This window comes from Achromobacter sp. FW305-C-13, from assembly GCF_058783475.1.
On record NZ_JBYSYN010000001.1, the window covers coordinates 981,330 to 1,090,612 of the forward strand.

Genomic DNA, 109,283 nt, shown 5'->3' on the forward strand with positions numbered 1-109,283 from the left:
CGAGGCCTTGGTTCAGGCCGGCGGACAAGCAGAAGCCAGCCAACGGGTAGAGGCGAACAAGCAGGCAGAAGCCAACCAACAGGCAGAGGCCGACAAGCAGGTCGCAGCCGCCAAGCAGGCGGAAGTCGACAAGGAAACCGCCAAGAAGCTTGCCGAGGAAGCCGCCACGCTGGAGGCCATGCGCGCGGATGCGCTGGCCCGCGCCCAGGCGCCCAAGCCTGTCCAACCCTCGCGGCTGCCGCCCATGCCCACGCCATTGCCGCAAGCTCGCCAGCCGCTGCCTGCCGTGGATATCGCCGAATGGACGTTTGTCGAACCTGCTGCAGAATCGCGTCGCGAACCCGCCAAGGCGCCCGCCAAGGTTTCGGACCCGTTCGCCGGCGGCCAGGCCAGACCGGTTGAAGAGGCGCCGGCCACGCCGGCGGTCAAACGCGCCGCTACCCGCGGCCGCAGCGCCACCAAGACGGCCACGGCCACGGCCAAGGCCGTGACGGCCTCTGCGCCGCAGGCTGAAACCACCGATGAGGTGGCCGCCAAGCCCGCCCGCAAGACGGCCAGCAAGACGGCCAGCAAGACCACCAGCCGTACGCGCCAGCCGCGTAAGACGGCGGCCTCGGAATCCTGAGGCGCCGCCGGTTCAGATTGCCGGGCTGCGGTAGCGGCCCGGCGTCACACCCAATTCGCGTTTGAACATGGCGATGAACGCGCTGACGTTGTCGTAGCCCAGGTCCAAGGCCACGGTGGTGACCGGCGCGCCGGCGGCCAGCATTTCCTGCGCCCGCATCAAGCGGGCGTGCTGGCGCCATGCACCGACCGTCATGCCGGTTTCCGCCTGGAAGCGGCGCGCCAGCGTCCGCGGCGCCATGCCGATGGTCTTGGCCCATGCGTCCAGTTGCCGGGTGTCGGACGGCGCATCCGATAGCGCCAATGCCAAGCGTCGCAGCCGCGGGTCGCGCGGCAGCACCAGCGCCGCGCCCGCTCGCGGCAGCGTGCGGATTTCTTCCCGGATCAAGGCTTCGATGTGGCGGCGCGCCGTATCGGGTGCGCCGTCTTCCCACGCCGCGGCTCGGTCCACGGCGGCCACCAGCAATGCGGAAGCTCGCAGCAGGCAGGGTGAGGCCGGTAGGCCGGCGCAGGCGGCCGGGCTCAGGTAGGCGCTGTAGCCGGCATAGGGGCCGTGAGAGCGCAGGCCGTGGGGATGATCGGGCGGAATCCAGACGGCGCGCATGGACGGCACCACCCATTGCTGCTCGCCTGCATAGACGGTCAACAATCCTTGATAGGCACCCAGCAATTGCCCCCGCGCATGCCGATGCATGGCGGTGTCGCGCAATGCGCCGTCTGCGCGGCGCACGGCGATCAGCCGGGGGCCTTGCCGCGAGCGGGCGCGTTCGGGCGCCAGCAAGGGCGGAGGGAGAGCCAAGGGTTCCATATGGCCGAATTACCGTATTGAATGTCAGAAACACCGCAGAATTGCCAGCCGGCAACGCCTATCGTAGCGCTTGTGTCCAACCCTCAGGAGCAACAAATGCAAGCACAGGACGTTTTGCCGGACGGCGTAGACCAAGGAAACTTCAACGGCGTTGCCGTACGCAAAGGGACGGTGGGCGCCTTCCTGGCGAACGCGCGCATATGCCTGGACCCCTTGGCGGCGCCGCAGGCGGTGGACGCGGCCCGGCGCGATATCCAGGACGCGCTGCCCGCCCTGCGCGCGCTGGGCCTGTTTGAGATCCTGCAGGTCAAGGATGCGGGGTTGCGCGCCTGGGTGCAGGCGGAGGAAGGCGGCGCGGACCAGGGCGCCTAGGCGGGCAGAAGTGCACGGCCCTGGTGGACTATGATTCCACGTTTTGGGCCAGCGCCGCAGTTTGCGGGCCGCCCGTTGGCCTACTGCCTGCCGGATTTTCCATGCAATACGTATTGATCAGTTCCTGCCTGCTGGGCAACCCCGTCCGCTACGACGGGCGCGGCGTGCCCAATGGCGACGCCGTGCTGGCGCAATGGCTGGCCGAAGGCCGCGTTGTGCCGGTCTGTCCGGAGGTGGCAGGCGGGATGCCCATTCCCCGGCCGCCCGCCGAGATCGAACCCGGCAAGGTGGCCGCTGCGGTGTTGGACGCCGGCGCCCGGGTCGTGGCGGTGACGGGTGAAGATGTCACCCTGCCGTTCGTGCAGGGCGCGCACGCGGCATTGGCGGCGGCGCGGGAGCGCGGCATCCGTGTGGCGGTACTGAAAGAAGGCAGCCCGTCCTGTGGCAGCGGTTATGTGTATGACGGCCATTTCGCGGGCCGCCGCCAACCGGGCGTGGGCGTGACGGCGGAATTGCTGACGCGGGCGGGCGTGCAGGTCTTCAGTGAAAAGCAATGGGGCGAGGCCCAGGCCTGTCTGGCGCAATGGGAGGCGCAGCATGTGGATTAGCGCAGGCGCCGTGGTCCTGGCGCTGCTGGCAGTCCTGGTGCTGACCGGGCGGCTTGGGTCGTCCGCCGGGTGCTCCGGCGTGGTGGCCAGCGGCCGGCGGTGGCCGGCGCGTGTCGCCGCCGCGCTGTGCCTGCCGCTATCCGCGTTCTTCTACTACGCCTGGTACGCGTTCTACCTGAAGTGGGATTTCAACGAACTGGGCCGCTACTACGATCCCGACGACCAGGTGGTCTACACGTCTTCGGGGTTTGTCTGGGTGATGCCGGCGACCCTGCTGTTGGCCGCCGGGCTGCTTTGCGCCTGGCGCGGCTGGCGCCGCTGAACCCTGAGCGCCGGGGGCAAATCACTCGCTGCGGATATTCGCGGCCTTTACGATCTTGCCGTTGTCCGCGTATTCCCGCTGCACCTGTTGCGCGAATTGCTCGACGCTGCCGGGCGACATGATGTTCAAGGCATCGGTCAGCGGCTTGCTGATGTCAGGCATGGCGGCGACCTGGTTGATGACGGCGTTCATGCGTCGTCGGAAATCGGCGCTGGATGTACCCGGGGCGAAAAAGCCGAACGTCGACGTCATGTTCGCCATGGGATAGCCCAGTTCGGCAAAGGTCGGCGCGTCCGGCCGGCCGGGCAGGCGGGACGGTGAGCCCACCGCCAGCAGCTTGAGCTTGCCTTCGTCGATCAGCGTGTTGACGGGGGCGGACGCGTTGACCAGCATCAGCGTGAACTGACCTCCCAGGGCGTCCGGCACCATCTGCGCCATGCCCTTGTACGGCACGTGCGTGATGCGCACCTTGGCCTGGCCGTTGATTTGTTCCAGCATCAGGTGCCCCAGCGACCCGACGCCCGCCGTCGCCAGCGACAAGCCGTCGGGGTCCGCCTTGGCCTGGTCCAGCATGTCCTTGAAGTCCTTGCCCGTGAATTTCGGGCCGCCCACCAGGTACACCGGCGAGTACATCACGGCAGCCACCGGCGCCAGGTCCTTCAGCGGGTCGTACAGGGTTTTCATGACGTGTGGCGACAACGTGACCGGGCTGACGGCGGTAAATCCCAAGGTGTTTTCATCGTGGGCGCGGGCCACGGTGTTCATGCCGATCATGCCACCCGCGCCGCCGCGGTTTTCAACGACGACGGGCCGGCCGAGTTCCACGGCCAGCTTCTGCGCAAAGGCGCGCGCGGTGTTGTCAACGATGCCCCCGGCGCCGTAAGGCACCACGATGGTCAGGGCCTGGGACTTGGCGTCGGTCTGGGCGTGGACGGAGAACGAGGCGGCGCAAACTGCGCTGAATGCGCAAAGGCCGGCGAACCGCTTGAAGTTGAGCATGGCTTTCCCTTGTTGCCCGGCGTGACGGCCGCGCGTATTAGCGGGCCGTCCAATGCGGCGCGCCGGCATGCAGTGTGTGCAGGCCGGCGCGTCAGGACAATGGGGAATATCCGGGGTTGCGGCGTCAGTTGGCGCGGTAGCCGCGGCTGTTCATGCAGGAATCCAGCGCGTGGTTGTAGGAATCCACCATGACTTGCGTGGTCCATTGCGAAATGGTTGCCGGGTCGTAGCCGCTTTGGTTCATGGCCCAGCGCTGGCAATCGCTCGTGGCATTGGCTTGGGCCGAATTGACCTTGGGCGCAGATTCATATTGCACGGGTGCGTATTGCGGCTGCGGTTGCGCGTAGGCAATGGGCGGGGCGCTGTAGACGGGAGGCGCGTCGTAGACGGGCGCGGCATACACCGGCGGGCTCGTATAGGCCACGCCCGGCGAGGCATACACCCCAGTCTGCACATAATTGGGGCCGGAGTCAGCCGCCAGCAACAGGCCGACCGCCGCCAACGCGAAGGCGCCGCCCACCCACCAGCCCGCCGAACTGCTGCCGCCACCGCCGTGGTGGTGATAGTTATTACCGCCGTGATAGCCGCCGTGGTAGCCGCCGCCACCCCAACCACCGCCGCGTCCGCCGGCCATCACGGGCGCGCTCGCAACGGCAAGCGCCAACGCCACGACAACCCTCCGGCCTGTAAACCGTTTCATGATCTTGCTCCTGAGTCGCCGCGCAACAGCCTCTATATAAGAGACTCGCGGCGATAACGCTACTTTACTGCTGCGGGAGCACCAAAATATGTTGCAAACGCTACGGTCATTTCAAGTGACTTCAGGGCGACGATGGTGGAATACCGCTAGCTGGGCCGAGGTATTTCCGGCCCTTTGTCGCCAATTTGCGACGATGCAATGTTTCAGCATTCCATCAATCGCGTCGCCGGATTGGCAACCTTGGCTGGCGCCGCACACGGCGATGCGGCTTGCAGGATGATTCAATAGCCGTACGGGGCGCTTTTCGACATGTCGCAACATGCGTAACGATCGTGACATCCGGCAGCCTGACCATTCTGGGAAGTAGTGGCGGAAAGCCAGGAAGGGTAGTACTTTCTCGCGATGATTACGGCACGACCCTCTTCTTTATTGCAAGACAAGCGGCTCACGAAGGGTGAACGCACTCGGTTACAGCTTCTGCAGGTCGCCGCGGCGGAGTTCGCCGAGCGCGGATTCCAGCAAACGCGGATCAGCGACATTGTCGCCCGCGCCGGTGTGACCCAGCCTGTCTTTTATCAATACTTCTCAAGCAAGCAAGCGGCCTACGACGAACTGGTCGGCATGTTCGCGCAGCGCTTGCGGCAGGCCATCAGCCTGGCGCGTTTGCCCGCTGACCTGGACGGTACGCAAATGTCGGACCGAATCCGCCGTGGCGTCCGCGGCCTGCTTGCCATCTTGCAGGAAGATCCTAACCTGACCCGCATCGGCTTCTTCCAGGTGGCCGCGGCTGAAGCGCTGAAGGACGAACTGGTGGCGATGATCGCCGACAACGTCCGCGCCGAGCAGCAGGCGGGGCTGTTCCGGGCGGCGATTCCGGCCGATTGGTTCGCGCAGTCGCTGATGGGCATCATCGAACGCTTCACGCGCCAACTGCCGGACGCCGCGCAGCAGCAGGCGTTGGCGGAATTCATCACCGACCTGCTGCTGGACGGCATACGGGACCCCGACCCGGATCGTCAACGCGACCGGCAACCGCCACGCCAAGCCTCCTAGCCGGAGGCTTTTTTTTTTGTCGCCGGGCCGCCCCAAGACAAAAAACGCCCCCTCGGGGGGCAGCAAGCACGCGCCGCGTGCGTAGCGTGGGGGCATTTTCCGTCGCCGGGCCGCCCCAAGACAAAAAACGCCCCCTCGGGGGGGCAGCAAGCACGCGCCGCCTGGCTACTCGACCCGCGCGCCCGAAGCGGCCACCAGCTTGCCGGCGGCTTCCCAGTCCGCCTTCAGCAGATCCTGGAACTGTTCGGGGGACTTGGCTTCGGCTTCGACGCCTAGCGATGCCAGGCGAGCCTGCACCTTGGGGTCGGCCAGCACCTTGTTGACCGCGGCATTGATCTTGGCGCGTTCGGCCGAGGGCAAGCCGGCGGGCGCCAGCAGGCCCAGCCAGGAATCGAAGGCGTAGCCCGGCAAGCCGCTTTCGGCGACGGTGGGCAGGTCGGGCGCGAAGCGCGAGCGCGTCTTGCCGGTGTAGGCCAGGAACGTCACGCGCGGGTCGTTGCGGTACGCCGTGACGCCGATGGTGGCGGCGGTGACGGCTTGCACGCGTCCGGCCAGCAGTTCCGTGACGGCGTCGCCCGTGGACTTCATCGGGATGTGCTGCATCTGGACGCCAGCGGCGGTCAGGAACGAGGCCATGCCCAGGTGGGAGGCGCTGCCGTTGCCGGCCGACGCGTAATCGTAGGCGCCCGGTTTCGCTTTGACGGCCTGGATGAATTCAGCCGTGTTCTTCACCTGCAGGCCGGCGGACGCCAGGATGATGTAGCCGGTGTTGCCCAGGTAGGCGACCCCCGTGAAGTCCTTGTAGGGGTCGTAGCTGAGGTTTTTGTACAGATAGCCGGCGATGTTGTGGCTGGCCGCGGCCAGCACCAGGGTGTTGCCGTCCGGCGTGGCGCGGGCCACTTGCGACGTGCCTACGGTGCCGCCCGCGCCAGCGCGGTTTTCCACCACGATGGAGGCGTTCAAGGCCTGGCCCAGCTCGTCACTGATGGCGCGGGCGATGGTGTCCTGGACGGCGCCCGTGCCGTAAGGGACGACGATGCGGATGACGCGTTGTTCGGCGTGGGCGGTGCCGACGCCGGCAAGGGCCAGCGTCAGGGCAAGCAGGGTGGTGCGGCGTACAGCTTGGAATCGGAAGGGCATGAAAGCGGCTCGTATCGGGGGCGCGCGCTGGCGGATTGCCGGCACGACGGGACGGCGTTGGACTCTAATGATTCATGCCGCCCACGCCAACGATTTATTCCCCGCTTGCATATAGCTGCAGGGGATATGGCCGCCCGCCGCCGTCGGGTCACGCCCAGGTTTCGTGCAGATGCGCCCATTGCGGCAGCTCACCCGCCCCGGCTGTGAACAGGACGGTCGCGCGTCGCTGCGTAGCGCCCGTGTTCCAGACGTGCCGTTCGCGGTAGGTGAGCAGCACCGACGCCGTGTCCACGTGGTGCACCGTCATGTCGTCGATGTCGATCTTCAGGCCCGGGCGCGCGCCGCGCAGGCCGGCGAACAAAGCGGGTAGCGCGTTCCCGTCCAGACGCTGGCCGTCGGTGGCGATCATGGTGAAGCCGGGCGCAAAGCGCGACAGCAGGTGGGCCAGGACGTGGTCCGGCGCGTCGGGCTGGCCGATCCATTGTTCGATCAGGGCGTGGGCGTCCAGCGTCAGGCGCAGGCAAGGGGTAGAAAGGTCCGTCATGGCGGGCTTCAAAGACAATAAGGAGCGCCATTCTAGGTAGGCCGGTGTTCTGAAAGAAGCTCAAATGGCTAGATATACTGTTCGTATTTTTTTGACAATGGGATGCGCCCATGATCAACCTGAATCGTTTGGGGATGTTCGTCGCGGTCGTTGAAGCCGGCTCGTTCACGGCGGCTGCCGACACGCTGGGTACGACCAAAGCGGTCGTCAGCTTCAACCTCAAGCAGCTGGAACAAGAGCTGGGAGTGGCGCTATTGACCCGCAGCACCCGGCGCTTGGCGCTGACCGAGGCCGGCGAAGGCTTTTATGCGGAATGCGCGCGACTGCTGCGCGAGGCCGACGCGGCCGTGGATCAGGCGCGGTCGGGGCAGGCCACCTTGGCGGGCAGCTTGCGCGTGACCGCCACGGTGGATTACGGCAACCGTATCGTGGCGCCCGCCCTGGCGGCTTTCGCGCGGCGCCATCCTGCGCTGCGGGTCAGCTACCAGGCCAGTTCCGCGCACGCCGACCTGATCGGCGACCGGCTGGATCTGGCGATCCGCGTGGGGACGCTGGCGGATTCCAGCTATCGCGCCACGCCGATCGGCCAATTCAAGCTTCTGCTTGTGGCCAGCCCGGCGTTGCTGGCGGAGCATGGCGCGCCGCGCACGCTGGAGGCCCTGGCTGCGATGCCCTGGCTGGCCAACCGGCCGGGACGCAGCGACCACTGGCGCGTGACCGATGGCAAAGGGCGAGAACACGCGCTGCGGGTCGCGCCTGTGGCCCATGCCGACACGGCGTCGGCGTTGCTGGCGTTTGCCGAAGCCGGCTGCGGGGTGGCCGCGTTGCCGGACTGGCTGCTGGAAGAACCGCTGGCGCGGGGCGCGTTGCGGCGGGTGCTGCCGACGATTTCGCTGCCGCCGCAACCGGTGTATGCCGTCTACCCTGACACCCGCCACGTCAGCGCGAAGGTCCGGCGCTTCATCGATTTCCTGCGCGCGCCGGATAAGCCTTAACGCGCGACCGCGGGCGTACCGCCTGCGCCCAGGTCCCAGTACAGCCCGGTCATCAGCCCCAGCGCCTGGCGCAGCAATTCCGGCGGCAGGTGTTCGTTGGGCGCATGTTGCGAGCAGCCCGGATACGAGTGCGGCACCCAGATCGTCCGCAGGCCCAAGACGTCGGTGAAGATGTCGTTGGGCAGCGATCCGCCCAGGTTGGGCAAGAGCGCGGTCTTTTCGCCGGAGGTGCGTTCCAGCGAATCCACCGCCCATTGCACCCAGGCGTCGTCGGGATCGATGCGGGTGGCGCAGAACATGGATTCGCGCGTGAGTGCGATCTTGACCATCGGAAAGCCCTGGCGATCCAGGTGCCGGCGCAGCGCGGGGATCAGGTCTTCCGGGTCCACGCCCACCACGAAGCGCAGTTGGCAGCGGGCCCAGGCGCGCGGCGGGATGGCGTTGACGGGTGTTTCGGGGTTGCCCGTCTTGTAGGCCAGGACTTCGAAGGAACACCAGCCGAACACCCGTTCAGCGGGCGACAGGCCGGGCTCGCCCCATTCCGGTTCGATCTCCGGGCCGTCCGCGCCGCCGTCCACCTGGCAATCGGCCAGTGCGCGGCGCACGGCGGCCGGCAGTTCGGCCGGCACCCATTCCGGGATGCGGATCTGTCCGGTGGGCGAGACAATGGTGGCGATGGCGTGGGCCAGTTGGATGCCGGGGTTGGAAATCAGCCCGCCCCAGTTGCCGGAGTGATGGCCGCCGGCGCGCGCCTCGATGCTCAGGTCGAAGTTCAGGCTGCCGCGCGCGCCCAGGAAAATGGTGGGGCGCTCGGCGGCCAGGCGCGGGCCGTCTGAGGCGATCAGCAGGTCGGCGGCCAGCAGGTCGCGGTGCTCGGCGCATAGCTCGCGCAGGCCCATCGACCCCGTCTCTTCGCCCATTTCAATCAGATACTTGGCGTTGAAGCCCAGCTTGCCGCGCGTTTCCAACACCAGCCGCAGCGCCTCCATGTTGATCGTGTGCTGGCCCTTGTTGTCGGCGATGCCGCGGCCGTACCAGCGGCCCTCGGCCTCGGTCAGCGCCCACGGCGACAGGCCGTCCTTCCATTCCTTTTCCAGGCCGCGGATGACGTCGCCGTGTCCGTAGCCCAGCACGGTGGGCAGGGCGGGGTCTTCGATGCGCTCGGCATACAGGAAAGGCGCCAGCGCCTTGGGGTGGGTCAGCGTGCGGCAGGTGAATCCCAAGGCTTCGAATGCCGGGCGGATCTCGGATTCCAGGTAGTCGGCCAGCACGGCGGCGCGCTCCGGATTCTGGCTTTCCGTCGGCAGCGCCAGCCGGCGCGCCAATAGCGCGCGGAAGGCGCCCGAATCAAAACAGTGTTCCGCTTGGGCGATGGCTTGCTCACGGGTCATGATGGTCGGGCTCCGTCGGGATGAGAGGAAGAGGTCGGGTACAGGTGGCAGGCCACCACGGATTCGTCGCGCAGCGCCAGCGCCGGGCGTTCGGTCCTGCATTGCGCCATGGCGTACTGGCAGCGCGGATGGAAGGGGCAGCCCGGCGGCGGATGCAGCGGGTCGGGAAACGACAGCCCCAGCCCCATATCGGGGATGCCAAGGCCGGGCTCCGGCGTCAGCACCGATGCCAGCAGCGCCTGCGTGTACGGATGGCGCGGGTCATGGAACAGTTGCGCCGTGGGAGAGGACTCCACGACGCGGCCCAGGTACATCACTGCAACGTGGGTGGCGATGTGCTCCACCACCGCCAGGTTGTGGCTGATGAAGACATAGGTCAGGTTGAACTCGCGCCGCAGGTCCATCAGCAGGTTCATGATCTGCGCCTGCACCGACACGTCCAGCGCCGAGGTGGGCTCATCGCAGATGACAATCTCGGGGTGCATGACCAGCGCCCGGGCAATGGCCACGCGCTGGCGCTGTCCGCCGGACAATTGCCCCGGCGTGTTGTGCGCCAGGCGCGGCGGCAGGCCGACCCGCTCCAGCATCTCGATCGCTTTATGCAGCTTGGGGTTGGCGATGCCGTGCACCTCCAGCGGCAGCGACACGATGGACGCGATGGAGCGGCGCGGGTTCAAGGACGAATACGGGTCCTGGAAAATCGGCTGCACCCGGCGGGCGAGCGCGCGGCGGTCCATCTGCCGGATGTCCTGGCCGTCCAGCTTGATGGCCCCTTCGGTGGGGGGCGTAAGGCCCAGCAGCATGCGGGCCAGGGTGGACTTGCCGCAACCGGATTCGCCCACGATGCCCAGCACCGCGCCGCGTTCCACGGCGAGGTCCACGCCGTTGACGGCATGCAGCGTGCTGCGCGGACGGAATAGCCCCGCGCGGATCGAGAATTGCCGGCTGACGGCTTCGGCTTGCAAGAGCGCGGTCATGCCGGAACTCCTTCCTCTTGGCGGATGCAGCGCCATTGCTGTTCGGGCGGGTGGCCGTAGACGGGGATCGTGTCGCGGCATTGGGGCTGCGCGTAGCGGCAGCGGTCGGCAAAGGCGCAGCCGCGCAGGTCGCCCACCAGCGAGGGCACGACGCCGGGGATGGTGCCCAGCGATTCGCCGGGCGGCGTGCGGCCGGGAACCGGGATACAGCCCAGCAGCCCCTGCGTGTAGGGATGGCGCGGGGTGGCGAAGATGCTCTCGACGGGGCCTTCCTCGACGATCTGGCCCGCATACATCACGGCGACTTGCCGCGCGATGCGCGCGACCACGCCCAGGTCATGCGTGATCAGCACCATGGCGATGCCCAGCTCGGCCTGCAAGTCGGCCAGCAGGCGCAGGATCTGGGCCTGGATGGTGACGTCCAGCGCGGTGCTGGGCTCGTCGGCGATAAGCAGTTCAGGGCCGCACATCAGCGCCATCGCGATCATCACGCGCTGGCGCAGTCCACCGGACAACTGGTGCGGGTACTGCGTCAGCCGCTGTCCGGCGGACGCGATGCCGACTTTCTCCAGCAGCTCGATGGCGCGGTCGCGCGCCTGCTGCTTCGTGGCATGGCGGTGATGGATGTAGTGCTCGGTGAGCTGTTCGCCGATGGGGTAGGCCGGGTTCAGCGCCGTCATCGGTTCCTGGAAGATCATCGCCATCTTGCTGCCGCGCAGGGCGTTGATGCGGCGGCCGCGCGCAGCCGACAGGTCTTCGCCCAACACCGACAGTCGGCGGGTGCTGCGCTGCGCGGCCTTGGGCAGCAGCCCCATGATGGCTAGCGAGGTCATCGACTTGCCGCAGCCCGATTCGCCCACCAGGCACAGCGTTTCACCCCGCCGGACCTGGAAGGACACGTCGCGCACCGCGTGCAGCGGGCCGCGGGGCGTGGCGATGTCGACGGTCAGCCCTTGTACGTCCAGGACGATTTCTTTGTCGATCATGGTCAGGCCCTCTCTTCAGGCGTCAGCAGTTGATGCAGCCCATCGCCAGCCAGGTTGATTGCGAAGATCAGCAGCGCCAGCGCCGAGCCCGGGATGGCGATCAGCCAGAACGAGAAGAACATGTAGGCCTTGGCCTCGGAAATCATCAGGCCCCAGGACGGCAGCGGCGGCTGCACGCCCAGGCCCAGGAACGATAGCGAGGCTTCCAGCAGGATGGCGCTGGCGGCTTCCAGCGTGGCGATGACGATCAGCTGCGGCACGACGTTGGGCAGGACTTCGCCCCAGACGATGCGCCAGGTGGACGCGCCCGCGGCTTGCGCCGCAGCCACGTATTCCAGCGACCGCACCTGCTGCGTGGCGCTGCGCATGACGACGGCGTAGCGGTCCCATTTCAACAGGCCCAGCACCAGGATCACCACCCAGAGCGACCCGCCGACGATGGCCACGGTAGCCAGCGCCACCAGGATGACCGGCATCGACAAGCGGGTCGTGATCAGGAACGACACCGCCATGTCGACCTTGCCGCCGAAGTAGCCGGCGGCCATGCCCATGGCCGTGCCGATCAGCCCGGAGATCAGCGCCACGCTGATGCCGATCAAGAGCGAAATGCGCGCGCCGTAGAACAGGCGGGACATATAGTCGCGGCCCAATTGGTCGGTGCCCAGCGGATGCAGCCAGGTGCCTTTTTCGTACCAGACCGGTGGCGCGGTACGGTAGGCCAGGTCCTGGAAGTAGGGGTCGTGCGGAGAGATCCACGGCGCCAGCAGCGCGATCAGCACGATGGCAAGCAGAATGCCGCCGCCGGCCAAGAGGGCCTTGTTGCGGCGCAGGCGGCGCCAGCGCAGCGTGGAGGCGGACAGTTCCAGCGGAGCCGGTGCGGGGGCGCCGGGCGCGGCAGGGGTGAGGGTAGGCGTATTCATGTCAGGACACCCGGATGCGCGGATCCAGCCACGCGTTGGCGATATCGGCGGCCAGCGTCAGCAGCACATACAGCACGGACAGCAGCAGCACGATCAGCTGCATGACGGGGTAATCCTTGTACGTGATGCTTTGGTAGGCCAGGTAGCCCAGGCCGTCGAGCGCGTAGATGGTTTCGATGACGACGGAGCCGCCCAGCAGGTAGCCCAGCTGCACGGCGGCCAGGGCCACCACCGGCACGATGGCGTTGCGCAGCGCATGCTTGAAGATGATCTTGCGCGCGGGCAGGCCCTTGGCCCGCGCGGTGCGGATGTAGTCCGCGCCCAGCACTTCAATCATGCCGGCGCGGATCAGCCGCATGAAGGCGGGCGCCACGTAATAGCCCAGGGCGATGGCCGGCATCACGAAATGCTGCCACGTCCCGCTGCCCGACACGGGCAGGATGCGTAGCGAGATCGAGAACAGCATGATCAGGATCAGCGCAAAGAAGAAGTTGGGCAGCGCCTGGCCCAGCACCGCGATTGCCAGGCAGATGCGGTCGATCAGGCTGCCTTTATATAGCGCGGCCAGCACGCCCAGCGGAATGGAGATCAGCAGCGCGAACCCAAGTGCGCCCATGCCCAGCAGCAGCGTGGTCTTGAGCTTGGACAGGATCAACGGGCCGGCTTCGGTCTTGAAATACACCGACGTGCCGAAATCGCCTTGCAGGATGTGCCAGAGCCAGTCGGCGTACTGCACCGCCAGCGGCCGGTCCAGCCCGTAGGTCTTGCGGATCATGTCGATGTCCGCCTGGCGCGCGCCTTCGCCCGCCAGGGCCAGGGCCGGGTCGCCGGACAGGTGCAGCAGCAGGAACGCCAGGATCGAAACGGTCAGCGCCACCAGCGCCGCCAGGCCCAGGCGCCTGATCGTGAAATAAAGCATAGGACTTCCTCTATCGTTTCGCGGCGCCGGGCGGCGCGATGCCTGCCCGGCGCAACGCTGCGCCTTACTTCCAGCTCATGTCCCAGAAGCGCACCAGCTCATCCGAGTAGGGCTTGAAGTTCACGTCCTTGGTGGCGACGTAGTAGGCGGGCAGCGTCCACAGCGGCACCGCATAGGCCTTTTGCGCGATCAGGTCCAGCGCTTCCTTGTAGGCCGCATTGCGGGGGGCGGGGTCGATCGTGTGGTCGCCCTTGTTGAGCAGGTCCCGCACCTGGGCGTCGCGCGTGACGTCGTCGTTGCCGAAGGCGAAGTACACCGGCGTGGACGCCGAGACGTCGTTGACCAGGTTCGACCCCCAGGTCTGGTGGGTCAGCGACGCCTTGTTGGCGCGGATCATGTCGCGCATGGCGGCGTACTGCAGGTAGTTCAGCTTGGCGCGGATGCCCACGGCCTGCAGGTAGTTGATGATGGCTTCCGTCTGGTTGCGTTCGCGGTACGCCACGATGTCAATGTCGAAGCCGTTGGCGTAGCCGGCGTCCGCCAGCAGTTTCTTGGCCAGCGCCGGGTCGTACTTGTAGGTGGGCGCGCCATCCTGCGTGCAGCCCACTTGCGACGGGGTGCAGATGGTGTTGATGAGGCCGCCGCCTTCGCCCACGATGTTCTTCAGCATGGCGTTGCGGTCGATCGCGTGGATGATGGCGCGGCGCACGCGCTCGTCTTTCAGCTGGGGCGCCGGGGTGCCGTCCTGGATGTTCATCTGCATGAAGACGATGCGCATCGTGTTGCCCGTGACCATTTGCAGGTTGGGCATCTGGCCCAGCTGTTCGGCCTGGTCCTTGGGCACGCTCATGATCAGGTCTTCGCCGCCCGAGATCACTTCGGCCATCTGGGTCTGGCGGTCGGGGATGAAGCGGATGACGACTTTGCCGATCTTGGGCTGCGCCTTGGGCGAATCCTTGAAGTAGTCGGCGTTGCGCTCCAGCGTGATGGACTTGCCGGGCTGGTAGTCGGTGACCTTGTAGGGGCCCGACCCCACGGGTTTGGCGTTCATGCCCTTGGGACCGACTTCCTGGTAGTACTTGGCGGGATGGATGGCAGCGGTGGTGGACAGGTATTCCTTGGCGCCGGGGAAGGGCTCCTTGGTGGTGAGACGCACCTTGTACTTGTCGATCTTCTCGACCTTGTCGATCCAGGCCACGTTCTGCTGGGTGACGGCCTTGTTCTTGGGGTCGGCCACGTAGTTCAGCGTGTACACGACCGAGTCCGCGTCGAACTCCTCGCCGTTATGGAATTTCACGCCTTCGCGCAACTCGAATTCCATCGTCTTGTCGTCGACCTGCTTCCAGCTCTTGGCCAGCTGGCCCTTGTACTCGTTGGTGACGGGGTCGCGGTACAGCAGCGTGTCCCAGACGTTGGCGGCGATGATGACGCCGATCCGCACGTTGTTGAAATACGGGTCCACGCTTTCCGGCGCCTGGTCGTAGGCCATGCGCAAGGTGTCGTCCTTCTTGCCGGCCAGCGCGGGCTGGGAGGCAAGCGTGGCGCAGGCCAGCAAGGCGGCGGCAAGCGCGTTCAGGGCAGGGGTGCGGCGGGAGGGCAAGGCGGGTGAGACGGGTGTGAAGCGACAATCAGCCATGGTGAAGGCTCCTCTGGAAGGCACTACATGTACTGCGTATCCATCATCTCGCTCCGGGCCGCGCCACCCTGGTTCTTATCGTTGTCGTCCGTGGGCTGGGAAGGGCTTCAACCCGATCCGGACGACTGCGCGGTCGCGGGGGCCTGCCCTGCGTTCAACGTCTTTAAGGCGGCCTCGCACTTGCGCTGCAAGTGCTGCCGCATGATGCCCGCCAGCCGGTCCGCGTCGCGCGCGTCCAGGGCGTCGGCCATTTCGATGTGTTCCCGCATTGCCAGATCCCATTTCTGGCGGTCTTCGTTCGACACGAAGCGCAGGTTCTGGATGCGTGCGTTCTGGGCGTCGTACAGCTGCTTGAGCTGGCTGTTGTGCGAGGCCAGGCTGATGCGTTCGTGGATTTCGCGGTTGGTGCGGAAGTAGGTAGGCAGGTCGTGGCGGGCGTGGCTGGCCATCATTTCGTAGGTCAGCGCACGGATTTCCGCGATCTCGACATCCGTCGCCCGTTCGCACGCCAGCCGGCACGACATGGCTTCCAGTCCGCCGATCACTTCGAAGGCTTCGCGGATGTTCGCCTCAGACAGCGCCACCACCTGCGCGCCGCGGTTTGGTTCGATCTGCACCAGCCCTTCGGCCGCCAGCACGCGGAACGCTTCGCGCATCGGGGTGCGCGAGACGCCCAGCAGGTCGCACAGCGCACGTTCGTTCAGGCGGGAGCCGGGCGGGAATTCGCCCTGGATGATGCGTTCGCGCAATTGGCTGGCGACCGCGCCGGGCAGCGTGCGGCCGTTGCCGGCGGCGCGCGGCGCCGAGGGCGGAACCCTGGCGGTTGGCGTCGCATCGGAATCGGCGCGGCCGGCATCTGCCGACCTTGCCAGATTCGGCATCAGGCTAGGATTGCTGCTCATTGGTATACCAACATTTCCCCGTATTTTTCTAGACTATAAACCTGTGGCCTGCGGTTCAATCATGGGTGTATACCCTAGGTTATCGATGTAAAAACAATGGGATAGAGTGGCGCATGCCGCAAGTCCGCATGCGAGACAAACGTCGTTTACGCGTCGCGCATCTTTCGTTGGTATACAAAAAATTCCACTCTGGGGCTACGCATGCTTACCCTGAACTCCCATCCGTCCGGCCGGCATTTCCTGCAGATTCCGGGGCCGACGAATGTGCCTGACCGCGTGCTGCGGGCCATCGATCAGCCCACCATCGACCATCGAGGGCCGGAGTTCGGCGCGCTGGGGCTGGCCGTGCTGGCGGGAGTCAAGCAGGTCTTCCAGACGCAATCCCCCGTGGTCATTTTTCCGTCGTCGGGCACCGGCGCGTGGGAAGCGGCGCTGGTCAACACGCTGTCGCCGGGCGACCGGGTGCTGATGGTGGAAACCGGCCACTTCGCCAGCCTGTGGAAGAAGCTGGCGGGCCGCCTGGGGCTTGAGGTCGACTACATCGAAGGCGACTGGCGTCACCCCGTGGACGCCGCCGTGATCGGCGCGCGCCTTGCCGAAGACACGCAGCACCGCATCAAGGCCGTGTGCGTGGTGCATAACGAAACCTCGACGGGCGTCACCAGCGACATCGCCGCCGTGCGCGCCGCGATCGACCGCGCCGCGCATCCCGCGCTGCTGATGGTGGACACGATTTCGTCGCTGGGCTCGATCGACTACCGCCATGACGAATGGGGCGTGGACGTGACGGTGGCCGGCTCACAAAAGGGCCTGATGCTGCCGCCCGGCCTGGCGTTCAATGCCGTCAGCGCGCGGGCGCTTGCCGCCGCCGACACCGCGCGCCTGCCGCGCGCCTACTGGGACTGGCGCGACATGCTGACCGCCAACGCCAAAGGCTATTTCCCGTATACGCCGTCGACCAACCTGCTGTACGGCCTGCACGAGGCCTTGGCCATGCTGCAAGCCGAAGGCCTGCCGCGTGTGTTCGCGCGGCACGAACGCCATGCGCGTGCCACGCGCCTGGCCGTGGCCGGATGGGGGCTGGAATTGCTAAGCCTGGATCCGGCCGCACACAGCCCTGCGTTGACCGCTGTGCTGATGCCTGAGGGTCACGGCGCGGACGCGCTGCGCAAGATCATCCTGGACCGCTTCGACATGTCGTTGGGGCAGGGCCTGGGCAAGCTGACCGACCGGGTCTTCCGCATCGGTCACCTTGGCCACTTCAATGACCTGACCCTGTGCGGCACCCTGGCCGGCGTCGAGATGGGTCTGGCCGCCGCCGGCGTGCCGCACCGCGCGGGCGGCATGCAGGCCGCAATGGAATTCCTGGCCCGCACGCCCGAAGGCGCCACGGCCTGACACACCACAATAACGAGGGAAGCAATGAACACGCTTATGCAGCAGGCGATCCAGTTCGCCAATGAACACGAATCCACCTGGGACCGCAGCGTCAAGGGCAATTTCGGCGTGCACCTGAACGATCCGCCGCCCTGGAACCGCCTGCTGGGGCCGATCCATGACCGCGGCCCGGTATCGGGCGTGGTCGTGGTCGACGGCAAGACCGTCGCGTCCTGGGGCGAGCCCGAGCGCGCCGACCTGACCTTCAGCGTGGCCAAGCTGTATCTGGCCATCCTGGCGGGCGTGGCGCATGATCGCGGCCTGCTGCCCGATGTGGACGAGCCCGTCGGCAAGCGGGTGCCCGGCATCGGTTTCGACGAAGGGCAGAACGCAGACATCACGTGGCGTCACCTGTTGCAGCAGACCAGCGAATGGGAAGGCGAGCGCTTCGGCGTGTCGGACCAGGCGGACCGCTATCGCGCCGTCACGTTCGGCGTGCCGCCCGATGGCAAGAAGGGCGACGCGCGCCCCTTGCAGCGCCCCGGTACCTACTGGGAATACAACGACGTGCGCATCAACCAGCTGTCCTACGCGCTGCTGCACTTGTTCCGCAAGCCGCTGCCGGACGTGTTCCGCGAAGCCGTCACGCGCCCCATCGGCGCGAGCGAAGACTGGCAATGGGTGGGCTACGACACCGCCTGGGTCGAGATCGACGGCCAGCGCATGCCGTCGGTGCCGGGCGGATCCCACTGGGGCGGCGGCATGTCCATCAGCGCGCGCGACCAGGCGCTGATTGGCCAGATGCTGCTGAACGACGGCCAGGCCAATGGCAAGCAGATCCTGTCGCGGGAATGGATTCAAGCGATGCGCACGCCCTGCGCCATCGCGCCGTATTACGGCTACCTGATCTGGCTGAACCACGAAGGCCGCGTATTTCCCAGCGTGCCGGCCAGCAGCTTCTTCGGCGTGGGGGCGGGCAGTTCGTTCACCTGGGTGGAGCCCGAGCGCAAGATGGTGGTGATCGTGCGCTGGCTGAATTCCGCCCATGCGGATGCACTGTTCGGCAAGATCCTTGCAGCGGTGGACGCGCCACAGGCGTAACATTCTGACCTCTTACCGACCAAGGAATGAAGCCATGAACTACCGCCGACTGGGAACCAGCAATCTGCGCGTTTCGCCGCTATGCCTGGGCACCATGATGTTCGGAGAACAGACGCCTGATGACGAGGCGGCGCGCATTGTCGCGTCGGCGCGCGACCATGGCTTGAATTTCATCGATACGGCCGACGTCTACAACCAAGGCCGTTCGGAAGAAGTGGTGGGCAGGCTGTTGCAGGGGCAGCGCCACGACTGGGTGCTGGCCAGCAAGATCGGCAACCCGGTGGGCAAGGGCCCGAACCAGGCGCATTATTCGCGCCAGTGGCTGATGCGCGGCGTGGAGCAAAGCCTCTCGCGCCTGGGCACGGATTTCATGGACATCCTGTACCTGCACCGCGACTACCACGAGGAAAACCTGGAAGAAGCGCTGTGGGCGCTGGGCGACCTGATCCGCGCGGGCAAGCTGCGCAGCTTCGGCTTGTCGAACTTCCGCGGGTGGCGCATTGCCGAGGTCATGCGCCTTGCCGAAAAGCTGGGCGTGCCGCAACCGGTGGTGTGCCAGCCGTACTACAACATGCTCAATCGCGGTCCGGAAGTGGAAATCCTGCCCGCCTGCAAGCATTACGGACTGGGCGTGGTGCCGTACAGCCCCATCGCGCGCGGCGTGCTCACGGGCAAGTACCTGCCTGGCCAGGCGCCGGCGGCCGATACCCGTGCCGGGCGTGGCGACCGCCGCATCCTGGCTACCGAATTCCGTGAAGAGTCCCTGCAGATTGCGCAGCAGCTGGTTCAGCACAGCGCGGCGCGCGGCGTGCAGCCGGGCCACTTCGCCACCGCCTGGGTGCTGGCCAATCCGGTCATCACGAGCGTGATCGCCGGCCCGCGCACGCTGGCACAGATGGACGACTACTATGCGGCGCTGGACGTGAAGATCACGGCGGAAGACGAAGCCGTCGTGGACGGCTGGGTGACGCCCGGCCATGCGTCGACGCACGGCTACAACGACCCGAACTACCCGTTCTACGGGCGGCCGGTAGCCGCTGCATAAAGGTATCCCGGGAGCGCGCCTCAGGCCGGGGCGCGGACCGGTTCGGCAGCAATGCCGTGCAGCATCATCTGCTCGACCACGGACGCAATGCCCAGGCGGGCGACGCGTCCTCGGCGTTCGGCGTCCACCATGCTGGTCAGCACGCCGAACAACATCTCCGTCAGCGCCGCCGCCGTCATGTCCACGCGGAAGGCGCCTTCGCGCTGCCCCCGCAGGAAGAACGCGTCCAGCGATTCCTGATACCCCGACCAGCTGTTCATGATGTCGGGCTGCTGCTCGTTGTCGGGCTTCCAGTTGTACATCAGGAAAGCCGTCAATTCCTTGTGCGCCAGATTCTGATGGATCAGGTTGCGCAGCGCCTCTTGCGGCGGCGCCGTATCCAGATGCGAGTCCGCCAGCGCCTTCTTCATGACGTGGGCGCAATGCGTCGTGAGTCGCAGGACCAACTGGTCCCGCGTCTGACAGAAGCGGTATAGCGTCGCTTTGCTCACGCCCACGGCTTTCGCCAGTTCCTGCAGGGTGCCCCGGGGCTGGTCGACCATTGCCATCGCCAACGCCACCAGAAGTTTTTCGTGCCCCGCCTCGTCAGACATGTTCTGCCCCTGTTCTGTCATGGAACTTCATCAGGCGTTATTGAATCATGCGTGATTCACTTTGTACAAACTTTGGCGAAGTTGGCAAGTAAAAACTTGTTAAGCTTCATGTAATCAACTTCACAGAATCAAATGAATCGTTATTGATTCAAATTAAGCAATCGGGTAGCATCAGCGACTTGTTGAATTCAGGACGCCGCGGGCGGGGGTTGCTATGTTGAAGAATCAGACCAGGTGGCAGTGGCCGCTGACGGCGTTGGTGATGTCGATCGTTTTGGCAGGTTGCGGGGCTGGAGAGGACGCGCATTCGCAGGCGTCCGATCCCCGCGCCGTGCAGGTGCTGGCGGTGCAACCCGAACGCTACGCGCTGACCAGCGCGTTGCCGGGGCGGGTGGAACCCATGCGGGTGGCGGAAGTGCGCGCCCGCGTGGCGGGCATCGTGCTTAGCCGCAATTTCGAGGAAGGCGCCGACGTGAAGGCGGGTGACGTGCTGTTCCGCATTGATCCGGCGCCGTTCAAGGCGGCGTTGTCGCGCGCCCAGGGCGAACTGGCCAAGGCGGATGCCGCCGTGTCGGACGCCCAGGCCATCGTCAAGCGCTATACGCCGCTGGTCAAGATCGAAGCCGTGAGCCAGCAGGACTTCGACACCGCCACCACCACGCTCAAGAGCGCCCAGGCCGCGCGCCGCTCGGCGCAGGCCGACGTGGAAACCGCGCAATTGAACCTGGACTACGCCACGGTCAAGGCGCCGATTTCGGGGCGCATCGGCCGCGCCCAGGTCACCGAAGGCGCGCTGGTGGGCCAGAACGAGGCCACCGTTATGGCGAAGATCCAGCAACTGGACCCGATCTACGTGGACTTCACCCAGCCGGTGGCGGACATGCTGCGCATGCGCGCCGCGCTGCAGGACGGCAGCCTGGGGCAGGGCGAGGGTGCCGCCATTTCCCTCACCATCGACGGCACCGACCAGAAGCGCAACGGGCGCCTGCTGTTCTCGGACATCGCGGTGGACCGGACCACGGGGCAGGTGTCCGTGCGCGGCGAATTCGCCAACCCCGACGTGCTGCTGCTGCCGGGCATGTACGTGCGCGTGCAGACGCGGCAAGGGGTGGACCCCGAAGCCATCCTGGTGCCGCAGCGCGCCGTGCTGCGCAGCACCGACGGCAAGCCGCAGGTGATGGTGGTGGGCAAGGACGAGGTCGTGGAGTCCCGGCTGGTGCAGACCGGCACGATGCGCGGCGGCGACTGGCACATCGTCGAGGGCCTGAACGCGGGCGACCGCGTCATCGTGGGCGGCGTCAACGCCGCCGTGCCCGGCCAGAAAGTCAGCGTGACGCCGGCGGCCGAGCCCAAGGTCGCGGCCGCTGGCAAGGCTTCCGCCTCTGCCGCGAACTGACCGTCCGCCCGCGCACCCCATGCCTTCGCAAGGATAGATCATGTCCAAGTTTTTCATTGGCCGCCCCAATTTCGCGTGGGTGGTGGCCATCTTCATTTCGCTGGCGGGCCTGTTGGCGATTCCGTCGCTGCCGGTCTCGCAGTTTCCGGTGGTGGCGCCGCCCCAGGTGACCATCGCCGCCGTATACCCGGGCGCCTCCGCTTCGGTGCTGGTCGATTCGGTGACAAGCGTCATCGAAGAAGAGCTGAACGGCGCCAAGCACATGCTGTACTACGAGTCGTCCAGCAGCTCCAGCGGCAGCGCCGAAATCACCGTCACGTTCGAGCCGGGCACGGACCCCGACCTGGCCCAGGTCGACGTGCAGAATCGCATCAAGAAGGCGGAAGCCCGCCTGCCGTCCGCCGTGACGCAGCAGGGCCTGCAGGTCGAACAGGCCAGCTCGAACTTCCTGATGATCTACGCCCTGACCTACAAGGGCGACGATGCGCACAAGGACGTGGTGGGCCTGTCGGACTACGCGGCGCGCCATATCAACAACGAGATCCGTCGCGTCGACGGCGTGGGCAAGGTGCAGTTCTTCGGCGCCGAAGCGGCCATGCGGGTGTGGATCGACCCGCAGAAGTTGCTGGGCCTGGGCCTGTCGGTGGCCGACGTGAATGCCGCCATCGCCGCCCAGAACGTGCAGGTGCCGGCAGGCAGCTTCGGCAGCCGTCCCGGTTCGGCCGAGCAGGAACTGACGGCCACCCTGGCCGTGAAGGGCATGCTGGATTCGCCGGAAGAATTCGGCAGGATCGTGCTGCGCGCCAACGACGACGGCTCGTCCGTGCACCTGGCGGACGTGGCGCGCCTGGAAGTGGGCCGCCAGAGCTACGACTTTGAAACGCGACTGAATGGCAAGAAGTCGGTCGGCGCGGCCGTGCAGCTGGCGCCCGGCGCCAATGCGATCGATACGGTCAAGGCCGTGAAGGCGCGCCTGCAGGAGTTGTCCGCCTCGTTCCCCGAAGACGTGGAATTCTCGGTGCCGTTCGACACGTCGCGCTTTGTCAGCGTGGCAATTGAAAAGGTCGTGCACACGCTGCTGGAAGCGATGGTGCTGGTCTTCCTGGTGATGTTCCTGTTCCTGCAGAACATCCGCTACACCCTGATCCCCACGATCGTGGTGCCCGTGTGCCTGCTGGGCACATTCGCGGTGATGTCCGTGCTGGGCTTCTCGGTGAACATGATGACGATGTTCGGCATGGTGCTGGCCATCGGCATCCTGGTGGACGACGCCATCGTGGTGGTCGAGAACGTGGAACGCATCATGGCCGAAGAAGGCTTGCCGCCGCGCGAGGCCACGGTCAAGGCGATGGAGCAGGTGTCGGGCGCCATCGTCGGCATCACGCTGGTGCTGTCCGCCGTATTCCTGCCGCTGGCGTTCATGAGCGGTTCGGTCGGCGTGATCTACCAGCAGTTCTCGCTATCGCTGGCAGTGTCGATCCTGTTCTCGGGTTTCCTGGCGCTGACGTTCACGCCCGCCTTGTGCGCCACGTTCCTCAAGCCCATTCCCAAGGGCCATCACGATGAAAAGAAAGGATTTTTCGGCTGGTTCAACCGCAGCTTCAACCGCCTGACCGGCCGCTTCGAGGCGCTGAACACGCGGCTGGTCAAGCGCACCGGCCGCTACATGGTGATCTACGTGGCGATCGTGGCGGTGCTGGGCGTGCTGTACGTGCGCGTGCCGGAATCGTTCGTGCCGCCGGAAGACCAGGGTTATGTGATCGTCGACGTCCAGTTGCCGCCCGGGGCCACCCACACCCGCACCGACAAGGTTGTGGCGGACGTCGAGCAGCACCTGATGTCGCTGGACGCGATGGGTGACGCTTTCACGGTGATGGGCTTCAGCTTCTCGGGCACGGGCCAGAACGCCGGCATCGCGTTCCCGACGCTGAAGGACTGGTCCGAGCGCGGCAAGGGCCAGGCCGCCAGCGACGTGGCCAACAGCGTGAACGCGCGCTTTGCGGCCATCGACGATGGGTCGATCATGGCGGTGAACCCGCCGCCCATCGACGGCCTGGGCAACTCCGGCGGCTTCGCGCTGCGCCTGCAAGACCGCGGCGGCCTGGGCCGCGCGGCCCTGACGGACGCGCGCAACCAGCTGCTGGCCAAGGCCAACAGTTCGCCGGTGATCGCCTACGCCATGATGGAAGGCCTGGCCGACGCGCCGCAGTTGCGCCTGGACATCGACCGCCAGAAGGCGGAAGCGCTGGGCATCGGGTTCGACACGATCAGCACGGCGATCTCGTCGGCCTACGGGTCCGCCACCATCAACGACTTCGCCAACGCCGGGCGCTTGCAGCGCGTGGTGGTGCAGGCGGACGTGCGCGACCGCATGACGCCCGAGAGCATCCTGATGCTGAACGTGCGCAACAAGTCGGGCGGCATGGTCCCGCTGAGCGCGTTCGTGCAGACCAGTTGGGAGAACGGCCCGGTGCAGATCTCGCGCTACAACGGCTATCCGGCGTTCAAGATCGCGGGCGACGCGATGCCCGGGCGCAGCACCGGCGAAGCGATGGCCGAGATCGAGCGCATCGTGTCGGAACTGCCCAGCGGCATCGGCTATGAATGGACGGGCCTGTCCTACCAGGAGAAGTTTGCCGGGGCGCAGGCGCCGATGCTGTTCGCGCTGGCGTTTCTGGTGGTGTTCCTGCTGATGGTCGCCCTGTATGAAAGCTGGGCCATCCCCGCGTCCGTCATGTTGATCGTGCCGATCGGCGCGCTCGGGTCGGTGCTGGCGGTAACGGTGCTGGGCATGTCGAACGACGTGTACTTCAAGGTCGGCCTGATCACCATCATCGGGCTGGCGGCCAAGAACGCGATCCTGATCGTGGAGTTCGCCAAGAGCCTGCGCGAGCAGGGCCATTCGCTGATGGACGCCGCCATCCAGGCCGCCAAGCTGCGCTTCCGCCCCATTGTGATGACGTCGCTGGCGTTCATCCTGGGCGTGGTGCCGCTGGCGTTGGCCAGCGGCGCGGGCGCCGCCAGCCAGCGTGCCCTGGGCGTGGGCGTGATCGGCGGCATGCTGACCGCCACGCTGCTGGGCGTGATCTTCGTGCCCATCTTCTTTGTGTGGGTGCTGTCGCTGGTGTCGAAGCAACGCGGCCGGCCGGCATCCGAACCCTTGCCGGCCCCGCGCACGGCCGAGGAGTAAGACTCATGATGCAAACCTTTTTCCCCTTGCGCCTGGGCGCCCTGGCGCTGAGCGCGGTGCTGGCGGGATGCTCGCTGGCGCCGGTGCACCAGCGGCCCGACGCGCCGATTCCCGCGCAGTATCCGGCGCAGTTCAATCAGCCGGCCGCGCCGGCCGCGCCGTCGGCGGCGGCTACGCTGGACTGGCAGTCGTTCGTGACCGATGCGCCGCTGCGGCAACTGGTGGCGCTGGCGCTTGAGAACAACCGCGACCTGCGCCAGGCCGTGCTGAACATCGAAGCGGCGCGGGCGCAGTACCGGATCGAACGCGCGGACCGCCTGCCGGGCATCAACGCCCAAGGCACGGGCACGCGCCAACGGGTGCCGGGCGACTTGAGCAGCACCGGCAGCGCCGGCGTGCAAAGCACCTACCAGGCTGGAATCGGGCTGACCTCGTTCGAGATCGATCTGTTCGGTCGCGTGCGCAGCCTGTCGGACGCCGCGTTGCAGGAATACCTGGCAACCGAGGAAACCGCGCATAGCACGCGGATCAGCCTGGTGGCCGAAGTGATCCAGGCCTATCTGACGCGCGACAGCGCCCAGCGCCGCCTGCTGGTCACGCGCCAGACGCTGGCCAGCCGCGAGTCATCGCTGGAACTGATCGTCAAGCGGCGCCAGGCCGGCGCGGCCACGGCGCTGGATTACCAGGAGGCGCTGGGCTTGACCGAGCAGGCGCGGGCGGAACTCGAGCGCATGGACCGCGAAGTGCGGCAGGCCGGCAACGCGCTGGCGTTGCTGGTGGGCGTGAACGACCTGGGACCCTACCTGCCGCAGCAACTGGCGGCTTCCCCCGTGCTGCTGCAAGAAATCGCGGCGGGCGCGCCCTCTGAACTGCTGGAGCGCCGGCCCGACATCCTGGCGGCCGAGCATCAGTTGCAGTCGCGCAACGCCAGCATCGGTGCCGCGCGGGCGGCGTTCTTTCCCAGTATTTCGCTGACCGGCCTGTTCGGATCGTCCAGCGCCGACTTGTCCAACCTGTTCGACGGCGGCCAGCGTGCCTGGTCGTTCACGCCGCAGATCACGCTGCCGATCTTCGCGGGCGGCCGCAACACCGCCAACCTGGATCTGTCGCACGTGCGCAAGGACATTGCGGTCGCGGCCTACGAAAAGACCATCCAGACGGCGTTCAAGGAAGTGGCCGACGCGTTGGCGGCCACCGACACCCTGCGGCGCGAGGAAGCGTCGCGCCGGGCCTTGGCCGAGTCCAGTCTGGAAGCCATGCGGCTGTCGGAAGCCCGCTACCGCGGCGGCGTGGATAGCCATCTGCGTTACCTGGACGCCCAGCGCAGCGCGTTTACCGACCAGCTGAGCTATATCGAGGTCAGCACCCAGCGCCAGATGGCCCTGGCAAGCCTGTTCAAGGCCTTGGGCGGCGGCTGGCCGGGCGAACGGCCGCCGGTCGCGGCTGCGGGAGCCGGGGAGGGATGATTTAGCCCTATTTTTCAAAATCTCGATAAAAGATATTGACGTCGAGATTTATGCTGCTTATCGTAGAAAAAAAGCGCCGCCAGAGAGCCGGCTGCCATTCCCTGGCTTTTCGCCGGCGGCAGGCGCACGAGGAGACAAGCAGTGATACGTCCAAGCGACAGCCGGCCGTGCCGGAAGCTATCCCGCGCGGCGTCCCCGCGTGCCGGGCGTGCGCAGTCGGCACGCGGCGCCGGGTTCTGGCGTTCGTGGTTACGGCGTGCCTGCGGCGGTCTGGCCGCTTGCGCGGCGTTGGCGGCCGCGGTGCCCGCCAGTGCGGCCGAGTGGCCCGCCCGGCCGATGACCATTGTGGTCAACGGCGGGCCGGGCAGCCTGCCTGACCTGTTCGCGCGGCCGCTGGCCGAGCGGTTGCATAACGCATTCGGCCAGCCTGTCGTCGTTGAAAACAAGCCCGGCGCGGGCGGTCTGCTGGCCATGCAGCAACTGAAGTCGGCGCCCGCCGACGGATACACGCTGGCGCTCGTCACCAACGCCCATCTGGTGTGGAACCCTTACATCTTTCCCGCGCTGACGTATGACCCGGTGCGCGATGTAGTGCCCGTCAGTCCGTTGGCCGTCATCCCCATGGCGCTGACGGTCAACGACAAGGTGCCGGCGCAGTCGCTGGCGCAGTTGTTCGCGCTGGCCCGCCAGCAGCCGGGCCGGCTGAACTATGCGTCTTCGGGCAACGGCAGCCCGCCACATGTGCTATTCGAAATGCTGCGCGAACAGGCCGGCGTGGACATCATGCACGTGCCGTTCAAGACGGGTACGGGCGCGCTCAATTCGGTGCTTGCCGGCGATACGCAGATGTATTTCGCCGGCACCGCGCTGGTCGAACCGATGGTCAAGGAAGGGCGCCTGCGCGTGCTAGCCATCAGCGACGCGGTGCCCGATGCCGCCTTTGGCCGCGCGCCGACGCTGGCGCAGCAGGACTTCCGCGGCTTCGAAGGCGCGGTGTGGCTTGGGCTGGCCGCGCGTGCGGGCACGCCGGAAGCCATCGTCAAGCGTCTGAACGCCGAGATCGGCCGCGCGCAGCAGGACGGCGCCATGCGCCAAATGTACGCCAGCCACGGCTCGCTGCCGTACCATCTGGAAGCCAGCGCCTTCGCGCAGCGCGTCGCCGACGAGCGCGAGGCCACCGGCCCCGTGCTGCGCAAGCTGGGCATCAAGCCCGATTGATCCTCATCCTTTCCCTCCAACCCTGGAATCAACGGCTCCCTGCGGGGAGCCGGCACCGGTAGCCATGAACCTGATTGAAGAGATTGTTGAAAACGCCCCCGCCATTCGAGACGTCCGGCGCGACATCCACGCCCATCCCGAACTGGCGTTCGAGGAGAACCGCACTGCGCAACGGGTGGCCGAGCTGCTGGAGAGCTGGGGCATCGAGCTGCACCGGGGCTTTGGCAAGACCGGCCTGGTGGGCGTGATCCGCAACGGCACCTCATCGCGCACACTGGGGCTGCGCGCCGACATGGACGCGCTGCCCATGCAGGAAGCGAACCAGTTCGCGCACGCCAGCAAGCACGCGGGCGTGATGCACGCCTGCGGCCATGATGGCCACACCGCCATGCTGCTGGGCGCAGCCCAGTACCTGGCGCGCCACCGCAATTTCGACGGCACCGTCTACCTGATCTTCCAGCCCGCCGAAGAACGCGGCGGCGGCGCGCGCGAGATGATGCGTGACGGCCTGTTCGAGAAATTTCCGATGGAAGCCGTGTTCGGCATGCACAACATGCCGGGCATCCCGGAGGGCAGTTTCGCGTCGTCGCCGGGCCCGGTGCTGGCATCCAACAGCGAGTTCCACGTGACCATCCGCGGCAAGGGGGGCCATGCCGCCATGCCGCACCTGGCCATCGATCCAATCCCGGCGGCCGGCCAGATGATCGAAGCCTTCCAGACCATCATCAGCCGCAACAAGAAGCCGCTTGAGACGGCCGTCATTTCCGTGACCACGCTGCGGGCGGGCGAGGCCGTCAACGTCATCCCCGACACCTGCGAACTGGGCGGCACGGTGCGCGCCTACACCGCCGAGACGCTGGACCTGATCGAGCGACGCATGGGCGAGGTGGCGCAGCACGTGGCCGCCATGTTCGGCGCCGAATGCGATTTCGTCTTCACGCGCCACTATCCGTCCACGATCAACCACGAGGCCGAGACGGCCTTCATGCGCGAAGCGCTGGCCCAGGTGGTCGGCCAGGAGCGCTTGCTGGCGCAGACGCCCATCATGGCCGCGGAAGACTTCTCCTTCATGCTGGAAGCGGTGCCCGGCAGCTATTGCTTCATCGGCAATGGCGATGGCGGGCACCGCGAACTGGGCCACGGCGAGGGGCCGTGCCTGGTCCACAACACCAGCTACGACTTCAACGACGCGCTGCTGCCGATTGGCGCCAGCGCGTTCGTGAAGCTGGCAGAAGCCTGGTTTGCGCGGCCGCCGCGCGCCTGAGTACGGCGCCGCACCCCCCGCTCAGGCCTTGCGCAACCCCGCCCGGGGCAGGGGCGCCGCCGGGTGGCTGGCGGGCTCGTCCGCCGGCCGGCCGCGCCCGATCAGCCATGCGCACAGCGCCGACACCACCCCGGCAAACAGCACATACAGGCAGATCAGCCACGGCTGGCCGCCGCCGGTCTTGAGCAGGGCGGTGGCAATGATGGGCGTGATGCCGGAGGCGAAGATGCCCGAGAACTGGTAGACGAACGAGATGCCGGTGTAGCGCACCTTGGCGTCAAAGAGCTCGCAGAACAGGGCGGCCTCGGGACCATACACGGCGGCATAGAAGATGCCGAACGGGATGATGATCGCCAGCCAGATCAGCATCACGCTGCCTTCGCTGTGCAGCATCAGCCAGAACCCCGGGAAGGATGCCGCGGCGGTGATCAGCGATCCCCAGAAGTAGACGCGGGTGCGGCCGATGCGGTCGGACAATCTGCCGAAGAAGGGGATGAAGAAGCACATCACCAGGGCCGCGGCCATCACGCCCGTCAGCGCTTCGGTTCGCGTGATCTGCACGGTTTGCGTCAGGTACGAGATCGAGAACACGCCGAACACGTTAAAGAACACGCCGTCGATGTAGCGGGCGCCCATGCCTTTGAAGACGTTGCCCGGGTAGCGCTTGAGCATGTCGAAGAAGGGAATGCGGCTTTCGGCGTTGCTTTCCTTGACCGCGGTGAACTCGGGCGTTTCCTTGATGTTCAGGCGGATGTACATGCCCACCAGCACCATGGCGGCCGACGCCAGGAAGGCGATGCGCCAGCCCCAGGCCATGAACTGCTCGTCGGTCAGCAAGGTGGACAGCAGCGCCACGGTGCCGGAGGCCAGACACAGGCCGATCGCCAGCCCGATCTGCGGCAGCGACGCGTAGAAGCCTTTCTTGCCTGGCGGCGCGTATTCATACGCCATCAGCACCGCGCCGCCCCATTCGCCTCCCAGGCCGATGCCCTGGAACACGCGCAGCAGCAGCAACAGGATGGGCGCCCAGACGCCGATGCTGTCGTAGGTGGGCACCAGACCGATCAGGAATGTGGACACGCCCATGATCATCAGCGTCATCACCAGCATGCTTTTCCTGCCGATGCGGTCGCCGAAATGGCCGAAGATCAGGCCGCCTAGCGGCCGCGTCACGAAGCCCACGGCGAACGTGGTGTAGGCCAGCATGGTCGAGACCAGCGGGTCGCCGGTGGGAAAGTACAGCTTGTTGAATACGATGCCCGCCACGACACCGTAGAGGAAAAAGTCGTACCACTCGATCGTGGCGCCGATCAGCGACGCGGTGACGACACGGCGTACTGCGGCTTCGTTCTGCTTGGCCATTCCAGTCTCCTTTGATGGGGGGGCGGGGCACTCTGCGTTGCCGCTCGCCATGCTTTGCTGCGGGGGTTGCTCGTGCCTTACGCGGCGACCAGCTCGGCCTGCCGCCGCGTTGCCTTCAGATCCTCCAGCATGAATCCGGCTGCGCGTTCGGCCAGCATCACGACAGGCACATTGGTGTTGCCGGAAACCAGCGTGGGCATGATGGAACAATCCACCACGCGCAGGCCGGCCACGCCGTGCACGCGCAGGCGCTCGTCCACCACGGCCATCGGATCGCTGCGCGGTCCCATCTTGGCGGTACCGGAGGGATGGAAGATGGTGGCGCCGTATTCCCGGCAGAAGTGCAGGATCTCGTCGTCCGTGCGCACGTCCGGCCCGGGGCGGAATTCCCGCTTCATCAATCCGGCCAGCGGTTCCGTCGCGGCCAGCGCGCGCGCATACTTGACCGCGGCGATCGTCATGCGCCGGTCCAATTCGGTGGACAGGTAATTGGGCTGCATGGAAGGCGCCTCGAACGGGTCCGCGCTGCGCAGCCGGACCTGGCCGCGCGAAGACGGGCGCAACTGGCAGACCGAATACGTGCAACCCGAAAACGGATGCACCTTGCCGCCGGCCAGGTCAGCCGACAGGGTCGCGAAATGGAACTGGGTGTCGGGCGTGCGGCTGGCGGGGTTCACCCGGCAGAACAGGCCGCCCTGGTTGATCCCGACGGCCAGGGGCCCACCGCGAAACAGCAGCCACTGCAGTCCCATGCGGGCGCGGCCACTCAGCGTGCGCAACTGGTCGTTGGTGGTGATGGGCCGCGTGGTTTCGTAGATGAGCCTGATCTGCAGGTGGTCCTGCAGGTTCTCGCCGACGCCCGGCAGATCCCGCACCACGCCGATGCCGAACTGCCGCAGCAGCGCGGCCGGCCCGACGCCGGACAGTTGCAGCAGTTGCGGCGATTGCAGCGCGCCCGCGCACAGCACCACTTCGCGCCGTGCGCGCAGCGTGCGCACCTGGCCGTCCTGCCGGTAGCGCACGCCGCAGGCGCGGCTGCCTTCGAACAGCACGGCCATCGTGTGGGCGCCGGTTTCCACGCGCAGATTGGGGCGCCCTTCGGCCGGGCGCAGATAGGCCACTGCCGTCGAACAGCGCCAGCCATTGCGCGTGGTCAGCTGGTAATAGCCCACGCCTTCCTGGTCGCCCGTGTTGAAGTCCTGCACGTGCGGCACGCCCTGTGTGCCGGCCGCCGCGATCATGGCTTCCACCAGCGGATGCGGCGTTTTGATGGAGGTGGCGTTCAAGGGGCCGTCCACTCCTCGGGTGGGCCCCGCGCCCAGGTCGTTGTTTTCCAGCTTGCGGAAGGCCGGCAGGCAATCGTCCCAGCCCCATCCCGGGTTGCCGGCGTCGCGCCAAGCGTCGTAATCCTGCCGCTGGCCGCGAATGTAGATCAGCCCGTTGATGGCGCTGGATCCGCCCAGCGTGCGGCCGCGCGGCCAGTAGATGCGCCGGCCCAGCATGTTGGGATCGGGGTCGGTGTAATAGCCCCAGTTCACCACCTTGTGGAACATCGTCTTGCCATAGCCGATGGGGATATGTATCCACGGGGAGCGGTCCCTGGGGCCGGCTTCCAGCAGGCACACGGACAGTGCGCCGTCGGCGCTCAGCCGGTTGGCCATCACGCATCCGGCTGAGCCGGCGCCAACCACGATGACATCCACGGTGTCGGACATATTGCCTTGTCTCCCTGTTGTCGTCCGCCTGCGCCACGTCGGCGGGACGGCGCGTTTACCCTGCTTGCCGCGGCGGGGCGCACTTATATACTGGGTCGATCCCGGCAGCGCCCAGAGACGCTGCATTCGGCTGGGGATCTGTGGCGATTCTAGGAAGCGGGCGCGTCGCGCAAAGCACAACACGCGTGGGGGCGGCAAAATGGAACGGAACATGCAACTTCGGTTTCAAAATCGCAGTGCAGCATCGGTAGAGGCGCCTGCCGGCGCTTCGGTCGACACGCCCGCCGTGCAGGAGGCCGCGCGTTCGCTGCGCGCCCTGGTGGTGCTGGAGCACCTGGCGCGGGCCCAACATCCGCCCACGCTGGCGCAATTGGCGCAGCGCCTGGACATGCCGAAGACCACGTTGATGCGCCTGTTGGCCGCCATGCAGCGTGCCGGCTTCGTGGCCGCCACGCCGACCGAACACGGCTTCGTGCCGGGGCCGCAGGCCACGTCACTGGCCTTGTCCACCTTGCGCGCCTCGGCGTTCACGCGGGCATGCCGCGCTGTGCTGGCGCAACTGGCCGGCACGCTGGGAGAAACCTGCAACCTGACGGCGCCGGACGGCGACCGTGTGATCTATATGGAACGGGTGGAAACCACCGAGCCGCTGCGCCTGTTCTTCGCGGTGGGCAGCCACGTGCCGATGCACTGCACGGCAAGCGGCAAACTGTTCCTGGCATCTATGAACCGGCTGGAGCGAGGCCGAGTGCTGGCCCGTTTGCCGCTCACGCGCAACACGCCGCGAACCTTGACCGATCCCGTGAAGCTGGAAGAAGAATTGGAACGGTTGGCGGCGCGTGGCATTGGCATCGACAACGAGGAATTCGTGCGCGGCATGAGTGCCGTGGCGGTGCCGGTCAAGGATGCGGAAGACCGGGTAGTGGCGGCCGTGGCCTGCCACGCGCCCACCGCGCGCATCATGCTGGATGACCTGCTGCGGGCGGTGCCAGTGTTGCAGCGCGCGGCGCAGTCGCTGCACGAGGTGCTGGCTCAGCATCGGCCCGGAGGCTGAGCCAGCGGTAGAAATCTATTCGAAGCGAAAATACTAATCTATAGAAATCAATCGCTTACCGAAAACGGTGCGTTGAATTTGCGCGCTTCAACAATAGGTATGGAGCTTGACGCTAAAATTTGACCCGAAATTAAAGCTGCTGAAGCAGCGTTTTGAGGAAATGATGAATTTTTGGGTCCCTGTCGTCTTCGGTACGTTCAAGATCCTCGTGTTGGGCACGGGCATGTTTTTCGCCATCAAGTCTCATTACGATGGAGAAAAAAAGGAGAAGAAGGAAAAAGAGGTGAAAGCACCTCAGGAAGACCTCGCCGCGTAGCGCGGACGAGGCGACGCGCATCTCGGGCTTATCGCAAGGGGCCTATCCCGATTGCGGTTTGTTGGATTGAGCAGCAGCGTCAGGCGCTCAGGAAGCGAATGACTTCGGCCCAATCGTTGGTCGACAGGGCGACGTCCTCGTAGTCGCCCTCTTCCTCGTCGTAGCGCGACACGCAGAAGCGCTGGCTTCTGCCGGATTCGCGGTCGGCATAGTTGGCATAGTCGACAAACACTTTCAAACCGCGCTCCTTGTTCTCGAATGAAGGAGCGGCATCGATGTAGCTCGACGTGTCCAAATACCCTTCGGGTAGGGTCGGCAGGGTGGTTATGTCGAAGTCGGGAAATTCGCGGCGCAGTCGTTCAAGGTTCATAAGGAAAGCATGTAGAGGCTGGAGGCCTGACATTTTACGTTGCTCAGTGTCAGTCGCCACAATGTCCCCGAAATAGAGTTTGGGTCAGCATTGCGCGAATTTGCGCAACGCCAACACCCACACCCCCGCCGCCGCAACCCCCAGCGCAGTCAGCATCCATGCCTGGCCCGCCGCATCCATCAGCACGCCGGCCGCCAGCGGCGCCAGGACACGGGTCAGCGAGAACACGCTGGACTGGATGCCGTAATCCAGCGCCTCCAATCCGGGACGGGTATGCGACATCATCAGGCTGAACGTCAGCGCCGCGGTGGCGCCCATCGCGGCAGCGATGCCCATGGCGCAGGCAATCAGCACCGGCGGCGGGGCCTGCAGCCAGACCGCGATGGCGAGCGCCAGCAGGGCGGCGCAGCCGGCTGCCGCATGCCACGGCACCGTCACGGCGGGGCGCAAGCGCTTGCTGCCTCGCGCGGACAAGGCGCTGGCTACCGCGCCGACGGCGCCGCCTGCCACGCCCACCAGCCAGGCCACGCTTTCGGGTGCCAGCCCCTGATCCAGCAGCAGGGGCTTCAGATAGAACCAGCCTGACCCGATGAAGGGAAACAGCAACGCCAGCATGGGCAGCCAGCATCGGGTGCTATCCAGCCGGAAGTAGGCAGTGATGGACGCGAGGGCAAGGCGGTCATTGCCGGCAGCGGTAGCCACCTCCGGCTCGCCGTCTTCTTTCACGAACGCCGTCAGCGCCGCACCCAGCGCCAGCGCACCGGCCATGATGGCAAAGGGCGCCTGCCAGCCCCAGCGGGCTTGGGCAACCAGCATGAGGCCGCCGCCGACGATGGCGCCCAGGCACAGGGCCATCGATCGGATGCCGCCTGCCCAGGCGCGGCTGGTCGCGGGCAGGACGCGGATCGCCAGCGCGTTGACCGGCACGTCGGCCCACGTGCCGGCCAGGGCCGCGGCCGCGGCCAAGGCGAACAACACGCGCCCATCATCCAGCAAGTCGCGCCACCCCAACGCGCACAGCACGGCCGCATAGGCGGACAACAGGCCGACCGCCCAGATGCGATAGTTGCCACGCCGCCGTGCGGGCCGGTCCAGGGGCAGGGCGAAGAGGAACTTGAAGACGGTGGGCAGGCTGGCCAGCTGGAACAAGCCGATGGCCGTGCCGGACCAGCCGTGCTGCCGCAGCACCAGCGGCAAGCCCAGCCACAGGTACACACCCGGCGCCGTCAGCGCCAGGTTCAGCCAGCCGAACAGCGCTTGCCGCAGGCCGTTGCGCACGGCGGGGCTCATGCGGCAGCCTTGCGGGCCGACAACACGTGCAAGGGCGCCATCGGAAAGCGGTCCGAGTCAAAGCCGCGCACGTCCTGGTAGCCGCTGTCTTGCAGCATCCGGCCCAGTTCGCCTGCGCGGGTCACGCGGCGGCCCAGCAGCAGCATCGGCAGGTAGTAGGGCAGCATGCGTGCGGCGGCGCGGGCGTCGGCGGGGATCTCCGCGTGCGCCATGATCAGCTGCCCGCCCGGCGCCAGCGCATCATGCATCTTGCGCAGCGTGGCGGCCGGGTCCGGCAGGAAATGCAGGACCGACGAGCACCAGATCAGGTCGTATGCCTGCCCGATCGGGTCCGCCGCCAGGTCGCCGCCGATCACCGTCATGCGGCTGGCCAAGCCGGCCTGCGCGATGTTCTCCTTTGCCACCGCGGCGGTCTCGGGCCAGTCGAACACCACGCCCGTGCTGTCGGGGCGGGCTTGAACCAGCGCGATGCCGATCAGCCCCGGGCCGCCTCCCAGGTCCAGGATGCGCCGGGCGTCGGCGGCGCCGGGCACGCAGGCGACGGCCTCGCGCGCCGCCGCCACGGCAATGGCGCGTTGCTCCTGCCCGATCTGCACGCGCGCCGCCTGGGCCCAGCCGGTGGCGTTGGTTTGCACGTAGGGCTCGGGCGGCGGGCTGTCCAGGTCCAGGAGTGCGTCCAGTTGTTCGCTGAAGTGCCAAAGCGAGCGGCGGCGATAGCGCCACGCGTCGGCGCAATAGCCGGGCTGGCCTTGGCAGAAATACTGTCGCGCCTGGGGTTGGCACCGGTAGCGCACCGGGTCGCCGTCAATGCGGTGCAGCAAGTCCAGGCTCCACAACATGTCCAGCAGATGCGTGGTCTGGTCGGGGCGCAGGGTCAGGGCCTGCGCCACTTCCGCCGCGCTGGCCGGTTCGGTCAGGTGATCCAGCACGCCGCGTTCCAGCGCGGCGTCCAGCGCCGCCGCCTGGACTGACGCGGCGGCCAGGTTCCAATAGCGCTGCATGGGGTGGGTAAGGTCGGTATGCATGAGGGGTGGTCCTTGTTAGATGCGCCAGGTGAAGCGCAAGCCGGCTTCGCGCGGCGGGCTGTAGACGGTGACGATGCCGTTCTGATAGCCAACGGCGTCATAGCGCCGGTTGGCCAGGTTGTTGACGTAGGCGGTGATCTCGACCTGGCGCACGGTGACGCCGGCGGCCAGGTTGACCAGGCCGTATCCGTTGCGGGAATAACGGTTGGCGGCGTCCAGATAGACGCGGCCGGTGCCGGTCAGCGACGCCTGCGCATACCAGCCGGCGGGCGCGTCATAGCGCGCGCTGACGTAGCCGTTGATGCGCGGCGCAAAGGGATTCTGGTTACCGCTGTAGTCCGCGGCGCCGTCCATGAAGCGCGAGAACCGTGTGCGGTTCAGGCCCAGCCCGGCCTGCGCCGACCAGCCGTCGCCCAACAGGTATTCCAATTCGAATTCCGCGCCGACGGAGCGAGCCGATGCGGCGTTGGTCACGTAGACCAGCCCGGGCAAGGGCATCTGCTGCACCTGCATGTTCTTGACCGTCATCACGTAGACGGCGCTGGAATAGCGCAGGCGGTTGCCGGGCAGCCAGCCCTTGGCGCCGATCTCGTAGGCGCGCAGCGTCTCGGGTTGATAGGGGGCGTAATTGGCGGCGGGCGAAAAGACGTTGAAGCCGCCTGCACGGAATCCGTCCGACACGGATACGTAGGCCTGCTGGCGTGGCGCGAACGCGTACTGCAGCGCGACGCGCGGGGTCACGCGGGTCCAGTCGGCACGGCGCTGCGTATCTCCTTCGGGACGGAAGCGGATCTCGTCGCGTTCGAGGCGCGCGCCGGCCTCGATCGTCCAGCGCTCTGCCAGCGGGACGGTCCAATGCGTGAACGCGGCGGTGGAATTGCCGCGCAACTTGACCACGCTTTCCGTCAGGCCGCGCGGCATCTTCTGCGTATTGCGCAGGTCGTGGTCGTCGCCGTCCGCGTACAGGCCGACGAGCCAATGCGCGCGATTCCAGTCGCCTTCCAGCCGGAGCTCTTGCGACAGGTTGCTGAACTGGTGGTCACGCTGGATATGCAACAGGTCGGCGGGCTGGAAATCGGTGTCTTGCTGGACCCGGTCGCGGAAATCATTCCAGGCGGTCACGGAAGACAGGCGCAAGCCGGCATCGAAGTCATGCCGCACGGATAGCGATGCGCTGCGTCCGATGGACCGGTTCCAGCTGGGCGTACCCGAGGCCACCGTGTCGCGCGGCGCGGTCGGCGCTCCCCACAGGGCCGCGCCGTCGCGGTAGTCCACTTGCGCGTACCGCAGCGTGGCGTCGGTGCGCGCGGACGGCGTCCAGCGCAACGCGATCTTGCCGTTGCGCACTTCACGGTCGTCTTCGCGCTGGCCGGTATAGGTGTTGTCGATGAAGCCGTTCTGGCTGCGCCAGGCGCCGGCGACGCTCGCGTACAGGCGGTCTTCGACCAAGGGTCCGCTCAGGTCGAAGCGCATCACGCGCAGGTCGCGGCTGCCGATTTCGGCCGAGATTTGGCCGCGCAAGGTGTTGTCGGGCTGGCGGGTGTGAATGTTGATCACACCGGCCTCGGCGTTGCGCCCGTACAGGGTGGACTGCGGGCCGCGCAGCACTTCCACGCGGTCGATCGCCAGCAATGGGTCGTCATACCCTTGCGCCGTCAGCGTGGGCACGCCGTCCACGACCAGCAAGGTCGACGTGGAGAACGAGAAGAAGTTGGCGGACAGCCCGCGCATGACGGGCGAGTTCACGCCGGCCTGGCCGAAAGGCTGGAAGCTGAGTCCCGGTGTGATCGCTTGCAGGGACTCCACATTCTGGATGCCTTGCGCCTCGAGCATGTCGCCGTCGAACACGGACAGGCTGGACGGCACGTCTTCCAGCGCGCGTTCCTGCTTGTCGGCGGTGACGGTGATGGCGGGCAGTTCGGCGGGGGGCTGGGCGCGTGTGGCAGGCGCGGCGGCCATGCAAAGCAGGGCCCAGGCGATGGGCGTAAGAGGGCGGGGCTGGATCATCGGGCTTCCTGTGCGGACTCAAGCGGCCGCTATCCTTGTGCGGCCGTCCCGAAGATGGTATTTTTTTATGAGAACAACTATCATTCACATTCATATGCGTTCCGGATCCATCCGTATGCAAAACGGCGCCGGCACAGGAAAGCCTTCATGGTCATGCGTGTTTCGTCCTTGCTTGCCCAACCGGGCAAGAGTCCCCGCCCAGGCTGGCGGCGCGTTGCCTTGCCCCAGGAACTGGGCGATTGCCGCGCGGACCGGCTGGAGCTGGACGACGGCTTGACCCTGGTGCATTCGCAGTACACACCGCAACGCGACCTGATCGAAGAGAACGCCGCCGGTTATGGCGCGCGCACGCTGGTGATCACGCTGGCGATGCAGGGCGTGTCAGCCTACCGGGGCGCGGATGGCGCCGGCCTGGATTTCCGCGGCGGCCACACGACCGTCACGGCGTTTCAACGCAGCCAGGGCGAGCGCCGCTATTCCGGCGGCGCCACCGTGTCGCAATTGCGCTTGCTGGTGGGCGAGCCGGTGCTGCGTCGCTATGCCGGCGACGATCGCGCGGAAAGCCTGCTGGGCGCCGGGGGCTTGCGGTGCCTGTCGCAGGGCAGGACTACGCCCGAGCTGGCTTCCGTGGCTATGGAACTGGCGTCAGGCGTGGACCCTTTGGATGCGCACATCCGCGCGCTGACGTTGCTGTCTCGTCAATTGCGCGGCCTGGCGCCCGCGCCAGAAGCGGGGCGGCTTAGCCAGGCCGATATCGGCCGCTTGGAAGCCGCGCGGGCGTTGATGCAGGAACAGATGGACCGGGACCTGACCGTGCAGTACCTGTGCCTGGCTACGGGCTTGAACGAATTCAAGTTGAAGGAGGGGTTCCGCAAGCTCTACGGGACCAGTCCGCACCGGCTGCTGACGGAATTGCGGATGCGCCGGGCGTGGGAACTGTTGGAAACCGGTTGCCAGGTGGCGCAGGCCGCGTATCGCGTGGGCTACCGGCATCCCGCCAATTTCAGCGCTGCGTTCACGCGCTTCCATGGCCGCGCGCCAAAATCCGTGTTCGGCAAGCACCGCCGCTGACGGCGGGGCAGGCTTACTGCATGGCGCGCGCCGCGCGGCGCCGCGACACGCTTTCCCAGACGGCCACCAGCACCAGGATCAGCGTGGTCAGGCCGCCCACCATCAGGTTGTCGGTCACATACGACACGGGTGCCAGCGCCGCCAGCAACACCAGCCCGACCCCATGCGATAGCGGAAAACGCGCGTACACCACCGTCTTATAGATGCCGTTGCCCAGCAGGTAGAGCGCGGGGCCGCCGATCAGTGCAGCCGCGGCCGGGGTGGCGATGCGGCCGTCGGGATGCAGGATGACGAGTTCATTGGCCACGGCCGACACGATGACGCCTGCGATCAGAATCACGTGCACGTAGTGGAAGTAGGCGCCGATGCGGCCCGGGTCCGAGGAATGCACGATGGCTTTGCTGCCGTCCTTGCTGCTGGTGTCGAAATACACCCACCACATCGCCGCCGTGCCCAGGAAGGCCACCAGCAGCGCGATCAGCGTGGGGGCGTCCCAATGCGGGTGTTCGCCCAGCGTGGCGCCCGTGATCAGCAGGGTTTCGCCCAGCGCCACGATCACGAACAACTGGCACCGCTCCGCCAGATGCCCGCCTTCGATCGTCCAGTCGCTGGTGTAAGACCGCCCCATGCCGGGCAGGCGGAAGCCGAACATCGGCGAAATGTACTCGCACGCCACGGCCAGGATCCACAGCGCCAGCCGCGCTTCGCCCGAGGCCAGGCCGCCCGCGATCCAGAACACGGCGGAGATGCCGAGCCATCCCAGCATGCGCCGGAAATTGTCGGCCAGCGGGTGGTTCGGCCCCAGGTGCAGCACGATGAACGCCGTACGTCCGACCTGTAGCAGCGCGTAGCAGACGGCGAAAATCAGGCCGTTGTCGCCAAATGCGCCGGGCAGGACCGCGGCGGCGATCAGGCCCACGAGCATCACCGCGAACAGCATGATCCGCATGGGGATGGCGTCGGGATCGAACCAGTTGGTGACCCAGCACGTGTACTGCCACCCCAGCCAGACCGCGAACCACAACACCAGCGTATGCACGGCGCCCATCAGCGTCAGGTCGTGCAGCAGGCTGTGCGACAGCTGCGTCACGGCAAAGACGTACACCAGGTCGAAGAACAATTCCACATAAGTGACGCGGGCTTCGTGGCCGTCCCGGCGGCGAAGCAGCGTGGCGCTGGCAAGAAAGTTCATGGCGGGCGCGTCCGGTAGGTAGGGGCGCTGCCAGATTACTGCAGAGCGCGGGCGGGGAAATGTCAATGATTCAAAAGCGGCGCCGGACGTCGCGCGGGCGCGACGGCGGGGGCGTGCGCCGATCAGGCGATACCGGCCTTAGTGGGTCTGCCGGCCGCCGCTGACCATCCAGCGCGTGCCGAACCGGTCCACCAGCGCGCCATACGCCTCGGCCCAGAACGTCTTCTGCAACGGCATGGTCACCGTGCCGCCGTCGGACAATTGCTCGAACACGCGTTGCGCATCCGACACCGTGGGGTAGGCCAAAGAGAGCGCCATGCCCTTCTTACCGGGATAAGGGTGCCCGGCGGTCGCGTCGCTGCCCATCAGGGTCTGCTCGTCCAGCGCCAGCCGCGCATACATGATGCGTTCGGCATCGTCGGCGGACAGGGCGGGCATGGCGGCGTCGGGCGGGGCGTCGGCGTAGCGGATCATGGCTTCGATCCGGCCGCCCAGCACGCGCTCGTAGAAGTGCAGGGCGTCGGCGCAGTTGCCGTCGAAGCTGAGGTAGGCGGAGAGTTGGGGCATGGTGTCTTCCTGGTTGGGCGGGCAGGTGCCGGGGCAGCCGTGGCCGATCTATGATGGAAGGCCCGACCCGTGAGACTTGAAGGAGCCCGGCCATGCAACAAGGTAGCTGCCACTGCGGACAGATCAGATTTGAAGTCGATGGCGACGTGTCGCAGGTTCTGGAGTGCAACTGTTCCCACTGTAGCCGCAAAGGCTATTTGCTGTGGTTCGTGCCGCGTGCGCAGCTGCGCATCACGTCGCCCACGCAAAGCCTGTCCACCTACAAATTCAACAAGCATGTGATTGCGCACCATTTTTGCGCCAATTGCGGTTGCGCGCCGTTTGGTTTCGGGGCCAGCCCCAAGGGCGAAGAGACCGCGGCGGTCAATGCGCGATGCCTGGAAAACGTAGACCTCAATGCCCTGACGCGTATCCCGTACGATGGCCGCAATGTGTGAAATCGGGCGTCTGAACCCTCAACAACATAAAGGAACCCGCGCATGAGCACGGTCAAATTGCTGTCGGACGAGGATGTCCGCAAAAGCCCCGAGGCGTGGGCAGTGTTTGAGGATATCCGTGCCACGCGCAAATCGGATTTCGTCAACAACTTCTGGCGCGCGCTGGCCAATGACCCGCCGCAGTTGCAGCGCGTCTGGGCGCAACTCAAGCAGGTGATGATGGCGGAAGGTGAGCTGTCCCCGCTGGTGCGCGAAATGATCTACATCGCCGTGTCCACGGCCAACGGGTGTTCGTATTGCGTGCATTCCCACACGGCGGCGGCCAAGGCCAAGGGCATGACCGACGGCCAGCACGCCGAACTGCTGTCGGTCATCGGCATGGCGGCGCAGACCAACGCGATGGTGACGGCCATGCAGGTGCCGGTGGACGCCGCGTTCGACGTCAAGTAGGAGGAGGCCACCATGGCGCTGATCCCGCTGTTCCCCTTATCCAATGCGCTGTTTCCCGCCGGCGTGCTGCATCTGCGCATTTTCGAGGTGCGCTACCTGGATATGATCCGCCGCTGTATCGCGGACGGCAGCGAGTTCGGCGTGGTGGGCCTCTTGGCGGGCAGCGAAGTCCGGTCGCCCGAAGGCGTCGAGACCCTGGCCCCCGTGGGCACAATGGCTCGCATCGCGTCCTGGGACGCGCCGATGCCCGCGTTGCTGCAGGTGCGCTGCATCGGCACCAGCCGATTCCGGCTGCTTTCCAGCGAGGTGGCAAAATACGGTCTTTGGATGGGCCAGACCGAGCCCATCGCCGACGATCCGCCCACGCCGGTGCCGGCGTCCATGCAGGCCAGCGCCGATGCCCTGGGCCGGCTGGTGGCGCAATGGCAGCAGGACGGCGTGCCGGCTGACCGGATGCCGCTGGCGCCGCCGTACCGGCTGGACGACTGCGGCTGGGTGGCGGACCGCTGGTGCGAACTGCTGCCGCTGCCGCCGGACGACAAGGCCCGGCTGTTGGGCCTGACGGACCCCGAGGCCCGGTTGGCGGCTATTCAGGACTTGTTGCGCGGCCAAGGGCTGGCGTAGCGGGTCGCCGGTGCAAACGCCGGGCGAGTAACCTTTTTGGACATCATGGATATCAGGATTGACGAGGGCCTGCGCGCCTATATTGACCCCTTGACCGAAGACGAGCACGAAGCGCTGGAGCGCAGCCTGCTGGCCGAGGGCTGCCGCGATGCGCTGGTGCTGTGGGGCGATCTGCTGGTGGACGGGCACAACCGCTACGCCATCTGCCAGAAGCACGGCATCGAATTCCAGACCCGCCAGAACACCACGTTCAAGTCGATGGAAGACGTGCACCTGTGGATGATCGAAAACCACCTGGGCCGGCGCAGCGTGTCGGACTTCCAGCGGGGCGTGTTGGCGCTGCGCAAGAAAGAGATCCTGCTGGCGCGCACGCCTCCAGAAGGCAGCGCGCCGCCCGACGCCGGGTCGGCTGACACCGCATCGTCTGAGGGTTCACCGCCTTGGGACGAGCATGCTCCTGGCGCCGACGGCGCGCCACGCCTGCCGCCGAACATCTCCTGGACGCCACCCGTGCCTAGCCGCCAGGCGCTGGCGCGCGCGGCGCGCATCAGCAGCAATACGCTGGGCCAGATCGAAAAGATCCAGAAAGACGCCGCGCCGGAATTGGTGCGTGCGGTGAAAGAGGGCGCGATTTCGATCAATGCCGCCGCAGCAGTGGCGTCTTTGCCCGCCGAACGCCAGGCGGCAGCCGTGGCCGGTGGCAGGAAAGAGCTGCAGCAGGCGGCGCGCGAAGTGCGCCTGGCCAAGGCGCCGCCGCCCCGCGAAGCCCCGCCCGAGGTGCCGATCGAAAGCATCGCAGACCTGCCCGCCGAGGTGGCGCGTCTGCGCGGCGTCCTGGCGCGCCTGACGGACGAACGCGACCAGCTGAAAAAGAAGGTGATGCACCTGACGATCGCGCTATCGGAAGCGCGCAATGGGGGCAGCGCGGGCGACGATTAAGGCGGAATACCGGATGGGAGCATGAGTAAGGGATAACGCTTATTCATGCCACGGCTGCGACTGCGAGCAAGTGATTCGAAAAGCTGATTTCGGTTTCGCATCGCCAAGTTGCCCATAATTTGCACCCCTCGGCCGAGCCCATGTCCAACTCCAGGGCCAGCCAGTTGCGCGCTGCCATGACATGTTTGTCGTGCCCAGGGAAAGGCATCACTTCCGCAACGTACTGCACGTCGATGTTTTGAGGTTGCTTGGCATTGCTGTTCAACCAGGAGAGAAACAGCCGCTCCATCACGCCCATGAGCGAAGGATGAACCACGGCGGACGAGGTGAACTGGTGGATCTGGGACCAAGTCTCTGTGGCAGGCAGGTCCTTGCGGTAGGCCGTGCCCCAGGCTGCGACGTGCACGTCGCCCGACACCAGGGACACGCGGATCTTCTTGTCGCGCGCCAATTGGGAAAACACTTCCAGGAGGCGTTTTCGCTCACCTTCGTGGTCGTCGTGGGACCAGTGATCCTTCAGGTCGTCGGCATTGCTGTCCGTGACGTGGTCTTGTCCGAACTTGTCCATCAGCAGCTCGGCCAGGGGCAGTTTGGGGTGCACGACGGGCACCGAGGACATGAACAGAAGATGCTGGCAAGCACTCTTGGGTTGTGCGCCCGCGTTGCCGGATTTCAGGCTGTCGGTCCAATTCTTGATTTGGCCCCAGGTGTCCGAGCCCATCACCTGTGTCCGCGAGCGTTCGGTGCGCAGATCAGCCGCCATGATGGCCACCGGCCCGATGGCGTACGCGGAAGTGAATCCCGGCTGGCCGTCCAGCAGGGGCAGCGCCAACGCATCCTTGGCGAGTACCTGACTCCACACGATGGGCTTGAGCAGTGGGTCTTGTCGGGAAAAACCCGCTGGCGTCGTGTCTTCCTGTTGGGGCAGGTCGTCCAGCGCATGTTGCATCTGAAACACCCAGAAGGCGCGTCGGGCGTGGCGGAACAGCGTCTGAAAGAGTGGGCTGTTCTGCATCGCGCAGCTGTACGAACCCCAGCCGTCGAAGATGTCGTGGTCGTCCCACATCATGACAGTCGGCATCGACGCCATCGCCGCGCTCGCGTCTAGCGTGGCCATTGGCGACGACCAGGGCTTGCGCTCGCTGGGCAGCCAGCGTTGCTTGTACAGTCCGAAGTAGTAGGCCTCGATCTCGCGGTCCAGCGCCTTGGTGACCTTGAACTCCAATTGCGCCTGCCGAGGCAAGGCCACCCACTGGCGCAGCGCCTTAACGTCTTCCCAGATCGAGTCGAAGTAGATCTGGTCGCCTCCCATGAGCATGAGATGAAAGCGCTGCAGGCCCTTGTCATGGATGCGCTTCTCATGCCACAACTGCTCCTTGTCCAGCAGCTTGGTTTCGCCTGCACCCTGTTCTTTTCGCAGTTCGCGGTCGTGGCTGTAGAGCAGGTCTTCCCACACCGCGTCCGACGTCCGGATGAGCTTTCGCATCACCGCCGGGTCCGAAAACCCATTGCACGACACATAGGCCATGCGCGGCGAGAAATCCTTGCCGGGTACCGTCATCCGCCACGTCAATCCACCTGAAATACCGTAACTTACGGTGCGCTCGTTCTTCAAGATCTTGCAGGACAGGTCGTAGCGCAGATAGCGTTCGCCGTTGATGGCCAACAGCTCCTTTGGCGCGGCGCAAGCCTTGCCGTCGACCTCCAGTGCAGGCGTGACGGCGCCCGCCTTGAGGCCCACCAGCGCGCTCACTTTCCAGACGTCACCTTTTCCGATACCACGGAACGACAACACAGGCCCCAGTAGCAGATCTTTTTCATTCATGATCAGCCTCCTCAGCTAGTCATTTCTTTCGCTACTACCTTGACGATCCGGGTACGAGCAATTCACGCCGCCTCCCACAACGCCGCTGTCAGGCCCAGCAACAGCAGCATCGCCGACGCGATGAACCATCGCACGGTTTTCCGGTATTCATCCTCGGCTTCATCCTCCAAACGCAAGGCGCGGTAAAGCGCAATTATCTGCAGCAGGCTGGCGAGCAACAAGGACACGCCTGGCAGCACGGACAGCGCGCTCCAATCGCCCGGCGCGTCCAAGCCCCAGTAGCGCAGGAAACCCAGCGAAAAGCCCAGCAATACCGTGATGGCCGTAATCAATCCGGCCCGATAGCCCTGGGGCAGTGCGCGTGGCCCGTGGCTGCGGGTCCGTACCAAGTCGTCGTCTGGCGTTTCCGGTGTCATCATTGAGATACTCCGCACTGAGTACGCTACGGCCTACCCGCTACCGGTTGATGTGGGAGCGAAAACTGAACTCCTGCTGTCACGCGGGGTCAGGTTGAATTGATTATGGCTGATATCACCGCGCACGGTGGCTGTTGAATCCCCCGTGTCGCAGCCCTGTGCCTTGTCGCCTTGCTTGCCGGCTGATCGTCGACCGGTTCCACGAACGATGCTGGGCCGGGGTGCGAATAAAAGGTGTCGAACGGTGGCGACCAACCGCCGAAACACGAATAAGGGATAACCCTTAAGTGCAAAATTCACGAATAAAATTCCTGAATGACTGGGAATTTATATCGTTTTGAGGAACACCCCCTGGGGCCTTGTAATGCGTGTTCGCTTAACGCTGTCCACGCATCTACCCCAGACTCCCTCATGAATCCCATCGGTTACCGCATTCTTTCCCGGCCCGCCCCGGCCGTCTCGGCCGACGTGCTGGCCGGCTTCGCCGCCATCGGCTCAGCCCAGATCAGCGACTGCATGAACCGCCTGTACGGCGTGTCGGGCCTGCGCCCGATGCATGCCTGCACGCGTCGCACCGTCGGCCTGGCGCTGACCGTCAAGACCCGCCCGGGCGATAACCTGATGATCCACAAGGCGATTTCGCTGGGTGGCGCGGGCGACGTGATCGTCGTCGACGGCGCCGGCGACACCAGCAACGCGCTGGTCGGCGAACTGATGATGATGGATGCGCAATCGCGCGGCATCGAGGGCTTTGTGATCGACGGCGCCGTACGCGACCTGGACGTCTTCGCCCAGGGCGAATTCGGCTGCTTCGCGCGCGCCGCGTCGCACAAGGGCCCGTACAAGGATGGCCCGGGCGAAATCAATGTGCCGGTGTCCGTGGGCGGCCAGGTGGTCAACCCGGGCGACGTGGTCGTGGGCGACGCCGACGGCGTGGTGGTGATCCCCGCCGAATTCGCCGCGGCCGTGCTGGCCCTGGCGCAGAAGAAGGAAGCGGACGAAGCCGTGGCCAAGGAAAAGCTGCGCGCCGGCACCTACACCAAGCCCTGGCTGGAAAAGACCCTGGCCGAGAAGATGGGAGCCGCCAAATGAGCATCGTCGCTGATCGCATCAAGCGCATCAAGCTGTCGCCCAGCGTCGCCGCACGCGCCATCATCGCCGAACTGCGCGAGCAGGGCCGCCGCATCATCGACCTGACGATCGGCGAGCCCGACTTTTCGACGCCGGAACACATCCGCCAGGCTGCCACCGCCGCCATGAACCGCGGCGAAACCAAATACCCGCCCGCGCAGGGCACGGTTGCCTTGCGCCGCGCGGCGCAAGGCCATCTGCTGGAAGCGACCGGGGTGGATTACCCCGTGGCGCAGATCATCGTCTCTACCGGCGCCAAGCAGGTGATATTCAACGGCCTGGCCGCCACGCTGAACGAGGGCGACGAGGTGCTGATTCCCGCGCCGTTCTGGGTGTCGTACCCGGACATGGTGCTGGTCAACGGCGGCACGCCGGTCGCGGTGCAGACCTCGCCCGCCACGGACTACAAGGTCACCCCGGAAGCGCTGGAGCGCGCCATCACGCCGCGCACCAAGTGGCTGATGATGAACGCGCCCAGCAACCCGACGGGCTCGGTCTACACGGCCGACGAACTGCGCGGCCTGACCGACGTGCTCAAGCGCCATCCGCACGTATGGCTGATGACCGACGACATCTACGCCCGCCTGAACTTCACCGGCGAACCGACCGTGCATCCGTTGCAGGTCGCGCCGGAACTGGCCGCCCGCACGCTGGTGGTCAACGGGGTGTCCAAGGCGTACGCCATGACGGGTTGGCGCATCGGCTACGGCGCCGGCCCCGATGAACTCATCAAGGCGATGGCGATCCTGCAGTCCCAGAGCACGTCGGGCGCATCGTCCGTCAGCCAGGCTGCGGCGCTGGAAGCGTTGTCGGGTCCGCAGGAATGCGTGACCCATTTCGCCCAAGTCTTCCGCGAACGCCGCGACCTGGCGATCGCCGAATTGTCCGGCGCGCCGGGCCTGGCGATCGTCGTGCCGCAAGGCGCGTTCTACGTCTTTCCGGACTGCTCGGGTCTGTTGGGCAAGAAGACGCCTGCCGGCGACGTGATCGCCACCGACACCGACCTGACGCACTATCTGCTGCGCGAGGCCGGCGTGGCTGTCATCGACGGCCACGCCTACGGCGCGCCGGGCACGTTCCGGCTGTCGTTCGCCGCGTCCCTGGACGATATCAAGCAGGGATGCGCCGCCATCCGCGAGGCCTGCGCCAAGCTGGCCTGAGCCGGCGCCACGGATTTCATTCCAGTACGACCACCACACAAACAGACAAGGGGAATCAACCATGAAACGCCACACTCTCTTCGCCGCCTGCCTGGGCCTGGCCACCCTGGCGCTGGGCGCCGCCGCCCAGGCCGATCAGGTCGACGACATCAAGGCGCGCGGCGAACTCGTCTGCGGCACGCTGGGCACCTCGCAGCCGTTCAGCTTCCAGGACGGCGCCACGCGCCAACTGGTGGGCTACGACGTCGATGTGTGCAAGCTCGTCGCCGACAAGCTGGGCGTGAAGGTCAACTACAAGCTGCTGTCGGTGGCGGCGCGCGTGCCGGAACTGAACGAAGGCCGCGTGGACATCCTGGCGGCCAACCTGGGTTATTCGCCCGACCGCGCCGAACAGATCGCCTTCAGCCACGCCTACTACGTCAGCCCGCAGAAGCTGCTGGTGCGCAAGGACTCTGGGCTGGACACCGTGGAAGCCCTGAACGGCCGCCGCGTCGGCGCCACCAAGGGCTCCAGCTCGGAGCGCGAGATCAAGCGCATCCTGAACAAGTCCCAGGTCATCGGCTACGGCGACAGCTCGGCCACCTATCTGGCCTTGCAGCAGAAGAAGGTGGATGCGCAGTTCGCCTCTGAGCTGGTGCTTGTGCGCCTGGTGCTGCAGAGCCCGCCGACCGCGCCCGTGAGCGTGATCGCCAAGTCGGTGTTCGACGAACCCTGGGGCCTGGGCGTGCGCAAGTCGGAACCGCGTTTCCTGCAGACCGTGAACCAGGCGCTGGATGAAGCGGAAAGCTCGGGCGCGGCCGCCAAGCTGTTTGACAAGTGGTTCGGCCCCGAAACGCCGTACAAGCTGGAACGCGGCTTCAAGATCGGCCCCATCGCCGGCTGAAAGACCGCTGACCCCAGCGCGGCCCGCATGTCCCCGTCACGGTTTCCGGCGTCCGCCCAGGTGGGCGGCCGGAGCCCGTGACGTTTGGCGTGGGCCGCGCGATTGCAGGAGATTGATTGCTTTATGAGCCTACTTGACGCTTCCCAATACCAGCTGCTGGCCAGCGGCATGCTGGTCACCGTGCAGTTGTTCCTGGTTGCCTGGGTGATGGCCTTTACGATCGCGGTGACGCTGGTCGTGGTGCGCGCCACCAACCTGGCGCCGTGCCGCTGGGTGGTCGATGCCTACGTGGAATACCACCGCAACGTGCCGCTGCTGGTGCAGGTGCTGTTCTGGTACTTCGGCATGCCTGAACTGCTGCCCGAGGGCTTTCGCATGTGGCTGTACGAGCACAACGCCGAGATGTCGCTGGCGGCGATCGCGCTGGCGCTGGGCTCGGCCGCCTACATCGCCGAAGACATCCGCAGCGGGCTGCGCGCCATCCCGGGCACGCAGTTCGAAGCGGCCCGGGCGCTGGGCGCCAGCTATCTGCAGTGCATGCGCTTCGTGATCGTGCCGCAGGCCGTGCGCATTTCCATCCCACCGCTGGTGGGCCGCGCGCTGCTGCTGTTCAAGAACACCAGCGTGGCCATGGCGATCGGCGTGATGGAACTGACCTACCAGGCCCGCGAGATCGAAAACGAGACCTACCGCACCTTCGCCACCTTCGGCGCGGCGACGATCATGTACCTGCTGGGATCGTTCCTGATCATGGCGGTGGGATCGCGCATCTACGCCCGTTACCGTCTGAACCGCGGAGGCCACGGTGCTTGATCTGCTATTGCAATACTGGCCCACGCTGCTGGTCGGCCAATACCCCAACGGCCCGCTGGGCGGACTGGTCCTCACGCTGATCCTGGCGGCACTGGGCCTGGCGATGTCGATGCCGCTGGCGCTGCTGATTGCGCTGGCCCGGGTCAGCCCGTTCGGCTGGCTGCGCGTGGCCAGCAAGGCGCTGGTCAACGTGGTGCGCGGCATGCCGCTACTGATGCTGATCTTCTGGGCCTACTTTGTCGTGCCGAAACTGACCGGTCAGGTCGTCAGCGGCTTCTGGACGCTGATCTTCGCGCTGGTGGTCTATGAAAGCGCGTACCTGTCGGAAGTGATCCGTTCGGGCATCGAGGCGGTGCCGCGCGGCCAGATTGAGGCGTCGCGTTCGCTGGGCGTGGGCTACTGGACGACGATGCGCAAGGTGGTGCTGCCGCAGGCGCTCTTTAACGTGTTGCCCAGCATGACCAGCCAGTTCGTGTCGACCATCAAGGAGACGTCGCTGGGCTATGTCATCAGCGTCAACGAACTGACCTTCGCGGCCAACCAGGTCAACAACCTGGTGCTGACCCAGCCGCTGCAGGTGTTCGGCATCCTGGCCATCATCTATTTCCTGGTGTGCTTCAGCCTGAGCCGCGGCTTGAGCTGGCTGGACCTGCGTATCCGCCGCTCGCGCGCCATGGCTTAAAGCAAGGACAAAACATGATCAATCTTGAAAAAGTGAACAAGTGGTACGGCGCGCATCACGTGCTGAAGGACGTGGACCTGTCGGTGGCGCGCGGCGAAGTGCTGGTGGTGTGCGGCCCGTCGGGGTCGGGCAAGTCCACCATGATCCGCACGATCAACCGCCTGGAGCCCATCGAAAAGGGCCGCATCCTGATCGACGGCGCGGACATCTACGCCAAGGGCGCGAATCTGAATGCGCTGCGTCAGAAGATCGGCTTCGTGTTCCAGCAGTTCAACCTGTTCCCGCACATGAGCGTGCTGGAAAACGTGATCTTCGCGCCCGTGAACATCCGCAAGCAGTCCCGCAAGGAATCCGTGGCGCTGGCGAAAAGCCTGCTGGAACGCGTGGGCCTGGAACACAAGATCGACGCCTATCCGGGGGCTTTGTCGGGCGGACAGCAGCAGCGCGTGGCGATCGCCCGGGCGCTGGCCCTGCAACCGCCGGTGATGCTGTTTGACGAGCCGACCAGCGCGCTGGACCCCGAGATGGTGGGCGAGGTGCTGCAGGTAATGAAGGGGCTGGCCAAGGACGGCATGACGATGGTGTGCGTGACCCACGAAATGGGTTTCGCGCGCGACGTCTGCGACCGGGTCGTCTTCATGGACGGCGGCGAGATCCTGGAAATGGATACGCCCGAGCGCTTCTTCAGCGCGCCGTCCCATCCGCGCGCGCAGCGCTTCCTGGCCGACATTCTGCATCCGCGCGGCTAAGGTCGCGGCAGGCAGCGCGGCGGCGATGTTAAGGTGAGGGTTTCCATGCGTTTCGCATCGACCGCCGCGATGTACACCCTTAAACAGCTAGAGGCTTTTTACTGGAGCTCCGAATTGGGCAGCTTCAGCGCGTCGTCCCGCAAACTGCACACCACGCAGTCGGCAGTGGCCAAGCGGGTGGGCGAGCTTGAAGCGTTTGCCGGGTCGCCCCTGTTCGAACGCCGGGCCAAGAAGCTGGTGATGACGCCGCAAGGGCGCAAGCTCTTCGAACTGGCGCGCGAAATGCTGGATCTGAACAGCCGCATCGTGCAGAACATGGCCGATCCGGCCAGTTTCGAAGGCGTGCTGCGGCTGGGCGTGACCGAACTGGTGGGCATTACGTGGCTGGCGCGGCTGATCAATCAGATCAGCCAGCGCTACCCCCGCGTGCAGCTGATGCCCGAGATCGATGGCGGCATCACGCTGTACGAAAGGCTGGAGCAGGACCAGATCGACCTGGCCATCATGCCCGGGCCGTTCTGGAGCTACCAGTACGACTGCACGCATTTGGGCGCCGTCACCAATGTCTGGATGGCCAGCCCCGCGCTGGACATCGATTTCGCAGCCCGCCTGACGCCGCAGGACCTGGCGCCGTACCCCGTGATTTCGCAGCCTACGAATTCCGCCTTGTCGCACCTGTATGACGCGTGGTTCGCCGAGCAGGGCCTGCCGGTCAAGCGCGTGCTGACCTGCAACAGCCTGGGGATGATGGCGCAGCTGACGATGCTGGGCCTGGGCATCAGCTATCTGCCGGGCGCGTATTTCGCGCCGCTGGTCGAGCGCGGCGCGCTCTGCCAGTTGAACGTGCAGCCGGACCTGCCCACCATCAATTACTACGCCGTGCACAAGAAGAACATCGTCAACCCGATCGTGTCGCGGGTGATCGATATTGCGCGCGAGGAATGCGCGTTCGAAGTGGCGGGGGCATTCCTGCCCCACGTGCCGCCGGCCGCCTTGCGGCGCCAAGCCTAGGCGGCAGGCCGGCGGGCGCCGGCCCCCAAGGCGGTCTTAGCCGCAGCGGATCGCCGTCATGACGTCCTTGTCGTCCACGATCAGATTCAGGCGGGTCGCGTTGTATTCCATGGTGACGAGCTGGCCGGGGCGCAGGATGCGCGCGGTCGTGCTGCCGCTGCGCGAACGCAGGTCTTCCATGACAGATTGGGTGGCCTTCTGGCCAATCTGCGATTGCAGGGCGCCGGCATCGCACGTCTTGCCGCTGGTGGCGCCGGGGATGTTTGACGATGATCCATAGGAGGATCCGCCATAGCTCGCGCCGCCGGACGACCCCGAGGAGCTTGACGCGCTGGAGGAGCTGGAGGCTGCCGGCGCGCTGCTGGACGACGACGTTCCCGTATTGGCGCATGCGCTCAAACTGGCAACCAGAAGGAAAGGGATCAGCTTGCGGATCATGTAAAGCTCCTTACAACTACGCGACAAAAAAGCCATGATAGACCAGCCGGGGCGGACTGTAATCAGGGGCCGCCGGCCGGCTGCATGCCGGGCAGCGCAGGCAGCCGGTCGGCCAGGAACTGGATCAGCAACCGGGCCCGCAGCGCCTGGTAGCGGCGCGAGGGGTAGATCAGGAAAGCCTCTTGCGGCGCGCCGCTCCATTCGGGTAGAACGCGCAGCAATTGCCCGTCGGCCACCAGGTCCTCTACCAGCCAGGCGGGGCACAGTCCCAGGCCGGCTCCCATCGCCAGCGTTTCGCGGATGGCCAGGGCGTTGTTGACGCGGTAGCGCCCCTGGGTCTGGACGGTGGCGCGCGAGGCGCCGTGGTGCAGTTCCAGGGTGTCGCCGCCTGGCAGCCACGCGAACCGGACGTAATCGTGGGCGCTCAGGTCCTCAGGCGTGCGGGGCTTGCCGTGCCGCGCCAGATAGGAAGGCGCCGCCACCAGATGGCGCGGCGACAGGGCCGCCTTGCGGGCGATGGCATTGGGCGGCAGGTCGCCGCCCAGGCGCAGCGCCACGTCCACGCCTTCTTCCACCAGGTCGACAAAGCGGTCGTTCAGGATCAATTCGACCTGGATGTCGGGATAGGCGTCCAGGAATTCCCGGATCAGCGCATTCAGCCGGAACTGCCCGAGTGCGACCGGGGCGTTGAGCCGCAGGAAGCCGGCGGGCTGCTCGGTCTGGCCGCGGGCGTCGGCCACGGCTTCGGCATATTCCTCCAGCACGCGGTTGGCGCGTTCGTAGAAGCGTTTGCCTTGTTCGGTGGGCACGACGCGGGTTGTGCTGCGCTCCAGCAAGCGCACGTTCAGATCTTTCTCCAGCGCGGCCACGATCTTGCTCAGCGCCGGTTGGCTCAAGCCCAGTTCCCGGGCGGCGGCCGACAGCGTGCCGAGCTCCACGGCACGGACAAAGGCCCGCATGGCGCGCAGGGTATCCATGGTAAGCATTCCATTTTGGAAGAAGTGGTATGCATTTTACGGATCTACCGGCATGGTTTGGAAGAACCTATCGTGACGGTGTCGCGGTTGAAACCGCTATCCGTTTCCCAGGATTCCCTATGCCCCCCGCCATGAACCGCCGTTCTTTCGTCCGCACCGCCAGCCTGGCCGCCACGGGCCTGGTCTGGCATCCATCCGCCACGTACGCGGCCGCTACCGCACCCGCTACCGCGCCCGCGCCGCAATCGTCCTGGGTCAGTTCGTGGTTCGCCAGCCCGCAGCCGTTATGGGACACGGCGTTCGTGCTGCCGACCGGCATGCCGGCGCAGGTGGCGGACCAGACGCTGCGCGAGACCGTCAAGATCAGCCTGGGCGGCAAGCGCCTGCGGGTGGTGCTGTCCAATCGATACGGCACACAGCCGCTCGTGATCGGCGCCGCCCGGGTGGCGCGGGCCCGGGCGGGGGCGGCCATTGACCCTGTGTCGGATCGCGTCTTGCGCTTTGGCGGTCTGCCGGGCGTCACTATTGCGCCGGGTGCCCAGGCGATCAGCGATCCGGTGGATCTGCCCGTTGCCGCCTTGAGCGAACTGGCCATCAGCACCTATTTCCCGCAGCCGACGCCGGTGGCGACGTTCCACTGGGGCGCCCAGCAAACCGCGGCGCTGGCGCCGGGCGATGCCAGCGGCGCACCGGACCTGCCGGGCGCCGCCGCGTTGCAGGGCCGGGCGTTCCTGGCGGGCGTCTGGGTGGAAACCGCGGCCGACACCCCGGTCGTCGTGGCGTTCGGGGACTCGTTGACGGACGGCAACGGATCGACAGCCGGCGCCAACCGCCGCTGGCCGGATTTTCTGGCCCGCCGGCTGGCGCCGCAGGGCGTGGGCGTGGTCAATGCGGGCATTTCGGGGGCCCGGGTGTGGGGCGACAAGATGGGCGTGAACGCGATGGCGCGCTTTGAGGCCGACGTGCTGTCGCAACCCGGCGTGCGGACGGTGGTCTTGCTGATGGGCATCAACGATATCGGTTGGCCGGATAGCGGGTTTGCGCCCGGCGACGCACCGATGACCGCGGCGCGGCTGACCGAGGGCTACCGGCAGTTGGCCGAGGCCGCGCGCGCCCGCAACGTGCGCATCGTCGGGGCCACCATCGCGCCCTACGAGGGCTCGCTGCACGGCACGCCGCTGGCCCGCCACTACAGCCCGGCCAAGGACGCGGTGCGGCGCGAGGTGAACCGGTGGATCCGCAGCAGCGGCGTGTTCGACGCCGTGGTGGATATGGACGCCGTGCTGCGGGATCCATCGCATCCCGCGCGCCTGTTGCCCGCCTACGATTCGGGCGATCATCTGCATCCCGGGGACGCGGGCTATCAGGCGATGGCGCAGGCGCTGGACGACGGCATCCTGTTCGGCCGGTAGCCGGCCTGTGCGGCGCCGGGGCCGCCCGTCAATGGAAGTTGCGGCTTTGCGTGGCCAGTCCGCCCAGCAGGTCGGATAGGTCCACCAGCCGTTGCGCGATCAGGTGGCGCACGCCGTCCACGCTTTGCCAGGCGCCGTAAACGCCCAACAGCTTGGCGCCCAGCAGTTCGCGACGCTGGCGTTCGATCAGTTCCGGCCGCACGACCACGTTGACGGGGCCGGTCTCGTCTTCCAGCGTCACGAAAATCACGCCCTTGGAGGTTTGCGGCCGCTGACGCACGGTGACGATGCCGCAGGCGCGCGCCACGCGCTTGTCGGGGTAGCGGTTCAGGACTTCGGCGGGCTGGAAATTGCGGGCCGCCAATTGGTCCCGCAGCAGCGCTACCGGGTGGCTGTGCAGCGTCAGGCCCACGCTGCGGTAGTCGGCGGCCACGGTCTGGCTTTCCGATGGCGCCTGCAACTGCGGCGCCTGGGTCTCTTCGATGGCGGCGTCGCGCAGCAAGTCGCGGCTGTGTACGCTGGCCGCCGCTTCCCAGCTGGCTTGGCGCCGGTGGCCCGCCAGGGTGCGCAGTGCATCGCCCGCGGCCAGCGCGTTCAGGTCATGGCGATTGAGCGCGGCGCGCCGGGCCAGGTCGCCGGTGTCGACAAAAGAGGACTGCGCGCGCGCGTCCTCGATGCGCCGGGCCGCGTCTTCCCGCATGCCCTGGATCAGGCTCAGGCCCAGCCGGACGGCGGGGCGCGGGGCGTCGGGGCCGGGGGCGTGCGGGCGGGCGCTGCGGCGGGCGCCGGGGTGACCGTCCGGCAGGGCTTCCAAGGCTGAGTCCCAGCCGCTGACGGTGACGTCTGCGGGCAGCACGCAGACGCCATGGCGGCGGGCGTCCTGCACCAGTTGCGCGGGGGCGTAAAAGCCCATGGGCTGGGAGTTGAGCAGGGCGGCCAGAAAGGCTTCAGGCTCGTGCCGCTTCAACCATGAACTGGAGTACGCCAGCAGCGCGAAGCTGGCGGCATGGCTTTCCGGAAAACCGTATTCACCGAAACCTTCCACCTGCCGGAACAGCGCTTCGGCAAAGTCCAGCGTGTAGCCGTGCGCCAGCAGGCCGCCCACCAGCTTGACGCGGAATTTGTCCACGCCGCCCTTGCGCTTCCAGGCGGCCATCGACCGGCGCAACTGGTCGGCTTCGCCCGGCGTAAAGCCCGCGGCCACCACGGCGATCTGCATCACCTGTTCCTGGAAGATGGGCACGCCCATGGTGCGGCTGAGCACGCCGCGTACTTTTTCGCTGGGGTAGGTTTCGGGTTCCTTGCCCTGGCGGCGGCGCAGATAGGGGTGGACCATGCCGCCCTGGATCGGCCCGGGCCGCACGATAGCCACCTGCACGACCAGGTCGTAGTATTTGCGCGGCCGCAGGCGCGGCAGCATCGTCATCTGCGCGCGTGATTCGATCTGGAACACGCCGACCGTGTCGGCGTCGCAGATCATGTCGTAGGTGGCGTCGTCGCCTTCGGGGATGTCCTGCAGCGTCAGCGGTTGGCCGCGGCGCTGGCCGGCCAGTTCCAGGGTGCGGCGCAGCGCCGACAGCATGCCAAGCGCCAGCACGTCCACCTTCAACAGTTTCAGCGCGTCCAGGTCGTCCTTGTCCCACTGCACGACGCTGCGGTCTTCCATGGCGGCGTTTTCGATCGGCACCAGGCGCGACAGCTTGCCGCGTGAAATCACAAAGCCGCCGGGATGCTGCGACAGGTGGCGGGGAAAACCCATCATGGTCTGCGCCAGCGACGCCCATTGCCGCGCCACCCGGGATTCAGGGTCCAGGCCGCAGGCGCCCAGCGTGCGCAGCATTTCTTTCTTGCCGTCCCACCATTGATGGGCGCGCGCCACGGCGTCGATGACGCCCAGGTCTACGCCCAGCGCGCGGCCGGTATCGCGCAGCACGCTGCGCGGCCGGTAGGAAATGACCACGGCGGTCAGCGCGGCGCGCTGCCGGCCGTATTTGCGGTAGATGTACTGGATGACCTCTTCGCGGCGCTGGTGTTCGAAGTCCACGTCGATGTCGGGGGGCTCGTTGCGTTCCTTGCTGATGAAGCGTTCGAACAGGTTGTTGCCGCGCATCGGGTCCACTGCGGTAATGCCCAGGCAATAGCAGACGGCGGAGTTGGCGGCCGACCCGCGGCCCTGGCACAGGATGCCTTCGTTGCGGGCATACAGGACGATGTCGTAGACGGTCAGGAAATAGGCTTCGTAGTGCAGGTCGGCGATCAGGCCGAGTTCCTTTTCGATCTGTTCGGCCACCAGGTCCGGGACACCGGCGGGAAAGCGGCGGGCCGCGCCCGCCAGCGTTTCCTGGCGCAGGTAGGAGGCCGGCGTGTGGCCGCGCGGCACGATTTCGTCGGGGTATTCGTAGTGCAGTTCGTCCAGCGAAAATGCGCAACGGCGGGCCACCGCCAGCGTTTGCGCCAATGCCTCGGGCGGGTACAGCGTGGCCAGCCGCATGCGGGTGCGCAGATGCTGTTCGGCGTTGCCGGACAGTTCGTATCCGCATTGGGAAACGGGCTGCCGGGTGCGGATGCCGGTCAGCGTGTCGTGCAGGGGCTTGCGCGACCGCACGTGCATCTGCACCTGGCCGACAGCCACCATAGGCAATTCCGACGCGCGGGCGGCGCCTTCGACGGCGGCGCGGTGCAGATCGTCGCGCGACTGGTACAGCAGGTTCAGGCCGACCCAGGCGCGGTGCGGAAAGACACGCGCCAGCCAGCGGGCCTGTTCAGCCAGGCGGTCGGCGTCGATGCCGTAGGCGGGGGTCAGGATGGCCAGGCATTCGGGCAACTGGCGCAAATGCGCATAGCCCTCGGGCGGATCGGTCAGGTCTTCCGGCGCCAGCCAGTATTCGCCCTTGGGTGCGCGGGTGCGGGCCAGTGTGATGAGTTCGGACAGGTTGCCGTAGCCCTCGCGGGTCTGTGCCAGCAGGGTCAGGCCCAGCGGCGCGGCGTCCGGGGCGGCGCGTAGCTGGAAGGTGGCGCCGATGATGAGCGGCAGCTTCTGGGCCTTGGCTTCCATATGGGCGCGCACCACGCCCGCCAGCGAGCATTCGTCGGTCAGCGCCAGCGCGGCGTAGCCCAGTTCGGCTGCGCGCGCGGCCAGTTCTTCCGGGTGCGAGGCGCCTTGCAGGAAAGAGAAGTTCGACTGGCATTGCAGCTCGGCATAGCCGGGCAGCGCCGCGGGCAGGTCGGATGGATCGAGCGCGTCGAAGGAGTCGTCGTGCATGCTGCGGACGGCCTCAGGCGTACAGCCCGTGCAGGAACCAGCGCGCGTGTTCCGCGTCGCGCTCGCGGTAGATCCAGTAGCGCGCGGCGGCGGCGTCTTCGGCCACGAAGTAGTCGCGCACCGTCAGGGCGGGATCCCACCAGCCGCTTTCGATGCGTTCGGGGCCGCGCATCAGCCGCAGCGCCTGGCCGCCGTACTGGGGGCGATGGCCCGACAGTTTCAAGGGCAGCGGCGTTTCCAGCAACCAGAAGGGGCGGTCCAGCAAGGAGGGCAAGGGGCCGGGGGCTTGAGGGGGCGCCAGCGCGTCGCCCCAGGCATTGGCGGCTTCGGGACGGTGGTCGGCGGCGGGTTGGGCGTGGCGCACCTGGTCGCGGCCCAGCCGCGCCACCAGCAGGTCCAGCAGCCGGGCGTGGTCGGCCGCCGTGCCGCCGGGTTCGGGAAACAGGGTGGTGCTGGCGGCGGGCTGCTCGACCGTGTCGGGCGCCTGTAACGCGACGGCGATGACGGGCGCCTCCAGGGTGAAGTGGTTCAGCTTTTCGCGCAGCAGATGCAAAAGCTGCGGCGCCTGCCAGACGGGTTGGGCCAGCGCCAGTTCCAGTTCGGTGGGCGGGCGGGCGTGGCGGCCGCGTTCGTGTTCCATGCTGAGCACCACGCGCTGCACCGCCAATTGCCGGGCGGTCAGCCAGCCGCCCAGTTGTTCGGCCAGCCGGCGCGCCACCGCCAGCACGGCGTCGGTGTGTTCGACGTAGTCCGTGAGTTCGAGGCGCCGCGAAAACTGGTGGGGCGGTTCGATCCAGCGATAGAGTTCGGGCGCCTGCCCATAGGCGGCGTCCAGGGCGTGCAGCAGGTCGGGCGTGCTGCGCCGTTGCAGGCCGGCGCGCGGCAGGGCGCGCAGGTCTGCCAGCGTATGGCAGCCGATGTCGTCCAGCCAGTCCCGGCGCGGTTGCGCCTGGGGCAGCAGCGCCAGCGGCAGCGCGTCCAGCCGGCGCGTCAGCGTGGGCAGGGTCAAGGTGCGCCGGGGCACGCGGCGGCCGGGGCGGTGCGCCAGCAGCCACGCGCCCGTGGCGGTGGGGGCCATGCCCAGCGCCACGCGCAGGTCCAGGGCCTGCAACGTGGCGCGGACCCGCTGGCTGAGCGCGCGGGGGCCGCGAAAGAACATCAGGCTGGCGCCCACGTTCAGCAGCACGGTGTCGTCGCCAGCCAGGGCGACTTCGGGCGTGTACTGCAGCAGGGCCAGCGCCGCGCCCAGCAGGGCGTCGGCTTCGGTTTGGGGCTGGCGCGGCAACAGTTCGACGTCGGGGGCGATAGCCGCCGCGCCGGCGCGGCGCATGCCCGGCTTGACGCCGGCCTGGCGGGCGGCGGGGGTGAGGGCGGCGACGCGTTCCTGGTCCAGGACGGCGAACGCCTGCCCTTCAAGCGGCCAGTGCGGGCGTAGTGCGTCCAGCGGCAGGCAGCGCAGGAAGACGGCGATCCAAAGGCGCATGGCGGGGGGAAGAAGGCGTAAGGGCGCCGGGTTCCAGGGCGACGTACAGCGGCGTGTCGCAGACCGGACCCCGGCGTTTCAGGATGTGGACGGACAATCCGCCCGGAGCGGGCGCAAGCGCCAGCCGCAACGGGGCGGGGGTGGCGTGCTGCGCTGCGCTGGCCGGGCGCACGGCGATGAACAGCAAATCGCTGGCCTGGGCCGCCAGATGCAGGCGGCGCAGGGATTCGGGGCGCACGTGGGGCAGCCAGCAGATCAGGGCGCCGCAGCTGCCGTTCTTCAGGATCTGTTCGGTGGCCCATAGCGTATCGACGGGCTTTTGCGGCGCCACCCACAGCAACTGCCGGGGATCCAGCCGCCAGCTCATCCAGCTGGCGATATGGGGGGCGTGCGGCGGTTGCACCAGGGCGATGCGCCGGCGCGTTTCCAGTTGGGCCAGCGCCGGGCGCAGCAGGCGGATTTCGCCGATGCCGGGGTGCGGGGTCAGCAGTTCGATCAACGCACCCAACGGCCAGCCGCCGTCCGGCAGCTCGGCGGAAAGCGAAGCGTGCCCGGTGGGCAGGTTGCGGGCGGCGCCTTTGGCCATCTGGGTGGCGCGCCACAACGCGGGGTGGATACGTTCAGGGGACTGCATGGCGGGTAAGGCCCGGGTCGGGAAAGGGAAAGGCTTATGCTGTATGAATATACAGTATTGTACCGGCCTTCCAGCCCCCGTGGATCGTCCCGGACGATATCGTTATCATGTGATCTGGCCCCGGTTCGGGTTGCCGCCCCAAGGGCTTGCGCCCGTAACATTCCCCCTTTTCCCTTGCCCATGCCGACTTCCCCCTTCGACCCCGCCGCCACCGCGGAACTCCTGCTTGACCAATGGCGTCGCGAGACCCAGCTCGAGGCCCTTCCCGTGGCGCTGCGGCCCCAAACCCTGGCGGAAGGCTACGCCGCGCAGGACGCGCTGTTCCGCGCCGCGGGCGGGGTGCGGGGCGGATGGAAACTGGGGGTCGGCAGCCCGGCGCAATTGCGCGCCGGCAACCTGTCGCGGCCCTTGATCGGCCAGCTGGAAGCACAGCGCCTGCACCGCTCGGGCGCCCAGGTGCGTCTGCCTTTGAATGCGCCCGTCACCGTGGAATGCGAGATCGCGTTCGTCCTGGCGCGCGACCTTCCCCCGCTAGCGGGGCGCGAGGTCGATCCCGCCGACATCCGCCACGCCTGCGTCACGTTCGAATTGGTGCGTTCGCGCTTCGTCGACCGCCGCGCGGTGGGGTGGCCCAGTTTCGTGGCCGACAACGTCGGGTTCGAGGCCCTGGTCGTGAGCGCACCGTTCAGCGACGGCCTGGATGCCGATCTGCTGCGTCAGGTTGATGCGTCGGCGGCGGTGTCGCTGGACGGGCAGGTCAAGGCCCGCGCGCAGACCGGCGACGATGCGACGGACCCGCTGCGTTCGCTGGCGGCGCTTTACGCGCACGCGGCCGACCGGAACGTGATGCTGCGCGCCGGCGAGATCGTCTCCACCGGCGCCATGTGCAAACCCTTCGATATCGTGGGGGCAGGGCACGTCCTGCGCGCCACCTACCTCGACCAGGAGCTGACGCTCAGCCTCTAGAAGCGCATGTCCGCGTACTTGACCCAGCGCGACCGCTTCACCACGCGATGGCCGATCCACAGCGCCATGAACAGCGGGATGGCCAGATAGGTCGACACCACCCCGATCCAGTCGATGCGTTCTTCCAGGAAGGCCTGGTAGTTCTGGCCCAGTGTCACGACCAGGCACAGCACGAAGGCCAGCAGCGGGCCGAATGGGAACAGGCCGGCCTTGTAGGGCAGGTCGGCCGTGTCATAGCCGTGCTTCACGTAGCCTTGGCGGAAGCGGTAGTGGCTGACCGCGATGCTCAGCCACACGATGAATTCCGTCATGCCCGCAAAATTCAGCAGCCAGATGTAGACCGCCTTCGGGCTGTACACGACGCTGAACAGGCACAGGCAGGCAAGCGCGGTGGTGGCCAGCAGCGCATACAGCGGCACGCCGTTGGCGGTCAGCCGCTTGAAGAGGGCCGGCGCCTGGCCTTCGGCCGCCATGTTGAACAGCATCCGCGTGGCGGCGTACATGCCCGAATTGCCGGCCGACAGCACGGACGTCAAGATGACGGCATTCATCACCGTGGCGGCCGACAGCAGCCCCGCATGCTGGAACACCAGCGTGAACGGGCTGACGGCGATGTCCTCGACTTCGTTGCGCAGCAGTTGCGGGTCGGTGTAGGGGACCAGCAGGCCGATGATCAGGATGGCCAGCACATAGAACAGCAGGATGCGCCAGAACACGTTGTTGATGGCGCGCGGCACGTTGCGGCGCGGATTTTCCGATTCGCCCGCGGCCACGCCCACCAGTTCGGTCCCCTGGAAGGAATAGGCCACCACCATCGCCACGCCGACCCAGGTGGCCGCGTTGCCCACGAACGGCGCGTCGCCGACCTTCCAGTTGACCAGCCCGACCGGGTCGCCGCTATGGATGATGCCCACCAGCATGCCCAGCCCCACCGCGATGAAGCACAGGACGGCAACGACCTTGATGATGGCGAACCAGTATTCGGCCTCCCCGAAGCTGCGCGCCGAAAACGCGTTCAGGCCGAAGGTCAGCGCCAGGAAGGCGACGCTCCATATCCAGCCTGGCGTGTCCGGCAGCCAGTACGCCATGACCAGTTGGGCGGCCACCACGTCCACGGCAACCACCGTGGCCCAGCTGATCCAGAAGTTCCAGCCCAGTGCAAAACCGAAACCCGGGTCCACATAGCGCGACGCATAGGTGCAGAACGAGCCCGATACCGGCATGAAGGTGGCCAGTTCGCCCAGGCTGGTCATGATGAAATACACCATCAGGCCGATCACCAGGTAGACCAGCAGGGCGCCGCCCGGGCCGGCTTGGGCGATGGCGGCGCCGGAGGCGACGAACAGGCCGGTGCCGATGGCCCCGCCCAGCGCTATCATCGTAAGGTGGCGTGCCTTGAGCACGCGGTGCAGCTGATTCTGGCTCGCAGGCGTGGCGCCCGAGTCGGTTGTCGGTGTTTGCATTACAGGGGTAAAAGAAGGCCGTTGCGGCGGTAATCCGGCTCAAAGCCTGCCTGCCGTCCGCTTTAAGCCGCGCATTTTACAATGCTGTCATCAGGGCGTAGCCCACCGGTCTTATGCCAGCACGGAGCAGTCTCATGGCGTCTTCCAGTTCTCTTGAATTCCTTCCCGAACCCGGCGTCGATGTGCGCCAGTTGTTCATCCTGCTGCATGGCGTGGGCGGTTCGCCCGAAAACCTGCGGCCGATGGCCGAAGCGGTCCGCACGGCGTTTCCCAGCGCGGCGGTCCTGGTGCCCGAAGGGTTCGAACCCTTTGACGGCGGCGCAGCGGGCCGGCAGTGGTTTTCGGTGCGCGGCGTGACCGAGGACAACCGCCCCGAACGCGTGGCGCAGGCCATGCCGCCCCTGGAAGCCTATGTGCGCGAAGCGCAGGCCCGCTTCAGCCTGCTGCAATCCGACACGGCGCTGGCCGGGTTTTCGCAAGGCGCCATCATGGCGCTGGAACTGGTGCAGGCCCACGACGGCATGGCCGGGCGCGTGATCGCGTTCTCCGGCCGCTACGCGCAACTGCCCAAGGCCGCGCCCCAATACACCACCATCCATCTGCTGCACGGCGCCGACGATCCCGTGATGAGCGCGGCACACATCCAGGCCGCGCAGGCCCGGCTGGAAGAACTGCATGGCGATTCCACCATCGACATCGCCAGCCACGTCGGCCATGAATTGCATCCCGCGCTGATCCAGCGCGCCATCGTGCGCCTGCAGACCTGCGTGCCGCTGCGCGCCTGGGAAGCGGCCCTGGGCCTGAACCAGACGCCGCCGGACGGCGCCACGGTGCATTGACCCTGTTTCGCAGCTGAGGGCTGTTTACTTCTCCCAGCCGCCGCCCAGGGCCAGGAACACGGCGATCTGGTCGCCGCTGAGTTCGGCCTGCGAGGCGGCCAGCGCGCTTTCGTTGGTGGCCAGCGTGCGCTCGGCGTCAAGCACTGTCAGGTAGTCGGTCTTGCCGTACTGGAACAGCTGGCGTGCCTGCGACGCGGCTTCGGCGCTTTGGTCGCGGGCGGCCCGCAACGAGGCGTCGCGGTCCAGTTGGCGGGCGTAGACGACCAGCGCGCTTTCCGTTTCGCGCAGCGCGTTCAGCACGGTGGCGTCAAAGCGCGCCACGGCGGCCTTGGTGTTGGCCTCGGCTTCGGCGATGCGGGCCTGCACGGCGCCCGTGTTCGGAATGGTCCATGAGATCAGCGGACCCACGCTCCAGCCGAAGGTGCCGCGGTCGCCGAACATCGAGGCGGGACCGCCCGATGCGCCCGACAGGCCCAGCGTGATCTTCGGATACAGGTCGGCGGTGGCGACGCCGATGCGCGCGGTGCTGGCGGCCAGCGTGCGTTCGGCCTGGCGGATGTCGGGGCGGCGGCGCAGCAGCGCGGCGCCATCGCCTACGGGGATGGTATCGGTCAGGCGCGGCGCCGCGGCGCATTGCAGCAGCGATGCCGGGATTTCATTCGGCGTCTGGCCCGTCAGTGCCGCCAGGCGGTATAGCGCGGTGCGCTGCTGCGACTGGAAAGGCGGCAGGTTGGCCTGCAATTGTTCCAGCTGGCTGCGCGCGCGGGTGACGTCCAGCGTGGTGCCGCGGCCGGCGCGCTGCAAGCGGCTGACGGCGTCCAGCGATTCCTTTTGCACCTGTACCGAGTGCTGGGCCGACGCCAGTTGCATGCCGGCGGCGCACATGTTGGCGTAGGCGCGCGCGGTCTCGGCCGCGACCGTGACGCGGGTGGCGTCGTAGGCGGCCTGGGCGGCTTGCGCGTCGCCGCTGGCGGCTTCGATGGCGCGGCGGATCTGGCCGAACAGGTCCAGTTGATACGACACGCTGGCGCCCGTGGAGTACGACCAGCGGCTGGGCGGATTCACGCCCGGCTGCAGTTCCTGCAAACCCGACACGTGGCCGAAGGTGGGCGACGCGTTCACGCCGATCGTGGGTTGCTGCTGCGCCTGGGATTCCTGCACGGCGGCCTGCGCGCGTTCAAGGTTGGCGCTGGCCACGCGCAGGTCCGTATTCGCCGACAGCGCTTTCTCGACCAGGCCGTCCAGCACCGGGTCGTTGTACAGGCGCCACCAGTGGCCGGACACCGCTTCCTGCTGGAACACGCCGGCCTGCGCTTCGACGAAAGCGCCCTGGGCGGCCTGTCGCTGGACGACCGATCCGGCGGGCACCTGATAGTCAGGGCCTACGGTGGTGCATCCGGCCAGCGCAAGGGCCAGCATCAGCGGCAGGAAGTGTTTGGTGTTCATGGCAGGTACGGCTTGGCGTCGATAAGAGGGTTGAAAAACAGGGTTGCAGAAATGGGGTTCAAGACGGCTGGCGCGTGTCGGCCGAAGCCGCTTGCGCGGGCTTGGGGTCGACCGACACGGTGGCGGTCTGGCCAGCGACCAGGCGCACGCCGTCGGGCACGTCGTCGATCTTCACGCGCACCGGGATGCGTTGCGCCAGGCGAACCCAGTTGAACGTGGGGTTCACGTTGGGCAGCAGGTTGGCGCCCGTGCTGCGGTCGCGGTCCGCGATGCCCATGGCGATGCTTTCCACGTGGCCGCGGATGCGGCGCGAATCGCCCATCAACGTCACCGTGACGGGGTCGCCTTCATGAATGCCGGGCAGCTTGGTTTCTTCGAAATAGCCTTCCACGTAGAAGGAACCCGCGTCCACCAGCGCCATCACGCCGCGGCCGGCCGACGCATAGGACCCGGCGCGCAGGTCCAGATTGGTGACGCGCCCATCGCTGGCGGCCAGCACGCGGCTGCGTTCCAGGTTCAGGCGGGCGGTGTTCAGCTGCACTTCGGCCTGGGCCAGCGCGGCTTCGGTCTGCTGTACCTTGGTCTGGCTTTGCTCGACGGCTTCGGCCGCCACCAGTTGGCCCAGCGATCGGTTGCGCTTGGCGTCGCGCAGCGCCTGGTCATGGGCGACCTGCTGCGAACGCACCGAGGCCTGGGCCTGGTCGAAGGCCAGCTGGAACCGCGCGCGGTCGATTTCAAACAGCAGGTCGCCGGCCTTCACGTCCTGGTTGTCATGCACGGGCACGCTCGTCACCAGGCCGGAGACGTCGGGCGCCACCTGGACCACATAGGCCTTGACGCGGCCGTCCCGCGTCCAGGGTTCGACTTCATAGTGCACCCAGAGCTGCCAGCCGGCGTAAGCGGCGGCGGCGACGACGACGGCCGTCACCGCGAACTTGCCGATAGCAGCAGGGCGAAGGGCATTGGGGAGTTTCATACCTATCTCTGGAGAAAATAAGGGGATATCAGGGAGACGCCATACAGCAGCACCACGAACAGCGCCAGATCGAATAGCGCGGGGTGCCACACCAGGCGGTACAGGCCGACCCGGGCCAGCACGCGGCGCACGGCCCAGGCAACGCCCAGGGTGACCATGCCCAGCACCAGCAGCCAGGGGAAATAAATGCCGTAAAGATTGAATTCGCCGATCATGATGCGTGGCCCTCCAGCGTGGGATGGGCGGGTTGGTAGTCGGGCGCGTCGGGGAAGAAGGCGCGGCGGATGCCCACCAACGCCACCACGGCGCGGTCCCGGGCGGCCAGGCCTTGCGGCGTGGCGGCCACGCTGGACAACGCGCGGTCAATCTGCGCCAGGAATTCCGGCGTCTTCTCGCCGATGCGCCACGACGAACGGGCGCGGAAGAATTGGGCCAGGCTGTTCAGCACGGGCTGGATCGTGGGCTCGGCCATCGGCAGATGGCGGCGGGCGTGCTGCAGTTCCGTGATGTCGCGGCCCACGCGCAGGTCTTTCAACGCGTCCGCGGCGACCAGGTCGTCAGGGCGCTTGGCCAGCGCCAGTCGCGGCTGCAAGAGGCCGATGCGGTCCAGCATGCGGGCGGCGTACGTATGGCGCGACTGGGCGCGGGGCGAACTCGCCAGCGTCGCCAGTTCCTTCCAGTTGGCGGCCTGGATGCGGCGGGCGCTCCAGTCGGCGCTGACCGTACGGAAGATGGCTGCGATGATCGCGGCGGTGGCCACGCCCATGCACTGCGCGACTTGCGTGTCGATGAAGGACACGACGTCCGCGGTGTTGGTGTCTTGCAGTGCCATCGTGCCCAGGAAGCCGAACAGCATGGCCATGGCCTTGCCGGCGCTGGCGGGGCGCGCGATGAAGATGCCCAGGATGAAGGCTGTGGGCAGCATCGCCAGGGCCAGCATTTCGAACGAATGGATGGCGGGCATGATGCCCAGCAGGTACAGCGCCGACACGGGGATCGAATACACCGTATAGGTCAGGAACTGCATGATGCCGGGCACGGGATTGTCTTGCGAGGCAAAGAAGCAGCTGAAGATTGCGGCCATCAGTGCGGCGGTGGCGCCGTTGCTCCAGGCTGTGCCGATCCAGAACGCGCAGCAAACCGAAATGGCCACGCCTGCGGCCAGCGCCGACAGCAGCGCCATGCCGTGGTCGCGGTGCAGCGCCGCGTTGGGATCACGGGCGCCGCGGGTGGGGCGCATCGGCGAACGCAGTGGAGCGCCTTGCAGGCCCGCGCGGATTTCGCGGCGCAGGGCCAGGCATTCGTCATAGGTGTCGATCAGTTCGCGCAGCCGCGTCATCAGGCTGGCCAGCAAGGCGTCGCGCCACGTGGAGTGGCTGTCGATGGCGGGCGTCAGCGCCGTGACGGCGGCGCGCAATTGCACGGCGGTCTCGTGCGACGCCTGGGCGCCGGCGTTGATCCATTCGGAGATGTCATGCAGCAGCGCGGACACGGGTTCGGGCAGCGGCTGGTCGTTGGCCTGCAAGGCGCGCAGGCGGTCCTCCACGGCGGACACGGCCGGCGTCAGCGCCGAGATCTGGTCCTGCATGGCGCGCACGGCGCCGGAGGTCCAGCGCAGGTTGCTGGTATCGAACGGCACGTGCGTGGACAAGAGACGCAGTTGCGTGATGTCGTTGGCCAGCACGCGGCGGTCGCGGTCGCGCTGTTCGGCATTCTGGCCGCTGAGCGTGTCGTGCATCCAGTTGCGGGCGTCACGCACGGCCTTGTCCAATTGCAGCGTCAAAGCGGGCGCCAGGCCCCGGGGCAGAACGATGCTGTGGATCAGCGTGGCGCAGACGATGCCCAGGCTGATCTCTTCAACGCGGGCAAGCGCGGTGTCGAACACCAGCGACGGGTCCGTCACGCTGGGAAAGCCGATCATCGCGGCGGTGTAGCCGGCCAGCATGAAGAGGTACGACCGCGGGGTGCGGTCCAGCACCGACATGTACAGGCAGGCGCCCACCCACAGCACCATCGCCGCCGTCATGACGACAGGCGAATTCGACAGCCGCGGCACCATGTAGACAGTGGCGGCCGACCCGATGAAGGTGCCGACCAGGCGGTACAGCGCTTTGGAGCGCACGGCGCCCGACCAGGGCTGCGCCACGACATAGGCGGTGGTCATTGCCCAGAACGGACGCGGCAAACCAATGCTGTAGGCCAGATAAAGCGCCATGATGGCGCTTAGGTAGCTCTTGAGCGAAAAGATGGTTTCGCGGACGTTCGGCAGTTTCACGATTGATCGTCCTGGGTGGGTGTTCCGGTGGCGCCCCGGCCCAGCGACACCTTCAAGGCGTCGAAGACGCGCAGGCAGGCTTGCAGGTCGGCTTCGCTGACGCCTTGGAACAGGCGTCGGCGCAGTTCCACCAGCACGTCTTCGACCTGCGCGCGCAGCGCATGGCCGGCCTCCGTCAGGTGCAGCGTCTTGGCGCGGCGGTCATGGGCGTCTTCGCGGCGTTCCATCAGGCCGGCGGCGACCAGTTGATCCAGCACGCGTACCAGCGACGGGCCTTCGACGCCCAGCGCTTCGGCCAGCGCGCCTTGGCGCACGCCGTCGCCCAGGCGGCCCGCCAGGATGACGGGCCAGGCCGTAGCTTGCGACAGGCCGTAGTCGGCCAGCGCCTTGTCGGCAGCACCGCGATAAGCGCGTGACAGCACCATCAGGTTTGCGGTGGTAGCCATGAGTTGGGAGTCGGAAGGTGAGTTCATGGAATAGATTGTATCCTATCTATTAGCTTACTAATAATTGAAAATGGCGAATATCCCCATTGATTTTTTCAATTGGCTAGATAGGAGCGCGGTTTTCCATTAGTGGAAAGCCGGGGACGGTGAGCGCAGGGGGAGGGCTAGCGGGGATAGGCCTGAAGGGCATGGCCCTCCGAACGCCGGCCTTCCCTCAACCGTTGCAGTCGGCCCAGCAGTTGGGCGTTTCGTACAGGCGCACGCGGGTCAGGCGCAGGTCGGCGCCGTAGTGGCCGTGGTATTGCGGCGCCAGGGTGTCGAAGACGATCTGGGCCAGGTTTTCGGCGGTGGGAATGCGGTCCAGCACCACGGTCTTGTGGCCGGGCAAGCTGTCCAGGAAGCCGCGCACGGCGGCGTCGCCTTCATAGACCAGGAAGGCATGGTCCCAGACGTCCACGATATGGGTCTTGGCGATGTGCTTGATTTCGGAGAAATCCATCAGCATGCCGTTGTCGGATTCGCCGGGGGCCTGCACCACGTCGCCCGTCAGGGTGATTTCCAGCACATAGCGATGGCCATGCAGGTTGCGGCACTGGCTGCGGTGATCGGGAATGCGGTGGCCGGCGTCGAATTCCAGCCTGCGGGTCACGGAAATCATCGCGTGCTCCGCAAGGCGTCGGGGTAAATCATGGAATGCCTATGTATTTGTGGGTCTGCAAACTAAGCCGCCATTGCGGGTGCTGCATACAGTACTGGACGGCTTGTTCGGTATTGGCCACGCGAGCCGGTCCGTCCATGGGTTGCAGGAAGAAATGCTCGAAATCCAGATGCGCGAAGGTTTCGGGCAGCGCATTGGATTGCGGGTAGACCAGCTTCAATTCGTCGCCGCGTTCGATGACGATGGGCGCGGTGCCCTTGGGGCTGACGCAGATCCAGTCGATGCCGGCCGGCGGCTTGACGGTGCCGTTGGTCTCGATGGCCACGGTGAAGCCGCGGGCATGGATGGCCGTCAGCAGCGCCGCGTCCAGCTGCAGCAGGGGTTCGCCGCCGGTAAAGACCACATAGCGGTCTTCCGTGCCGGCGCCCCAAGAGGCAGCGATGGCGTCGGCCAGCAGGTCCGCCGTGGCGAACTTGCCGCCGCCTTCGCCGTCGGTGCCGATGAAGTCGGTGTCGCAGAAGGTGCAGGCGGCGCTGGCGCGGTCGCTTTCGCGGCCCGTCCAGAGATTACAGCCTGCAAACCGGCAAAATACCGCCGCGCGGCCTGCGTGGGCGCCTTCGCCTTGCAGGGTCTTGAAGATTTCTTTGGCGGAGTAGGTCATAAGGGGTAATGGCGGGTGCGGGTGGCCGGACGCCGTAAATAGTCGAGCAAAAGCGCGCTATTTTACTTCCAGCGGCGCCGGCGCGCCGAAAGACCCCGCGCGGCGCCGGCTTTGGGGGTGAGCCCCCCTTTATTCGAAGACGGGGCGGAAGAAGCTGCGTTCGTAGCTGACGATACAGCGCGTTTGCACGGCATAGGCGTAGGCCTGCTGGCAATCGGCGTCTTTCAGCGAGTCCTGGCGGTAGGTTTCGTAGGCGGCCAGGCTGGGGAAGGAAAACAGCGCCAGCGCGATGTTGTTCGCGCCTTCCGAGGGCAGGAAGTAGCCGTGGTGCGTGCCGCCGAACCGCTCGACCAGCGGAATCCACATCTTCGCGTAGGTTTCGAACTCGGCGATCGCATTGGCGTCGATGACGTAGCGCAAATAGCAGGTGATCATGGGGAAAGGGGCCTGGGCGGTGGGGGGGGCGGATGGGGGGCCTGCATGCAGGGCCGGCGCATTGTAGCGACGCGCGTGGCCGTCAATCAACGGATCCGCGCGCGCCGCGTCGCCGGCGCCTGCCTGATCTTGTAGACTCCCGGCCTATGTTCCACATCCAAGATTCCCTTTATCTGGACGAGCGCGACCTGACGTTCACCATGATCCGCGCCCAAGGCGCGGGCGGTCAGAACGTCAACAAGGTCTCCAGCGCCGTCCATCTGCGCTTTGACGTCCGTGCGTCGGGCCTGCCGCCCGAGGTCCAGGACGCCGTCTGCGCCGTCAGCGACCACCGCATCTCGAAAGAGGGCGTGATCGTCATCAAGTCGCAATCCTTCCGCAGCCAGGAAAAGAACCGGGTTGAGGCCATCGAACGCCTGCTCGGCATACTGCGGTCCGCCCTTGAGGTGGACAAGCCGCGCCGCGCGACCAAGCCGACGCGGTCGTCCCAGCGCCGCCGGGTGCAGCGCAAGGTCCAGCACGGCGAGGTCAAGCGCCTGCGCGGGCGCGTGCAGGGCGACTGAGGCCGGCCAATAGCCCCATGCGCCACAGGGGCATGACTATATATCGGACAGCAACGATATATGATTCGATAAATTGCGATATACAAATATGACCGCATCCCCTTCAACCCCCGATCAGACCGACGTGCAGCCCGCTATCGACGCCGACGCGATCCTCAAGGCGCTGGCGAACCCGGTGCGGCGCGACATTCTTGTTTGGCTGAAGACGCCACAAGCGCATTTCGAAGAGCGCCCGGGCCACACCTTCGAGCATGGGGTGTGCGCGGGCCACATCGATCACCGCTGCGGCTTGTCGCAGTCGACCGTGTCGTCGCACCTGGCCGTCTTGCAGCGCGCGGGCCTGATCTCGGCGACGAAAGTGGGGCAGTGGGTCTTTTTCCGTCGCAATGAACCCGTAATTGCCGCATTCCTGCGGCAGTTGAACCAGGATATGTAGTCAGCCCTACACGTTGCGCCCGTTGCCCGGGCGGAAGGATTTTGCATGAGCTCCCTGTTTGAACCCCTGCGCGCCGGCGACCTCACGCTGCGCAACCGCATCGTCATGGCGCCGTTGACGCGCCAGCGCGCCAACGAAGGCCGCGTGCCCAGCGACCTGATGGTCGAGTACTACTCCCAGCGCGCCGACGCCGGCATGATCCTGACCGAAGCCACGTCCGTCACGCCGCAGGGCGTGGGCTATGCGGACACGCCGGGCCTGTGGTCCACCGAGCAGGTCAAGGGCTGGCGCAAGGTCACCTCCGCCGTGCACGCCAAGGATGGCCTGATCGTGGCCCAGCTGTGGCACGTGGGCCGCATTTCCGACCCGGTTTTCCTGAACGGCGAACTGCCCGTCGCGCCCAGCGCCATTGCGGCTGGCGGCCACGTAAGCCTTGTACGCCCCAAGCGCCCGTATGTCACCCCGCGCGCGCTGGAAACGGCCGAGATCCCGGGCGTGGTCGAAGCCTATCGCCACGGCGCCAAGATGGCCCAGGAATCCGGTTTTGACGGCGTGGAAGTGCACGCCGCCAACGGTTACCTGCTGGACCAGTTCCTGCAAGACAGCACGAACCTGCGCACCGACCAATACGGCGGCTCGCTGGAAAACCGCGCGCGCCTGCTGCTGGAAGTGGTGGATGCGTGCATCGAAGTGTGGGGCGCCGGGCGCGTGGGCGTACACCTGTCGCCGCGCGGCGATTCGCACACGATGGGCGATTCGGATCCCGCAGCGACCTTCACCTATGTGGCGACCGAACTGGGCAAACGCGGCATCGCGTTCATTTGCGCACGCGAACATGAAGGCGAAGACAGCCTGGGGCCGAAGCTGAAGGCTGCGTTTGGCGGCGTCTATATCGGCAACGAAGGCTACACGCGGGAATCCGCCGAGGCCGCCATCACGGCAGGCCGTGTCGATGCCGTGGCGTTCGGCGTGCAGTACATCGCCAACCCGGACCTGACGCGCCGCTTCGAATTGGACGCCCCGCTGAACGCGCCGGAATCGTCCACGTTCTATTCGCAGGGCGCCGCCGGCTACACGGACTACCCGGCGCTGCCGTAAAGCAGCGCGGCAGCCCGGCCTACAGCACCGCGCGCATCGGATAAGTGAACAAGCCGAAGTGCGCGGCGTTCAGGCCCAGGTGTGCCAGCACCGCTGCCGCCAGTCCGCCATAGCGGTACGCGACGCCATAGGCCACGCCGGCCAGACTTGCCAGCAAGACCCATTGCCAGCCGCCGGCGTAATGCGCCAGTCCGAAAAGCACGGCAGCAACCGCCACGGCGGCCCAGCCTCCCCAGCGATGGCGGCGCCAACGCGTCGCCAGCTGCTGCTGTACATAGCCGCGGAACAAGGCTTCTTCGGCTAGCGTGACCAGCAGCGCGTTGTTGATCAGCCAGATCCAGCCGCTGTCCGGCCATTTGGGCGCCCAGCCCACCACGTCCAGCGCCAGGGCAACCCCCAGACACACCGCGATCGCCGCGGCCGCCGCCAGCAAGGCAGACGCCGCCGTGATGCGCGCGTTGCCGCCCGCCATGGGCGGTGCCAAGGCCAGCACCACCCAGAACGCCACGAGCGGCTTGTCCAGGTTCAGGTACATGCCGAAGGGCACCGCGTCGGGACTCAACGGCGCCGGTGCGATGACCTGCGGATTGTGAAATCCGGGCAATAGATGCAGGAAAAGCGCGGCCGCCAATGTCAGGAACAAAGCATGGCCCGCTGCGCGCGTTACCGCGCCGGATGCGGGCCGCACCCATGCCGCCGCCAGCAACAGCAATGCAGGCGCAGCGAACGCCACCGGATCGATCAACCCCTCCGACCACGCCCAGGCCCAGGCGACGGCGAGCGGCGCCAGCGCCCAGCGGCGGGTGGCTGGCGGCCAGAGCAGGGCGGTGGAAAGAAAGAGGGCGGACCAGGGAGACAGGAACGGCATCGAAGCAGGCGCGGGCACGCAAAGCGCAAAGTGTAAGCGTACCGGCTTGCCCAACCGGGCCTTTCAGGCGACGATGCCGCACACGGCGGCGCAAAGCCGCCTTGTCTATCCGGCGGACTCCTCGTCCGTCCGCACCCTGGAGCAAAAATGAAAATGATCGCGTGGTTGATGCTGGCGGCGGCGATTCTGCCGTTCGTCTCGACGATAGTCGCCAAGGCGGGGGGCAAACAATTCGACAACAATGATCCGCGGGCGTGGCTAGCGCGCCAGGAAGGGTGGCGAGCGCGGGCCAATGCCGCGCAGATCAATACCTTCGAGGCCCTGCCGTTCTTCTACGCAGCGGTGCTGTTCGCGCTGTATACCCAGGCATCGCCCGCGCATGTCGCTACGCTGATGGCCTGCTGGCTGGGCGTGCGCCTGGGCTACCTGGCCATGTACCTGGCCGGCTGGGGCGCGTTGCGGTCGCTGGTCTGGGCGATCAGCGTGGGCTTCGTGATCGCGATCCTGTTCTCGGGCGTCTAAGGCGCGCGAATGCCACGCCAATGGCGCGCGGCGCGGGCCGGAAAACGTTCCGGTGCGCGTCACGTGCGGGCGGCGCGAGGGCGCCGCTTACTTCCATTCGAAGACGGCGCGGGCGGTACCCGTGTTCTGCACGGTCACTTCGCGCACCTGGGCTTTGCCTTCGTAGGTAGCAGAGACCTTGTAGGCCCCGGCCGGCAACTTCACCAGCATGTACGGGCCTTCTGCCGTGGCCTTCAGCACTTCCTTGCCTTGCGCGTCATGGATGGCGACGCCGACGCTGGCGACGTAATCCGCCTTTCCATCGCGTTGGGCGGCAAAAGTGAGCGCCAGCGGATAGTCGCGGGCGGCCGCCTTCATGGCTTCCGATTCATCGATGCCGATCCCGCCGCTGACATACTGCACCGTGCCCTGGTGCTTGACCGGGGGCAACGCCGCGTGCGCGGTCGACAGGACGCCGGCGATGGCCATGCTGCCCACCGCCATCATGGCAGCCAGGGTGCAGCGTTCAGTGCGTTTGTTCATCAGGTTCTCCTGGAGTAGGCGACAAGGGTTTCGACCGCGAAGCGGGCGCCGAGTTCGCGTGTCTGGGGCCGGCTGACACGAAAAGAAACCACGCGCCGACCTTAACCGCATTCGGCAAGCATATCGCCGGAAAACCCCGTCTGCCAGGCGAACGCCAGCCGGCTCTCGCCGCTGATCGTTCCGTCCGGGGCGAAGCGCCTTTCTTCCAGCTGACCCGCGCCGTCGGCGTGCAGCGCCAGCACGCTGGAGCTGCGGGTGCCATAGTTCGGACTGACAATGAAAGGGCTGCTCAATAGCTTTTCGCGATCTCGCGGCAGGCCCGTGGCAGGCAGTTCGTCGTCTTCCGCGCCCTGGCGGTCCGCCAGGGCGGCGAAGAGCGCGGGCATATCGGGCTGCGGCGCCCGGTCCAGGACGGCGGTAAAGGCGGCCTTGGTGCGCGCCAGCTTCGGCCAAGGGGTGTCCAGCAGATGGTTGGACAGCGCGTAGATGCCGGGTGGCAGCGCGCGCGGCGCGCCATCGCGGTTGCTCAGGTACCAGGCTTGCAGCGCGTCGCCCACGATCAGGTTGAAGCCGTTGTAGGCCTGGTCCTTTTCATGGACGCGCGCTAGGTATTCGGCGGGCGACGTTCCGCCGCGCAGGAAGTCTTCGACCAGCGCGCCGCGCGAGGGCGCGGCATCCAGGTGCCGGCCCGGTTCCCGGAAGTTGGTGACCAGTGCGTAGCGGCCCCGCGAGGTCGCGCCCATCCAGGTGCCGCCGGCCAAGCCGTCACGGCCCGCGTAGACACCGGGCGCATCGGCCCACTCGGCCGCCGGATGCGTCAAGCGGGCGTGGAATTCGTCGCGGTTGGCGGCGATCAGGACGGGGATGCCCGGCAAGGCATGCAGGGCCAATACGGCAAGACACATGGTTCAGACCTGGTGTACGGGGGTTCTGGGGGCGCCGGCGCCTGGCGCGGCGGCGAAATCCGGGCCGGCCAGCGCGGCGCGCAGCGCTTCGATTTCGGCGGCGACGTCGGCCAGCGCAGGCGAGGGGGCGGTGATGGGGGTGGCGGATACGGCTGCGCCCTGGTCGACGGCGAGGCTCATGGCATGCAAGGTTTCCGCCAGCGCCGCGACTTCGGCGGCGCTGGGCGCGGCTTGGCCGGCGGGCAGCGACCACGCCGTATCCGAAATGGCGTTGGCTACGCGTTCGAGGGCGACCTCCACCGGCCACCACGCCAGCGCGCGGCGGCTGACAAGGCGGGGTTCGGACAAGCCGCGCTGCAGCGCGATGCGCAGGTCGGACAAGCGGGCATAGGCGCTTGCGCGCAGGCTGTGGCGGTTGCCGGGCGCTGCCTGGAAGACCGTATTCAGATAGGCGGCCAACGTATCCATCGCGGCGGATACGGCATGGTCCAAGTTGTGGCGTTCGATGCGGATCCACGGCAGGTAGCCCACCAGCAGCACGATGCCGGCGGCGATGCCCACGTCGATCAGCCGCGCCAGGGCAATCGCCCAGGTGCCGGGCTGCAAGGCACCGATCAAGAGCATCAGGATGGGCACCAGAATGGCGGAGAACAGCCCGTAGTTGCGGCGGATGGACCAGGGCAGCAGGGAAGCCAGCGCCGCCACCGTCAACAGGCTGGCGATGCCGCTGCGGTCCACGGCCAGCACGGTGGCGCTGATGGCGACGCCCACGACGCTGCCGCCGCAGCTTTGTAGCGCCCGGGCAAAGACCGAGCCGAAGTTGGGCTTGAAGATCACCACCACGATCAGCGGCACCCAGTAGGAGCGGGGCAAGGCCACCGCCCACGCCACGGCCTCGGCGGCGATAAGGCACAGGCCTAGCCGGACCAGGTAGCGTACGGTGGCCGGCCCGGGCCGGTAGGTGCGCGCCAAGACGCGCCAAGGCGTGCGCGGGCGGACGGGCGCCAGCGTGGCCAACGCATCCGCGCCGGGCGGCATGGCGCCGTCCAGCAGCGGCAGCGCTTGCGCCAGCGCGTCCGCCAGTTGCGGCATGTCCGCCAGCCTCAGCGCGGCGATGTCGTCGCCGGGGTTGGGCTCCGCGTCGTTTTCCACGCGGTCCGCCAGCCGGTTCATGACGCGCGCGCATTCCGGCGGCAGCACGCGGCCGGCGCGCGCCAGCGCCAGCGCGGCGTTGGTCAGCGGCGTGCAGGCTTGCAATTGCGCGGCCAGCCGGGCCAGGCGCGGCGATGGACCGGCGGCGCGGCCGCGGGCGGCCAGCACGGTGTCGTAGGCGGTGGTCATGGCCGCTTCCATGTCGCGGCGCGCGATCATGGTGCGTGACGTGCCGATGGCGGCGAACATCGCGGCCAGCTTGCGGTAGGCCAGCGCAACCGCGGCGCGTTCCGGCGCGATCGGGTTCACGACCCAGCCCGACAAGGTAAGAGCCAGGCCGAACAGCCCGCCCGCGCCCACCAGCACCGACGGCAGCCAGGGCGGCAGGCTGGACGTCAAGCTGGCGCCCACGATGACATACACCGCGAACTGCAGCGTCGCCACCGCAGCGATGTTATTGAAGGTGCCGACCAGGCTGGCGATCAGCACCAGCACGGTCATCGCGGCGGAGGTCCACAGGCCATGTCCGGCCACCAGGTTGCCCAGCAGGTAGCCCAGCGCGCCGCCGAAGACGGTGGCTCCGATGGACAGCGCCCGGTTCCGGTAGGGGCCGCCGTTGTCGCCGGTGATGGCGGGCAGCGCGCCCAGGGCCACTAGCGCGGCGGCCGCGCTCTGGTCCAGCGCCAGTCCTGCCGCCGACGGCAGGCCGATGGCCAGCGCGGCCCGCAATGCCACCCAGCGGCTGACGGGCGACGGTTCCATATGCGCCAGGCTCATCAGCCACCGCATGTTGGACGTGCGCGCGCCTCGGCGGTTCAGGGGGCGGGACACGGCGGCCTCATGGCGGGCGGGATCAGGCTTTGATCAACGGGGCGACTTCCGGCGCGGCCAGCCGGAAGTAGTCTTCCGTGTTCAGCAGGATGGACGCGTCCAGGCGCCCGGCGTTGAACACGATTTCATCGTGGCGGTCGCGCAGGCTGGGGTCCACCAGCAGATGCAGGTCGGGATTGAAGGAAAAGGGCGGAATCGCGCCGATCTCGCAGCCCGTCAATTCGCGCGCTAGGTCCTGCGAGGCCAGCGAGGCCTTCTTGCCGCCGGCCGCGCGCGCAATGGCGTCCAGGTCGGCCTGCTTGTCGGCCGGGAAGACGGCCAGCACGTTCTTGCGCTGGTTCGACGAGATCTTCACGCGGCAGACCAGCGCCTTGGCGCCCTGGCTGACGGCGGTGCCGCGGATGGCGGCGACCTCCACCGAGCGGCCGGCCGCGGGGTGTTCGATCAGGCGATGGCGGGCCTGGTTCTGGGCAAGCATTGCTTGCAGGCGTTCAAAGACTTCCATGTCGGGCGGCGGATCAGAATGGGATGGGCAGGCGCCGGGAGTCGGCGCCGCACACATCGCATGATACGCCCGCGGGCAAGCCGTCAGATCTCGCCGGTGAAGGCGTAGCCCCAGCCCCAGACGGTGCGGATCGGCAGTTCCATGTTCATGTCTTGCGCCTTGCGCCGCAGGCGGCTGACGACCACGTCGGTGCGGCGGATGGACTCGCGGCCCGCTTGTGGATCGATCCCGGGCGGATCGCTGCGCGGCAGCCGCTTGTCCGCCGAGGTGGTCAGTTTCAGCAGGAATTCGCGCTCGGCCAGCGTCAGCGCCAAACGTATACCTTGCGGGCTGACCAGGGTCCAGGCCGCGTCATGGAATTGCCATTTCCCGCTGGCGTCGGCGGACGCGGTCGCACTGGGGGCGCGCGGTTCGGCCTCGGGGGCCGTCCGTCGGCCAGCCATGGCAGGCACGCGGCGCACCAGGGCCTGCAATGCGGCGGCGATTTCGGCGGTGGCCACGTCGGGCTGGAAGCAGGCGTCGGCGCCGCAATGCAGGCCCAGGATGCGGTTTTCCGGGGAATCGAAGGTAGAGACGGCAACGATGCCGGCGGTGGTGTCCATGGCGCGCAGACCTGCGACGGCCATGCAGAGATCGGATAATTCGGCTTCCATGACCAGCAACGGCGTACGACGCGCCTGGAAGAGGCGGAACAGGCCGTTGGAGTCCTCGCAACGGCGGGGCGAAAAACCCATGCCCGCCAGTGCGTCGCTGCGGCGCACGCGTTGGTCGGGATCGGGAGAGAAGACGATCAGGTCTAGTAGGTCATTCATGAATCGTAGTGATCTGTGCAGCTTGAGCGCATGCATGATGCTACGGATACATCGAATTCCTAAACCTCGCACAACGCCCGTTTCGTACCCGAATTCTCAGACATGATTGCGGGGCGTCTGTTACGCGCGACGCATGGAGGCGCTGATGCGTGCGCCACTATGGTGCGCGAAGGCCGCAGGCTGACCAACGCCTTAACGTTCCTGCCGCGGAAGTCGGTGCGGGTTTGCAGCGGGTTCTGTCTCGGCGCTTAGCTCCGCGGCGGGTTCGTTCCACCAGCCTCCGCCCAGCGCCTGCAGCAGCGCCGCGGTATCCGCATAGCGCGCGGCATCGGCTTCCGTGCGCGCAATGCGCGTCTGCAATAGTTGGCGCTGACTGTCCAGCAGGCTCAGATGGCTGATGCCGCCGGCCTGGTAGCGGCCTTGCGCGATGCGCTCGGCCTCGGTCGCGCGGCGCCAGGCGTCGTCATAGGCCTGGTAGGCCTCACCGTCCGTCTGCACGGCGCGCAAGGCGTCGGCCACTTGCCGGAAACCGTCCAGCACCGTTTGCCGGTACGCAGCGGCCGCGGCATCGTAGGCGGCTTCCGCCGACCGTTTGCGCGCGCTCAGTTCACCGCCATGGAACAGCGGTTGCACCAGGCCCAGGCCCAGGTTCCACACGTTCACGCCATCGGACAGATCGCCCACGCGCGTACGTTGCGACCCGAAGCTGGCGGTCAGCGTGAACTGCGGATACTGGTTGGCGGTGGCCACGCCCACATCGGCCGACGCTTTGTGCCACAGCGCTTCGGCGGCCAGGATGTCGGGCCGCTGTCGCGTCAGCGCGGACGGCACGCCGGTGGGGATGCTTGCGGGCAAAGTCAGGTCGGCCAGGCGTAGCGGTGCTACGCGCAGTGCGGCCGGCGGCTGGCCCAGGTAAACCGCCAGCTGGTGCGTGACCTGTGCCAGTTGCTTGTCCAGCGGCGGCAGGGTGGAACGGGTCTGGGCCACCAGCAGTTCCTGGTTGCTCAGGTCGGCCTGCGCGATGCCGCCCGCGGCCAGGCGCTGTCGCATGATGTCCTGCTGCCGCACTTGCGCGGCCAGCAGTTCGCGGGTCGCGGCCATCCGTTCGGACAAGTCGGCTTGCCGGATGGCGGCCGTCACCACGTTCGCGGCCAGCGACATGCGCGCCGCCTGCAGTTCGTGCGCCTGATAATCCACCTGGGCGGCCATGCCTTCCAGCGCCCGGCGGTTGGCGCCGAACACGTCCAGCGTGTAGGACACGTCGATCGAGGCGTTGTACAGCGTGAACGGCGGCGGCAGTTCGGAGACGGGCACGCCATAGGCGGACGGGTCCACCTTCTTGCGCGCGGCCGACAGATTGCCGTCGACGGCGGGCAGCAGGCGGCCGCCGGTTTCGGCGTTCAGGTCTTCAGTGGCCTGGCGCAGGCTGGCCCGCGCCTGTTCCAGCGTCGGGTTGGCGTCCAGCGCCTGACGCACCAACTGGTCCAGCGCGTCGGAATGGAACAGTTGCCACCATTGCGCGGGAATGTCGACGCCCGCCTGCAACTGCTGCCCGCCGGAAGCGGACGGGGCCTCTTGCGGCGCCGTATAGGAGGCGACATCGGGGGCCGCGGGCGTGGCGAAGTCGGGCCCGACCGCGCAGCCCGAGACCAGCGCAAGCAGGCTCAGGACGGCCAGCGCCGCGCGGCGGCGCGGCAGCGGACGGGAAGCGAAGGGCGGGCGGGCTAAGCGAGGCATGGCGCGTCAATCCAGGGTTCGGCGATAGAACTTCACGGCGGCGGTCATGACGACCACGGTGAACAGCATCAACGGCCAGATGCTGGGCCACAGGTCCCACCAGCCGTTGCCTTTGAGCAGGATGCCGCGAATCAGCCGGTTGAAGTGCGTCAGCGGCAGCAGGTTGCCCAGGTACTGCGCCCACATGGGCATGCCCTGGAACGGGAACATGAAGCCCGACAGCAGCATGTTGGGCAGGAAATAGAACATGGTCAGCTGCATGGCCTGCAACTGGTTCTGCGCCAGCGACGACAGCGTGATGCCCACTGTCAGGTTGGCGGCGACGAACAGCAACGCTGCCAGGTAGACCGACAGCAGGCTGCCCAGAATCGGCACATGGAAGACGAAGTGCGCCGCCAGCAGGATGATGGTGGCCTGGATCAGCCCGATGGCGATGTAGGGCACGATCTTGCCCGTCATCACCTCGATCGGCCGCACGGGCATCGACAGCAGATTCTCCATCGTGCCGCGCTCGCGCTCGCGCGTCATGGCTAGCCCGGTCATCATCACCAGCGTCATCGTCAGGATCACGCCCATCAGCCCCGGCACCGTGTTGTATTGCGAGATCTGCTCTTCGTTGTAGAGCTGGTGCACGCGCACGTCGAACGCCGGTTGCCCGCCTGCCAGGCCGGCCAGCGGCCCGGTCAGGTCCTTCTGCGCCACGGCTTGGGTCAGTTGGGTGGCGGCGCCAATCGCCATGCCGGTCGCCATGGGATCCGTGGCGTCGGCCTCGATCAGCAGGGCGGGGCGTTCGCCGCGCAGCAGCCGGCGCGAGAAGTCCGGCGGTATCGTCACCACGAACAGCACGCGGCCCTGGGCCAGCGCGGCGCGCCCGGCTTCCTCGTTGTCCAGTTCTTCGGTGATGTGGAAGTAGTCAGACGACTTCATTGCCGCGATGAAGCTGCGGGTAAACGGGCTGTGGTCGGCCGTGATGACGGCCGTGGGCATCTGCTTGGGATCGGTGTTGATGGCGTAGCCGAACAGCGCCAGCTGCATGATGGGCAGGCCGACGATCATGCCGAAGGTGATGCGGTCACGGCGCAGCTGCAGGAATTCCTTCAGCACCATGCTCCACCAGCGGGCCCACGAAAAGCCTTGCAGATGGCGCATCATGACGGGCTCGCGAAGTTGTCGGTGGACCGGTTCATCAGATAGATGAAGACGTCTTCCAGGCTGGTGTCGATGCGTTCAAGCCGCAGGTCCTGGCCGTCGATGGCGCCGCGCAGCGTGCGCTCCAGCAGCGCCGCGTCCTGGCCGCTGACATGCAGTGCCGACCCGAAGGCCACCGTCTGGTCCACGCCCGGCGCGCCGCGCAGCCGTTGCCCCAGCGGCACCAGGTTATGGCCGTGGATGGCCCAGGTGGTCAGGTGTTGTTCGGCGATTACTTCTTCGGCCGTGCCTTGGGTCAGCAACCTGCCATAAGAGATGTAGGCCAGCTTGTGGCAGCGTTCGGCTTCGTCCATGTAATGCGTGCTGACCAGCACCGAGATGCCGCGCGCGGCCAGTTCGTGCAGCTGTTCCCAGAAATCGCGCCGTGCCGTTGGGTCCACGCCGGCGGTCGGTTCGTCCAGCAGCAGCAGGCGGGGCTCGTGCAGCAGGCAGGCGGCCAGCGCCAGGCGCTGCTTCCATCCGCCCGAGAGCGAGCCCGTCAGTTGGCTGGCGCGGCTGTGCAGACCCAGTTCCTCCAGCGCGCGGTCCACGGTCTCCTTGCGGTTCGACATGCCGTACATCCGCGCCACGAAATCCAGGTTCTCGCGGATCGTCAGATCGTCCCAATATGAGAACTTCTGCGTCATGTAGCCCACGTGCCGCTTGATCTCGGCGCTTTCACGCAGGATGTCGTAGCCCAGGCAGGTGCCGCTGCCCGAGTCCGGCGTCAACAGGCCGCACATCAGCCGGATGCTGGTGGTCTTGCCGCTGCCGTTAGGGCCGAGGAAACCGAAGATCTCGCCTTCGCGCACCCGCAGCGACACATCGTTGACCACGTGCTTATCGCCGAAGTGCTTGTTCAGCCCGTGCACGTCGATAACGGCGGTGCCGGCGTCCGGCGCGGTGTCGTCCGGCGCGCTCATTGCAGGGTGGCCTCGACGGGTTGGCCGGGATGCAGGCGCGTCGCCGCGTCCGGCGTGGGCCGGGCTTCAACCATGTAGACCAGCTTGCTGCGGCTTTCGCGGCTGTAGATGACCGGTGGCGTGTATTCAGCCTGGTTCGACACGTAGTCGATATGCACGGGTATCGGATCGCCGCAGCCGTCGCAGCGCAGGGTGGCCTGCTGGCCGACCTTCAGCGACCCCACCACCGTTTCCGGCACGAAGAAGCGCACCTTGATATTGCCGGGCGGCAGCAGGCTGACGACGGGGCTGCCCGCGGGTACCCATTCGCCCACACGGTACATCGTGTCAAACACCTGACCTGCGGCCGGGGCGCCCAGCTGCTTTTGCGCCAGCGTCCATTCGGCTTGCGCGAGCGTCGCGCGGGCCGCGTCCACCTGGGCGGCTTGCGCACGCCGCTGGTCGTCGCGCCCGGGCAGGGCGGCGACTTCCAGCTGCGCGCGCAGCTCGCGCACGCGGGCGGCGTCCGACTGCGCCTGTTCGTGGCTGTCGTCCAACTGCGCCCGCGCAATGCCGCCGACGCGGAACTGCGCGGTATCGCGCTGCAGTTGCGCGGCAGACCGGCGGCTGGCGGCCTCGGCCTGGGCCAGTTGGGCGCGGCTGACGTCGACTTCAGGCGGGCGCTTGCCGGTGGCGATGTCTTCCATCTGCGCCGTCGCCGCGGCCAATTGCGCGCTGGCCTGGTCGCGGGCGGCGCGCTCGCGCGTGGCCTCAAGGGTGAACAACGGCGCATCGACCGTCACCTGCTGCCCGCGCTTGACCGGCAACGCATCCAGACGCCCCGCTTCGGACGAGGCCACATAGACATAGTCGCCCTCGACATAGCCTTGGTAGAAGGGGGCGTGATCATTTCCGCAACCGGCTAACAGCAAGGCCAGCACCGGCAAGGCCGGCAGGGAACGAAGCAGGGCGGGACGGGTGCGCATGGTCGGCATCCTTAGAGGGCAGGGGGCGGGGCGGGCGGCGAGAACAGCCCGCCCGTCAGCATGGCGATGGCGTGCGCCGCGATCGCGTCGGTATCGATGGCCTGCGCTTGCGCGTCGCCCTGCCAGATGCGGCGCCACAGATTGGACGTGGCCAGTGGCAGCAGGGTCAGGCCCAGGATGGACAGGAACACCAAACGGGGCTCCACGCCCGGCGTAATGGCGCCCTGGCGCTGGGCTTGCCCGATCATGCCGGCGAACGCCTGCAATCGGTCGGAGGGCAGATGCGGCAGCACGCGTTCACGCAGTTGGCCGCCTTCGTTGACGACTTCATGCATCCAGAGCGATGGCAACCACGGCTGCTGCGTGGCGCTCTGCACGATGCGCTTCACGATCTCTGCCAGGAAGCCGCGCGCCGCAGCGGCCGGATCCTGGCTGGCATCCAGGGCCACCGGCACCGGCGCCCAGACATATCCGATGACGGGCAGCACGCGCTCTTGCACGACCGCGTCGATCAATTGGTCGCGGCTTTTGAAGTAGTAATGCACCATCGCCGGCGTTACGGCGGCGCGTTGAGCGATATGGGCGATGGTGGTCGCGGCGACCCCTTGCAAGGCGAACAGGCCGGTAGCGATTTCCAGCAGCCTGGCGCGCATGGCGGCGTTGTCCGGGCGCGCGGGACGTCCGGGGCGGCGGGGGGCGGGAGGTGGTACGGGACACATGGCGCAGATTTTAATTAAATACTTAATTAATTAAAAGGGGGAACGATGACAGGGTTACCGCGCGAGTCGATGGACAACGATGGTGTAATGGACCGGTTCCCCAACTTGCCACCCGGGTGTTGCCCGCAAGGCCCGGGCGGCTTCCTGTAGGAGGCTGGACTTCATGCCGCAATCATCGTCGATCAACCGCCGTATCGTGCTTGCCGCGCGCCCGCACGGCGAACCCACAGACAGCGATTTCCGTCTGGAAACCGGGGACGTCCCGCAACCCGGGCCCGGCCAGGTGCTACTGCGCACCGTATATCTCTCGCTGGATCCCTATATGCGCGGCCGCATGAGCGATGCGCCGTCCTATGCCGAACCTGTCCAGGTCGGCCAGCCTATGGTGGGTGGCACGGTGACACGCGTGCAGGCGTCCAACCATCCTGACTTCAAGCCAGGCGAATGGGTGTTGGCCCAATCCGGCTGGCAGGATTTTGCGGTATCCGACGGCACGGGCCTGCTGCGCCTGGGCGCCAACCCGCAGCATCCCTCGTATTCGCTGGGCGTGCTGGGCATGCCCGGTTTCACGGGCTACATGGGCCTGCTGGACATCGGCCAGCCCCAGGCCGGCGAAACCGTGGTGGTGGCCGCGGCCAGCGGCGCGGTGGGCGCGGTGGTGGGGCAGATCGCCAAGATCCACGGCTGCAAGGTCGTGGGTATCGCGGGCGGTGCGGACAAGTGCCGCTATGTGATTGACGAATTGGGCTTTGACGACTGCGTGGACCACAAATTGCCGGATCTGCCCGGCCGGCTGGCGCGTGCCGTGCCCCAGGGCATCGACGTCTATTTCGAAAACGTCGGCGGCGCGGTGTTTGACGCCGTCCTGCCGCTGTTGAACCCGCGCGCCCGCGTGCCGGTCTGCGGGCTGATCTCGGCCTACAACGCCACCAGCCAGCCTGAAGGCCCGGACCGCCTGGCGCTGTTGATGCGCACCATCCTGACCAAGCGGCTGAAGTTCCAGGGCTTCATCATCTTCAACGAATACGCGCACCGCTACGGCGAATTCCGCGAGGCGATGGAAGGCCTGATCGCGCAAGGCCGTATCAAGTATCGCGAGGACGTGGTCGACGGGCTGGAGAATGCGCCGCGCGGCCTGATGGGGCTGCTGAAGGGCGAAAACGCCGGCAAGCGCATTGTGCGCGTCGGCCCGGACGAATAGCGCCACACAACGGAGCGCAACATGAAAATCCTGATCGTGCTGACATCCCATGACACATTGGGCAATACCGGCCGCAAGACGGGCTTCTGGCTGGAAGAGTTTGCCGCGCCGTACTACGCGTTCGTGGATGCGGGCGCCACGGTGACGCTGGCGTCGCCCAAGGGCGGCCAGCCGCCGCTGGACCCCAAAAGCGATGACCCGGACGCCCAGACCGACGCCACCCGACGCTTCCGCCAGGATGCCGAGGCACAGCGGGTGCTGGCGTCCACCCGCCGGCTGGCCGACGTGCAGGCGGCCGACTATGACGCGGTGTTCTATCCCGGCGGCCACGGCCCGCTATGGGACCTGGCGGAAGACACCAAGTCCGTCGGATTAATCGAAACCATGCTGGCCGCCGGCAAGCCGGTCTCGGCCGTGTGCCATGCGCCCGGCGTGCTACGCCATGCCAAGACCGCCGACGGCAAGCCGCTGGTGCAGGGGCGTCAGGTCACCGGCTTTTCCAACGCGGAAGAGGCGGCCGTGCAACTGACCGACGTCGTGCCGTTCCTGGTTGAAGACGAATTGACCCGGCTGGGCGGCTTGTACAGCAGCGGGCCGGACTGGCAGCCGCATGTGGTCAGCGACGGCTTGCTGGTCACCGGGCAGAACCCGGCATCGTCAGTCGGCGTGGCGCAAGCCTTGCTGGAACGGTTGAAGAACTGAAATCTGTTTGGTCAGGATTGCTGCGCAGTGTGTCAGAATTGCTACTTTCTGACACACTGCGCGCGTTCCGTTGCAACGCCGCGCATCTTCCTGATGCCCCCAGACGTACCCGAATACCCCGATGGTTCCTGTGAGGCCGCGCTGTTTGCCGCCATGCAGGCGCGTGACCCGGCCACTGGCCGCCATTGCGACCGGGTGGTCGCGCTGAGCGTGGCGCTGGCCCAGGCCTGCGGTCTGCCAGAGCCCGAGCAAGCCGCAGTGGCCGTCGCTGCAAGGCTGCATGATGTAGGCAAGATTGGCACGCCCGACCGCGTGCTGTTTTCACCCAAGCGCCTGGAAGCGGACGATTGGGAAATCATGAAGTCGCATGCGGCCACCGGCGCCGACATCATCATGAAAAGCGCGATGCCGCAGCGCGACCTGATCGCGCACGCGGTGCGCCACCACCACGAACACTTCGACGGTTCCGGCTACCCGGCAGGGCTGTCAGGGCACGATATCCCGCTGCATTCGCGCATCATTTCGCTGGCGGATTCCTACGATGCGCTGGGCGACACGCGGCCCTACCACCCGGCGCGTTCGCACGCCGAGATCATGCGCATCCTGAATCGCGAGTCCGGATCCAAGTGCGATCCGGACCTGCTGCGGCTCTTCGAAGCGATGATATTGAAAAGCCCGTTGCGCGTGCCGTAACGGCACGCGCCGGCCTTATTTCAGGCGGTAGTTGGCCGCGACCACGGCCAGGTTCTGCAGCGTGCGTTGCTGCCAGGCGGTGTCGTGGCCCAGTTCTTCGGCAAGGATGCGCGCCACTTCGGGGGCGGCCAGCATCGCCGCTTCGCTATCCAGGAACAGTGCGCGGTTGCGGCGGGCCAGCACGTCTTCGGCGCTGCGCGCCAATTCGAAACGCGCGGCAAAACGCACATGCGCTTCGGACAGGCCGCTGGCGTTGACCAGCATGCGGTCCGCGCCCGGCAGGGCCTTCAAGGTGGCCAGGTCGCTGCCGTAGTAGCTGTCCGGCGTGCCGGCGTGTTCCTGCGACGGCGCCAGGCCCGAAGCGCCATGCAACGGCAGCGATTCGGTGCGGCAGCTGGCTTGCGTCAGCAACTGGTGCTGGATCGCGGTGTCCACCACGTCCTGCGCCATGCGGCGGTATGTCGTCCACTTGCCGCCCGTCACCGTCACCAGCCCGGCGTTGGACACCAGGATGGTGTGCTCGCGCGACAGCTGCTTGGTCGACGCCTCACCCGTGGCCTTGACGAGCGGACGCAGGCCGGCCCAGACGCTGGTGACGTCGTCACGCGTAGGCTTGCGGCTCAGGTAGCGCGCGGCCGTGCCCAGGATGAAGTCCACGTCTTGGGCGCCGGCTTCGGGGTCCAGCGGCAAGTCGTCACGCGGCGTGTCGGTCGTGCCAACGATGGTGTGGCCGTTCCACGGCACCACGAACAGCACGCGGCCGTCGTCGGTCTTGGGAATCAGGATGGCGCGGTTGCCCGGCAGGAAGTCGCGCGGCAAGGTCAGATGCACGCCCTGGCTGGGCGCGACCATCGTCGGCGCGTTCTTGTCTTCCATGCGGCGCACGGCATCCACCCAGACGCCGGTGGCGTTGATCACGCAGCGGGCGCGCAGCGAGAAGCTGGCGCCGCCGATGACGTCCTGCGCCGTCACGCCGTCCACGCGGCCGTTGGTTGTGGTCAAACCCGTGGCGCGCACGTAGTTCACGGCCGTGCCGCCCAGGTCGAACAGCGTGCGCATCAGGCTCATGGCCAGGCGCGCGTCGTCGAACTGACCGTCGTAATACAGCACGCCGCCTTTCAGGCCGCGGCCGTTGACGTTTTCGGCCAGCGTGGGGGCGTTGGCCAGCGTGTCGCGGCGCGACAGCCAGCGGCTGGGCGCCAGGTTCAGCTTGCCGGCCAGCATGTCGTACATCTTCAGGCCGATGCCGTAGAAGGGCTGGTCCATCCAGTTGTAGGCGGGCACCACAAAGCCCAGCGGCCACACCAGATGCGGCGCGTTGCGGTTGAGCAGGCCGCGTTCATGCAGCGCTTCGCGCACCAGGCTGACGTTGCCCTGGGCCAGGTAGCGCACGCCGCCGTGCACCAGCTTGGTGGCCTTGCTGGACGTGCCCTTGGCGAAGTCGGCGCCCTCGATCAGCAGCGTGCGGTAGCCGCGCGAGGCGGCATCGACCGCGGTGCCCAGGCCCGTCGCGCCGCCGCCGATGACGATGACGTCCCAGGAAGGCGTGTTGTCCAGCGTGGACAACAGGCGGTTGCGGTCGGGCGGGGTGACGTTGGCGAGCGGTTGGTTCATAAGTCGTTGCGGCGGGGCCGCCAGGTAAAAGCGTGGTTATCGTGTGCGGGCAGCCGGGGGCGGGCAGGGGGCCCGGATCCGGCGCGCCGGTTCAAGCGTTGGATGCCGAGGTATTCGTGGAGGATGCGCCGGCCGCGCTGGCCGCGCTTGGGGCCGCCGCCACATCGCAGCGCACGCCGGAATCCAGCAGCACTTGCGCCAGCGGTTCTTGCGGATGCGCGTCGGTGAAGAAGCGGTCGATCTGCGAAATGTGCGCCAGTTCCACCATGGCCTGGCGTTTGAACTTGCTGCTGTCGGCGGCCAGCCAGACCTCGCGCGATTGCTCGATGATGGTCCGGGCCACGCGCACTTCGCGGAAGTCGTAGTCGCGCAGCGTGCCGTCGGCTTCGATGCCCGAAATGCCGATCAGCCCGATATCCACCTTGAACTGGCGGATGAAGTCCATCGTGGCTTCACCGACGATGCCGCGGTCGCGCGAACGCACCACGCCGCCGGCCACGATGACTTCGCAGTCCGGGTTGTCGGACAGGATGTCGGCCACATGCAGGTTGTTCGTGATGACGCGCAGGCCGCGGTGGCGCAGCAGCGCGCGCGCGATGGCCTCGGTGGTGGTACCGATGTTCAGGATCAGCGAACAGCCGTCGGGCACGGCGCGGGCCACGGCCTCGGCGATGCGCTGCTTGCCGGCCGCGTGCAGGCCCTGGCGCTTGCGGTAGGCGATGTTCTCGATGGTCGAGGCTTCGATGCGCACGCCGCCGTGAAAGCGCGACAGCAGGCCGGCTTCGGAAAGGATGTTCACGTCGCGCCGCACGGTCTGCAGGGTGACGTCAAAGCGTTTGGCAAGCTCTTCGATCGATGCCGAGCCCTGGGCTCGCACCATTTCGATCAAAGCGCTCTGTCGTGGATTGAGTGTCATACACGAATGATAAAACAACAAAAGCGAAAAATAATGCCGCACTGCAAGATTGTTTTTTGTTCGCTTCTTGAGTAAAACGCACAAAAAACGAAAGCCATCTGAAAGAGTATGCTCATCCTGTTGCGTGCGTTCGCGCGCAGGCTGGCTCGCTGTACCGAATACCGAAGTCCGTGTGAAAAATGGGGACGTATAAGTAGGTTGAGGAGACTAGATGCAGCTGACCCTGGACAGGATTGGTTTGCGAGCCGGCTCGCAGACGCACCTGACTCCCATGAGCCTGGCCCCGGTTCCGGGCGCCATGACGGTGCTGCTGGGGGTGACCCTGGCCGGCAAGACCTCCCTGATGCGCATCATGGCCGGGCTGGACCGGCCCACCGAAGGCCGCGTGCTGGTCGACGGCGCGGACGTGACCGGCGTGCCCGTGCGCCAGCGCAACGTGGCCATGGTCTATCAGCAGTTCATCAATTACCCGTCGATGTCGGTCTTCGAGAACATCGCGTCGCCGCTGAAGCTGCGCGGCGAACGGGACATTCGCGAAAAGGTCCGCGCCATGGCGGCGCGCCTGCATATCGATCATCTGCTTGAGCGCTACCCCTCGGAACTGTCCGGTGGGCAGCAGCAGCGCGTGGCGCTGGCCCGCGCCCTGGTCAAGGACGCGCCGCTGATCCTGCTGGACGAACCGCTGGTCAACCTCGACTACAAGCTGCGCGAGGAATTGCGCGACGAACTGTCGGAATTGTTCGCTGAAGGGCGGTCCACGGTCGTCTACGCCACGACCGAACCCGGGGAAGCCCTGTTGCTTGGCGGCCACACCGCGGTGCTGGATGCGGGCGAATTGCTGCAATACGGGCCCACCGCCGAGGTGTTTCACCGGCCCAATTCCATCCGCGTGGCGCGCGCTTTCAGCGACCCGCCCATGAACCTTTTCGCCGCGCGCCGCACGGACACGGGTTTCGTCTTGCAAGGCCAGATGGCGGTCGAGCGCCGCCTGCCGCCCGAGGCGGGCGCCGACCTGACCGCGGGCCTGCGTGCCGGCGCCCTGGATGTTGAGCCGCGTCCGGGCCACATCGGCCTGCCGGGCGTGGTGAAGCTTGCCGAGATATCCGGTTCGGACACCTTCGTCCATGCCGAAACGGCCGCGGGCAACGTCGTCGCGCAGTTGCCGGGCGTGCACCGGTACACGCTGGCCCAGCGCGTCGAGCTCTATTTCGATCCGGCCCAGACCTATGCCTTCGGCGCTGATGGGGCGCTGCTGGCCGCGCCGCGCCAGCCTGTCGGCGCGGGGGAGGTTGCCTGATGGCCCAGATCGAGCTGGACCTCTCGCATTCCTACGTCGCCGATCCCGAGACCGACGAGGACTACGCGCTGCTGCCGCTGAAGTTCACCTTCCGCGATGGCGGCGCCTATGCCTTGCTGGGCCCGTCAGGTTGCGGCAAGACCACGCTGCTCAATTGCGTGTCGGGCCTGCTGCGCCCGTCGCATGGCCGCATCCTGTTCGATGGGCAGGACGTCACCGCCAAGACGCCGCAGGCGCGCAATATCGCCCAGGTGTTCCAGTTTCCGGTCGTGTACGACACCATGACGGTGGCCGAAAACCTGGCATTCCCGTTGCGCAACCGCGGCATTGCGCCGGACCGCATTCGCGAGCGGGTGGGCCGCATCGCCGAAATGCTGGAGATGTCCGCAGTGCTGGACCGCCGCGCCAGCGGCCTGACCGCCGACGCCAAGCAGAAGATCTCGCTGGGGCGCGGCCTCGTGCGCAGCGACGTGTCGGCCATCCTGTTCGACGAACCGCTGACCGTCATCGACCCGCAACTGAAATGGGAGCTGCGGCGCAAACTCAAGGAAATCCACCACGAATTCAAACTGACGCTGATCTACGTGACCCACGACCAGACCGAGGCGCTGACCTTCGCGGACCAGGTCATGGTGATGGCGCGGGGCCGCGCGGTGCAGGTGGGCACCGCGGACGACCTCTTCGAAAGGCCCGCCCACACCTTCGTGGGCCACTTCATCGGTTCGCCGGGCATGAACTTCCTGCCCGCGCAATGGCGCGACGGCGCGCTGTGGGTCGGGCAAAGCCAAGTTGGCGGCGCGCCCGAGGCCCTGGGGGCCAGACTGGCTGGGGCCGGCCCCGTCAAGCTGGGCGTGCGCCCCGAATACCTGCGCGTGACCGAAGCCGGCGCGGCAGGCGCCGTGCCCGTGCGTGTGGACCGCGTGCAGGACGTCGGCACCTATACCTTGCTGGTGGCCGATTTTGAAGGCACGCCCGTGCGCGCGCGGCTGGGCAGCAACGTCGTGCCCGCCGCCGCCGGCGGCACGGTCTGGTTGTCGATGTTGAACCCGCACACCTGCTTCTATCGCGACGAGGTGCTGATCCCATGAAACCCATCGATCACCGGGCCTGGTTCCTGGTCCTGCCCGTGGTGCTGTGCGTGGCGTTTTCGGCCATCCTGCCGCTGATGACCATCGTCAACTATTCGGTGCAGGACATCATCTCGCCCGAACGCCGCGTCTTCGTCGGCACGGAATGGTTTGCCGCCGTGCTGCAGGACGAAGAACTGCACGGGGCCTTGTTCCGGCAGATCGGCTTTTCGCTGGCGGTGCTGGCCATCGAGATCCCGCTGGGCATCCTGCTGGCGCTGTCGATGCCCGCCAGCGGGTGGCGCGCGTCCGCCGTGCTGGTCATCATCGCGCTGTCGCTGCTGATCCCCTGGAACGTCGTGGGCACCATCTGGCAGGTATTCGGACGTACCGACATCGGCTTGCTTGGCGCCACCTTGTCATGGCTGGGCGTGGACTACAACTACACCGGCAACGACGTCGATGCGTGGGTGACCGTGCTGGTGATGGACGTCTGGCACTGGACGCCGCTGGTCGCGCTGCTGTGCTATGCGGGCCTGCGCGCCATCCCCGACGCCTACTATCAGGCCGCCCGCATCGACGGCGCGTCGCGCCTCGCGGTGTTCCGCTACATCCAGCTGCCCAAGATGCGCGGCGTATTGATGATCGCGGTGCTGCTGCGCTTCATGGACAGCTTCATGATCTATACCGAGCCCTTCGTGCTGACGGGCGGCGGGCCGGGCAACGCCACCACGTTCCTGTCGCAATACCTCACGCAGAAGGCCGTGGGCCAGTTCGACCTGGGCCCGGCCGCGGCGTTTTCGATCATCTACTTCCTGATCATCCTGCTGCTGTGCTTCATCCTCTACAACTGGATGCAGCGCGCGGGCACCACGGGCGGCGTCGACGAGGAGCGTGCCAATGCGTGACAACTCCACCTGGTGGCGCTCCGCCTTCCTGATCCTGTACCTGGTGTTTGCCATCCTGCCGCTGTACTGGATGCTGAACATGTCGTTCAAGACGAACACCGAGATCGTCAGCACCCTGACGCTGTGGCCGCGCGACTTCACCTTCGAGCATTACCGCACCATCTTCACGGACCCGGCCTGGTATTCGGGCTACATCAATTCGCTGATCTATGTGGTCATCAACACCGTGATCTCGCTGGCGGTGGCGCTGCCGGCGGCCTATGCATTTTCGCGCTACCGCTTCATCGGCGACAAGCACGTGTTCTTCTGGCTGCTGACTAATCGCATGACGCCGCCGGCTGTGTTCCTGCTGCCGTTCTTCCAGCTGTACAGCTCGTTCGGGCTGATGGACACGCATCTGGCCGTGGCGCTGGCGCACCTGGTCTTCAACGTGCCGCTGGCCGTGTGGATCCTGGAAGGCTTCATGTCCGGCGTGCCGCGCGAAATCGATGAAACCGCCTATGTCGATGGCTATTCGTTCCCGCGGTTCTTCCTGACGATCTTCCTGCCGCTGATCAAGTCGGGTGTGGGCGTGGCGGCGTTCTTCTGCTTCATGTTCAGCTGGGTGGAACTGCTGCTGGCGCGCACGCTCACGTCCGTCAACGCCAAGCCCATCGTGGCCACCATGACCCGCACCGTGTCGGCCTCCGGCATGGACTGGGGCGTGCTGGCGGCCGCGGGCGTGCTGACCATCGTGCCCGGCGGCATCGTCATCTGGTTCGTGCGCCACTACATCGCGAAGGGCTTCGCGATGGGCCGGGTCTAGGGGGAGGGGCGCGACATGTTCAGCTGGATGGTATGGACCACTCCCGTCGCCGTGTTCTTCACCTGCATCGTCCTGATGCTGATCGGCATGACAGTCTGGGAATTGAAGGCGCCCACGGTCGAGCGCAAGGGCTTCCTGCCGCTGCGCACCACGCGTGGCGACAGGTTGTTCATCAGTTTGATGGCCGCTGCCTGGCTCAACCTGGCGTTCCTGGGGTTCGGGCAGAAGGCGGTGGAATGGTTTTCGCTGGATGAGCCGCCATCGGTGTGGATCAGCTTCGTGCTGTCCATGCTGCTGTTGGCCTTCATCATGAGAAAAGGCTGAAGGGGCGTTTCGATCCCTCACTTGGTTCAAGGACTACGGGCCCGCATCTTCCCCGGCCAGAGGTCCGCAGCAAAAGATGGGGAAGGCCATTCGAGGAGACAGGTCATGAAATTGCGCATGCATGCCATGGCAGCGGCTATCGCCCTGATCGGAACGTCAGGGGCATGGGCCGGCGAGCCGGAAGCGAAGAAGTGGGTGGATTCGGAGTTCCAGCCGTCGACGTTGTCCAAAGACCAGCAGATGGCGGAAATGAAGTGGTTCATGGACGCCGCCGCCAAACTCCGTGCCAAGGGCGTCAACGAAATCAGCGTCGTATCCGAAACCATCACCACGCACGAGTACGAATCCAAGACGCTGGCGAAGGCATTCAGTGAAATCACCGGCATCAAGGTCAACCACGACCTGATCCAGGAAGGCGACGTCGTCGAAAAGCTGCAGACGTCCATGCAGTCCGGCAAGTCCATCTACGACGGCTGGATCTCGGACTCCGACCTGATCGGCACGCACTATCGCTACGGCGCCATCCTGCCACTGTCCGACTACATGGCCGGCGCGGGCCGCGAATGGACCAACCCCAACCTGGACATCAAGGATTTCATCGGCACCAAGTTCACCACGGCGCCCGACGGCAAGCTGTACCAGCTGCCCGATCAGCAGTTCGCCAACGTCTACTGGTTCCGCGCCGACTGGTTCGCCCGGCAGGACCTGAAAGACAAGTTCAAGGCCAAGTACGGGTACGACCTGGGCGTGCCCACCAACTGGTCCGCCTACGAAGACATCGCCGACTTCTTCTCCAACGACGTCAAGGAGATCGATGGCAAAAAGGTCTACGGCCACATGGACTACGGCAAGAAGGACCCGTCGCTGGGCTGGCGCTTCACCGACGCGTGGCTGTCCATGGCCGGCGCCGCCGATAAGGGTTTGCCCAACGGCATGCCAGTGGACGAATGGGGCATCCGCGTCGCCGACGACAAATGCACGCCGGTGGGCGCCTCGGTATCGCGCGGCGGCGCCACCAACAGCCCGGCCGCCGTCTATGCGCTGACCAAATACATCGACTGGATGAAGAAGTACGCCCCGCAGCAAGCCATGGGCATGACCTTCTCGGAATCCGGCCCCGTCCCGGCGCAAGGCCAGATCGCCCAGCAGATCTTCTGGTACACGGCGTTCACGGCCGACATGACCAAGAAAGGCCTGCCGGTCGTCAACGACGACGGCACCCCGAAATGGCGCATGGCGCCGTCGCCCTATGGCCCGTACTGGAAGGACGGCATGCAGAACGGCTACCAGGACGTGGGTTCATGGACGTTCTTCAAGTCCACCAACCCCGACAAGATGGCCGCCGCCTGGCTGTACGCGCAATTCGTCACGTCGAAGTCGGTGTCGTTGAAGAAATCTATCACCGGCCTGACCTTCATCCGCGACAGCGACATCCACAGCGACTTCTTCACGAAGAACGCCGCGAACTACGGCGGCCTGATCGAGTTCTACCGCAGCCCCGCCCGCGTGGCATGGACGCCCACGGGCAACAACGTGCCGGACTATCCGAAGCTGGCGCAACTGTGGTGGAAGAACGTCGCGACGGCCGTCACGGGCGAAAAGACCCCGCAGGCCGCCATGGACAACCTGGCCAATGAAATGGACCAGGTGATGGCGCGCCTGGAACGGGCAGGCATGGCGCAATGCGCGCCGAAGCTGAACGCCAAGAGCGATCCCAGCAAGTGGCTGTCGGATCAGCACGCGCCCTGGAAGAAACTGGCGAACGAGAAGCCCAAGGGCGAGACCATCCCGTATGAAAAGCTGCTGGCGGCCTGGAAGGAGGGCAAGGTCCGGTAGCATGTCTACGGTCAAGCTGAACGCCACGGAAACGTGGCGTTTTTTTTGGGAAGGTAACCCGGCAAAGCAGTCCAGGGCATCTCTTGTATGCTTGCGCGAAATTCAGCGCATGTTTCGAGGTTGATCTCGACGATAAGCGGACCACCTTCCCTTTTGTGGCGGGCGGTCCCACCACAGGACCTGGGGCGTAGGCATATGACATTTGATGATCTGATTGCAAGAGCGCAGCATCTTGATTCCGGTACGCTGTTGGAGGACTGGTCCTGGTTGCTGGGTGAGAATCACTCCCCCGTGCTGATTACCGCTATCGGAAATGTGTTCGTGCAGAACATGAATTCCGGTGAAATCCAATTGTTGGATGTCGGGTCTGCCGACTTGGTCCCGGTAGCGGGCTCGTCGGCTGAATTTCAGGAACTGATTCAACAACAAGACTTCGTCGTGCAGTTTTTCGACGCTGGGCTCGTCGGGGCATTGCGGGCCTCGGGGTTGAGCTTGTCTGACGGACAATTGTTCGGATTCAAGCTGTTGCCGAGCCTCGGAGGCGAATACACAGTAGAGAACTTTGAGCCGACCGACATCGAGGTGCATTTTTCGCTTACTGGGCAGCTGCAAGCCAAAATCAGCAAATTAGAGCCAGGCACACAAATCGGCGCGGCAACCATCACTGGGCAATAGTCCCTACCATTTTGCTTTCGTTTAAATATGGTCTTTCGTTCTGTCGTCTGCTCCTCATTCATCCTCGTGTCCGCGCTTTCGGCCAGCCTGTCTCAAGCCGCCGGCTTCCAGCGCCTGACCCTCCCCATGGACCAGAACGGCCCCGGGCTGTCCGGCGCCATCTGGTATCCGTGTGCGGCGCCTGCCGCCGAGATAAAAGTCGGCCGGACCCCGATCTCCGGCGTCCTGAACTGCCCGGTGCCCGAAGGCCGGCATCCGCTTATCGTCATGTCGCATGGATCCAGCGGCTCGTTCCTGGGTCATCACGACACTGCTGCCGCGTTGGCCAATGCGGGTTTCGTGGTCGCGGCGGTCAACCATGTAGGCGACAACTGGGAGGACCGGTCGCGGCAGGGGTATCTGTCGATTTTCTCGACGCGCCCTCGGGAAATGCGCCGGCTGATCGACTACATGACGACCGCCTGGCCGCAGAAGGCGAAGGTGGATGCTGGCAAGATCGGCATTTACGGCTTTTCACGCGGCGGCTATACCGCGCTGGTGCTGGCGGGGGGCGTGCCGGATTTCCGGGCCGGCCTCGCCGTTTGCCAGACTACCCCGTCGCTGCCGATGTGCCGCGACATTGCTGCCGGGAAGATCCCACAGCAGTCTTATGTGCACGACGATCGCATCAAGGCGGCGGTCATCGCGGACCCGTTGAACGCGTTTCCCGGCGATGCCTTGAAGGCGGTGAAGATTCCGGTGCAATTGTGGGCATCGGAACGGGGTGGCGATGGCGTCAGCCCTGCCAGCGTGGAGGCGGTGCGCCAGGGGCTGCCCGCCGCGCCGGACTTTCAGATGGCGACGGGGGCAGGGCACTTCGATTTCCTGGCGCGTTGCCCCGCGGAGCAGGCCGAGACCCTGTCCGCATATTGCCTGGAGGCGGCGGGCTTCGACCGCCAGCAGTTCCACCAGGACCTGAATGCGAAGGTCGTGGAGTTCTTCAAGAACCACCTTTAGGTCGGTCCCGGCCCCTTCAGACCAGGCCCGGACCGGCCTGGCCCCGCCTACGCCATGACCAGCGCGCGATGCACGCACACGCCGGCCATCACGCCTGAGGCGCTGGCAAGCGTCGCGTTGCTCATCGGAATGGCCGCATCGCCCGCGGCATAGACGCCAGGCACCGTGGTCTGCCTGAACTCGTCGGTGCGGATCACGGGGCCGAGCGGACCGTCGTCGAACGCGCAACCCAGCTGCATCGCGAGCGGACTGGCCATATGGGTCTTGCTGGCGACGAACAGCGCGTGCACCGCCATGCGCCGCCCATCGGCGAGCTTGACGGCATCCAGCGCCGGCGCCGTGCCCATGAGTTCCACGATGGGCGTGCGTTCGATACGCACGCCGCGCTTGTCCAGCAGCGCTGCCTGTTCCGCATCCGGTTCGAATTCGCCCTGCGTGAAATAGGTGGTGGGGCCCCAGTCCGGCAGCAGCACGGCTTGGTGCGCGGATAGCGGATGCGCGGCCAGCACGCCCAGCGGGCGGCCGGCCACTTCATAGCCATGGCAATAGGGGCAATGCAGCACGGTCTGCCCCCAGCGTTCCTGCAGGCCCGCCAGCGCAGGCAATTGGTCACGCAGCCCCGTTGCCAGGATCAGGTGCTTGCCCTGGACTTCCTCTCCCGCCGCCATCGTCACGCGCAGCAGTCCGGCGTGCGCGCTCGCACTGACCGCCTCGCCATCCAGGAACTTGACAGAAGGGTACTGGGCCAACTGCTCGCGCGCCTGCAGCAAGATTTCCCGGGGCGGCTTGCCATCCTGGCCCAGGAAGCCGTGCGCATGCGCGGCAAAGCGGTTGCGCGGCTGGCCGCCGTCGATCAGCAGGACGCGCCGGCGGGCGCGGGCTAATTGCAGGGCGGCGGACAGGCCGGCAAAGCTGCCGCCCACGATGATGGCGTCGTAAGTCATCGGCTGGATTCCTATTCAGAGACTATCAAGATACTTCGTAAGTTGCATGATAGGGCGGAATCCAGGTTTCATGCAACTTTCGATGTATCGTATCTTGCCGTGGAAGGCGGCGTGCCGCCTACACCGGGAAATCCGTCGACTGCGCCAGCGCCTTCCAGGCTTCGGTTTCCTCGGCCACGTACGCGTTCTTTTCCGCGATCACGCGCAGGGCGTCCGTGCCCAAGGGCAGGCGTAGCGGGGGCGTTGCGGCATCGGCCAGGGTGATCATGGCCGCAGCCAGCTTTGCCGGGTCGCCCGGTTGCTGGTGATTCAGGCCGGCCGCAATCCGTCGCACATTGCCCGACGTGGCGTCGTAGTCGTCGATGATGGCGCCTGCCACGGTCAGCGACGTCGCGTCCAGGAAATCGGTGCGGAAATAGCCGGGTTCGACGACGGTCGCGTGGATGCCCAGCGGCTTGAGTTCCGCATGCAGCGCTTCGGTCAGCCCTTCGACCGCGAACTTGGTCGAGCAGTACGCGCCGAACCCCGCGCCGGACCGGTAGCCGCCCAGCGAAGACAGGTTGATCACGTGGCCGGCACGTTGCGCCCGCAGCGTGGGCAGCACGGCGCGCGTCACGTTCAGCAGGCCGAACACGTTGGTGTCGTACATGCGGCGCACGTCGGCATCGCTGGACTCTTCAACGGCGCCCAGCAAGCCGAAGCCCGCATTGTTCACCAGCACGTCGATGCGGCCGAATCGCGCCAGGCCGGCGGCGACGGCCGCCTTGGCCTGGGCTTCGTCGGTGACGTCCAGCGCAACGGGAAGCAGGGCGGGCGACTCGCCCAGACGTTTTGCGATGGCGTCGACATTGCGGCCGGCGGCGATGACGGCATTGCCATCGGCAAGTGCCGCCTCGGCGATCAACGCACCGATGCCGCGCGAGGCGCCGGTGATGAGCCAGACGCGTTTGAAGGAGGTGACGGGAGTTTGCATGGAGAGGCTCCGAAAGGGGGGGAATGAGCCTAGATCGTAGGGGGATCGATAATCCCGGAATAGATAGGAAATAGCGGAAATATAATCAACAAAAATTTGCGAATGGGCCTGCCATGAACGAAATCCGTGCCGTCACCATCTTTGCGCGCGCCGCCGTGCTGGGCAGCCTGCGCCGCGCAGCGGTGGACCAGGGCATTTCGCCTCAGGCCGCCAGTCACGCGGTGATGCAGCTGGAAAAGGAGCTGGGCGTGCGCTTGTTCCACCGCACCACGCGCAAGCTCAGCCTGACCGAAGAAGGCCAGCAACTGCTCGAAAGCGTGGCGCCGGCCCTGGCAATGTTCGCGACCGCGCTGGATGATGCGCGCCGGTCGCGGCAGGACATCGCCGGCCCCTTGCGCGTCAGCGCGCCCAGGACGATGGCGCGCCACGTAATCTGGCCCGCCCTGATGGCGTTCGCCGCTGAACATCCCAGCGTGCAGCTGGACGTGCAGTTCGATGACCAGTTCACCGATCTGGTCGCAGACCGCGCCGATGTCGGGTTCCGGGGCGGTTCGCCGCCGGCCGAAGGGGCCATCGCGCGCCGGCTCGTGCCCATCCAGCTGATCGTGTGCGCCTCGCCCGCCTATCTGGCCCGCCACGGCACGCCCCGGACCATCGAGGCGCTGGACGCACACCGCTGCACGGGCTACCGGCGCGTCAACACCGGCAAGCTCGCACCCTGGGAGTTCATGGTCGGCGACGAAATCCAGTATCGCGACGTGCCGGCCGTGTTGTGCACGAACGATGCCGAAGCGGAAACCGATGCCGTGGTGGCGGGACTGGGCATCGGGCAACTCGGCAGTTTTTCAGCCGCTGGACCCATCCGCGCCGGCTTGCTGGTGCCGCTGTTGACGCAGCATCTGACGCAGCGGGAATCGTTCTATATCTACTATCGGCGGCGAACGGAACAGCCCCTGCGCGTCAAGGCGTTCATCGATTTCATGGTGGAGCGCCTGGCGGACAACCAGGACTTCTTTCTGACGCGTGCCGAGCTGACGCGTCCGCGCAAACCCGGCGCATAGAGCCCGCGCGTTTGACGGTGTATTCTCGATTGCGTGGCGCGCTTGCCAACCCGGTGCGCGCGAAGCAGAACAAAGCGGGCAGCGCCCATCCGGCGCCCGTCCGCACCCGAATATCCAGGAGACAGGACCATGTTGTTGACGGAAGAACAGCAGAGCATTCAGGAAATGGCGCGCCGCTTTGCGGCCGAACGCCTGGCGCCCAACGCCGAACGCTGGGACCACGACCACGAATACCCCGCTGACGCCATCCAGGAGATGGCGCAACTGGGGTTTTTCGGCATGCTGGTGCCGGAAGAATGGGACGGCAACGCCAGCGGCTATATCTCGTATGCGGTGGCGCTGGAAGAAATTGCCTCAGGCAACGGCGCGTGTTCCACGATCATGAGCGTGCACAACTCGGTTGCCTGCATGCCGATCCTGAAGTTCGGCACCGATGCGCAGAAAGACCAGTTCCTGCGGCCTCTGGCCACGGGCGAACACATCGGGGGCTTTGCGCTGACCGAGCCGCAAGCGGGGTCCGATGCCAGCAGCCTGCGCACCCGGGCCCGCCGCGACGGAGACGACTACATCCTGAACGGCGCCAAGCAATTCATCACCTCGGGCAAAAGCGGCCAGACGGTGATCGTCTTCGCCGTGACTGATCCGGACGCTGGCAAGCGCGGCATTTCCGCCTTCATCGTGCCGACCGACACGCCGGGGTATCAAGTGCTGCGCGTCGAAGACAAGCTGGGCCAGCACGCCTCGGACACCTGCCAGATTGCGTTTGAAGACATGCGCATTCCGGCGGCTTACCGTTTGGGCGCAGAAGGCGAAGGCTACAAGATCGCGCTCGCCAACCTGGAAGGCGGGCGCATCGGCATCGCCTCGCAATCCGTCGGCATGGCGCGAGCGGCGTTCGAATGCGCGCGCGACTACGCCCGCGACCGGCAGGCGTTCGGCAAGCCCATCATGGAGCACCAGGCGGTGTCGTTCCGGCTGGCCGACATGGCCACGCAGATCCATGCGGCGCGCCAAATGGTGCTGCACGCCGCGGCATTGCGTGAAGCGGGCAGGCCGGCGCTGATGGAAGCCTCGATGGCCAAGCTTTTCGCCTCTGAAATGGCCGAAAAGGTGTGCTCGGCCGCGATCCAGACGCTGGGCGGCTACGGCTACTTGAAGGATTTCCCGGTGGAGCGTATCTACCGCGATGTGCGCGTGTGCCAGATCTACGAAGGCACCAGCGACATCCAGCGGCTGGTGATTGCACGCGGCCTGTAGCCAGCGCGACGGCGTTGTCTCCCAGACTGCGCCGTCGCGGCGGGTACGGCTTCAGCCCGGGCGGCCTTGCGCCAGTTGCGCGTCCCAATACGCCAGGTGTTCCTGCCAGTCGGGGCGGTCAAGCGCGCGCAACTGATCCAGGATGGGTTGGGCATCGTCCGGCCGGCCCAGGAGCAGGTTGGCCTTGATCAGGTTGCTGCCCACCTGCAGGCCATGCGCGTGGACCTGGAAGCGGGGGCCGGCCAATTCCAGGATGTCGGCGATACGGCCGGCATTGCCCAGGTCGCCGCTCATCTGCATCAGCAAGTCGGCGGGGGCGGGGTCGCCCGCGCGCGACAGCGCTTCGTTGTACAGGGCGATCGCGCCGGCGTAGTTGTGCGACCCAAGCTCACCGCGCGCCAACCATAGCTGCGCACGCCAGCTGCCGGGCAGGGCGGCGACTTTGCGCATCGCCGTGATACCCGCCGCGTCGCCGCCGAAATCGCGGTGGATGGCCTCGAACCAGCCCAGCCCGTTGTCCTGGTTGGGGTCTTGTTGCAAGGCGCGCCACAAGGTGTCGAGCGCCCGGGCTTCGTCATCGCGTTCGGCATGGATCTTGGCCAGGTTGGTCAGCACGATGCCCGTCTCGCCATGTTGCGCGCAGAACGCCTGCAACACGCGTTCGCTGTCGTCTAGCCGGTCCTGCTTCATGTAGACGATGGCTTGCAACACCACGGCGCGTTCGGGGCTCGGGTCCAGTTCCACCAGCCGTTCGGCGGGGCCGACCATCTCGTCGATGAAGCCGTCGTTCAGCGACTGGATGATCAGGCCCGCCAGCCGGTCGGCATCGTTCCAGTCCTGTTCGATGGCGCCGGGCAGCACGTTCTCGCGCCATTGCTCGCGGGTGACGAGCACTTCGCGGCCCTGGGCGTCGTAGGCGCGGATCATCTGGTCACTGTCGGGATGGGAACTCATGCATTGGATCCTTCGGAAAAGTTGCGCCGGCGCCGCCGCGCCCACAGCGTGTAGACAATGATATTGCCTACGATCAGCAACGTGGCCAGCACGATCTGCGTGGTCCGCGTGATGCCCTCGGGGTAGATCAGGCCCAGCACATAATGTTCGATGAAGCCGCCGGCGTATCCCTGCTGGCCCGCCTGCTGCCGCAGCGACACCTCCAGCGGCGTCAGGGGGCAGATCCAGCCCATGCCGATCACCATCGCGCCCCACGCCAGCGCGGGCAGATGCCAGTAGGCGATGCGGGGCTTCCACAGCGCAAGCAAGCCGCCGAACATGACGAAGGCGACGAAGAGGCCATGCGCGACCAGGACCAGGTCGGCAAGGATGCGGTAAGTCATCGGAAGTTCTCTGCAGGTTCAGGAAATGGCCGGCGCGCAACGCCGGACCCGCATTTAATCTTAAGGCTGCGCGGGCCGGGCGGCATATTGGCAACAAAGCAAGACGCTTGGTGTCGGAATAGAATGCCGGCGTCAACACACTGCGTGAGGCAAGGACAATGGGCCAGACGATAGAAGGGCGGATTCAAGCCGCCGAAGAGCAACTGCGCCAGGCGATGCTGGCATCCGACATCGCGGCGCTTGAGCGCCTGCTGGATCCGCAGTTGCTGTTCACGAACCACATGGGTTGGAGCTTCACCCGCGAAGACGACCTGGACGCGCACCGTTCGGGCATGCTGAAGATCCATGGGCTGGACCTGTCCGAACTGAACATCCTGCCGCGCGCGGAATGCGCGGTCGTGTCGGTGCAGGCGCGGATATCCGGCAGCTACAACGGGGTGCCGGCCAACGGCACATTCCGGTTCATGCGGACCTGGGCGCTGGATGCGGTCTCCGGTCAATGGCGCGTGATCGCGGCCAGCTCCGTCATGGTGGTGTGACGCCCGCCAGGCGCCCTCAGACCTTCAGGTCGCGCAGCAGCTTGGCCAGTTCGGGCGCCGTCATCAGCGACACGCCTTGCGCCTTCGCGTAGGCCCAGGCGTTGTCGGACACGTCGCCCAGGGCGATGTAGATGGCTTCGCGGGCGCCGCGTTTCTCGCGTGCCGCCTGCAGTTCGCGCAGCGGCTCCACCCCCACGCGGGCGGCCTTCCAGCGCTTGGCGCTGACGATGGCCACGTGGCCGTCCTTGCTTAGGGCGAAATCCGCGCCGGGCGTCTGCAGGCGTTGCACCTCACAGCCGTCGCGCTTGAAGCCGGCCTCGACCGTGGCGGCGAAGTCGGGCCACGACATGGCGGCGGCGGTTTCGGCCACGGCCTGCACGCGGGTGCCCGAGGGCGCCCGCAATTGCTTGTAGGCGGCCATGATGGAAATGACCGCGAACGGCACCGCCGCAAACACGCCCATCGCCGCGTAATCCAGCGGCAGTGCGGCGAATCCGCCCACGCACAGCAGCACCGCCACGCCAGCGCTCATCCACCACGGCGAACGCAGCAGGACGGCGAAGATGGAGTTCTGGGACATCTTGAGTTTCATGGCGGCTCGCGGCGTTGCGGTGTCGGGGGGGAACGGGGTCAGGCGTTGTCGGCGGGCGCGTCTGCGGCGCGCACCACGATGCGGACGTCGCCGCAGGTGACGATCTGCCCACCGCGGATCTTGGCGGTCTTGCGGGTCTCGACGACGCCGCCTACGCTGACCAGGCCGTCGGCCACCATCATCTTGCCCGCGCCTCCGCTGTCGCAGACGCCGGTGGCCTTAAGCAGCTGGTTCACTTCGATATAGGGGCTGCCGTCGGCAAGCGTGAATTCAATGATGGGCATGGAGGAATTGCGCAAATTCAGGTGTGAAAGCGGCCGGATCGGCCACGTACGTCAGGCGGCCTCAGGCCGGGCCGCCGCGGTTGGTGTTCTCGGGGGCGGCGGCAGGCGCCTCGGGCACGCTGGGCGCGGCGGGGCGGGGTGCGCTTTCCGCGCGCGCCATCCAGGCGATAAGCGACGAACGCATCGCCTCTTCGACCGACATCTGGATGGGCGTCACCCAGTCCTGCGGTACGAAGACGGTGTAGCCGCCGATCATGTAGCCCATCGGCAGGTAGACGGCCACGCGGTCGCCCTGCGTGAAGCCTTCAGGCAGGCCGTCCATGCTGCGGCGGGTGACCAGGCCCACCAGCTCCAGTTGCTGGCCGGGCACGCGCAGGATCACGACCTGCTGCGCCGTATTCTTGGAACTGGGCGAAAAATAGTCCGCGAAGCTCTTTAAGGACGAATAGATGCTCTTGACCACCGGCAGGTTGGTGAAGGGCATTTCCACCACGGTCAGGAAGCGCTGCACGCGTTCCTTGGACACCAGGTACCCGATGGCCAGAATGCCCAGGATGCCCAGCGCCAGGCCCATGCCCGGCACGTAGAAGCCGCCGATGAAGGGGCGCAGGAAAGTCAGCGCCACCGCTTCCGTCCAGGCCAGGAAGATATAGAGCAGGTAGATGGTCAAAGCCAGCGGCAGGACGGTGATCAGGCCGCGGAAGAAGTATTTGTAGAGACGAGTCATAGGCAGGAACTAGAGAATTAGGGTCGGACCAAGGCTTGCCGGCGCGGGTCAGAGGGCCGCCAGCATAGCAGCCGGCGCCCGCGTGTTTCGTAATAAACCGCATCGCCCCGGGGATATCGGGGCCAGGGAACCCTGCGCGCGCGGCCTAGCGGTCGACGGGCAGGTACAGGGTTTCCTTGATTTCCTCCATGACCACATAGCTGCGCGATTCCGCGGAAGCCGGCAGTCGTTTGAGGATTTCGCCCAGCAGGCGACGGTATTCGTTCATTTCCGTCAGGCGGGCCTTCACCAGATAGTCGAAATCACCGGACACCAGATGGCATTCCATGACTTCGGGAACATACAGCAGCTCTTTCTTGACCTTGTCGAAGACGTCGCCGGACTTGGCCGACAGCTTGATTTCCAGGAAGACGAGCAGATTCTTGCCCAATGCGGCCGGGTTGACGCGCGCATGGTAACCCGTGATGACGCCTTCGCGCTCCATGCGCTTGACGCGGTCCGAACACGGGGTGGCGGACAGGCTCACCCGATCGGCCAATTCGGTCACCGAAATGCGGCCTTCGCGCTGCAGGATATCCAGGATTTTCAGGTCGATTCGGTCTAGGTCGCGCATTTCACTTTTGGCGATCGAAAAACAGGGGCGTGCCCGGGAAAAGCACTGGCAAAGGAAAATAATCAGTGCTTTTCACTGCGAATAGGCTCATAGACTACCGAAAATACTGACCAAATCCAAATACGGAAAGAATCATGCATGTGATCGTCCTCGGCAGCGGCGTTATTGGCACCACCACCGCCTATTACCTGGCCCGTCAGGGTGCGAAGGTGACGGTCCTGGACCGCCAGCCCGCCGCCGCCCAGGAAACCAGCTATGCGAACGCCGGCCAGGTGTCGCCGGGCTACTCCACGCCCTGGGCCGCGCCCGGGATTCCGTTGAAGGCGATCAAGTGGCTGTTCCAGAAGCATGCGCCCCTGGCGATCCGCCTGGACGGCAGCCTGTATCAGCTGAAGTGGATGGCGGCGATGCTGGCCAACTGCTCGGCCGACCGTTATTCCGTCAATAAGGAACGCATGCTGCGGCTGTCCGAGTACAGCCGCGACTGCCTGCGCGAACTGCGCGCGGCCACGGGCATCCATTATGAAGAGCGCACCCGCGGCACCTTGCAGCTGTTCCGCACCGAGGCCCAGCTGGAAGCCGCCCGCCGCGACATCGCCGTGCTGGAAGAAGTGGGCGTGCCCTACGAACTCCTGGATCGCAACCGCCTGGTAACGGCCGAGCCCGCCTTGGCGCGTTCGATCCACAAGCTGGCCGGCGGCCTGCGCCTGCCCAACGACGAAACCGGCGACTGCCGCCTGTTCACCACGCGGCTGGCCGAGATGGCGGCGGCGCTGGGCGTGGACTTCCGCTACAACCAGACCGTCTCTGGCCTGAACACCGCCGGTGGCCAGATCACCGGCGTGCGCGTGGGCAGCGAAGTCTTGACGGCCGACCGCTACGTGGCCGCCTTCGGCAGCTATACGCGCGGCTTCCTGGAGCCGCTGGGCCTGGACCTGCCGGTCTACCCGGTCAAGGGTTATTCGCTGACCATACCGCTTAAAGACGAGGCCGCCGCGCCGGTGTCGACCATCCTGGACGAAACGTACAAGATCGCCGTCACGCGCTTCGACGAGCGCATCCGCGTGGGCGGCATGGCGGAACTATCCGGCTTCGATCTGCGCCTGAAAGACGCCCGCAGGAAGACGCTTGAACTGGTCGTCAACGACTTGTTCCCGGATAGCGGGCACGTCGCCCAGGCCGAGTTCTGGACGGGCCTGCGCCCCATGACGCCCGACAGTACCCCCGTCGTCGGCCCGACGCGCTACGGCAACCTTTTCCTGAACACCGGTCACGGCACCCTGGGTTGGACGATGGCTTGCGGCTCCGGCAAGCTGGTCGCCGACCAGGTCATGGGCCAGCGCCCGGCCATCCGTACCGACGGGCTGAGCCTGTCGCGCTATGACCGCCGCGCCTCGTCGAACTCGCCGCTGGTGCTGGACGGCAAGCGCGCCTGAGCCGGCGCTTCGACTCGCCCCGCTTCGCTTATCGGGCATCGGCCAAAAGCCATGCTCTCGACGGCCCTCCTCGCGCAAAATGCGGGGAGGGCCGTTGTCTGTTTTGAATGACGCCGCTTGTGCCAAAATCGGCCCATGACCCATTTCCTGCACACTGCCGACTGGCAGATCGGCCGTCAGTACGGCCAGTTCGACACCGACGACGCCGCCATGCTGGCCGAAGCGCGTTTTGACGTCGTGGCACGCATTGCCGCGCTTGCCGCGGAACGCGGCGTAGACGCCGTGCTGGTGGCCGGTGACGTGTTCGATACGCAAGGCGTGTCGGACCGCACGATCCGCCGGCTGTTCGCCGCCATGGCCGCTTACGCCGGCCCGTGGGTGATGATCGCCGGGAACCACGACGCGGCATTGGCCGACAGCGTCTGGAGCCGCGCGATGCAGCTGGGCTGCATCCCCGGCAACGTGCACGTGCCGTTGCGCACCGGCATCGTGGACCTGCCCGCCATCAACCTGGCCGTGCTGGCCGCGCCGCTCACGCAACGCCACACCTACGATGACGTGACGCAGGCCTTCGACACGCTGGAAACGGAACCCGGGCGCGTGCGGGTGGGCCTGGCCCACGGCAGCGTCGCGGGCCGCCTGCCCGACACGATCGACGCCACCAATCCCATCGCACCCGACCGCAGCGCCCGCGCGCGGCTGGACTATCTGGCGCTGGGCGATTGGCATGGCTGCCTGTCCATCGACGCGCGCACCTGGTATGCCGGCACGCCGGAGCAGGACCGTTTCCGCGGCAATGAACCCGGCTACGTGCTGGACGTGCGCATCGATGCCCCGGGCGCCGAGCCCGTGGTGGAACGCGTGGCCACCGGCAAGTACCGCTGGTCCGCCTGGACGGAGACCGTCAGCCTGCCCACCGACGCGCACGCGCTTGCCGAGCGGTTGGCGGCGCTGCGCGCGGAAGACGTGCTGCGGCTGGACGTGCAGGGCCACGTCAACATGGAGACCTGGGACGCGCTGCAACGCGCCGTAGACCAGGCCACCGCCCAGGTGCGGGCCTTGCTGCCGGACTTGTCCGGCCTGCTGCTGGAACCTGATCAGGCCGATCTGGCCGAACTGGGAGCCAGTGGTTACGTCGGCGAGGTGGCCGCGCAATTGCAGGCCTTGCAGGCGGATGGCGCGCAGGCCGCGGTCGCGGGCGAAGCCCTGCGGCTGCTGTTGCGGTTCCAGCGCGAAAGCGCCGCGCAGGGGGCTGCCAAATGAAACTTTCCCGGATTGCGCTTGAAGAATTCCGCAAGTTCCGCCAACCAATGGTGCTGGATGGCTTGCAAGACGGTTTGAACCTTTTCGTCGGTGCGAACGAGGCGGGCAAGAGCACCGTCGCGTCCGCCATCCGCGCGGCGTTCCTGGAACGCTACAGCACCAGCAAGGTCGCCGACCTGGCGCCGCGCGGCGAGTCCGGCGCGCGGCCCAGTGTGGAGCTGGCGTTCACGCACGCGGATCATTCCTACGTGTTGAAAAAGCAGTTCCTGTCGCGAGCCCGATGCGAGCTATTGATCGACGACGGCGCCCAACGCCTGGATGGCGAAGAAGCGGAAAACGCGCTGGCTGCCTTGCTGGGGTTCGAGCTGCCGGGGCGCGGCCAAAGCAAGCCGGACCTGGCCGGCATTCCCGGCCTGCTGTGGATCCAGCAGGGCGATGGCCATAATCTGCAAGAGGCGGCTGGTCATGCCGGCGTCCACCTGCGCGACGCGCTGACGCAGTTGTCCGGAGAGCTGGCCGCCAGTGATGGCGACCGCCTGTTCGAGCGCGTGTCGGCCGAACGCGCCGCCTTGCTGGATGCGCGCAACGGGCGTCCCAAGGGCGCCTACAAGGACGCCGAGGACGCCTTGGCGCGCGCCATCGCCGAACGGGACGAATGCGCGCAGGCGATGGCGCAACTGAATACCGACGTTGACCGCCTGGCGGAGCTGCGCCGCGACCACGAGCGCGCCCAGGCCAGCCAGCCATGGAAGGACTTCGAGGCCAAGGCCGTCGAGGCCCGGGCCCGGCTGGCCGCATTGGCGAAGGAACGCGAAGCGTTTGACGGCCTGCGCCGCGAGCAGACCCAGGCCGCCCAGACGTTGACCTTGTTGCAGGACCAGGTGCGGCGTGACCAGCAGGACGAGGCCGACTACCAGGCGCTTGCCAAGGAATCCCAGGCGGCACGGGCCCGGGTCGACGCCGCGCAAGCGCCGCTGGCCCGCGCGCAGCAGCAGCGTCAAGCGCACGCCGCGGCGGTTGATGCCGCCCGCTTGCGCGTGGCCGCGGTCCAGGCCGTGGCCGACCGCCGCGACCTGGAGCACCAGCTGGCGCAACTGAATGCCGAAGTCGAACGCCTGGACGACGCCCTGAAAGCCGTTACCACGCTGATCGAACAAGGTTCGGCGCTGAAGGCCGAAGCCGTCCGCATCGAAATCGCCGATGGCGATATCGACGCGCTGCGCAAGAGCGAGCGCGAACTGGCCAATCTGCAACTGCGCCAGCAAGCCATCGCCACCCGGCTGTCGTATCAGCTGGAAGCCGGGCGCCAGGCCACGCTGGACGGCAAGCTGTTGGCCGGCGACGGCCAGGTGCTGCTGACGTCCTCCGCCGACCTGGATCTGCCGGGAGTGGGGCGCTTGCGCATCGAACCGGGCGGCCAGGACCTGCCGGCGTTGCAACGCGAACGCGCGGCTTTGCAGACGGCCTGGAG

The 109,283-nt window shown here is 66.5% G+C and carries 110 protein-coding genes (2 of these 110 cut by a window edge); 52 read left to right on the forward strand and 58 right to left on the reverse strand.

Features of this window, described 5'->3' with window-relative positions:
* Positions 1-625, forward strand: the 3' portion of a protein-coding gene (locus AC3WMU_RS04345; protein ID WP_006224374.1) for an NYN domain-containing protein. It extends 1,091 nt beyond the left edge of the window; 625 of the gene's 1,716 nt are visible here — the last part of the coding sequence; its start codon lies off the left edge, out of view; its stop codon occupies positions 623-625.
* A 12-nt stretch (positions 626-637) separates the two neighbouring features.
* On the opposite strand, the gene AC3WMU_RS04350 is transcribed toward AC3WMU_RS04345, so the two are convergent.
* Entirely contained in the window at positions 638-1,432 is a 795-nt protein-coding gene (locus AC3WMU_RS04350; RefSeq protein WP_492281900.1) for an AraC family transcriptional regulator, read from the reverse strand.
* 96 nt (positions 1,433-1,528) lie between these two features.
* Here AC3WMU_RS04350 and AC3WMU_RS04355 point away from each other — a divergent pair, with 96 nt between their 5' ends.
* From AC3WMU_RS04355 to AC3WMU_RS04365, 3 genes are all read left to right on the forward strand, one after another.
* A complete protein-coding gene (locus tag AC3WMU_RS04355; RefSeq protein WP_006224376.1) occupies positions 1,529-1,804 on the forward strand; it encodes a hypothetical protein in 276 nt (91 codons plus the stop codon).
* A 101-nt stretch (positions 1,805-1,905) separates the two neighbouring features.
* Complete coding sequence (locus AC3WMU_RS04360; RefSeq protein ID WP_035212956.1) at positions 1,906-2,412, forward strand: 2-thiouracil desulfurase family protein; 507 nt, start codon at positions 1,906-1,908, stop codon at positions 2,410-2,412.
* On the forward strand, positions 2,402-2,734 hold the full coding sequence (locus tag AC3WMU_RS04365) for a hypothetical protein (protein WP_492281901.1): 333 nt from the start codon (positions 2,402-2,404) through the stop codon (positions 2,732-2,734). Before AC3WMU_RS04360 ends, AC3WMU_RS04365 begins: the two co-directional genes overlap by 11 nt.
* Before the next feature lie 21 nt (positions 2,735-2,755).
* Here AC3WMU_RS04365 and AC3WMU_RS04370 read toward each other — a convergent pair whose 3' ends face one another.
* Positions 2,756-3,733, reverse strand: a complete 978-nt coding sequence (locus AC3WMU_RS04370) for a Bug family tripartite tricarboxylate transporter substrate binding protein (RefSeq protein ID WP_492281902.1) — start codon at positions 3,731-3,733, stop codon at positions 2,756-2,758.
* Positions 3,734-3,857: 124 nt separating this feature from the next.
* Positions 3,858-4,433, reverse strand: a complete 576-nt coding sequence (locus tag AC3WMU_RS04375) for a hypothetical protein (protein ID WP_492281903.1) — start codon at positions 4,431-4,433, stop codon at positions 3,858-3,860.
* Positions 4,434-4,862: 429 nt separating this feature from the next.
* Between AC3WMU_RS04375 and AC3WMU_RS04380 the strand changes: the two genes are divergently transcribed.
* Positions 4,863-5,486 carry a TetR/AcrR family transcriptional regulator gene (locus AC3WMU_RS04380; protein ID WP_234818197.1) on the forward strand — a complete coding sequence of 208 codons (624 nt, stop codon included), beginning with the start codon at positions 4,863-4,865 and terminating at the stop codon, positions 5,484-5,486.
* A gap of 165 nt (positions 5,487-5,651) precedes the next feature.
* On the opposite strand, the gene AC3WMU_RS04385 is transcribed toward AC3WMU_RS04380, so the two are convergent.
* Both AC3WMU_RS04385 and AC3WMU_RS04390 read right to left on the reverse strand, forming a co-directional pair.
* A complete protein-coding gene (locus AC3WMU_RS04385) occupies positions 5,652-6,626 on the reverse strand; it encodes a tripartite tricarboxylate transporter substrate-binding protein (protein ID WP_424625406.1) in 975 nt (324 codons plus the stop codon).
* A gap of 148 nt (positions 6,627-6,774) precedes the next feature.
* On the reverse strand, positions 6,775-7,170 hold the full coding sequence (locus AC3WMU_RS04390) for a hypothetical protein (RefSeq protein WP_492281904.1): 396 nt from the start codon (positions 7,168-7,170) through the stop codon (positions 6,775-6,777).
* Positions 7,171-7,280: 110 nt separating this feature from the next.
* Between AC3WMU_RS04390 and AC3WMU_RS04395 the strand changes: the two genes are divergently transcribed.
* Positions 7,281-8,165 (forward strand): LysR family transcriptional regulator, encoded by an 885-nt coding sequence (locus AC3WMU_RS04395; RefSeq protein WP_492281905.1) that lies wholly within the window; start codon positions 7,281-7,283, stop codon positions 8,163-8,165.
* Here AC3WMU_RS04395 and AC3WMU_RS04400 read toward each other — a convergent pair.
* The 7 genes from AC3WMU_RS04400 to AC3WMU_RS04430 form a co-directional block, all read right to left on the reverse strand.
* Positions 8,162-9,556: a M20 family metallopeptidase gene (locus tag AC3WMU_RS04400; protein ID WP_492281906.1), complete on the reverse strand. Its 1,395-nt coding sequence runs from the start codon at positions 9,554-9,556 to the stop codon at positions 8,162-8,164. The genes AC3WMU_RS04395 and AC3WMU_RS04400 overlap by 4 nt on opposite strands.
* Positions 9,553-10,533: an ABC transporter ATP-binding protein gene (locus AC3WMU_RS04405; protein ID WP_492281907.1), complete on the reverse strand. Its 981-nt coding sequence runs from the start codon at positions 10,531-10,533 to the stop codon at positions 9,553-9,555. The genes AC3WMU_RS04400 and AC3WMU_RS04405 overlap by 4 nt, the downstream gene beginning before the upstream one ends.
* Positions 10,530-11,519 (reverse strand): ABC transporter ATP-binding protein, encoded by a 990-nt coding sequence (locus tag AC3WMU_RS04410; protein WP_492281908.1) that lies wholly within the window; start codon positions 11,517-11,519, stop codon positions 10,530-10,532. The genes AC3WMU_RS04405 and AC3WMU_RS04410 overlap by 4 nt, the downstream gene beginning before the upstream one ends.
* A gap of 2 nt (positions 11,520-11,521) precedes the next feature.
* A complete protein-coding gene (locus AC3WMU_RS04415) occupies positions 11,522-12,439 on the reverse strand; it encodes an ABC transporter permease (RefSeq protein ID WP_006224389.1) in 918 nt (305 codons plus the stop codon).
* Position 12,440: 1 nt separating this feature from the next.
* Positions 12,441-13,358, reverse strand: coding sequence for an ABC transporter permease (locus AC3WMU_RS04420; protein ID WP_006224390.1), 918 nt, complete (start codon positions 13,356-13,358; stop codon positions 12,441-12,443).
* Between the two features lie 64 nt (positions 13,359-13,422).
* Complete coding sequence (locus tag AC3WMU_RS04425; protein WP_492281909.1) at positions 13,423-14,994, reverse strand: ABC transporter substrate-binding protein; 1,572 nt, start codon at positions 14,992-14,994, stop codon at positions 13,423-13,425.
* Between the two features lie 107 nt (positions 14,995-15,101).
* The gene (locus AC3WMU_RS04430) at positions 15,102-15,896 is read right to left on the reverse strand and encodes a GntR family transcriptional regulator (protein ID WP_492281910.1); all 795 of its coding nucleotides are present in this window, start codon (positions 15,894-15,896) and stop codon (positions 15,102-15,104) included.
* Positions 15,897-16,097: 201 nt separating this feature from the next.
* Here AC3WMU_RS04430 and AC3WMU_RS04435 point away from each other — a divergent pair, with 201 nt between their 5' ends.
* The 3 genes from AC3WMU_RS04435 to AC3WMU_RS04445 are packed head-to-tail and all read left to right on the forward strand — an operon-like array spanning position 16,098 to position 19,419.
* Positions 16,098-17,294 (forward strand): pyridoxal-phosphate-dependent aminotransferase family protein, encoded by a 1,197-nt coding sequence (locus AC3WMU_RS04435; RefSeq protein ID WP_492281911.1) that lies wholly within the window; start codon positions 16,098-16,100, stop codon positions 17,292-17,294.
* A gap of 24 nt (positions 17,295-17,318) precedes the next feature.
* Entirely contained in the window at positions 17,319-18,374 is a 1,056-nt protein-coding gene (locus AC3WMU_RS04440; RefSeq protein WP_234704787.1) for a serine hydrolase domain-containing protein, read from the forward strand.
* A 34-nt stretch (positions 18,375-18,408) separates the two neighbouring features.
* On the forward strand, positions 18,409-19,419 hold the full coding sequence (locus tag AC3WMU_RS04445) for an aldo/keto reductase (RefSeq protein WP_424625784.1): 1,011 nt from the start codon (positions 18,409-18,411) through the stop codon (positions 19,417-19,419).
* Between the two features lie 20 nt (positions 19,420-19,439).
* Here the strand turns inward: AC3WMU_RS04445 and AC3WMU_RS04450 are convergent, their stop codons facing one another.
* A complete protein-coding gene (locus AC3WMU_RS04450; RefSeq protein ID WP_167389990.1) occupies positions 19,440-20,012 on the reverse strand; it encodes a TetR/AcrR family transcriptional regulator in 573 nt (190 codons plus the stop codon).
* A 214-nt stretch (positions 20,013-20,226) separates the two neighbouring features.
* Here AC3WMU_RS04450 and AC3WMU_RS04455 point away from each other — a divergent pair, with 214 nt between their 5' ends.
* From AC3WMU_RS04455 to AC3WMU_RS04475, 5 genes are all read left to right on the forward strand, one after another.
* Positions 20,227-21,408, forward strand: coding sequence for an efflux RND transporter periplasmic adaptor subunit (locus tag AC3WMU_RS04455; protein ID WP_492281912.1), 1,182 nt, complete (start codon positions 20,227-20,229; stop codon positions 21,406-21,408).
* Positions 21,409-21,448: 40 nt separating this feature from the next.
* Positions 21,449-24,598, forward strand: coding sequence for a multidrug efflux RND transporter permease subunit (locus AC3WMU_RS04460; protein ID WP_424625782.1), 3,150 nt, complete (start codon positions 21,449-21,451; stop codon positions 24,596-24,598).
* A gap of 5 nt (positions 24,599-24,603) precedes the next feature.
* Entirely contained in the window at positions 24,604-26,064 is a 1,461-nt protein-coding gene (locus AC3WMU_RS04465) for an efflux transporter outer membrane subunit (RefSeq protein ID WP_424625781.1), read from the forward strand.
* A gap of 141 nt (positions 26,065-26,205) precedes the next feature.
* Entirely contained in the window at positions 26,206-27,282 is a 1,077-nt protein-coding gene (locus AC3WMU_RS04470) for a Bug family tripartite tricarboxylate transporter substrate binding protein (RefSeq protein WP_234704788.1), read from the forward strand.
* A gap of 64 nt (positions 27,283-27,346) precedes the next feature.
* A complete protein-coding gene (locus AC3WMU_RS04475; RefSeq protein WP_006224401.1) occupies positions 27,347-28,546 on the forward strand; it encodes a M20 aminoacylase family protein in 1,200 nt (399 codons plus the stop codon).
* Positions 28,547-28,567: 21 nt separating this feature from the next.
* Here the strand turns inward: AC3WMU_RS04475 and AC3WMU_RS04480 are convergent, their stop codons facing one another.
* The gene (locus tag AC3WMU_RS04480; RefSeq protein WP_006224402.1) at positions 28,568-29,908 is read right to left on the reverse strand and encodes an MFS transporter; all 1,341 of its coding nucleotides are present in this window, start codon (positions 29,906-29,908) and stop codon (positions 28,568-28,570) included.
* 77 nt (positions 29,909-29,985) lie between these two features.
* Positions 29,986-31,623, reverse strand: coding sequence for a GMC family oxidoreductase (locus tag AC3WMU_RS04485; RefSeq protein WP_006224403.1), 1,638 nt, complete (start codon positions 31,621-31,623; stop codon positions 29,986-29,988).
* A gap of 199 nt (positions 31,624-31,822) precedes the next feature.
* Between AC3WMU_RS04485 and AC3WMU_RS04490 the strand changes: the two genes are divergently transcribed.
* Positions 31,823-32,677, forward strand: coding sequence for an IclR family transcriptional regulator (locus tag AC3WMU_RS04490; protein ID WP_035212959.1), 855 nt, complete (start codon positions 31,823-31,825; stop codon positions 32,675-32,677).
* A 106-nt stretch (positions 32,678-32,783) separates the two neighbouring features.
* The gene (locus AC3WMU_RS04495) at positions 32,784-32,993 is read left to right on the forward strand and encodes a hypothetical protein (protein WP_006224405.1); all 210 of its coding nucleotides are present in this window, start codon (positions 32,784-32,786) and stop codon (positions 32,991-32,993) included.
* Positions 32,994-33,072: 79 nt separating this feature from the next.
* On the opposite strand, the gene AC3WMU_RS04500 is transcribed toward AC3WMU_RS04495, so the two are convergent.
* The 4 genes from AC3WMU_RS04500 to AC3WMU_RS04515 form a co-directional block, all read right to left on the reverse strand.
* Entirely contained in the window at positions 33,073-33,363 is a 291-nt protein-coding gene (locus tag AC3WMU_RS04500; protein WP_006224406.1) for a hypothetical protein, read from the reverse strand.
* 84 nt (positions 33,364-33,447) lie between these two features.
* On the reverse strand, positions 33,448-34,653 hold the full coding sequence (locus tag AC3WMU_RS04505) for an MFS transporter (RefSeq protein ID WP_492281913.1): 1,206 nt from the start codon (positions 34,651-34,653) through the stop codon (positions 33,448-33,450).
* Entirely contained in the window at positions 34,650-35,678 is a 1,029-nt protein-coding gene (locus tag AC3WMU_RS04510) for a methyltransferase (RefSeq protein WP_492281914.1), read from the reverse strand. The genes AC3WMU_RS04505 and AC3WMU_RS04510 overlap by 4 nt, the downstream gene beginning before the upstream one ends.
* Before the next feature lie 15 nt (positions 35,679-35,693).
* Entirely contained in the window at positions 35,694-37,685 is a 1,992-nt protein-coding gene (locus tag AC3WMU_RS04515; RefSeq protein ID WP_492281915.1) for a TonB-dependent receptor, read from the reverse strand.
* A gap of 147 nt (positions 37,686-37,832) precedes the next feature.
* Here AC3WMU_RS04515 and AC3WMU_RS04520 point away from each other — a divergent pair, with 147 nt between their 5' ends.
* On the forward strand, positions 37,833-38,756 hold the full coding sequence (locus AC3WMU_RS04520; protein WP_492281916.1) for a helix-turn-helix domain-containing protein: 924 nt from the start codon (positions 37,833-37,835) through the stop codon (positions 38,754-38,756).
* A 13-nt stretch (positions 38,757-38,769) separates the two neighbouring features.
* On the opposite strand, the gene AC3WMU_RS04525 is transcribed toward AC3WMU_RS04520, so the two are convergent.
* On the reverse strand, positions 38,770-39,948 hold the full coding sequence (locus AC3WMU_RS04525; RefSeq protein WP_280026066.1) for a low temperature requirement protein A: 1,179 nt from the start codon (positions 39,946-39,948) through the stop codon (positions 38,770-38,772).
* Between the two features lie 138 nt (positions 39,949-40,086).
* The gene (locus AC3WMU_RS04530; protein ID WP_006224412.1) at positions 40,087-40,515 is read right to left on the reverse strand and encodes a VOC family protein; all 429 of its coding nucleotides are present in this window, start codon (positions 40,513-40,515) and stop codon (positions 40,087-40,089) included.
* A gap of 92 nt (positions 40,516-40,607) precedes the next feature.
* Between AC3WMU_RS04530 and AC3WMU_RS04535 the strand changes: the two genes are divergently transcribed.
* The 4 genes from AC3WMU_RS04535 to AC3WMU_RS04550 are packed head-to-tail and all read left to right on the forward strand — an operon-like array spanning position 40,608 to position 42,965.
* Positions 40,608-40,952, forward strand: coding sequence for a GFA family protein (locus AC3WMU_RS04535; protein ID WP_006224413.1), 345 nt, complete (start codon positions 40,608-40,610; stop codon positions 40,950-40,952).
* A gap of 42 nt (positions 40,953-40,994) precedes the next feature.
* Positions 40,995-41,402, forward strand: coding sequence for a carboxymuconolactone decarboxylase family protein (locus AC3WMU_RS04540; RefSeq protein ID WP_088587219.1), 408 nt, complete (start codon positions 40,995-40,997; stop codon positions 41,400-41,402).
* A gap of 12 nt (positions 41,403-41,414) precedes the next feature.
* A complete protein-coding gene (locus AC3WMU_RS04545) occupies positions 41,415-42,026 on the forward strand; it encodes an LON peptidase substrate-binding domain-containing protein (RefSeq protein ID WP_280026067.1) in 612 nt (203 codons plus the stop codon).
* Between the two features lie 45 nt (positions 42,027-42,071).
* On the forward strand, positions 42,072-42,965 hold the full coding sequence (locus AC3WMU_RS04550) for a ParB N-terminal domain-containing protein (protein ID WP_454677092.1): 894 nt from the start codon (positions 42,072-42,074) through the stop codon (positions 42,963-42,965).
* Between the two features lie 43 nt (positions 42,966-43,008).
* Here AC3WMU_RS04550 and AC3WMU_RS04555 read toward each other — a convergent pair whose 3' ends face one another.
* Both AC3WMU_RS04555 and AC3WMU_RS04560 read right to left on the reverse strand, forming a co-directional pair.
* Positions 43,009-44,790: an alkaline phosphatase D family protein gene (locus AC3WMU_RS04555; RefSeq protein ID WP_454677091.1), complete on the reverse strand. Its 1,782-nt coding sequence runs from the start codon at positions 44,788-44,790 to the stop codon at positions 43,009-43,011.
* A gap of 62 nt (positions 44,791-44,852) precedes the next feature.
* Positions 44,853-45,209, reverse strand: a complete 357-nt coding sequence (locus AC3WMU_RS04560) for a hypothetical protein (protein WP_424625771.1) — start codon at positions 45,207-45,209, stop codon at positions 44,853-44,855.
* Between the two features lie 408 nt (positions 45,210-45,617).
* On the opposite strand from AC3WMU_RS04560, the gene AC3WMU_RS04565 reads away from it, so the two are divergent.
* From AC3WMU_RS04565 to AC3WMU_RS04595, 7 genes are all read left to right on the forward strand, one after another.
* On the forward strand, positions 45,618-46,298 hold the full coding sequence (locus tag AC3WMU_RS04565) for an RraA family protein (RefSeq protein ID WP_454677090.1): 681 nt from the start codon (positions 45,618-45,620) through the stop codon (positions 46,296-46,298).
* Positions 46,295-47,497, forward strand: a complete 1,203-nt coding sequence (locus AC3WMU_RS04570; protein ID WP_454677089.1) for an aminotransferase class I/II-fold pyridoxal phosphate-dependent enzyme — start codon at positions 46,295-46,297, stop codon at positions 47,495-47,497. Before AC3WMU_RS04565 ends, AC3WMU_RS04570 begins: the two co-directional genes overlap by 4 nt.
* Positions 47,498-47,558: 61 nt before the next feature.
* Positions 47,559-48,380 (forward strand): ABC transporter substrate-binding protein, encoded by an 822-nt coding sequence (locus tag AC3WMU_RS04575; protein WP_006224421.1) that lies wholly within the window; start codon positions 47,559-47,561, stop codon positions 48,378-48,380.
* A gap of 123 nt (positions 48,381-48,503) precedes the next feature.
* A complete protein-coding gene (locus tag AC3WMU_RS04580; protein ID WP_006224422.1) occupies positions 48,504-49,193 on the forward strand; it encodes an amino acid ABC transporter permease in 690 nt (229 codons plus the stop codon).
* Complete coding sequence (locus AC3WMU_RS04585) at positions 49,186-49,875, forward strand: amino acid ABC transporter permease (RefSeq protein WP_280026076.1); 690 nt, start codon at positions 49,186-49,188, stop codon at positions 49,873-49,875. The genes AC3WMU_RS04580 and AC3WMU_RS04585 overlap by 8 nt, the downstream gene beginning before the upstream one ends.
* Positions 49,876-49,889: 14 nt before the next feature.
* Entirely contained in the window at positions 49,890-50,624 is a 735-nt protein-coding gene (locus tag AC3WMU_RS04590) for an amino acid ABC transporter ATP-binding protein (RefSeq protein WP_006224424.1), read from the forward strand.
* A gap of 45 nt (positions 50,625-50,669) precedes the next feature.
* Positions 50,670-51,635: a LysR family transcriptional regulator gene (locus tag AC3WMU_RS04595; RefSeq protein WP_492281917.1), complete on the forward strand. Its 966-nt coding sequence runs from the start codon at positions 50,670-50,672 to the stop codon at positions 51,633-51,635.
* A gap of 36 nt (positions 51,636-51,671) precedes the next feature.
* Here AC3WMU_RS04595 and AC3WMU_RS04600 read toward each other — a convergent pair whose 3' ends face one another.
* Complete coding sequence (locus AC3WMU_RS04600; protein WP_006224426.1) at positions 51,672-52,073, reverse strand: I78 family peptidase inhibitor; 402 nt, start codon at positions 52,071-52,073, stop codon at positions 51,672-51,674.
* A 62-nt stretch (positions 52,074-52,135) separates the two neighbouring features.
* Complete coding sequence (locus AC3WMU_RS04605) at positions 52,136-53,050, reverse strand: LysR family transcriptional regulator (RefSeq protein WP_492281918.1); 915 nt, start codon at positions 53,048-53,050, stop codon at positions 52,136-52,138.
* 119 nt (positions 53,051-53,169) lie between these two features.
* On the opposite strand from AC3WMU_RS04605, the gene AC3WMU_RS04610 reads away from it, so the two are divergent.
* Positions 53,170-54,462, forward strand: a complete 1,293-nt coding sequence (locus AC3WMU_RS04610; RefSeq protein WP_492281919.1) for an SGNH/GDSL hydrolase family protein — start codon at positions 53,170-53,172, stop codon at positions 54,460-54,462.
* A 28-nt stretch (positions 54,463-54,490) separates the two neighbouring features.
* Here the strand turns inward: AC3WMU_RS04610 and AC3WMU_RS04615 are convergent, their stop codons facing one another.
* Genes AC3WMU_RS04615 through imuA form a run of 3 tightly spaced genes read right to left on the reverse strand, consistent with a single transcriptional unit; the run spans position 54,491 to position 59,841 of the window.
* On the reverse strand, positions 54,491-57,724 hold the full coding sequence (locus AC3WMU_RS04615; protein ID WP_492281920.1) for an error-prone DNA polymerase: 3,234 nt from the start codon (positions 57,722-57,724) through the stop codon (positions 54,491-54,493).
* Positions 57,725-57,737: 13 nt separating this feature from the next.
* Positions 57,738-59,207 carry a Y-family DNA polymerase gene (locus tag AC3WMU_RS04620; protein ID WP_492281921.1) on the reverse strand — a complete coding sequence of 490 codons (1,470 nt, stop codon included), beginning with the start codon at positions 59,205-59,207 and terminating at the stop codon, positions 57,738-57,740.
* A complete protein-coding gene (gene imuA / locus AC3WMU_RS04625) occupies positions 59,137-59,841 on the reverse strand; it encodes a translesion DNA synthesis-associated protein ImuA (protein WP_035212963.1) in 705 nt (234 codons plus the stop codon). The genes AC3WMU_RS04620 and imuA overlap by 71 nt, the downstream gene beginning before the upstream one ends.
* Positions 59,842-60,021: 180 nt before the next feature.
* Here imuA and AC3WMU_RS04630 point away from each other — a divergent pair, with 180 nt between their 5' ends.
* The gene (locus AC3WMU_RS04630; protein WP_280026082.1) at positions 60,022-60,807 is read left to right on the forward strand and encodes a 2-keto-4-pentenoate hydratase; all 786 of its coding nucleotides are present in this window, start codon (positions 60,022-60,024) and stop codon (positions 60,805-60,807) included.
* Here the strand turns inward: AC3WMU_RS04630 and AC3WMU_RS04635 are convergent.
* Entirely contained in the window at positions 60,804-62,270 is a 1,467-nt protein-coding gene (locus tag AC3WMU_RS04635) for an amino acid permease (protein WP_280026083.1), read from the reverse strand. The two genes, AC3WMU_RS04630 and AC3WMU_RS04635, sit on opposite strands and share 4 nt — an antisense overlap.
* Before the next feature lie 134 nt (positions 62,271-62,404).
* On the opposite strand from AC3WMU_RS04635, the gene ypfH reads away from it, so the two are divergent.
* Positions 62,405-63,109, forward strand: coding sequence for an esterase (gene ypfH / locus AC3WMU_RS04640; RefSeq protein WP_454677084.1), 705 nt, complete (start codon positions 62,405-62,407; stop codon positions 63,107-63,109).
* A gap of 24 nt (positions 63,110-63,133) precedes the next feature.
* Here the strand turns inward: ypfH and AC3WMU_RS04645 are convergent, their stop codons facing one another.
* From AC3WMU_RS04645 to AC3WMU_RS04680, 8 genes are all read right to left on the reverse strand, one after another.
* Positions 63,134-64,555, reverse strand: a complete 1,422-nt coding sequence (locus AC3WMU_RS04645) for an efflux transporter outer membrane subunit (RefSeq protein ID WP_454677083.1) — start codon at positions 64,553-64,555, stop codon at positions 63,134-63,136.
* Between the two features lie 58 nt (positions 64,556-64,613).
* Positions 64,614-65,531, reverse strand: a complete 918-nt coding sequence (locus AC3WMU_RS04650) for an efflux RND transporter periplasmic adaptor subunit (RefSeq protein WP_006224436.1) — start codon at positions 65,529-65,531, stop codon at positions 64,614-64,616.
* 2 nt (positions 65,532-65,533) lie between these two features.
* On the reverse strand, positions 65,534-65,746 hold the full coding sequence (locus AC3WMU_RS04655) for a DUF1656 domain-containing protein (protein ID WP_006224437.1): 213 nt from the start codon (positions 65,744-65,746) through the stop codon (positions 65,534-65,536).
* Positions 65,743-67,806 carry an FUSC family protein gene (locus tag AC3WMU_RS04660; protein ID WP_427961972.1) on the reverse strand — a complete coding sequence of 688 codons (2,064 nt, stop codon included), beginning with the start codon at positions 67,804-67,806 and terminating at the stop codon, positions 65,743-65,745. Before AC3WMU_RS04660 ends, AC3WMU_RS04655 begins: the two co-directional genes overlap by 4 nt.
* The gene (locus AC3WMU_RS04665) at positions 67,803-68,279 is read right to left on the reverse strand and encodes a MarR family winged helix-turn-helix transcriptional regulator (protein WP_280026084.1); all 477 of its coding nucleotides are present in this window, start codon (positions 68,277-68,279) and stop codon (positions 67,803-67,805) included. The genes AC3WMU_RS04660 and AC3WMU_RS04665 overlap by 4 nt, the downstream gene beginning before the upstream one ends.
* A 187-nt stretch (positions 68,280-68,466) precedes the next feature.
* Entirely contained in the window at positions 68,467-68,910 is a 444-nt protein-coding gene (gene queD / locus AC3WMU_RS04670; protein ID WP_006224440.1) for a 6-carboxytetrahydropterin synthase QueD, read from the reverse strand.
* A 28-nt stretch (positions 68,911-68,938) separates the two neighbouring features.
* The gene (queE, locus tag AC3WMU_RS04675; RefSeq protein WP_006224441.1) at positions 68,939-69,571 is read right to left on the reverse strand and encodes a 7-carboxy-7-deazaguanine synthase; all 633 of its coding nucleotides are present in this window, start codon (positions 69,569-69,571) and stop codon (positions 68,939-68,941) included.
* Between the two features lie 129 nt (positions 69,572-69,700).
* Positions 69,701-70,006 carry an NIPSNAP family protein gene (locus AC3WMU_RS04680; RefSeq protein ID WP_006224442.1) on the reverse strand — a complete coding sequence of 102 codons (306 nt, stop codon included), beginning with the start codon at positions 70,004-70,006 and terminating at the stop codon, positions 69,701-69,703.
* Positions 70,007-70,152: 146 nt separating this feature from the next.
* Here AC3WMU_RS04680 and arfB point away from each other — a divergent pair, with 146 nt between their 5' ends.
* The 3 genes from arfB to AC3WMU_RS04695 all read left to right on the forward strand — a co-directional run bounded on the left by arfB (position 70,153) and on the right by AC3WMU_RS04695 (position 72,103).
* Positions 70,153-70,569, forward strand: a complete 417-nt coding sequence (arfB, locus tag AC3WMU_RS04685) for an alternative ribosome rescue aminoacyl-tRNA hydrolase ArfB (RefSeq protein WP_006224443.1) — start codon at positions 70,153-70,155, stop codon at positions 70,567-70,569.
* Positions 70,570-70,657: 88 nt separating this feature from the next.
* Positions 70,658-71,005, forward strand: coding sequence for an ArsR/SmtB family transcription factor (locus AC3WMU_RS04690; RefSeq protein ID WP_006224444.1), 348 nt, complete (start codon positions 70,658-70,660; stop codon positions 71,003-71,005).
* A 45-nt stretch (positions 71,006-71,050) separates the two neighbouring features.
* A complete protein-coding gene (locus AC3WMU_RS04695; protein ID WP_088587237.1) occupies positions 71,051-72,103 on the forward strand; it encodes an alkene reductase in 1,053 nt (350 codons plus the stop codon).
* 19 nt (positions 72,104-72,122) lie between these two features.
* On the opposite strand, the gene AC3WMU_RS04700 is transcribed toward AC3WMU_RS04695, so the two are convergent.
* Positions 72,123-72,971: a CPBP family intramembrane glutamic endopeptidase gene (locus tag AC3WMU_RS04700; protein WP_492282351.1), complete on the reverse strand. Its 849-nt coding sequence runs from the start codon at positions 72,969-72,971 to the stop codon at positions 72,123-72,125.
* 147 nt (positions 72,972-73,118) lie between these two features.
* Between AC3WMU_RS04700 and AC3WMU_RS04705 the strand changes: the two genes are divergently transcribed.
* The gene (locus AC3WMU_RS04705; protein WP_035212970.1) at positions 73,119-73,493 is read left to right on the forward strand and encodes an MAPEG family protein; all 375 of its coding nucleotides are present in this window, start codon (positions 73,119-73,121) and stop codon (positions 73,491-73,493) included.
* Positions 73,494-73,580: 87 nt separating this feature from the next.
* On the opposite strand, the gene AC3WMU_RS04710 is transcribed toward AC3WMU_RS04705, so the two are convergent.
* The 10 genes from AC3WMU_RS04710 to AC3WMU_RS04755 all read right to left on the reverse strand — a co-directional run bounded on the left by AC3WMU_RS04710 (position 73,581) and on the right by AC3WMU_RS04755 (position 83,686).
* On the reverse strand, positions 73,581-74,015 hold the full coding sequence (locus AC3WMU_RS04710) for a flagellar hook assembly protein FlgD (protein WP_492281922.1): 435 nt from the start codon (positions 74,013-74,015) through the stop codon (positions 73,581-73,583).
* A gap of 101 nt (positions 74,016-74,116) precedes the next feature.
* Positions 74,117-74,920, reverse strand: a complete 804-nt coding sequence (locus AC3WMU_RS04715) for an NRDE family protein (RefSeq protein WP_006224449.1) — start codon at positions 74,918-74,920, stop codon at positions 74,117-74,119.
* A gap of 3 nt (positions 74,921-74,923) precedes the next feature.
* Positions 74,924-76,903, reverse strand: a complete 1,980-nt coding sequence (locus AC3WMU_RS04720; RefSeq protein ID WP_492281923.1) for an FUSC family protein — start codon at positions 76,901-76,903, stop codon at positions 74,924-74,926.
* Between the two features lie 22 nt (positions 76,904-76,925).
* Entirely contained in the window at positions 76,926-77,408 is a 483-nt protein-coding gene (locus tag AC3WMU_RS04725; RefSeq protein WP_006227518.1) for a YbaK/prolyl-tRNA synthetase associated domain-containing protein, read from the reverse strand.
* Between the two features lie 83 nt (positions 77,409-77,491).
* Positions 77,492-78,220 (reverse strand): response regulator transcription factor, encoded by a 729-nt coding sequence (locus AC3WMU_RS04730; protein ID WP_006227517.1) that lies wholly within the window; start codon positions 78,218-78,220, stop codon positions 77,492-77,494.
* 192 nt (positions 78,221-78,412) lie between these two features.
* Positions 78,413-79,957: an efflux transporter outer membrane subunit gene (locus tag AC3WMU_RS04735; protein ID WP_427939276.1), complete on the reverse strand. Its 1,545-nt coding sequence runs from the start codon at positions 79,955-79,957 to the stop codon at positions 78,413-78,415.
* A 6-nt stretch (positions 79,958-79,963) separates the two neighbouring features.
* Positions 79,964-81,109, reverse strand: a complete 1,146-nt coding sequence (locus AC3WMU_RS04740; RefSeq protein WP_006227515.1) for an ABC transporter permease — start codon at positions 81,107-81,109, stop codon at positions 79,964-79,966.
* Positions 81,106-82,068, reverse strand: a complete 963-nt coding sequence (locus AC3WMU_RS04745; protein WP_454677080.1) for an ABC transporter ATP-binding protein — start codon at positions 82,066-82,068, stop codon at positions 81,106-81,108. Before AC3WMU_RS04745 ends, AC3WMU_RS04740 begins: the two co-directional genes overlap by 4 nt.
* Entirely contained in the window at positions 82,065-83,033 is a 969-nt protein-coding gene (locus AC3WMU_RS04750; RefSeq protein WP_454677079.1) for an HlyD family secretion protein, read from the reverse strand. Before AC3WMU_RS04750 ends, AC3WMU_RS04745 begins: the two co-directional genes overlap by 4 nt.
* Before the next feature lie 11 nt (positions 83,034-83,044).
* Positions 83,045-83,686, reverse strand: a complete 642-nt coding sequence (locus AC3WMU_RS04755; RefSeq protein ID WP_454677078.1) for a TetR/AcrR family transcriptional regulator — start codon at positions 83,684-83,686, stop codon at positions 83,045-83,047.
* 229 nt (positions 83,687-83,915) lie between these two features.
* Between AC3WMU_RS04755 and curA the strand changes: the two genes are divergently transcribed.
* The 3 genes from curA to AC3WMU_RS04770 all read left to right on the forward strand — a co-directional run bounded on the left by curA (position 83,916) and on the right by AC3WMU_RS04770 (position 86,348).
* Entirely contained in the window at positions 83,916-84,953 is a 1,038-nt protein-coding gene (curA, locus tag AC3WMU_RS04760; RefSeq protein WP_454677077.1) for an NADPH-dependent curcumin/dihydrocurcumin reductase, read from the forward strand.
* A 21-nt stretch (positions 84,954-84,974) separates the two neighbouring features.
* On the forward strand, positions 84,975-85,655 hold the full coding sequence (locus AC3WMU_RS04765) for a type 1 glutamine amidotransferase domain-containing protein (protein WP_280026090.1): 681 nt from the start codon (positions 84,975-84,977) through the stop codon (positions 85,653-85,655).
* A 93-nt stretch (positions 85,656-85,748) separates the two neighbouring features.
* Positions 85,749-86,348 (forward strand): HD-GYP domain-containing protein, encoded by a 600-nt coding sequence (locus tag AC3WMU_RS04770; protein WP_088587247.1) that lies wholly within the window; start codon positions 85,749-85,751, stop codon positions 86,346-86,348.
* Positions 86,349-86,363: 15 nt separating this feature from the next.
* Here AC3WMU_RS04770 and AC3WMU_RS04775 read toward each other — a convergent pair whose 3' ends face one another.
* Together AC3WMU_RS04775 and AC3WMU_RS04780 are read right to left on the reverse strand one after the other, a co-directional pair.
* Positions 86,364-87,962: a glycerol-3-phosphate dehydrogenase/oxidase gene (locus AC3WMU_RS04775; RefSeq protein ID WP_492281924.1), complete on the reverse strand. Its 1,599-nt coding sequence runs from the start codon at positions 87,960-87,962 to the stop codon at positions 86,364-86,366.
* A gap of 91 nt (positions 87,963-88,053) precedes the next feature.
* Entirely contained in the window at positions 88,054-88,878 is an 825-nt protein-coding gene (locus tag AC3WMU_RS04780) for a DeoR/GlpR family DNA-binding transcription regulator (protein ID WP_492281925.1), read from the reverse strand.
* Between the two features lie 211 nt (positions 88,879-89,089).
* Here AC3WMU_RS04780 and AC3WMU_RS04785 point away from each other — a divergent pair, with 211 nt between their 5' ends.
* From AC3WMU_RS04785 to AC3WMU_RS04820, 8 genes are all read left to right on the forward strand, one after another.
* On the forward strand, positions 89,090-90,175 hold the full coding sequence (locus tag AC3WMU_RS04785; RefSeq protein ID WP_492281926.1) for an ABC transporter ATP-binding protein: 1,086 nt from the start codon (positions 89,090-89,092) through the stop codon (positions 90,173-90,175).
* Positions 90,175-91,263, forward strand: a complete 1,089-nt coding sequence (locus AC3WMU_RS04790; RefSeq protein ID WP_492281927.1) for an ABC transporter ATP-binding protein — start codon at positions 90,175-90,177, stop codon at positions 91,261-91,263. The genes AC3WMU_RS04785 and AC3WMU_RS04790 overlap by 1 nt, the downstream gene beginning before the upstream one ends.
* Positions 91,260-92,150 carry a carbohydrate ABC transporter permease gene (locus AC3WMU_RS04795; RefSeq protein ID WP_006227504.1) on the forward strand — a complete coding sequence of 297 codons (891 nt, stop codon included), beginning with the start codon at positions 91,260-91,262 and terminating at the stop codon, positions 92,148-92,150. The genes AC3WMU_RS04790 and AC3WMU_RS04795 overlap by 4 nt, the downstream gene beginning before the upstream one ends.
* Positions 92,143-92,955, forward strand: coding sequence for a carbohydrate ABC transporter permease (locus tag AC3WMU_RS04800; protein WP_088587253.1), 813 nt, complete (start codon positions 92,143-92,145; stop codon positions 92,953-92,955). The genes AC3WMU_RS04795 and AC3WMU_RS04800 overlap by 8 nt, the downstream gene beginning before the upstream one ends.
* A 15-nt stretch (positions 92,956-92,970) precedes the next feature.
* A complete protein-coding gene (locus AC3WMU_RS04805) occupies positions 92,971-93,279 on the forward strand; it encodes a DUF2160 domain-containing protein (RefSeq protein ID WP_492281928.1) in 309 nt (102 codons plus the stop codon).
* Between the two features lie 105 nt (positions 93,280-93,384).
* Positions 93,385-95,115: an ABC transporter substrate-binding protein gene (locus AC3WMU_RS04810; RefSeq protein WP_280026093.1), complete on the forward strand. Its 1,731-nt coding sequence runs from the start codon at positions 93,385-93,387 to the stop codon at positions 95,113-95,115.
* A 195-nt stretch (positions 95,116-95,310) separates the two neighbouring features.
* Positions 95,311-95,790, forward strand: a complete 480-nt coding sequence (locus AC3WMU_RS04815) for a T6SS immunity protein Tdi1 domain-containing protein (protein WP_492281929.1) — start codon at positions 95,311-95,313, stop codon at positions 95,788-95,790.
* 126 nt (positions 95,791-95,916) lie between these two features.
* The gene (locus AC3WMU_RS04820) at positions 95,917-96,786 is read left to right on the forward strand and encodes an alpha/beta hydrolase family protein (protein WP_492282352.1); all 870 of its coding nucleotides are present in this window, start codon (positions 95,917-95,919) and stop codon (positions 96,784-96,786) included.
* A 47-nt stretch (positions 96,787-96,833) separates the two neighbouring features.
* Here the strand turns inward: AC3WMU_RS04820 and AC3WMU_RS04825 are convergent, their stop codons facing one another.
* On the reverse strand, positions 96,834-97,730 hold the full coding sequence (locus tag AC3WMU_RS04825) for an NAD(P)/FAD-dependent oxidoreductase (protein WP_492281930.1): 897 nt from the start codon (positions 97,728-97,730) through the stop codon (positions 96,834-96,836).
* Between the two features lie 118 nt (positions 97,731-97,848).
* Complete coding sequence (locus AC3WMU_RS04830) at positions 97,849-98,703, reverse strand: oxidoreductase (protein WP_006227498.1); 855 nt, start codon at positions 98,701-98,703, stop codon at positions 97,849-97,851.
* Positions 98,704-98,816: 113 nt separating this feature from the next.
* Between AC3WMU_RS04830 and AC3WMU_RS04835 the strand changes: the two genes are divergently transcribed.
* Both AC3WMU_RS04835 and AC3WMU_RS04840 read left to right on the forward strand, forming a co-directional pair.
* Positions 98,817-99,764 (forward strand): LysR family transcriptional regulator, encoded by a 948-nt coding sequence (locus AC3WMU_RS04835; RefSeq protein ID WP_006227497.1) that lies wholly within the window; start codon positions 98,817-98,819, stop codon positions 99,762-99,764.
* Positions 99,765-99,893: 129 nt separating this feature from the next.
* Positions 99,894-101,021 carry an acyl-CoA dehydrogenase family protein gene (locus AC3WMU_RS04840; protein ID WP_492281931.1) on the forward strand — a complete coding sequence of 376 codons (1,128 nt, stop codon included), beginning with the start codon at positions 99,894-99,896 and terminating at the stop codon, positions 101,019-101,021.
* 51 nt (positions 101,022-101,072) lie between these two features.
* On the opposite strand, the gene AC3WMU_RS04845 is transcribed toward AC3WMU_RS04840, so the two are convergent.
* Both AC3WMU_RS04845 and AC3WMU_RS04850 read right to left on the reverse strand, forming a co-directional pair.
* On the reverse strand, positions 101,073-101,975 hold the full coding sequence (locus AC3WMU_RS04845; protein ID WP_492281932.1) for a tetratricopeptide repeat protein: 903 nt from the start codon (positions 101,973-101,975) through the stop codon (positions 101,073-101,075).
* Positions 101,972-102,358 carry a DUF2784 domain-containing protein gene (locus AC3WMU_RS04850; protein ID WP_006227494.1) on the reverse strand — a complete coding sequence of 129 codons (387 nt, stop codon included), beginning with the start codon at positions 102,356-102,358 and terminating at the stop codon, positions 101,972-101,974. The genes AC3WMU_RS04845 and AC3WMU_RS04850 overlap by 4 nt, the downstream gene beginning before the upstream one ends.
* A gap of 158 nt (positions 102,359-102,516) precedes the next feature.
* Between AC3WMU_RS04850 and AC3WMU_RS04855 the strand changes: the two genes are divergently transcribed.
* The gene (locus AC3WMU_RS04855; protein WP_006227493.1) at positions 102,517-102,897 is read left to right on the forward strand and encodes a nuclear transport factor 2 family protein; all 381 of its coding nucleotides are present in this window, start codon (positions 102,517-102,519) and stop codon (positions 102,895-102,897) included.
* 16 nt (positions 102,898-102,913) lie between these two features.
* Here the strand turns inward: AC3WMU_RS04855 and AC3WMU_RS04860 are convergent, their stop codons facing one another.
* The 4 genes from AC3WMU_RS04860 to AC3WMU_RS04875 all read right to left on the reverse strand — a co-directional run bounded on the left by AC3WMU_RS04860 (position 102,914) and on the right by AC3WMU_RS04875 (position 105,113).
* Positions 102,914-103,489, reverse strand: a complete 576-nt coding sequence (locus AC3WMU_RS04860; protein WP_280026099.1) for a restriction endonuclease — start codon at positions 103,487-103,489, stop codon at positions 102,914-102,916.
* Between the two features lie 38 nt (positions 103,490-103,527).
* Positions 103,528-103,773 carry an RNA-binding S4 domain-containing protein gene (locus AC3WMU_RS04865; protein ID WP_006227491.1) on the reverse strand — a complete coding sequence of 82 codons (246 nt, stop codon included), beginning with the start codon at positions 103,771-103,773 and terminating at the stop codon, positions 103,528-103,530.
* Positions 103,774-103,834: 61 nt separating this feature from the next.
* Positions 103,835-104,500, reverse strand: a complete 666-nt coding sequence (locus tag AC3WMU_RS04870) for a DUF502 domain-containing protein (protein WP_006227490.1) — start codon at positions 104,498-104,500, stop codon at positions 103,835-103,837.
* A gap of 145 nt (positions 104,501-104,645) precedes the next feature.
* Complete coding sequence (locus tag AC3WMU_RS04875; RefSeq protein WP_088587260.1) at positions 104,646-105,113, reverse strand: Lrp/AsnC ligand binding domain-containing protein; 468 nt, start codon at positions 105,111-105,113, stop codon at positions 104,646-104,648.
* 134 nt (positions 105,114-105,247) lie between these two features.
* Here AC3WMU_RS04875 and AC3WMU_RS04880 point away from each other — a divergent pair, with 134 nt between their 5' ends.
* The 3 genes from AC3WMU_RS04880 to AC3WMU_RS04890 form a co-directional block, all read left to right on the forward strand.
* Entirely contained in the window at positions 105,248-106,549 is a 1,302-nt protein-coding gene (locus AC3WMU_RS04880; RefSeq protein ID WP_006227488.1) for a D-amino acid dehydrogenase, read from the forward strand.
* Between the two features lie 135 nt (positions 106,550-106,684).
* A complete protein-coding gene (locus AC3WMU_RS04885; protein WP_492281933.1) occupies positions 106,685-107,812 on the forward strand; it encodes a metallophosphoesterase family protein in 1,128 nt (375 codons plus the stop codon).
* Positions 107,809-109,283, forward strand: the 5' portion of a protein-coding gene (locus AC3WMU_RS04890) for an AAA family ATPase (RefSeq protein WP_492281934.1). The gene runs 1,165 nt beyond the window's last position; only the first 1,475 of its 2,640 coding nucleotides appear in the window; it begins with the start codon at positions 107,809-107,811; its stop codon lies off the right edge, out of view. Before AC3WMU_RS04885 ends, AC3WMU_RS04890 begins: the two co-directional genes overlap by 4 nt.

Bases quoted from the DNA above. Each gene is read 5' to 3' on its own strand.
- AC3WMU_RS04350 (WP_492281900.1), bottom strand. From the start codon at position 1,432: ATGGAACCCTTGGCTCTCCCTCCGCCCTTGCTGGCGCCCGAACGCGCC.
- AC3WMU_RS04355 (WP_006224376.1), top strand. From the start codon at position 1,529: ATGCAAGCACAGGACGTTTTGCCGGACGGCGTAGACCAAGGAAACTTC.
- AC3WMU_RS04360 (WP_035212956.1), top strand. From the start codon at position 1,906: ATGCAATACGTATTGATCAGTTCCTGCCTGCTGGGCAACCCCGTCCGC.
- AC3WMU_RS04365 (WP_492281901.1), top strand. From the start codon at position 2,402: ATGTGGATTAGCGCAGGCGCCGTGGTCCTGGCGCTGCTGGCAGTCCTG.
- AC3WMU_RS04370 (WP_492281902.1), bottom strand. From the start codon at position 3,733: ATGCTCAACTTCAAGCGGTTCGCCGGCCTTTGCGCATTCAGCGCAGTT.
- AC3WMU_RS04375 (WP_492281903.1), bottom strand. From the start codon at position 4,433: ATGAAACGGTTTACAGGCCGGAGGGTTGTCGTGGCGTTGGCGCTTGCC.
- AC3WMU_RS04385 (WP_424625406.1), bottom strand. From the start codon at position 6,626: ATGCCCTTCCGATTCCAAGCTGTACGCCGCACCACCCTGCTTGCCCTG.
- AC3WMU_RS04390 (WP_492281904.1), bottom strand. From the start codon at position 7,170: ATGACGGACCTTTCTACCCCTTGCCTGCGCCTGACGCTGGACGCCCAC.
- AC3WMU_RS04395 (WP_492281905.1), top strand. From the start codon at position 7,281: ATGATCAACCTGAATCGTTTGGGGATGTTCGTCGCGGTCGTTGAAGCC.
- AC3WMU_RS04400 (WP_492281906.1), bottom strand. From the start codon at position 9,556: ATGACCCGTGAGCAAGCCATCGCCCAAGCGGAACACTGTTTTGATTCG.
- AC3WMU_RS04405 (WP_492281907.1), bottom strand. From the start codon at position 10,533: ATGACCGCGCTCTTGCAAGCCGAAGCCGTCAGCCGGCAATTCTCGATC.
- AC3WMU_RS04410 (WP_492281908.1), bottom strand. From the start codon at position 11,519: ATGATCGACAAAGAAATCGTCCTGGACGTACAAGGGCTGACCGTCGAC.
- AC3WMU_RS04415 (WP_006224389.1), bottom strand. From the start codon at position 12,439: ATGAATACGCCTACCCTCACCCCTGCCGCGCCCGGCGCCCCCGCACCG.
- AC3WMU_RS04420 (WP_006224390.1), bottom strand. From the start codon at position 13,358: ATGCTTTATTTCACGATCAGGCGCCTGGGCCTGGCGGCGCTGGTGGCG.
- AC3WMU_RS04425 (WP_492281909.1), bottom strand. From the start codon at position 14,994: ATGGCTGATTGTCGCTTCACACCCGTCTCACCCGCCTTGCCCTCCCGC.
- AC3WMU_RS04430 (WP_492281910.1), bottom strand. From the start codon at position 15,896: ATGAGCAGCAATCCTAGCCTGATGCCGAATCTGGCAAGGTCGGCAGAT.
- AC3WMU_RS04435 (WP_492281911.1), top strand. From the start codon at position 16,098: ATGCTTACCCTGAACTCCCATCCGTCCGGCCGGCATTTCCTGCAGATT.
- AC3WMU_RS04440 (WP_234704787.1), top strand. From the start codon at position 17,319: ATGAACACGCTTATGCAGCAGGCGATCCAGTTCGCCAATGAACACGAA.
- AC3WMU_RS04445 (WP_424625784.1), top strand. From the start codon at position 18,409: ATGAACTACCGCCGACTGGGAACCAGCAATCTGCGCGTTTCGCCGCTA.
- AC3WMU_RS04450 (WP_167389990.1), bottom strand. From the start codon at position 20,012: ATGTCTGACGAGGCGGGGCACGAAAAACTTCTGGTGGCGTTGGCGATG.
- AC3WMU_RS04455 (WP_492281912.1), top strand. From the start codon at position 20,227: ATGTTGAAGAATCAGACCAGGTGGCAGTGGCCGCTGACGGCGTTGGTG.
- AC3WMU_RS04460 (WP_424625782.1), top strand. From the start codon at position 21,449: ATGTCCAAGTTTTTCATTGGCCGCCCCAATTTCGCGTGGGTGGTGGCC.
- AC3WMU_RS04465 (WP_424625781.1), top strand. From the start codon at position 24,604: ATGATGCAAACCTTTTTCCCCTTGCGCCTGGGCGCCCTGGCGCTGAGC.
- AC3WMU_RS04475 (WP_006224401.1), top strand. From the start codon at position 27,347: ATGAACCTGATTGAAGAGATTGTTGAAAACGCCCCCGCCATTCGAGAC.
- AC3WMU_RS04480 (WP_006224402.1), bottom strand. From the start codon at position 29,908: ATGGCCAAGCAGAACGAAGCCGCAGTACGCCGTGTCGTCACCGCGTCG.
- AC3WMU_RS04485 (WP_006224403.1), bottom strand. From the start codon at position 31,623: ATGTCCGACACCGTGGATGTCATCGTGGTTGGCGCCGGCTCAGCCGGA.
- AC3WMU_RS04490 (WP_035212959.1), top strand. From the start codon at position 31,823: ATGGAACGGAACATGCAACTTCGGTTTCAAAATCGCAGTGCAGCATCG.
- AC3WMU_RS04500 (WP_006224406.1), bottom strand. From the start codon at position 33,363: ATGAACCTTGAACGACTGCGCCGCGAATTTCCCGACTTCGACATAACC.
- AC3WMU_RS04505 (WP_492281913.1), bottom strand. From the start codon at position 34,653: ATGAGCCCCGCCGTGCGCAACGGCCTGCGGCAAGCGCTGTTCGGCTGG.
- AC3WMU_RS04510 (WP_492281914.1), bottom strand. From the start codon at position 35,678: ATGCATACCGACCTTACCCACCCCATGCAGCGCTATTGGAACCTGGCC.
- AC3WMU_RS04515 (WP_492281915.1), bottom strand. From the start codon at position 37,685: ATGATCCAGCCCCGCCCTCTTACGCCCATCGCCTGGGCCCTGCTTTGC.
- AC3WMU_RS04520 (WP_492281916.1), top strand. From the start codon at position 37,833: ATGGTCATGCGTGTTTCGTCCTTGCTTGCCCAACCGGGCAAGAGTCCC.
- AC3WMU_RS04525 (WP_280026066.1), bottom strand. From the start codon at position 39,948: ATGAACTTTCTTGCCAGCGCCACGCTGCTTCGCCGCCGGGACGGCCAC.
- AC3WMU_RS04530 (WP_006224412.1), bottom strand. From the start codon at position 40,515: ATGCCCCAACTCTCCGCCTACCTCAGCTTCGACGGCAACTGCGCCGAC.
- AC3WMU_RS04535 (WP_006224413.1), top strand. From the start codon at position 40,608: ATGCAACAAGGTAGCTGCCACTGCGGACAGATCAGATTTGAAGTCGAT.
- AC3WMU_RS04540 (WP_088587219.1), top strand. From the start codon at position 40,995: ATGAGCACGGTCAAATTGCTGTCGGACGAGGATGTCCGCAAAAGCCCC.
- AC3WMU_RS04545 (WP_280026067.1), top strand. From the start codon at position 41,415: ATGGCGCTGATCCCGCTGTTCCCCTTATCCAATGCGCTGTTTCCCGCC.
- AC3WMU_RS04550 (WP_454677092.1), top strand. From the start codon at position 42,072: ATGGATATCAGGATTGACGAGGGCCTGCGCGCCTATATTGACCCCTTG.
- AC3WMU_RS04555 (WP_454677091.1), bottom strand. From the start codon at position 44,790: ATGAATGAAAAAGATCTGCTACTGGGGCCTGTGTTGTCGTTCCGTGGT.
- AC3WMU_RS04560 (WP_424625771.1), bottom strand. From the start codon at position 45,209: ATGATGACACCGGAAACGCCAGACGACGACTTGGTACGGACCCGCAGC.
- AC3WMU_RS04565 (WP_454677090.1), top strand. From the start codon at position 45,618: ATGAATCCCATCGGTTACCGCATTCTTTCCCGGCCCGCCCCGGCCGTC.
- AC3WMU_RS04570 (WP_454677089.1), top strand. From the start codon at position 46,295: ATGAGCATCGTCGCTGATCGCATCAAGCGCATCAAGCTGTCGCCCAGC.
- AC3WMU_RS04575 (WP_006224421.1), top strand. From the start codon at position 47,559: ATGAAACGCCACACTCTCTTCGCCGCCTGCCTGGGCCTGGCCACCCTG.
- AC3WMU_RS04580 (WP_006224422.1), top strand. From the start codon at position 48,504: ATGAGCCTACTTGACGCTTCCCAATACCAGCTGCTGGCCAGCGGCATG.
- AC3WMU_RS04590 (WP_006224424.1), top strand. From the start codon at position 49,890: ATGATCAATCTTGAAAAAGTGAACAAGTGGTACGGCGCGCATCACGTG.
- AC3WMU_RS04595 (WP_492281917.1), top strand. From the start codon at position 50,670: ATGCGTTTCGCATCGACCGCCGCGATGTACACCCTTAAACAGCTAGAG.
- AC3WMU_RS04600 (WP_006224426.1), bottom strand. From the start codon at position 52,073: ATGATCCGCAAGCTGATCCCTTTCCTTCTGGTTGCCAGTTTGAGCGCA.
- AC3WMU_RS04605 (WP_492281918.1), bottom strand. From the start codon at position 53,050: ATGGATACCCTGCGCGCCATGCGGGCCTTTGTCCGTGCCGTGGAGCTC.
- AC3WMU_RS04610 (WP_492281919.1), top strand. From the start codon at position 53,170: ATGCCCCCCGCCATGAACCGCCGTTCTTTCGTCCGCACCGCCAGCCTG.
- AC3WMU_RS04615 (WP_492281920.1), bottom strand. From the start codon at position 57,724: ATGCACGACGACTCCTTCGACGCGCTCGATCCATCCGACCTGCCCGCG.
- AC3WMU_RS04620 (WP_492281921.1), bottom strand. From the start codon at position 59,207: ATGCGCCTTTGGATCGCCGTCTTCCTGCGCTGCCTGCCGCTGGACGCA.
- imuA (WP_035212963.1), bottom strand. From the start codon at position 59,841: ATGCAGTCCCCTGAACGTATCCACCCCGCGTTGTGGCGCGCCACCCAG.
- AC3WMU_RS04630 (WP_280026082.1), top strand. From the start codon at position 60,022: ATGCCGACTTCCCCCTTCGACCCCGCCGCCACCGCGGAACTCCTGCTT.
- AC3WMU_RS04635 (WP_280026083.1), bottom strand. From the start codon at position 62,270: ATGCAAACACCGACAACCGACTCGGGCGCCACGCCTGCGAGCCAGAAT.
- ypfH (WP_454677084.1), top strand. From the start codon at position 62,405: ATGGCGTCTTCCAGTTCTCTTGAATTCCTTCCCGAACCCGGCGTCGAT.
- AC3WMU_RS04645 (WP_454677083.1), bottom strand. From the start codon at position 64,555: ATGAACACCAAACACTTCCTGCCGCTGATGCTGGCCCTTGCGCTGGCC.
- AC3WMU_RS04650 (WP_006224436.1), bottom strand. From the start codon at position 65,531: ATGAAACTCCCCAATGCCCTTCGCCCTGCTGCTATCGGCAAGTTCGCG.
- AC3WMU_RS04655 (WP_006224437.1), bottom strand. From the start codon at position 65,746: ATGATCGGCGAATTCAATCTTTACGGCATTTATTTCCCCTGGCTGCTG.
- AC3WMU_RS04665 (WP_280026084.1), bottom strand. From the start codon at position 68,279: ATGAACTCACCTTCCGACTCCCAACTCATGGCTACCACCGCAAACCTG.
- queD (WP_006224440.1), bottom strand. From the start codon at position 68,910: ATGATTTCCGTGACCCGCAGGCTGGAATTCGACGCCGGCCACCGCATT.
- queE (WP_006224441.1), bottom strand. From the start codon at position 69,571: ATGACCTACTCCGCCAAAGAAATCTTCAAGACCCTGCAAGGCGAAGGC.
- AC3WMU_RS04680 (WP_006224442.1), bottom strand. From the start codon at position 70,006: ATGATCACCTGCTATTTGCGCTACGTCATCGACGCCAATGCGATCGCC.
- arfB (WP_006224443.1), top strand. From the start codon at position 70,153: ATGTTCCACATCCAAGATTCCCTTTATCTGGACGAGCGCGACCTGACG.
- AC3WMU_RS04690 (WP_006224444.1), top strand. From the start codon at position 70,658: ATGACCGCATCCCCTTCAACCCCCGATCAGACCGACGTGCAGCCCGCT.
- AC3WMU_RS04695 (WP_088587237.1), top strand. From the start codon at position 71,051: ATGAGCTCCCTGTTTGAACCCCTGCGCGCCGGCGACCTCACGCTGCGC.
- AC3WMU_RS04700 (WP_492282351.1), bottom strand. From the start codon at position 72,971: ATGCCGTTCCTGTCTCCCTGGTCCGCCCTCTTTCTTTCCACCGCCCTG.
- AC3WMU_RS04705 (WP_035212970.1), top strand. From the start codon at position 73,119: ATGAAAATGATCGCGTGGTTGATGCTGGCGGCGGCGATTCTGCCGTTC.
- AC3WMU_RS04710 (WP_492281922.1), bottom strand. From the start codon at position 74,015: ATGAACAAACGCACTGAACGCTGCACCCTGGCTGCCATGATGGCGGTG.
- AC3WMU_RS04715 (WP_006224449.1), bottom strand. From the start codon at position 74,920: ATGTGTCTTGCCGTATTGGCCCTGCATGCCTTGCCGGGCATCCCCGTC.
- AC3WMU_RS04725 (WP_006227518.1), bottom strand. From the start codon at position 77,408: ATGGAAGTCTTTGAACGCCTGCAAGCAATGCTTGCCCAGAACCAGGCC.
- AC3WMU_RS04730 (WP_006227517.1), bottom strand. From the start codon at position 78,220: ATGAATGACCTACTAGACCTGATCGTCTTCTCTCCCGATCCCGACCAA.
- AC3WMU_RS04735 (WP_427939276.1), bottom strand. From the start codon at position 79,957: ATGCCTCGCTTAGCCCGCCCGCCCTTCGCTTCCCGTCCGCTGCCGCGC.
- AC3WMU_RS04740 (WP_006227515.1), bottom strand. From the start codon at position 81,109: ATGATGCGCCATCTGCAAGGCTTTTCGTGGGCCCGCTGGTGGAGCATG.
- AC3WMU_RS04745 (WP_454677080.1), bottom strand. From the start codon at position 82,068: ATGAGCGCGCCGGACGACACCGCGCCGGACGCCGGCACCGCCGTTATC.
- AC3WMU_RS04750 (WP_454677079.1), bottom strand. From the start codon at position 83,033: ATGCGCACCCGTCCCGCCCTGCTTCGTTCCCTGCCGGCCTTGCCGGTG.
- AC3WMU_RS04755 (WP_454677078.1), bottom strand. From the start codon at position 83,686: ATGCGCGCCAGGCTGCTGGAAATCGCTACCGGCCTGTTCGCCTTGCAA.
- curA (WP_454677077.1), top strand. From the start codon at position 83,916: ATGCCGCAATCATCGTCGATCAACCGCCGTATCGTGCTTGCCGCGCGC.
- AC3WMU_RS04765 (WP_280026090.1), top strand. From the start codon at position 84,975: ATGAAAATCCTGATCGTGCTGACATCCCATGACACATTGGGCAATACC.
- AC3WMU_RS04770 (WP_088587247.1), top strand. From the start codon at position 85,749: ATGCCCCCAGACGTACCCGAATACCCCGATGGTTCCTGTGAGGCCGCG.
- AC3WMU_RS04775 (WP_492281924.1), bottom strand. From the start codon at position 87,962: ATGAACCAACCGCTCGCCAACGTCACCCCGCCCGACCGCAACCGCCTG.
- AC3WMU_RS04780 (WP_492281925.1), bottom strand. From the start codon at position 88,878: ATGACACTCAATCCACGACAGAGCGCTTTGATCGAAATGGTGCGAGCC.
- AC3WMU_RS04785 (WP_492281926.1), top strand. From the start codon at position 89,090: ATGCAGCTGACCCTGGACAGGATTGGTTTGCGAGCCGGCTCGCAGACG.
- AC3WMU_RS04790 (WP_492281927.1), top strand. From the start codon at position 90,175: ATGGCCCAGATCGAGCTGGACCTCTCGCATTCCTACGTCGCCGATCCC.
- AC3WMU_RS04795 (WP_006227504.1), top strand. From the start codon at position 91,260: ATGAAACCCATCGATCACCGGGCCTGGTTCCTGGTCCTGCCCGTGGTG.
- AC3WMU_RS04800 (WP_088587253.1), top strand. From the start codon at position 92,143: ATGCGTGACAACTCCACCTGGTGGCGCTCCGCCTTCCTGATCCTGTAC.
- AC3WMU_RS04805 (WP_492281928.1), top strand. From the start codon at position 92,971: ATGTTCAGCTGGATGGTATGGACCACTCCCGTCGCCGTGTTCTTCACC.
- AC3WMU_RS04810 (WP_280026093.1), top strand. From the start codon at position 93,385: ATGAAATTGCGCATGCATGCCATGGCAGCGGCTATCGCCCTGATCGGA.
- AC3WMU_RS04815 (WP_492281929.1), top strand. From the start codon at position 95,311: ATGACATTTGATGATCTGATTGCAAGAGCGCAGCATCTTGATTCCGGT.
- AC3WMU_RS04820 (WP_492282352.1), top strand. From the start codon at position 95,917: ATGGACCAGAACGGCCCCGGGCTGTCCGGCGCCATCTGGTATCCGTGT.
- AC3WMU_RS04825 (WP_492281930.1), bottom strand. From the start codon at position 97,730: ATGACTTACGACGCCATCATCGTGGGCGGCAGCTTTGCCGGCCTGTCC.
- AC3WMU_RS04830 (WP_006227498.1), bottom strand. From the start codon at position 98,703: ATGCAAACTCCCGTCACCTCCTTCAAACGCGTCTGGCTCATCACCGGC.
- AC3WMU_RS04835 (WP_006227497.1), top strand. From the start codon at position 98,817: ATGAACGAAATCCGTGCCGTCACCATCTTTGCGCGCGCCGCCGTGCTG.
- AC3WMU_RS04840 (WP_492281931.1), top strand. From the start codon at position 99,894: ATGTTGTTGACGGAAGAACAGCAGAGCATTCAGGAAATGGCGCGCCGC.
- AC3WMU_RS04845 (WP_492281932.1), bottom strand. From the start codon at position 101,975: ATGAGTTCCCATCCCGACAGTGACCAGATGATCCGCGCCTACGACGCC.
- AC3WMU_RS04850 (WP_006227494.1), bottom strand. From the start codon at position 102,358: ATGACTTACCGCATCCTTGCCGACCTGGTCCTGGTCGCGCATGGCCTC.
- AC3WMU_RS04855 (WP_006227493.1), top strand. From the start codon at position 102,517: ATGGGCCAGACGATAGAAGGGCGGATTCAAGCCGCCGAAGAGCAACTG.
- AC3WMU_RS04860 (WP_280026099.1), bottom strand. From the start codon at position 103,489: ATGAAACTCAAGATGTCCCAGAACTCCATCTTCGCCGTCCTGCTGCGT.
- AC3WMU_RS04865 (WP_006227491.1), bottom strand. From the start codon at position 103,773: ATGCCCATCATTGAATTCACGCTTGCCGACGGCAGCCCCTATATCGAA.
- AC3WMU_RS04870 (WP_006227490.1), bottom strand. From the start codon at position 104,500: ATGACTCGTCTCTACAAATACTTCTTCCGCGGCCTGATCACCGTCCTG.
- AC3WMU_RS04875 (WP_088587260.1), bottom strand. From the start codon at position 105,113: ATGCGCGACCTAGACCGAATCGACCTGAAAATCCTGGATATCCTGCAG.
- AC3WMU_RS04880 (WP_006227488.1), top strand. From the start codon at position 105,248: ATGCATGTGATCGTCCTCGGCAGCGGCGTTATTGGCACCACCACCGCC.
- AC3WMU_RS04885 (WP_492281933.1), top strand. From the start codon at position 106,685: ATGACCCATTTCCTGCACACTGCCGACTGGCAGATCGGCCGTCAGTAC.